Annotated in this window: 73 protein-coding genes and 1 pseudogene (1 of these 74 running past the window's edge); 53 read left to right on the forward strand and 21 right to left on the reverse strand. The window is 66.0% G+C overall.

Going from position 1 to position 83,804, the window contains the following annotated elements:
- A protein-coding gene (locus CLD20_RS13090) for a DUF2865 domain-containing protein (RefSeq protein ID WP_224407092.1) crosses the window boundary here: on the reverse strand, window positions 1-310 show its beginning. It extends 959 nt beyond the left edge of the window; only the first 310 of its 1,269 coding nucleotides appear in the window; the start codon lies at window positions 308-310; the stop codon falls past the left edge of the window.
- 201 nt (window positions 311-511) lie between these two features.
- Here CLD20_RS13090 and CLD20_RS13095 point away from each other — a divergent pair, with 201 nt between their 5' ends.
- The 8 genes from CLD20_RS13095 (at window position 512) to CLD20_RS13130 (ending at window position 7,294) form a co-directional block, all read left to right on the forward strand.
- A complete protein-coding gene (locus tag CLD20_RS13095; protein ID WP_224407093.1) occupies window positions 512-1,687 on the forward strand; it encodes a homogentisate 1,2-dioxygenase in 1,176 nt (391 codons plus the stop codon).
- A complete protein-coding gene (locus CLD20_RS13100) occupies window positions 1,684-2,565 on the forward strand; it encodes an MBL fold metallo-hydrolase (RefSeq protein ID WP_224407094.1) in 882 nt (293 codons plus the stop codon). Before CLD20_RS13095 ends, CLD20_RS13100 begins: the two co-directional genes overlap by 4 nt.
- Window positions 2,562-3,590 carry a fumarylacetoacetate hydrolase family protein gene (locus tag CLD20_RS13105; protein WP_224407095.1) on the forward strand — a complete coding sequence of 343 codons (1,029 nt, stop codon included), beginning with the start codon at window positions 2,562-2,564 and terminating at the stop codon, window positions 3,588-3,590. The genes CLD20_RS13100 and CLD20_RS13105 overlap by 4 nt, the downstream gene beginning before the upstream one ends.
- A complete protein-coding gene (locus tag CLD20_RS13110) occupies window positions 3,587-3,937 on the forward strand; it encodes a hypothetical protein (protein WP_224407096.1) in 351 nt (116 codons plus the stop codon). Before CLD20_RS13105 ends, CLD20_RS13110 begins: the two co-directional genes overlap by 4 nt.
- A 10-nt stretch (window positions 3,938-3,947) precedes the next feature.
- The gene (locus CLD20_RS13115) at window positions 3,948-4,895 is read left to right on the forward strand and encodes an MBL fold metallo-hydrolase (RefSeq protein WP_224407097.1); all 948 of its coding nucleotides are present in this window, start codon (window positions 3,948-3,950) and stop codon (window positions 4,893-4,895) included.
- Between the two features lie 2 nt (window positions 4,896-4,897).
- Window positions 4,898-6,511: an FAD-dependent oxidoreductase gene (locus CLD20_RS13120; protein ID WP_224407098.1), complete on the forward strand. Its 1,614-nt coding sequence runs from the start codon at window positions 4,898-4,900 to the stop codon at window positions 6,509-6,511.
- On the forward strand, window positions 6,508-6,717 hold the full coding sequence (locus CLD20_RS13125; protein ID WP_224407099.1) for a DUF2783 domain-containing protein: 210 nt from the start codon (window positions 6,508-6,510) through the stop codon (window positions 6,715-6,717). Before CLD20_RS13120 ends, CLD20_RS13125 begins: the two co-directional genes overlap by 4 nt.
- 64 nt (window positions 6,718-6,781) lie before the next feature.
- Window positions 6,782-7,294: a CreA family protein gene (locus CLD20_RS13130; protein WP_224407100.1), complete on the forward strand. Its 513-nt coding sequence runs from the start codon at window positions 6,782-6,784 to the stop codon at window positions 7,292-7,294.
- Window positions 7,295-7,302: 8 nt separating this feature from the next.
- On the opposite strand, the gene CLD20_RS13135 is transcribed toward CLD20_RS13130, so the two are convergent.
- Together CLD20_RS13135 and CLD20_RS13140 are read right to left on the reverse strand one after the other, a co-directional pair.
- A complete protein-coding gene (locus CLD20_RS13135) occupies window positions 7,303-7,440 on the reverse strand; it encodes a hypothetical protein (RefSeq protein ID WP_224407101.1) in 138 nt (45 codons plus the stop codon).
- Window positions 7,441-7,524: 84 nt separating this feature from the next.
- Complete coding sequence (locus CLD20_RS13140) at window positions 7,525-8,181, reverse strand: ceramidase domain-containing protein (RefSeq protein WP_224407102.1); 657 nt, start codon at window positions 8,179-8,181, stop codon at window positions 7,525-7,527.
- 252 nt (window positions 8,182-8,433) lie between these two features.
- On the opposite strand from CLD20_RS13140, the gene cysS reads away from it, so the two are divergent.
- From cysS to cimA, 4 genes are read left to right on the forward strand one after another with little or no spacing between them, the layout of a single operon-like run.
- A complete protein-coding gene (cysS, locus tag CLD20_RS13145) occupies window positions 8,434-9,885 on the forward strand; it encodes a cysteine--tRNA ligase (RefSeq protein ID WP_224407103.1) in 1,452 nt (483 codons plus the stop codon).
- Complete coding sequence (gene pip / locus CLD20_RS13150; RefSeq protein ID WP_224407104.1) at window positions 9,882-10,841, forward strand: prolyl aminopeptidase; 960 nt, start codon at window positions 9,882-9,884, stop codon at window positions 10,839-10,841. The genes cysS and pip overlap by 4 nt, the downstream gene beginning before the upstream one ends.
- 33 nt (window positions 10,842-10,874) lie before the next feature.
- Window positions 10,875-11,360, forward strand: coding sequence for a GFA family protein (locus CLD20_RS13155; RefSeq protein ID WP_224407105.1), 486 nt, complete (start codon window positions 10,875-10,877; stop codon window positions 11,358-11,360).
- Complete coding sequence (cimA, locus tag CLD20_RS13160) at window positions 11,357-12,967, forward strand: citramalate synthase (protein WP_224407106.1); 1,611 nt, start codon at window positions 11,357-11,359, stop codon at window positions 12,965-12,967. The genes CLD20_RS13155 and cimA overlap by 4 nt, the downstream gene beginning before the upstream one ends.
- Here cimA and CLD20_RS13165 read toward each other — a convergent pair.
- From CLD20_RS13165 to CLD20_RS13175, 3 genes are all read right to left on the reverse strand, one after another.
- On the reverse strand, window positions 12,921-14,591 hold the full coding sequence (locus CLD20_RS13165) for an EAL domain-containing protein (RefSeq protein ID WP_224407107.1): 1,671 nt from the start codon (window positions 14,589-14,591) through the stop codon (window positions 12,921-12,923). The two genes, cimA and CLD20_RS13165, sit on opposite strands and share 47 nt — an antisense overlap.
- 225 nt (window positions 14,592-14,816) lie before the next feature.
- A complete protein-coding gene (locus CLD20_RS13170; protein WP_224407108.1) occupies window positions 14,817-15,359 on the reverse strand; it encodes a DUF2087 domain-containing protein in 543 nt (180 codons plus the stop codon).
- A 201-nt stretch (window positions 15,360-15,560) separates the two neighbouring features.
- Window positions 15,561-16,172, reverse strand: a complete 612-nt coding sequence (locus CLD20_RS13175) for a TIGR00730 family Rossman fold protein (RefSeq protein WP_224407109.1) — start codon at window positions 16,170-16,172, stop codon at window positions 15,561-15,563.
- Between the two features lie 166 nt (window positions 16,173-16,338).
- Between CLD20_RS13175 and CLD20_RS13180 the strand changes: the two genes are divergently transcribed.
- From CLD20_RS13180 to pssA, 4 genes are all read left to right on the forward strand, one after another.
- Window positions 16,339-17,667 carry a LysM peptidoglycan-binding domain-containing protein gene (locus CLD20_RS13180; RefSeq protein ID WP_224407110.1) on the forward strand — a complete coding sequence of 443 codons (1,329 nt, stop codon included), beginning with the start codon at window positions 16,339-16,341 and terminating at the stop codon, window positions 17,665-17,667.
- Between the two features lie 121 nt (window positions 17,668-17,788).
- A complete protein-coding gene (locus tag CLD20_RS13185) occupies window positions 17,789-19,702 on the forward strand; it encodes an ABC transporter ATP-binding protein/permease (protein WP_224407111.1) in 1,914 nt (637 codons plus the stop codon).
- Between the two features lie 141 nt (window positions 19,703-19,843).
- Window positions 19,844-20,557 (forward strand): phosphatidylserine decarboxylase, encoded by a 714-nt coding sequence (locus CLD20_RS13190; protein ID WP_224407112.1) that lies wholly within the window; start codon window positions 19,844-19,846, stop codon window positions 20,555-20,557.
- 83 nt (window positions 20,558-20,640) lie between these two features.
- Window positions 20,641-21,387 carry a CDP-diacylglycerol--serine O-phosphatidyltransferase gene (gene pssA, locus CLD20_RS13195; RefSeq protein WP_370636883.1) on the forward strand — a complete coding sequence of 249 codons (747 nt, stop codon included), beginning with the start codon at window positions 20,641-20,643 and terminating at the stop codon, window positions 21,385-21,387.
- 6 nt (window positions 21,388-21,393) lie between these two features.
- Here pssA and CLD20_RS13200 read toward each other — a convergent pair whose 3' ends face one another.
- From CLD20_RS13200 to CLD20_RS13210, 3 genes are read right to left on the reverse strand one after another with little or no spacing between them, the layout of a single operon-like run.
- On the reverse strand, window positions 21,394-24,939 hold the full coding sequence (locus CLD20_RS13200) for an efflux RND transporter permease subunit (protein WP_224407114.1): 3,546 nt from the start codon (window positions 24,937-24,939) through the stop codon (window positions 21,394-21,396).
- A complete protein-coding gene (locus CLD20_RS13205) occupies window positions 24,936-26,054 on the reverse strand; it encodes an efflux RND transporter periplasmic adaptor subunit (RefSeq protein ID WP_224407115.1) in 1,119 nt (372 codons plus the stop codon). The genes CLD20_RS13200 and CLD20_RS13205 overlap by 4 nt, the downstream gene beginning before the upstream one ends.
- A gap of 3 nt (window positions 26,055-26,057) precedes the next feature.
- A complete protein-coding gene (locus tag CLD20_RS13210; RefSeq protein WP_224407116.1) occupies window positions 26,058-26,612 on the reverse strand; it encodes a PadR family transcriptional regulator in 555 nt (184 codons plus the stop codon).
- A gap of 505 nt (window positions 26,613-27,117) precedes the next feature.
- On the opposite strand from CLD20_RS13210, the gene CLD20_RS13215 reads away from it, so the two are divergent.
- From CLD20_RS13215 to CLD20_RS13235, 5 genes are all read left to right on the forward strand, one after another.
- On the forward strand, window positions 27,118-28,152 hold the full coding sequence (locus CLD20_RS13215; RefSeq protein ID WP_224407117.1) for a TRAP transporter substrate-binding protein: 1,035 nt from the start codon (window positions 27,118-27,120) through the stop codon (window positions 28,150-28,152).
- Between the two features lie 358 nt (window positions 28,153-28,510).
- Entirely contained in the window at window positions 28,511-28,900 is a 390-nt protein-coding gene (locus CLD20_RS13220; protein ID WP_224407118.1) for a response regulator, read from the forward strand.
- A 239-nt stretch (window positions 28,901-29,139) separates the two neighbouring features.
- Window positions 29,140-29,454 (forward strand): polyhydroxyalkanoic acid system family protein, encoded by a 315-nt coding sequence (locus tag CLD20_RS13225; RefSeq protein ID WP_224407119.1) that lies wholly within the window; start codon window positions 29,140-29,142, stop codon window positions 29,452-29,454.
- A gap of 14 nt (window positions 29,455-29,468) precedes the next feature.
- Complete coding sequence (locus tag CLD20_RS13230) at window positions 29,469-30,473, forward strand: 2-hydroxyacid dehydrogenase (protein WP_224407120.1); 1,005 nt, start codon at window positions 29,469-29,471, stop codon at window positions 30,471-30,473.
- Between the two features lie 111 nt (window positions 30,474-30,584).
- Complete coding sequence (locus tag CLD20_RS13235) at window positions 30,585-31,256, forward strand: SDR family oxidoreductase (protein ID WP_224407121.1); 672 nt, start codon at window positions 30,585-30,587, stop codon at window positions 31,254-31,256.
- A gap of 43 nt (window positions 31,257-31,299) precedes the next feature.
- Here the strand turns inward: CLD20_RS13235 and CLD20_RS13240 are convergent, their stop codons facing one another.
- Both CLD20_RS13240 and CLD20_RS13245 read right to left on the reverse strand, forming a co-directional pair.
- Window positions 31,300-32,445 carry an MFS transporter gene (locus tag CLD20_RS13240; RefSeq protein WP_224407122.1) on the reverse strand — a complete coding sequence of 382 codons (1,146 nt, stop codon included), beginning with the start codon at window positions 32,443-32,445 and terminating at the stop codon, window positions 31,300-31,302.
- 91 nt (window positions 32,446-32,536) lie between these two features.
- On the reverse strand, window positions 32,537-32,830 hold the full coding sequence (locus tag CLD20_RS13245; RefSeq protein ID WP_224407123.1) for a helix-turn-helix transcriptional regulator: 294 nt from the start codon (window positions 32,828-32,830) through the stop codon (window positions 32,537-32,539).
- A gap of 196 nt (window positions 32,831-33,026) precedes the next feature.
- Here CLD20_RS13245 and CLD20_RS13250 point away from each other — a divergent pair, with 196 nt between their 5' ends.
- The 4 genes and pseudogenes from CLD20_RS13250 to CLD20_RS13265 form a co-directional block, all read left to right on the forward strand.
- Window positions 33,027-34,319, forward strand: a complete 1,293-nt coding sequence (locus tag CLD20_RS13250; RefSeq protein ID WP_224407124.1) for an NAD(P)/FAD-dependent oxidoreductase — start codon at window positions 33,027-33,029, stop codon at window positions 34,317-34,319.
- Between the two features lie 32 nt (window positions 34,320-34,351).
- The gene (locus CLD20_RS13255) at window positions 34,352-34,555 is read left to right on the forward strand and encodes a DUF2892 domain-containing protein (protein ID WP_224407125.1); all 204 of its coding nucleotides are present in this window, start codon (window positions 34,352-34,354) and stop codon (window positions 34,553-34,555) included.
- Between the two features lie 71 nt (window positions 34,556-34,626).
- Window positions 34,627-35,658 (forward strand): efflux RND transporter periplasmic adaptor subunit, encoded by a 1,032-nt coding sequence (locus CLD20_RS13260; protein WP_224407126.1) that lies wholly within the window; start codon window positions 34,627-34,629, stop codon window positions 35,656-35,658.
- Window positions 35,655-38,828 (forward strand): annotated as a pseudogene (locus tag CLD20_RS13265) (efflux RND transporter permease subunit); the annotation flags it as partial. The gene CLD20_RS13260 and the pseudogene CLD20_RS13265, both read left to right, overlap by 4 nt.
- Before the next feature lie 120 nt (window positions 38,829-38,948).
- Here the strand turns inward: CLD20_RS13265 and CLD20_RS13270 are convergent.
- Complete coding sequence (locus tag CLD20_RS13270) at window positions 38,949-39,128, reverse strand: hypothetical protein (RefSeq protein WP_224407128.1); 180 nt, start codon at window positions 39,126-39,128, stop codon at window positions 38,949-38,951.
- A gap of 407 nt (window positions 39,129-39,535) precedes the next feature.
- Between CLD20_RS13270 and CLD20_RS13275 the strand changes: the two genes are divergently transcribed.
- A complete protein-coding gene (locus CLD20_RS13275; RefSeq protein WP_224407129.1) occupies window positions 39,536-40,717 on the forward strand; it encodes an O-antigen ligase in 1,182 nt (393 codons plus the stop codon).
- Here CLD20_RS13275 and CLD20_RS13280 read toward each other — a convergent pair.
- The 5 genes from CLD20_RS13280 to CLD20_RS13300 form a co-directional block, all read right to left on the reverse strand.
- On the reverse strand, window positions 40,668-41,693 hold the full coding sequence (locus CLD20_RS13280) for a glycosyl transferase (RefSeq protein ID WP_224407130.1): 1,026 nt from the start codon (window positions 41,691-41,693) through the stop codon (window positions 40,668-40,670). The two genes, CLD20_RS13275 and CLD20_RS13280, sit on opposite strands and share 50 nt — an antisense overlap.
- Window positions 41,694-41,712: 19 nt before the next feature.
- Complete coding sequence (locus tag CLD20_RS13285) at window positions 41,713-43,521, reverse strand: nucleoside-diphosphate sugar epimerase/dehydratase (protein WP_224407131.1); 1,809 nt, start codon at window positions 43,519-43,521, stop codon at window positions 41,713-41,715.
- A gap of 194 nt (window positions 43,522-43,715) precedes the next feature.
- On the reverse strand, window positions 43,716-45,404 hold the full coding sequence (locus tag CLD20_RS13290) for an O-antigen ligase (protein WP_224407132.1): 1,689 nt from the start codon (window positions 45,402-45,404) through the stop codon (window positions 43,716-43,718).
- A gap of 421 nt (window positions 45,405-45,825) precedes the next feature.
- Complete coding sequence (locus CLD20_RS13295) at window positions 45,826-47,688, reverse strand: hypothetical protein (protein ID WP_224407133.1); 1,863 nt, start codon at window positions 47,686-47,688, stop codon at window positions 45,826-45,828.
- Between the two features lie 36 nt (window positions 47,689-47,724).
- Complete coding sequence (locus CLD20_RS13300) at window positions 47,725-48,672, reverse strand: UDP-glucuronic acid decarboxylase family protein (RefSeq protein WP_224407134.1); 948 nt, start codon at window positions 48,670-48,672, stop codon at window positions 47,725-47,727.
- Window positions 48,673-48,843: 171 nt separating this feature from the next.
- Here CLD20_RS13300 and CLD20_RS13305 point away from each other — a divergent pair, with 171 nt between their 5' ends.
- The 3 genes from CLD20_RS13305 to CLD20_RS13315 are packed head-to-tail and all read left to right on the forward strand — an operon-like array spanning window position 48,844 to window position 51,714.
- Window positions 48,844-49,653 (forward strand): bifunctional 2-polyprenyl-6-hydroxyphenol methylase/3-demethylubiquinol 3-O-methyltransferase UbiG, encoded by an 810-nt coding sequence (locus tag CLD20_RS13305; protein ID WP_224407135.1) that lies wholly within the window; start codon window positions 48,844-48,846, stop codon window positions 49,651-49,653.
- Window positions 49,650-50,657: a UDP-glucose 4-epimerase GalE gene (gene galE / locus CLD20_RS13310; protein ID WP_224407136.1), complete on the forward strand. Its 1,008-nt coding sequence runs from the start codon at window positions 49,650-49,652 to the stop codon at window positions 50,655-50,657. The genes CLD20_RS13305 and galE overlap by 4 nt, the downstream gene beginning before the upstream one ends.
- A gap of 13 nt (window positions 50,658-50,670) precedes the next feature.
- Window positions 50,671-51,714, forward strand: coding sequence for a glycosyltransferase family 2 protein (locus CLD20_RS13315; RefSeq protein WP_224407137.1), 1,044 nt, complete (start codon window positions 50,671-50,673; stop codon window positions 51,712-51,714).
- On the opposite strand, the gene CLD20_RS13320 is transcribed toward CLD20_RS13315, so the two are convergent.
- Together CLD20_RS13320 and CLD20_RS13325 are read right to left on the reverse strand one after the other, a co-directional pair.
- A complete protein-coding gene (locus CLD20_RS13320) occupies window positions 51,693-52,295 on the reverse strand; it encodes a methyltransferase domain-containing protein (RefSeq protein WP_224407138.1) in 603 nt (200 codons plus the stop codon). The two genes, CLD20_RS13315 and CLD20_RS13320, sit on opposite strands and share 22 nt — an antisense overlap.
- Window positions 52,292-52,717, reverse strand: a complete 426-nt coding sequence (locus CLD20_RS13325; RefSeq protein ID WP_224407139.1) for a GtrA family protein — start codon at window positions 52,715-52,717, stop codon at window positions 52,292-52,294. The genes CLD20_RS13320 and CLD20_RS13325 overlap by 4 nt, the downstream gene beginning before the upstream one ends.
- 315 nt (window positions 52,718-53,032) lie before the next feature.
- On the opposite strand from CLD20_RS13325, the gene CLD20_RS13330 reads away from it, so the two are divergent.
- From CLD20_RS13330 to CLD20_RS13445, 24 genes are all read left to right on the forward strand, one after another.
- Window positions 53,033-54,313 carry a nucleotide sugar dehydrogenase gene (locus CLD20_RS13330; protein WP_224407140.1) on the forward strand — a complete coding sequence of 427 codons (1,281 nt, stop codon included), beginning with the start codon at window positions 53,033-53,035 and terminating at the stop codon, window positions 54,311-54,313.
- A 39-nt stretch (window positions 54,314-54,352) separates the two neighbouring features.
- Window positions 54,353-55,627: a glycosyltransferase gene (locus tag CLD20_RS13335; RefSeq protein WP_224407141.1), complete on the forward strand. Its 1,275-nt coding sequence runs from the start codon at window positions 54,353-54,355 to the stop codon at window positions 55,625-55,627.
- Window positions 55,628-55,665: 38 nt separating this feature from the next.
- Complete coding sequence (locus tag CLD20_RS13340; protein WP_224407142.1) at window positions 55,666-56,925, forward strand: class I SAM-dependent methyltransferase; 1,260 nt, start codon at window positions 55,666-55,668, stop codon at window positions 56,923-56,925.
- Window positions 56,926-56,942: 17 nt separating this feature from the next.
- Window positions 56,943-57,974 carry a Gfo/Idh/MocA family protein gene (locus tag CLD20_RS13345; protein WP_370636886.1) on the forward strand — a complete coding sequence of 344 codons (1,032 nt, stop codon included), beginning with the start codon at window positions 56,943-56,945 and terminating at the stop codon, window positions 57,972-57,974.
- Between the two features lie 30 nt (window positions 57,975-58,004).
- Window positions 58,005-58,793, forward strand: a complete 789-nt coding sequence (locus CLD20_RS13350; RefSeq protein ID WP_224407144.1) for a class I SAM-dependent methyltransferase — start codon at window positions 58,005-58,007, stop codon at window positions 58,791-58,793.
- Window positions 58,790-60,238, forward strand: coding sequence for an oligosaccharide flippase family protein (locus tag CLD20_RS13355; protein WP_224407145.1), 1,449 nt, complete (start codon window positions 58,790-58,792; stop codon window positions 60,236-60,238). The genes CLD20_RS13350 and CLD20_RS13355 overlap by 4 nt, the downstream gene beginning before the upstream one ends.
- A gap of 116 nt (window positions 60,239-60,354) precedes the next feature.
- A complete protein-coding gene (locus CLD20_RS13360) occupies window positions 60,355-61,152 on the forward strand; it encodes a hypothetical protein (protein WP_224407146.1) in 798 nt (265 codons plus the stop codon).
- A complete protein-coding gene (locus tag CLD20_RS13365; protein WP_224407147.1) occupies window positions 61,153-62,145 on the forward strand; it encodes an N-acetylneuraminate synthase family protein in 993 nt (330 codons plus the stop codon).
- Window positions 62,146-62,211: 66 nt separating this feature from the next.
- Window positions 62,212-63,363 carry a UDP-N-acetylglucosamine 2-epimerase gene (neuC, locus tag CLD20_RS13370; protein ID WP_224407148.1) on the forward strand — a complete coding sequence of 384 codons (1,152 nt, stop codon included), beginning with the start codon at window positions 62,212-62,214 and terminating at the stop codon, window positions 63,361-63,363.
- A 2-nt stretch (window positions 63,364-63,365) separates the two neighbouring features.
- Complete coding sequence (locus tag CLD20_RS13375; protein ID WP_224407149.1) at window positions 63,366-64,094, forward strand: cytidylyltransferase domain-containing protein; 729 nt, start codon at window positions 63,366-63,368, stop codon at window positions 64,092-64,094.
- Between the two features lie 114 nt (window positions 64,095-64,208).
- Window positions 64,209-65,837 (forward strand): hypothetical protein, encoded by a 1,629-nt coding sequence (locus tag CLD20_RS13380; protein ID WP_224407150.1) that lies wholly within the window; start codon window positions 64,209-64,211, stop codon window positions 65,835-65,837.
- Between the two features lie 167 nt (window positions 65,838-66,004).
- A complete protein-coding gene (locus tag CLD20_RS13385) occupies window positions 66,005-66,760 on the forward strand; it encodes a bifunctional 2-polyprenyl-6-hydroxyphenol methylase/3-demethylubiquinol 3-O-methyltransferase UbiG (protein ID WP_224407151.1) in 756 nt (251 codons plus the stop codon).
- Window positions 66,757-68,040 carry a glycosyltransferase gene (locus CLD20_RS13390; RefSeq protein WP_224407152.1) on the forward strand — a complete coding sequence of 428 codons (1,284 nt, stop codon included), beginning with the start codon at window positions 66,757-66,759 and terminating at the stop codon, window positions 68,038-68,040. Before CLD20_RS13385 ends, CLD20_RS13390 begins: the two co-directional genes overlap by 4 nt.
- A 27-nt stretch (window positions 68,041-68,067) precedes the next feature.
- Window positions 68,068-69,057, forward strand: coding sequence for a hypothetical protein (locus CLD20_RS13395; protein ID WP_224407153.1), 990 nt, complete (start codon window positions 68,068-68,070; stop codon window positions 69,055-69,057).
- Window positions 69,050-70,117, forward strand: coding sequence for a GDP-mannose 4,6-dehydratase (gene gmd / locus CLD20_RS13400; RefSeq protein WP_370636888.1), 1,068 nt, complete (start codon window positions 69,050-69,052; stop codon window positions 70,115-70,117). Before CLD20_RS13395 ends, gmd begins: the two co-directional genes overlap by 8 nt.
- Window positions 70,104-71,090, forward strand: coding sequence for a GDP-L-fucose synthase (locus tag CLD20_RS13405; protein ID WP_224407155.1), 987 nt, complete (start codon window positions 70,104-70,106; stop codon window positions 71,088-71,090). The genes gmd and CLD20_RS13405 overlap by 14 nt, the downstream gene beginning before the upstream one ends.
- On the forward strand, window positions 71,087-71,824 hold the full coding sequence (locus CLD20_RS13410; protein WP_224407156.1) for a glycosyltransferase family 2 protein: 738 nt from the start codon (window positions 71,087-71,089) through the stop codon (window positions 71,822-71,824). The genes CLD20_RS13405 and CLD20_RS13410 overlap by 4 nt, the downstream gene beginning before the upstream one ends.
- A 42-nt stretch (window positions 71,825-71,866) precedes the next feature.
- Window positions 71,867-72,475, forward strand: a complete 609-nt coding sequence (locus CLD20_RS13415) for a methyltransferase domain-containing protein (protein WP_224407157.1) — start codon at window positions 71,867-71,869, stop codon at window positions 72,473-72,475.
- A gap of 73 nt (window positions 72,476-72,548) precedes the next feature.
- A complete protein-coding gene (locus tag CLD20_RS13420; protein WP_224407158.1) occupies window positions 72,549-73,661 on the forward strand; it encodes a glycosyltransferase in 1,113 nt (370 codons plus the stop codon).
- Window positions 73,661-75,523 carry an asparagine synthase (glutamine-hydrolyzing) gene (asnB, locus tag CLD20_RS13425; protein ID WP_224407159.1) on the forward strand — a complete coding sequence of 621 codons (1,863 nt, stop codon included), beginning with the start codon at window positions 73,661-73,663 and terminating at the stop codon, window positions 75,521-75,523. The genes CLD20_RS13420 and asnB (CLD20_RS13425) overlap by 1 nt, the downstream gene beginning before the upstream one ends.
- Window positions 75,524-75,531: 8 nt before the next feature.
- Entirely contained in the window at window positions 75,532-76,434 is a 903-nt protein-coding gene (locus CLD20_RS13430) for a class I SAM-dependent methyltransferase (RefSeq protein WP_224407160.1), read from the forward strand.
- Complete coding sequence (locus CLD20_RS13435; protein WP_224407161.1) at window positions 76,427-77,614, forward strand: glycosyltransferase family 4 protein; 1,188 nt, start codon at window positions 76,427-76,429, stop codon at window positions 77,612-77,614. Before CLD20_RS13430 ends, CLD20_RS13435 begins: the two co-directional genes overlap by 8 nt.
- Window positions 77,615-77,663: 49 nt before the next feature.
- A complete protein-coding gene (gene asnB, locus CLD20_RS13440) occupies window positions 77,664-79,601 on the forward strand; it encodes an asparagine synthase (glutamine-hydrolyzing) (protein ID WP_224407162.1) in 1,938 nt (645 codons plus the stop codon).
- A complete protein-coding gene (locus tag CLD20_RS13445) occupies window positions 79,591-80,760 on the forward strand; it encodes a glycosyltransferase family 4 protein (RefSeq protein ID WP_224407163.1) in 1,170 nt (389 codons plus the stop codon). Before asnB (CLD20_RS13440) ends, CLD20_RS13445 begins: the two co-directional genes overlap by 11 nt.
- Here the strand turns inward: CLD20_RS13445 and CLD20_RS13450 are convergent.
- Together CLD20_RS13450 and CLD20_RS13455 are read right to left on the reverse strand one after the other, a co-directional pair.
- Window positions 80,757-82,256, reverse strand: coding sequence for a phosphomannomutase/phosphoglucomutase (locus CLD20_RS13450; protein ID WP_224407164.1), 1,500 nt, complete (start codon window positions 82,254-82,256; stop codon window positions 80,757-80,759). The two genes, CLD20_RS13445 and CLD20_RS13450, sit on opposite strands and share 4 nt — an antisense overlap.
- Before the next feature lie 21 nt (window positions 82,257-82,277).
- Window positions 82,278-83,687 (reverse strand): mannose-1-phosphate guanylyltransferase/mannose-6-phosphate isomerase, encoded by a 1,410-nt coding sequence (locus CLD20_RS13455; RefSeq protein WP_224407165.1) that lies wholly within the window; start codon window positions 83,685-83,687, stop codon window positions 82,278-82,280.
- Window positions 83,688-83,804: the final 117 nt, after the last annotated feature.

The raw sequence follows: 83,804 nt of genomic DNA on the forward strand, positions 1-83,804 counted from the left end.
CGCGCATCTCGTTGATCTTGGCCATCATCGGCCCACAGGAGGCGGAAGGCTGGTTGCGGAAGAAAAGAAAGCCGCCGCCGAAACAGCCGGCCTGCTCGGCCCTGCGCTCGGAGCGATCGAGGACACGCGCCTGTTCCCGGGCGGCGCGCTCGTAGCGCAAGGCCCGCGGATCGGGCCGGCTCGCCTGGCTCTCCAGTCGCGTCAGCTCCACTTCCAGCGTCTGGCAGGAAAGCGCAAAGGCGGGCGCGGCGGCTGCGATGCCGCCCGCCATGGCGATAGCCGCTGCGATAAGCCGGCCTTTCACCTGCATGTGCTCTCCGTTCCCTGGGGCTGCCAGAATAGCCTTGAATGGTTGACCAAACTTTCCCGTCCGGCCTGAACGAGGCCTGAACAACGGCCGAACGTCTGACGGCAAAGCGCGTTCCACTTCATTGGCCTGGCGGAATTCCTTGTTGCCGCCCATTCCGCACCCTATCCTCCTGAAAAATTACAAAAGACAGGGAGGATGCTCATGGCGAACGCCAACTACATCTCCTTTCCCCGCGTGGAGGGAAACGCCTCGCGGCAGGCCCATGCCGATCTGCCGGAGGGCACGTTCGAGCGCGAGCTGGGCAAGGAAGGCTTCTTCGGCCCGGCGACGATGATGTACCACACGCACCCGCCGACGGGCTGGACGAGCTGGGAAGGGCCTCTTCGACCGCGGGCCTTCGATCTCACCAAACTCGCCGATTTCGGCGACACGGTGTGGGGCGCGCCGGTCGTCCTTCACAACGCTTCGGTGAAGATGCGTCTCTGGCAGCTTTCGGGCGAAATGGACCATCTGGTGCGCAACGGCGACGGCGACGAGCTCCTCTTCGTCCATCGCGGCGCGGGCCATCTCTACTGCGACTACGGCCATATGGAGATCGGCAAGGGCGACTATATCGTGCTGCCGCGCTCCACCATGTGGCGGCTTTCGGCGAGCGAGCCGCTTTCCCTGCTCCTCTTCGAATGCACCAACGGCACGATCCGGGCCCCGGAGCGGGGAATGGTCGGCCGGCATGCTCTCTACGACGAGGCCATTCTCGACACGCCGAAGATCGACGAGGCCTTCCGCGATCAGCAGGGCGAGAGCGAGACGGCGGTCCATATCCGCCGCCGGGGCGAGATCTCGACCGTCACCTATCCCTTCAATCCGCTCGACGCGGTCGGTTGGCACGGCGATCTCTGCCCGGTGCGCCTCAACGTCAGGGACATTCGCCCGCTCGCCTCGCACCGCTACCACCTGCCGCCCTCCGCCCACACGACCTGGGTCGGCAACCGCTTCGTCATCTGCACCTTCACGCCGCGGCCCTTCGAGACCGATCCGGCGGCCCTGAAGGTGCCGTTCTTCCACAACAACGACGATTTCGACGAGGTGATCTTCTACCACGACGGCGACTTCTTCTCCCGCGACAACATCCATCCGGGCATGGTCACCTGGCATCCCTGCGGCTTCACCCACGGCCCGCATCCCAAGGCCTTGAGCCGCATGTACGAGCAGACCAAGACGATGACGGAGGAATACGCCGTCATGCTGGACACCCGCGACGCGCTGGAGATGGGCGAGGGCGCCGAGGCGACCGAGTTCAAACCCTATGCGGAGAGCTGGAAGACCTCGGAGAAGGTGAGCGCGCCGCGCGTCCGGTTGCCCGAAGCGGCCGAGTGAGGGCCCGGCTCGTTCTCCTCGGCACCAAGGGAGGCCCCGCCGTGCGCCCCGCCTCGCCGCTGCCGACCGCCTCGGCGCTCGTCGCAGGTGACGAACTCACCGTTGTCGACTGCGGAGCGGGCGTCACCGTTTCGCTCGCGAATGCCGGCCTTCCGCTGACGATGCTGGAACGCGTCTTCGTCACGCATCTGCATTCCGACCATGTGCTGGAACTCGGCCCCCTCCTGCACACCGCCTGGACCTCGGGCCTGTCGCACCCGCTCAAGGTCTTCGGGCCGCCGGGCATGCGCGAATATCTGGAGCATTTTTTGGCCGCCATGCGCTTCGACATCGAGACCCGCATCGCCGATGAGGGCCGCCCGCCGCTCGGCGAACTCCTGCGCCTCACCGAATACGGCGAGGGCGAGGTGATGGCCGACGCCGGGCTTCGCGTGACGGCGCTGCGCAATATCCATCCGCCTGTCGAGGAGAGCTATGCGCTGCGCTTTGACTTCGGCGGGGGTCCGAGCGTCGTCTTTTCCGGCGACACGGCCCGCCATCCCCCGCTGGCCGCATTTGCGCGCGGCGCTGATATCCTCGTCCACGAGGCGATGCTGCCGGCCGGCATGGAGAAGATCGTCGAGAAGGTCGGCGGCGGCGACAGGCTGAGAGCGCATCTGAAGGCGAGCCATTCGACCGCAGGCGAGGCGGGCTGGATCGCCCGCGAGGCGGGGGTCGGCCGGCTCGTCCTCCATCATCTCATTCCGGCGGACGACCCGGATTTTTCCGAGGCGGACTGGCTCGCGGCGACCGCCGAGAGCTGGGAGGGACCGGTGACGGTCGGGCGCGACGGCCTTGTCGTGCCGATCGATAAAAAGCGCGAGGGGGCTGGCGCATGAGGCTCGCGACCCTCAACGACGGAAGCCGCGACGGCATGCTCGCGGTCGTCTCCGAGGACAGGAAGCGCTACACGTCCGCCGGTGGTGTCGCCGGCACGCTGCAGGCCGCCCTCGACGACTGGAAGAATGTCGGACCGCGCCTGCGCGAGCTTTCGGTGCGCCTCGATATCGGCCAGGTCGACGGCAGGCCGTTCGATCCGATGCAGTGCCTTGCGCCGCTGCCGCGCGCCTATCAGTTCGCCGACGCCTCCGCCTACGTCAACCACATGGAACTGGTCCGGCGCGGGCGCGGCGCCGAGATGCCGGCGAGCTACTGGACCGATCCGCTGATCTACCAGGGCAGCTCCGATTCCTTCCTGGCGCCGCATGCGCCGATCCGCATGCCGGCCGAGGCGCTCGATCTCGACAGCGGTTTCGGCCTCGATTTCGAAGCGGAGGTCGCCGTCATCACCGACGACGTGCCGATGGGTGTGTCGGCGGATGAGGCGCTCTCGCATATCAAGTTTCTCGCCCTCCTCAACGACATCACGCTGCGCCATCTCGTGCCCGGCGAGGTCGCCAAGGGCTTCGGCTTCTTCCAGTCGAAGCCTCCCTCGTCCTTCGCGCCGCTCGTCGTCACGCCGGACGCACTCGGCCCGGCCTGGCACGACGGCAAGCTCAACGGCCGCCTTCTCGTCAGCGTCAACACGCGGCTTTTCGGCGATCTCGATTCAGGCCTCGACATGACCTTCGACTTTGGCCAGCTGATCGCCCATGCCGCCCGCACGCGCCCGCTTTCGGCCGGCACCATCATCGGCTCCGGCACCGTCTCCAACCGCGACAAGGACGGCGGCTCGGCCCGCCCGATCTCCTGGGGCGGCAAGGGCTACGCCTGCATCGCCGAGATGCGCATGATGGAGACGGTGAGCCACGGCCATCCCGACACCCGCTTCCTGACGGAGGGCGATGTGGTGCGCATCGAACTGAAGGACGCGCAGGAGCGCTCCGTCTTCGGCCTCATCGAGCAGCGGGTGCAACGCGCATGACCAGACCGGCGCGCAAACCCCTCTTCGAAACGCCGACCGCGTTGTGGCGCGGCTTTCTCGTCCTTAATCTCTTCCTCGTGCCGGCGGCAGCGATCCTCGCCTCGCTCGCCGGGACGGTGGGTGGCCCTGGCCTCTCATTCATCCTCGGCTTCATCGTCGCGCTGTTCGGCATCATCGCCAATTTCGCCATCTGGCTGTCGGCGCGCCGGTTGAAGATCCCCCAGCACTGGGTGGTGCCTTCCTGGATCGTGCTCTGTCTCGCCACCACCGTCGTCGCCGGCGCCGCCTCGCCGGTGGCGCTCGTCCTCGGCCTCGTCTTCGACGGCTTTGTCCCGGGTCAAGCATAGGGAGCTTTTGATGTCCGCCAGCTTCGCCTCCACCGGAGATCTTGCCGACAAGGCCGTCTCCTTCGACGAGATCGGACCCGGCTGCTACGCCTTCACCGCCGAGGGCGACCCCAACAGCGGCGTGATCGTCGGCGACGATGCGGTGATGGTGATCGACGCGCAGGCGACGCCGCGGCTGGCCGACAAGGTGATCGAGCACATCCGGCAGGCGACCGACAAGCCGATCCGCTATGTCGTGCTCACGCACTATCATGCCGTGCGCGTTCTGGGCGCTTCCGCCTTCGCCGGCGCGGAGATCGTCACCTCCGACGTCACGCGCGACCTCATCGTGGAGCGGGGGCAACAGGATTGGGATTCGGAGTTCGGCCGCTTTCCGCGCCTTTTTCAGGGCCATGAATCGATCCCCGGTCTCACCTGGCCGAGCCTCACTTTCGTGACGACCCTGTCGGTCTGGCTCGGCAAGCGCGAGGTGCGCCTGATGCGGCTCGGCCGGGCCCATACGGAGGGCGACATCGTCGCCTGGGTGCCGGACGCCCAGGTGATGTTTTCCGGCGATATCGTCGAATACCGCTCCGCCTGCTATTGCGGCGACGCGCATCTGAAGGACTGGCCCGAAACGCTCTCCAGGGTCGGGGATTTCGACGCCAAGGCCCTCGTGCCGGGCCGCGGCGCGGCGCTCACCGGCCCGACTGTGCGCGAGGGCGTGCGGCTCACCCACGAGTTTCTGACGGCCCTTTACGGCTCGGTGCGCAAGGCGGCAGAGAGCGGCGCCTCGCTGAAGCAGGCCTACGAGGCCGCCCGCGCAGCCATGGACGGGCCTTTCGGCGACTACGCCATCTACAAGCACTGCATGCCTTTCAATGTCGCGCGCGCCTATGACGAGGCGAGAGGCATGGAGCGCCCGCAGATCTGGACCGCCGAGCGCGACCGCGAAATGTGGGCTGCTCTGGAGGGGTAGGGATGCCGCGCTACGCCTATCGCCCCTTCCCATACCGAAAGGCGCCCGAGCTTTCCGGCTCGGGCCGGGGCGAGGCGGCGGTCGCCATCGTCGGAGCCGGCCCCGTCGGCCTGACGCTAGCAATCGATCTCGCGCTCCATGGCGTGCCCTCGGTGGTTCTCGATGACAACGACGTGGTCTCGATCGGCTCGCGCGCCATCTGCTGGGCGAAGCGCTCTCTGGAGATCTTCGACCGCCTCGGCATCGGCGAAAAGCTCGTCGAGAAGGGCGTCACCTGGAAGATCGGTCGCCTCCACCACCGCGACCGCGAGGTCTATTCCTTCGATCTCCTTCCGGAGCCCGGCCACAAGATGCCGGCCTTCATCAACCTCCAGCAATACTACGTCGAGGAATACCTCGTCGCACGGGCCGGCGAGTTCCCGGACCTCATCGATCTGCGCTGGAAGAACCGCGTCAGCGATGTGAAGCCGGGGCGAGGGGGCGTGGAGCTTTCCGTTGCGACGCCCGATGGTCCCTATCGGCTCCACGCCGACTGGGTCGTCGCCTGCGACGGCTCAAGGAGCACCGTGCGCGCCGCCCTCGGCCTCGATTTCGCCGGCCGCGTCTTCGAGGAACGCTTCCTCATCTGCGACGTGGAGATGGAAGCGGAGTTTCCCTCCGAGCGCTGGTTCTGGTTCGAGCCGCCCTTCCATGCCGGCCAGTCGGCGCTTCTCCACAAGCAGCCGGACAACATCTACCGTATCGACCTGCAGCTCGGCTGGGATACCGATCCGGAGGCGGAAAAGGCGCCCGAGCGCGTCATTCCGCGCATCCAGGCGATGGTCGGCGAGCGCCCTTTCGAGATCGACTGGGTCTCCGTCTACACCTTCCAGTGCCGGCGCATGGAGCGCTTCGTGCACGGCCGCGTCCTCTTCGCCGGCGACAGCGCTCATGTCGTCTCGCCCTTCGGCGCGCGCGGCGGCAACGGCGGCATTCAGGACGCCGACAACCTCGCCTGGAAGCTCGCCCTCGTCCTGGCGGGCGAGGCGCCGGAGAGCCTGATTGAGACCTACGACGACGAGCGCATTCCAGCGGCCGACGAGAACATCCTGAATTCCAGCCGCTCCACCGCGTTCATGACCCCGAAATCGCCGATGGAAGCGACGTTCCGCAAGGCGGTTCTCGAACTTGCCGGGACGGAGCCCTTCGCCCGCCGGCTGATCAATTCCGGCCGGCTCTCCACCGCCCACCATTATCGCGCGACCGGCCTTTCCGGCGAGGATGCGCTCCTGCCGGGAGAGGCACCGCTGGCGGCTCCGGGCGCGCCGCCGGTCGATGCGCCGCTCGGTGCCGGTTCCGGCTTCCTGAGCGAGAGACTCGGCGGCGGCTTTCGCGCCCTGTGGCTCGGCGATCCGCGCCATGCCTCCAACCGATTCGAATGCGAATGCGCCGAGGCCGGTCTGAAGGCCCTTGCCGCCACCTCGCCGGAAGCGCGCCGGCGCTACGGGGCGGAAAAGGGGCCGGCGGTCTATCTCTTCCGTCCGGACCAGCATGTCGCCGCCCGATGGCCGGAGGCGGCCTTTTCGGCGGCAAGGGCCCGGGCCGCGCTGACACGGGCATCGGGGAGGGCAGGGTGAGCGGCGAGCGCGGGCCGGGCCTTGCCGACCCGGACGGCTTCTACGCCGCCCTGATGGCGGCCCATGAGGGGCTGTCGGAAGCGGAGAGCGCCGCGCTCAACGCCCGCATCGTCCTCCTTCTCGCAGACGCGGCCGGAGACGAGGCCGCGATTGCCGCGATCGCGCGGGCACGCGCAACCGCGCCGCAGGAGAAGGCTGGCCGGTAGCCTCGCAATCGCCCGGGCGCGCGCCTATCTGAGCGGCAACGAACATCCCTCAGGAGAGTTTTCGATGCGCAAACCCGCAGCCCTGCTGCTCGCCCTGGCGATCGCAGCCGTTTCCTTCGGCACCGCCAACGCACAGGAACCGGACCTCATCTTTCGCAAGTCGACGGTCTTCAAGCTGCTGACGCCCGATCACAAGCTTGCCACCTACGGTATCGACGATCCGGAGGTGGAGGGCGTTGCCTGCCACTACACGGTGCCGGAAAAGGGTGGCATCGGCGGCATGTTCAACATGGTCGAGGAGGTCTCCGACATCTCGCTCGCCTGCCGCCAGATCGGCCCCGTCGTGTTCAAGAAGAAGTTCGAGCAGGGCGACGAGGTCTTCCGCCAGCGTCGCTCGCTGATCTTCAAGAAGATGCGCATCGTCCGCGGCTGCGACGCCAAGCGCAACGTGCTCGTCTATCTCGTCTATTCCGACAAGATCATCGAGGGCTCGCCGAAGAACTCCACTTCCACCGTGCCGATCATGCCCTGGGGCGACCAGCCCGCACCGCGCTGCGGCGACTGGCTGGACGATTAAGGCCCGCCTCAGCGCTGCAGGGCGTTGATGAGGACGAGGCCGACGCCGCCGTTGAGCGTCTCGGCCCGGGGAGGCATGTCCCGGATCGTCATGACCGAGGCCGAGATCAGGGCGACGTGAGCAAGGGCGAAGAACAGGCGTAGCATGAGGTCTCTCCGGTGTTGTCCCGGAGATAGACCGAGGGGCTTGAACCTGTGCTGAGAGCCCGGTTCAGCTGGCGTTCACCTGCCTTAACAGGGTTGTCCCTTTTCCCGGCAGCGGATCGCCGCGAGGATCAGGATCGTGAGCGTGACGGCGTTGAGGACGTGCCAGACATAGTGCGTGCCGATGGGCAGGCTGGCGCAGACCGGGTTGTCGGCCATGCGCGAAGCGAGCGAGAGCGCGAAGACGGCCGTCGCAAGAATGAGGTAGCGCGCCGCCGCATGCGACACGAAGGCGAGCAGGGTGCCGACGCCCGCCATCGCCACCAGCGCCGGTGCGTAGCCGGCCGATCCACCCAGGAGCGGGCGCAGGATGACCTCGCCGCCCCAGGAGGCCGCGCCGAAGAGAAAGAGCGTCATCACCACGACGGGCCAGTCGAGCCCGAAGAAGCGCCGCATGGCGATGCCGAAATAGGCGTAGATGAGGGCGGTGATCGGCAGGACATCCGCCAGCATCGACCATCGGCTGGCGAGGGTGTGAAAGAGGAAGGAACCGACGCCGATCACAGCGACGTTGCAGATCAGATAAAGGGAGGCGCCATCGCGCCCGCCGTCACGCCGCCATATGACGAAGGTGTAGAGCGCGGCGAGAAGGAAGGCGGCGTTGGAGGCCGCGTTGAGCGGCTCCGCCCAGAAGCCTGGGTCGGTGCGTTCGCAATAGAGATCGATCTGCTGGGTCCAGTTCACGGCTCTAGCGTAAATCGGTTCCAGAGGAAGTGCAGGGGACCCCTAGCCGCATCACGTTACGGAAGAGTGCATCTGGCGCACTTGACCGCACCGGCAAGCTCCGCGATAAGCGGCGCATGAACGGCGACAGCGCGGGCCTCCGCGCCATCTGCATCTGCGGGATTATCATCGGCTAGCGACAGCGCTGGTCAGGCCGTTCTCGTCTGAAATTTCCGAACGCGACGAACGCCCGGCCAGCCGGACGGGAGTTTCATGGCGCATACTGCCAAAGCAACGAAGCCTTTGCGGCTCTACAACACGCTGACGCGGGAGAAGGCGGATTTCGAGCCGCTCGATCCGGCGAATGTGCGCCTGTATGTGTGCGGGCCGACGGTCTACGACTTCGCCCATATCGGCAATGCGCGCCCGCTCCTCGTCTTCGACGTGCTGTTCCGCCTCCTGCGCCATCGCTATGGCGCCGAGCACGTCACCTATGTCCGCAACATCACCGACGTCGACGACAAGATCATCGCCCGGGCGGCCACGGAGTTTCCCGATCTTCCGCTGAACGAGGCGATCGGCCGGGTGACAGAGGTCACCGAGCGCCAGTACCACGAGGACGCGGCCGCCCTCGGCGCCCTGCCGCCGACGCACGAGCCGCGGGCGACGGAAAACATCGCCGAGATGAAGGCGATGATCGATGCGCTGGTGGAGAAGGGGCATGCCTACATTGCCGAGGACCACGTCCTCTTCGATGTCGGCTCCATGCCCGACTACGGGGCGCTCTCGCACCGCAGGCTGTCCGACATGCAGGCCGGCGCCCGCGTCGAGGTGGAAGCCTACAAGAAGAACCCGATGGACTTCGTCCTCTGGAAGCCCTCCGGCGAGGGCGAGCCGGCATGGCCTTCGCCCGCCGGCATTTCGCGGCCCGGCCGCCCCGGCTGGCATATCGAATGCTCGGCCATGGCCGAGCGCTATCTCGGAAGAACCTTCGACATCCATGGCGGCGGCCTCGACCTCGTCTTCCCGCACCACGAGAACGAGATCGCCCAGTCGCGCTGCGCCCATGGCTCGCAGGCGATGGCCCGCTACTGGATGCACAACGGCTACCTCCAGGTGGAAGGCGAGAAGATGTCGAAGTCGCTCGGCAACTTCGTCACCATCCGCGATCTCCTTGGCGACTGGCCGGGCGAGGCGATCCGCCTGTCGATGCTGATGACGCATTACCGCGCGCCGCTCGATTTCACCCAGGAGAAGCTCTCCGCGGCGCGGCGCACGCTCGATCGCTGGTACGGCCATCTCGGTGACGTGCAGGCCTATGCCGGCAGCCACAACCCCTTCGTCGACGGCGAGGGATCGCTCGGCGCCGCGCTCTGCGACGACCTCAACACGCCGGAGGCGATCTCGCTTCTGCATCGCCTCGGCGACGAGGTTGCGGACGACCACGAGGGCGAGGACAAGGCGCGCTTCAAGGCGGCGCTCAACCTCCTTGGCCTCGGCCGGATGACGGAGAGCGAGTGGCGCGCCTGGCGCCCGCGCGAGATGGCTTTGGGCGAGAGCGAGATCGCGGGCAAGGTCGCCGCCCGCGCCGCCGCCAGGGAAGCCAGGGACTGGAAGAGGGCGGACGAGATCCGCGACGAACTCGCCGCCGCCGGTATCCAATTGAAGGACCAGCGCGATACGGAGAGCGGAGAGATCGTGACGAGCTGGGAGGTGCGCCGATGAGCGCGCTCAAGCAGCTCTATCCGCCGATCTCGCCCTACGATTCCGGCATGCTGGACGTCGGCGACGGCCATTCCGTCTATTGGGAGATCTCCGGCAACCTTGAGGGCAAGCCCGCCGTCTTCCTGCATGGTGGGCCGGGCGGCGGCTGCGGCCCCGTGCACCGCCGTCTCTTCGATCCCGAGCGCTACCGGGTTCTCCTCTTCGACCAGCGCGGCTGCGGCCGCTCGCGTCCGCATGCGGAGCTGGAGGCGAACACGACCTGGCATCTGGTCGACGACATCGAGCGCCTGCGCGAGGTGATGGGTGTCGAGGAATGGCTCGTCTTCGGCGGCTCCTGGGGCTCGACCCTGGCGCTCGCCTATGCCGAGACGCATCCCGGCCGCGTCAGCGAGCTGGTGCTGAGGGGCATCTTCACGCTGCGCAAAAGCGAGATCGACTGGTACTATCAGGAGGGCGCCTCGCGGATCTTTCCCGATCGCTGGGAGAAGTTCCTGGCGCCGATTCCGCCGGAAGAGCGCGGCGACCTCGTCGCCGCCTATCGCAAGCGCCTCACCCACGAGGACCGCGACATCCGCCTCGAGGCGGCGCGCGCCTGGAGCGTCTGGGAGGGCGCGACCATCACGCTCCTGCCGGACGAGGGCGGGATCGCGCGCCATGACGTAGCGGAATACGCGCTCGCCTTCGCGCGCATCGAGAACCACTATTTCACTCATGGCGGCTGGATCGAGGAAGGCCAGCTGATCCGCGACGCCGGCCGGCTGAAGGACATCCCCGCGGTCATCGTCCAGGGCCGCTACGACATGGCCTGCCCGGTGCGCACCGCCTGGGAGCTCTCCCGCGCCTGGCCGCAGGCCGATCTCAGGATCGTCGAGGGCGCCGGCCATGCCTTCTCCGAGCCGGGCATCCTTCACCATTTGATCGATGCGAACGATCGTTTCGCCGGAAAGGAACGATAATGGGCATGTCACTTTTCAGCAGGAGGCGCGCCGATGAGCGCTGAGACGATGACCGGCGGCTGCCAGTGCGGCGCCGTGCGCTTTGCGGTTGCCGCGCCGCTCGGCACGGCTTCCATCTGCCATTGCCGCATGTGCCAGAAGGCCGTCGGCGGCTTCTATGCGCCTTACGTCTCGACGCGGCCGGGCACGCTCTCCTTCACCCGCGGCGCCCCCGCGCATTTCCAGAGCTCCAGCCATGCAAGGCGCGGCTTCTGTGAGAAATGCGGCACGCCGCTCACCTTCGAGGCGCCGGACGGGATCGGCGTTGCGATCGGCGCCTTCGACGAGCCGGCGGCGATCATGCCGACGCTCCAGTACGGGCTGGAGAGCAAGATCGCCTATGTCGACATTCTCGGCCATCTGCCCGGCACGGAGACGGGGGCCGATCCGGACGCCCCGTTCGAGGCGGACATCGTCAGCTATCAGCATCCCGACCACGACACCGAAACCTGGCCGCCCGAAAGGGCCGAACGATCATGACACGCGAACGTCTCTATCTCTTCGACACGACCCTCCGCGACGGCCAGCAGACCCCCGGCATCGATTTCGCTCTGGAGGAAAAGGTGGCCGTGGCGAAGATGCTCGATCGCCTCGGCATCGACTATGTGGAGGGCGGCTATCCGGGTGCGAATCCGTCCGATACGGAGTTCTTCTCCCGTCGCCGGACGGAGCGCGCCAAGTTCACTGCCTTCGGCATGACCAAGCGCGCCGGCCGCTCGCTCGATAACGATCCGGGCGTGCAGTCCCTCCTGCGCGCCGAGGCGGACGCGGTCTGCTACGTCGCCAAGAGCTGGGACTACCATGTGCGCGTCGCGCTCGGCTCCACCAACGAGGAGAACCTTGAGGGCATCCGCGAGAGCATTGCCGCCGCGGTCGAAGCCGGGCGAGAGGCAATGCTCGACTGCGAGCACTTCTTCGACGGCTACAAGGCCAACCGCAATTACGCGCTCGCCTGCGCCGTGGCGGCGCTGGAGGCGGGCGCGCGATGGATCGTCCTGTGCGACACCAATGGCGGCACGCTTCCGCAGGAAATCGCCGAGATCGTCGCCGAGGTGGCGCGCCACGTCCCCGGCGAGAAGCTCGGCATCCACGCCCACAACGATACCGGCAACGCCATCGCCAACTCGCTCGCGGCCGTGGAGGCCGGAGCGCGCCAGATCCAGGGCACGATCAACGGCCTCGGCGAGCGCTGCGGCAACGCGGACCTGACAAGCCTCATCCCGACGCTGATGCTGAAGCCGCGCTATGCGGAGCGCTTTGAGATCGGTGTCAGCCAGGAATCGCTCTCAGAGCTGACGCAGACGGCGCATGCCTTCGACGAAATGCTGAACCGCGCGCCTGATCGCCAGCAGCCCTATGTCGGCGCCTCGGCCTTCGCGACCAAGGCCGGCATTCACGCTTCCGCCATCCTCAAGGATCCCGAGACCTACGAGCACGTGAAGCCGGAACTCGTCGGCAACCGTCGCCGCGTCATGGTCTCCGACCAGGCCGGCAAGTCGAACCTCGTCGCCGAGCTGAAGCGCTTCGGCATCGCCGTCGAAAAGGACGATCTGCGCCTCGACGGCCTCCTTGCCGACATCAAGGAGCGCGAGGCGCAGGGCTATGCCTATGAGGCGGCCGACGCCTCGCTGGAGCTTCTCGCCCGTCGCCGGCTCGGCAGCGTGCCTGCCTTCTTCACCGTGGAGGGCTTCAGGGTGAACGTGGAGCGCCGCCACAATGCGGTCGGCAAGCTCGTCACCGTCTCGGAAGCCGTGGTGAAGGTCGTGGTCGGCGGCGAGCGTCGCATGTCGGTCGCCGAGGGCAACGGCCCCGTCAACGCGCTCGACAGGGCGCTCCGGAAGGATCTCGGCGAGCTTTCGGCGGCGATCGAGGATCTGGAACTGGTGGACTACAAGGTCCGTATCCTCGACGGCGGCACGGAAGCCATCACCCGCGTCCTCATCGAGAGCCGGGACGGCGAGGGCAGCCGCTGGTTCACCGTCGGGGTTTCCTCGAACATCATCGACGCCTCTTTCGAGGCGCTGCTCGACGCCGTCTCCTTCAAGCTCTTGAAGGCTGCGCCAGCGCTGAAGGTCGCTGCGGAATAGGAGCGGGCATCCGTGCAGCCGCCTTTGTGCGGTCGGCCGCCGATGTCGGGGAATGCGCGGCAGTCGGCTCTCCCGCGATGAACGCCTTCAGCCCGGCGATGTCGAGCGGCGGGGAAATGAAATATCCCTGCGCGAATTCGACATGCGGCTCGATCGCCCGGATCTGGTCGAGGCGCTCGGCGCTTTCGATGCCCTCGATGACAACGGAGCGGCCGGAAGACTGAACCATCTCCACGGCATGATCCAGCATGCGTGCCATGACGCTTCCTTCCGGTGCCATCGCGAAGGAGCGATCGAGTTTCGCCCCGTCGACCTCCAGGGCCGCGAGGTTGTGGATGCTGGAATAGCCCGTTCCGAAGTCGTCGATATAGGTCTTGATGCCCGCTTGCCGGAGCCGCTCGATCTCGCGCTCTGCCTTTCGCAGGTCGATTGATTCATTCTCGACCAGTTCCACGACGACCTCGAAACGATCGGGCTCGGCGAGGAAGTCGCGGAAGACCTCGATCAGGCAACGGGCGTCGAGATCGCGCGGAAATATGTTGAACGTGACCATGAAGGGCCGTTTCGTCACCTGCGCGGACAACTCCTCATGGGCCTTCTTCACAATCATGCGGGTGAATGCGAGGGTCTTGTCGTGCTTCTCGACGATCGGAATGAAGCGATCCGGGAAGACGACACTGTCATCGACGTCCCGCCAGCGGGCCAGCACCTCGCATCCGATCGTCGAGCCGGATCTCAGATCGATGATCGGCTGGAAGGCGCAGATAAGCGATGCCGCATCGAGATGGCGGCGGAAGCGGGCTTCGAACGACAAGTGCCGCACGATGTAAAGGCGCACACACCGCGCGGAAGCCGTCGCCATAAGGGCCGCCAGCGCGAGCGCGGCCCCGAACGCCCACCAGTTGGCGGCGACCAGGTCGGGAAGCCAGGCTTCGATAGCCACGCAAACCCCCGGTACGCACTGGATCTCCCGCAGGTAGGGGATCGAGGCAAGAGCTGAGCCGCCTCCATTCTCGGTTCTGGCGAAAAGGCCGCCTGTTCCCTCCTGGTGCAGGCGTTCCTCGGAGCTGCCGGAATAGACGATCTCAAAATCAAGCCAGTTCGGCAGCGGCTGCGGGCTGTGCCGCGGGAGGGCGATGGCGAAGGGCTCGCTGAGGATGATGGTTGCGGAAATACCACCCAGCCCGGCCAGTTCCCGGTCGAGCCAGACCGGCCGGACCGCGTCTCCTTCTCCGAGGACGTAATCCGGTGGTCCAAGTTCAATCGGCTTCTCGAACCTCGCGGTGCTGGCGGAGCATTTCAGAACACCCAAGGGGGCGTAGTAGAACTGATTGAGACCATCGGGAAGGAAAGCGACGCGCTGGAGTTGCTGGCGGAAGAGCGTGCTGCACGGCGGCGCCGTTACCTCGTGTTTCAGCTTCTCGAAGGCCGCTTCGACATGGGCATGAGTCTGCTCGTATGGAGCGAGAACGCGCCATGCTTCCGCGCGCATCGCCTCGCGCAGTTCTCCGATGCCGGTCACCGCGCCGATTATCACCAGCAGAGTAAATATCGTGCAACCGAAGAGAAGTCCGCCGATGCGCTGTTGCCGAGGGGAGATAAGAAAGCCGACGAGTTTCGGCATTGGTTCACCGGACGGGTTTTCAGCGAGTTGAACACGAACGCGTCAACAGTACATTAAGCGTTGTCGTACAATTTTTCCGCGAAGTGAGAGGGAAGTGCTTTCAGGAATGAGAATCAAGAGTTGCAATATAAGTATATTGCCAATCGGGGATTGTATTGGGTTGCAGGGCTTGCCATCCCTCTCGCGCGGGGCGGGAGAGGGATGGCACTTCCAGGCGGCACTGGCTCAGGCGGCTTTCGGTACTCGCCGCGCCACGGCAAGCGCCTCAGCGGGCATTTCCCTTTCCACGCGCCGGTAGACGCTGCCGTCGGGCGTGCGTTGCATCAGGCCGAGATCGCAGAGCTCCCGGCGCAGCAGCGCGTGGTCGTGGAAAGTGTGCCACTCGCGCAGCTTTCCGCCGATCTCGGCCTCCGAATAGGTCTGGCCGGCCGGCACCCGCGCCCACAGGATCCAAAGCGCCAGCACCTGCTCGGATCGCTTCTTCGGCCAGCGTTCCAGCCGTCCCTCGCCGTCGAAGCAGCGCAGGAGCCGTTCCATGCGCCGCTTCTCGGCCGGCTCCATCGCCGGCGCCGGTCCGGGCTCGGCTGGCGTGGTCTGAAGGGCGCTTGTCCGGAACTCCTGAAAGTTGCCGTGGCCGATGGCGCGGGCGAGGATGTTGAGGAATTCGAGATGGCTCGGAATCTCCGCACGCTCGGCGAGCTCTCGGCGCAGGACGCGCGAAAGATTGGAGATATCGTCAGCGTGAAACGCGATCGGTGTTCTGGACATGACCTATCCTTCGGTCGTGCCTTCTCCCTTGCGGGATGATCGGTGATCGCCCTTCCGATGCGGCACGAGGATGGTGTCCGTCATCGCTTCTTCGAAAAGCAGGTTTAGCGTGCCCTTATGGGCGGCGATGCCTGGGTGAACTGCTGACCGGCAGCGCTTCTGAGCCCCTTTACCGTAGAAGTCAACTGCCGGCCGGTGCCGTTACATCCGCCGGATGGTCTCTTCTTTCGCCGCCTCGCGGGCGCCGTTCTCCGGCTCGGCGGCTAGCGCCTCGCGCAGGACCGGCACGATCTCTTCCACGCTCTGCGTCACCAGATAGGCGACCTCGGCGTTCTTGCGGATGAACGCCTCGCCGCGCATATGCTCGACGAGATCGAGGAAGGGCTGCCAGAAGCCGGCGATATTGGCGACGAGGACGGGCTTGGCGTGCTGGCCGAGCTGCGCCCAGGTCATCATTTCCACCATCTCCTCCAGCGTGCCGATGCCGCCGGGAAGCGCCACGAAAGCGTCGGAGCGGTCGAACATGGTGCGCTTGCGCTCGTGCATGTCGGCCGTGACGATCAGTTCCGTGACGTCCTCGAAGAGCTTTTCGCGTTCCTCCAGAAAGCCGGGGATGATGCCGGTGACGGCGCCCCCATGATCGAGCACGGAGCGGGCGAGGCGGCCCATCAGGCCGACCGAACCGCCGCCGTAGACGAGTCGGATGCCCTCGGTGGCGAAGAGGCGGCCGAGGGTTTCCGCGGCCTCCAGATAGAGGGGGCGCTCACCGGGCGCGGAGCCGCAGTATACGCAGACGTTTTTCAGTTCTCTCATTGGAAGTCGCTTTGCACCGGAGTGATCGAGCGTCAAGCAGCCCGACATGCGAGATTTGTGCCGCCTTGTTGCGGACCTCGCACCGTATTAAGACAAAAAGGCGGGCGGGATCCGCTTTGGGGGCGATTCGCGAACTTCTCCGCCTCGCGAAGCAGGGGACGCAGCCATGCCTTCACCTTATCTGCTTCTGGCCATCCTGATCGCCGCCATGACGGCGATCGGCGGCGCCGCTCTGCTCGCGCAAGCGCCATGGGACGAGAAGGCGCCGAAAGAAGCGACGGCCCAGCAGCAGGCGGCCGTGCCCGCCGAGAAATCGGATTCGGAAGCAGGCAAGGAGCCGGGGGGCGAGACCGAGGTCGCACGCACCGGGCCGGCCGATGAGGCGGCCGAAGGCTCCACCGACAATCCCGCCGGGCTCCTGTCGGAAAAGGGCAGGGACGCGGTCGGCTCGCTCGGCACCGGCACGGCCGACCTGCCGGACGAGCGGAGCCTCGGCTTCGACGTCGTGCGCGTGGAGCCGAGCGGCGAGGCGCTCTTCGCCGGCCGGGCGCAGCCCAACGCCGCCATCGAGATCGTTTCCAACGGCACCGTCATCGCCACCGCCGTCGCCGACCGATCCGGCGCCTTCGTCGTCATGCCCGACAAGCCGCTGGCGCCGGGCGGCCACGACCTCAGCCTGCGCCTTGCAGACGATACCGGCACGCAGGCCGAGGAACGTGTCGCCGTCGTCGTGCCCGAGCGCGAGGGCGAGGACGTGCTTGTCGTCGCCGAAAAGCCGGGCGCGCCGAGCGAGATCCTCGCAAAGCCCGGCGACCGGCAGACGGCCGCCGGCATGACGGGTGAGGGCACTGCCGCGCAGGGGACCGAGACCGCCTCCGCCGATGCTGCCGCGCCGAGCGCCGGCCAGCCCGGATCCTCGGCTTCTCCGGCCGCTGGTTCCGGGGCGCAGCCCGCCCCTTCCGGCGAGACGCAGGAACTTGCCGTCGAGGCCGTCGAGGAAGAGACCGGCAGGATGTATGTGGCCGGCGCCGGCGAGCCCGGCTCCACCGTGCGCGTCTATGTCGACGAAAAGCCGCTGGGAGAGGCGAAGGTGAACGAGGGCGGTCGCTGGCTGCTGGAGGCGCCCGGCACCACGGAAGAGGGCGAGGTCGCCGTGCGCGCCGACCAGCTCGACGAAAGCGGCACCGGCGTTGCGGCGCGCTCCGAAGTCGCCTTCTCGCGTGAGGCGAACGAGGCGGCTCTCGTGCCGGTGGCCGGAGACGGCTCGGTGACGGCGAGCGGCGACATCGCCGGCCCGCGTTCCATCATCATCCGCCGCGGCGACAACCTGTGGACGCTGTCGCGGCGCAACTACGGGCACGGCATCCGTTACACGACGATCTACGGCGCCAATCTGAACCAGATCCGCGATCCCGATCTCATCTATCCGGGCCAGGTCTTCACGCTTCCGGCGCGCGACAAGAACTGGCCGCAGGAGCCGGAAGGCGAGGGTTGAGGGCGGGAGGCTGCGTCCGCACACCCTTGGCCGGCCCTCCCATCGGTCCTATATGCGCGACCACGCCTGTTTGAGCGCGCCTTTGCCCTGAGGGGCCGGCCGCGCGGAAACCCGAGCCCTCATGTCCGACTCCCCGACGCCCGCCGCCCAGGCCTCCGTCTCGGCCGCCCGCGGCCGCACCTTCGCGACGCTTCGCCATCTGTGGCCCTATATGTGGCCGGCCGACCGGCCGGACCTGAAGCGGCGCGTCCTGTGGGCGGTGCTGGCGCTGCTGGCGGCGAAGATCGTCACCGTCCTCGTTCCCTATTCCTACAAATGGGCGACTGACGCGCTTTCGGGCGAGGGCGGCGGGCCGGCCTATCTGCCGGCCATGCTGGCCGCCCCGGTGATGCTCGTCGTTGCCTACAATCTCGGACGCATCATTTCCGTCGCCTTCAACCAGCTGCGCGACGCGCTGTTTGCCCGTGTCGGCCAGCATGCGGTTCGCCAGCTCGCCTGGAAGACCTTTCGCCATCTGCACCAGCTGTCGCTACGCTTTCACCTGGCGCGCCGCACGGGCGGCCTGTCGCGCGTCATCGAGCGCGGCACGACCGGCATCGAGACGATCGTGCGCTTCACCATCCTCAATTCCGTGCCGACGGTGATCGAGTTCGCGCTGACGGCCGCGGTGATCTGGTACAATTTCTCCTTCATCTACGTCGTCGTCATCGCGGCGACGCTCGTCGCCTACATCTGGTTCACCGTGAAGGCGAGCGAGTGGCGCATTCTCATCCGTCGCGAGATGAACGATTCCGACACCGACGCCCATTCCAAGGCGATCGATTCGCTCCTCAACTTCGAGACGGTGAAATATTTCGGCAACGAAGCGATGGAGACCGATCGCTTCGACAGCTCCATGGCGCGCTACGAGGCGGCGGCGACGAAGACCTGGACCTCGCTCGCCTGGCTGAATTTCGGCCAGACGGCGATCTTCTCGGTCGGCATGGCCGCTTCCATGATCATGTCGGCGCGGGCCGTCTCGGCCGGCACGCAGACGATCGGCGATTTCGTCATGATCAACGCGCTGCTGATGCAGCTCGCCGTGCCGCTCAACTTCATCGGCTTCGTCTACCGCGAGATCAAGCAGGGCCTCGTCGACATCGAGGCGATGTTCGCGCTTCTCGACGTCGATCCGGAGATTCGCGACAAGCCCGGCGCGCCGGCGCTTCAGGTCGGCGAAGGCCGGATCGTCTTCGACCATGTGAGCTTTGCCTATGATCCGGACCGGCCGATCCTCGACGACGTCTCCTTCGAAGTGCCGGCCGGCAGCACGCTCGCCATCGTCGGCCCCTCCGGCGCCGGCAAGTCGACCATCTCGCGGCTTCTCTTCCGCTTCTACGACGTCACCGGCGGGCGCATCCTGATCGACGGGCAGGATCTGCGCGAGGTGCAGCAGGAGACCGTCCGCAAGGTGATCGGCATGGTTCCGCAGGATACCGTGCTGTTCAACGACACGATCGGCTACAACATCCGCTACGGCCGCTGGGATGCGAGCCGCGAAGACGCGCGCGAGGCCGCGCAGATGGCGCAGATCGCGGACTTCATCGAGAGCCTGCCGCAGGGCTACGACACGGAGGTCGGCGAGCGCGGCCTGAAGCTTTCCGGCGGCGAGAAGCAGCGCGTGGCGATCGCCCGCACCATCCTGAAGGCGCCGCCGATCCTCATCCTCGACGAGGCGACCTCCGCGCTCGACACGGCGACCGAGCAGGAGATCCAGACGGCGCTCGACCGGGTGGCGCGCAACCGCACCGCGCTCCTCATCGCCCACCGCCTGTCCACCGTTGTCAACGCCGAGCAGATCCTCGTCCTGGAGCGGGGCAGGGTGGCCGAACGCGGCACCCACGCCGAGCTTCTGGAGCGTGGCGGCCTCTATTCGGAGATGTGGCGCCGCCAGCGCGAGGCCGACGAGGCGGCCGAAAGGCTGCGCCGGAGCCAGATCGAGGAAGAGGATACCTATCTGCCGAGCCCGGACGAAGACCCGGAGGCGATCGATTAACCGCCGGTCGGGACTGGCGCGTCCCGCCGGCCTTCCTTAACGTCCTCTTAATCACCGCTTCACCGCACCGCATGGAATCGCGGTCTCTGGCCCTCTAGCCTGTGGCGGCAAATTCAACGCTCGAATGGCGGAAGAGCTTTCATGGATATCTGGCGATCAATCAGGAACGCGATCCCGTCGGTCAATTCGGCCGGCTATCCGTTCATCGGCGGCGCGCTTGCAATCGCGATTGTGGGCGGCCTGCTCTGGGGGGTGATCTTTTGGGTCTTCCTCGGTCTGACAATCTGGATGGTGATTTTCTTCAGGGATCCCGAGCGCATCCCACCCGATGGCGACGATCTGGTGCTCGCTCCGGCCGACGGCCTGGTTCAGCCGATCGTGGAAGCCGTGCCTCCGGCGGAGCTGGAGCTCGGAACGCTGCCCTTGAAGCGCATCTCCATCTTCCTTACGATTTTCGACTGTCACGTGAACCGGTCGCCGGTGGCAGGCCGCATCGCACGCATCGCCTACAAGCCGGGCAAGTTCGTCAATGCCGATCTCGACAAGGCCAGCGAAGACAATGAGCGCAACGGGCTCCTCCTCGATACCGGGAAGCATCAGGTCGGCGTCGTGCAGATCGCGGGCCTCATCGCCCGTCGCATCGTTTGCACGGCGAAAGAGGGCGAGCAGCTCAGGGCAGGTGAGCGATTCGGAATGATCCGCTTCGGTTCCCGGCTGGACGTCTATCTGCCGGTCGGCACGGAGGTCCTGATCAAGCCGGGCCAGAGGGCGATCGCCGGCGAGACGGCGTTGGCTCGCATGAGCGCGGTGGGGGCGGTGAGGACACCGGTAGCTCCGCTCGCTCCGACCGAATGAAGGTTTTCCAGTCTGTCGACCCCGGCCGGCGGCGACGCCGGCGGGGCCGGCGCCTGAGGGCGCGGCCTGTCCCGTTCCGCGTCATGCTTCCCAATCTGGTGACGCTCCTGGCGCTCTGCGCCGGGCTCACGGCGATCCGGATGGGCGTTGAAGGAAGGTTCGAGCTGGCCGTGGGGGCGATCGTCTTCGCGGCCATTCTCGACGGCATAGACGGGCGCGTCGCCCGGCTCCTGAAATCCCAGTCCGATTTCGGCTCGCAGCTCGATTCGCTCGCCGACTTCGTCAATTTCGGCGTCGCGCCGGGCATGGTTCTCTATTTCTGGCGGCTCGAGGAACTCGGTTCCTTCGGCTGGATCGTGGCGCTCGTCTTCGCCATCTGCGGGGCGCTGAGGCTCGCCCGCTTCAACGCGGCGCTCTCCGGCGAGCCTCCGCCCGCCTGGCAGGGGGATTTCTTCGTCGGCGTGCCGGCCCCCGCCGGGGCGCTCACCGTGCTCCTGCCCCTGTCGCTGTGGCAGATCGGCCTACCGGTACCGCCCGAGGCGGCCATTCTCGTCGCCTTCTTTACCGTGGCGATCGGGCTCTTGATGGTGAGCCGCCTGCCGACCTATTCCGGCAAGCGCATCGGGGCCGCGATCCCCCGCGAGGCGGTGCTGCCGGTGCTGGTCATCTGCGTCGGGCTGATCGCCCTCATTGTCAGCTACACATTCTGGGTCCTGAGCGTCGGTGCGCTCGCCTATCTCGCCCATCTTCCCTGGGCGCTGCGCAAGCACGAGATGCGCCGCGAGGCGCATGCCAGGGAGCGCGCTGAAGAAGGCGAGACGGAGAAGTAGGGCCTTTTATTCGGCCGCGTCCGGCAGCGGCATCGGCCCTTGCGGGCCACGGCGCTCTCGCTCTCGCCCGCCGCTCTCTCTTTCGCCGCGCTCTTTCACCGAATCCGCATTGGGCGCTGCCGGCAGCGGCAGCTCCGGTTCCTCTTCCGTCTCGGGGCTCTCTTGCGCTGGCCGGCGGCGTGAAAACAGCGCCTTGAGGTTTTCCGGCAGCGACAGGAGCACGGGCACCAGCACGAGCGTCAGCAGCGTGGAAAATGCCAGGCCCGAGATCACCGCGGTCGAGAGCTGCACCCACCAGATGGCATTGATCGAGCCGATGGTGACGACGCGGTTGAAGAAGTCGAAATTGACCTGCGTCGCCATCGGGACGAGGCCGGCGATGGTGGTGATGGTGGTGAGCAGGATCGGCCTCAGCCGCTGGGCGGCGGTTTTCAGTACGGCCTCCTGCGCGTCCAGCCCGTCGTCGCGCATGCGGTTGTAGGTGTCGATCAGGACGATGGCGTTGTTGACGACGATGCCGGCGAGCGCGACGACGCCCGTTCCCGTCATGATGATGGAGAACTTCTGGCCGGTGACGATCATGCCGATCAGCGCGCCGGCGGCGGCGAGCACGATGGTGAGCAGCGTCACGCCGGTCTGCCAGAAGGAGTTGAACTGCGTGATCAGGATCAGCGCCATGATGAACAGCGAGGCCCCGAAAGCCTTGCCGAGAAAGGCCTCCGCCTCGGCCTGATCCTCGTCGGCGCCGCGGAAGCGGAAATGCGTGTCCTGCGGCCACTCCCGGCTATCGAGCCAAGCCTGCACCTCGCCGACCTTCTCGTCGACTGTCGTGCCCCCGCTCTTGTCGACGCCGGCCTTCACGCTCATCGCGTAAAGTCCATCCTTGCGGGTGATCGAGGAGACCTTCGGCTTTGCCTCGCGCGTCACGAAGTTGGCGATTGGCACCTGGCCGTTCGCGGTGCGCAGCCGCAATTCGTCGAGCCGGGCGAGCGAGCGCTGATCGGCCGGCAGGCGGGCGCGGATATCGACCTCGTCGTCGGAATCGTCGGGACGGTAGGTGCCGATGAGCACGCCGTTGGTGACGAGCTGGATCATCGAGCCGACCGAGGCGATGGCGGCGTTGAAGCGGCCGGCCTCCTCGCGGTTGATCGTCAGCTCCCATTCGATGCCGGGCAGGGGGGTGGAATCCTCGATGTCGAGGAGCCCCGGCATGGCGTCGAAGCCCTTGCGGACCTGGCGCGTGGTCGCCAGCAGCTGGTCGTAGTTCGGGGAGGTGAGCTCCAGATTGATGTCCTTGCCCGTCGGCGGCCCGCCCTCGATCAGACGCGGCTCCACCCGGATGCCGGGAATGTCGGCCGTGCGCCGGCGCAGTTCCGCCTCGATCTCGCGCCAGGGCCGCCGCTCCGAAAAGTCGAGAAGCTCCAGGTTGATCTCGCCGATGAGATCCGCCGGCTTGTCCTGCGTGCCGCCGAGAACCTGGCCGGTTGCCCCGCCGCCGTTGGGATAGGCGTTGGTGACGACGTTTTCCACGCCCGGTATCTCCAGCACCTGTCCTTCCACCTGCTCCACCAGGGCGAGCGCCTCCCGGGCCGAAAGGTTGCCGCGGGCGGAAATGAGGACGGTGGTGATGTCCGGCTCCTCGTCGACGAAGAACTGAACGCCGCTGTTGCGCTCCGAAAAGCCGAGGAAGATGGAGACGATGAGCACGCCGAGGACGGCGATGACGGCGATATTGCCGACGAGCGAGCTCGTCAGGCCGGAAAGGAAACGGATATAGGCGCCGGTGAAGCCCGGCACCTTCTGGATGTCGAAATCGGACTCATGGGCGAGATGCATCGCCGTCGACGGATGGCTGTGCTCGCGCCTGTAGCTGACGAGGCGCCGGGCGAGCCAGAGCGAGACGGTGAAGACGAGCCCGGCGAGGACGAGGCCCGCGCCGAAGGCGGCCGCCGTCGCCATCCATCCCGGCATCGCCATCATCAAGCCGGCGAGCGGTGGGGAGAGCGACATCGTCGTCGAGACCAGCACGAAGACGGCGGCCGCAGCAGCGATGAGCATGGCGGCATGCTCGGAGGCCCAGGCCGCGATGACGGCCGTGAGCCCTCCCAGCACCGGCAGGAAGATCATCGCCGTCAGGAAGGAGCCGGCCAGTACCACGATGACGGTGATCGGCAGGTAGCCCATGAACTCGCCGGTCACGCCGGGCCACAGGAGCATCGGCAGGAAGGCGGCGAGCGTCGTCGCGGTGGAAGATGCGATCGGCCAGAACATCAGCCGCGCGGCCCGGATATAGGCCTCGTGCTTTTCCATCCCCTCTTCGATCTTCCGGTCAGCGTACTCCACGATGATGATGGCGCCGTCGACCACCATGCCGACCGTGAGAACCAGCCCGAACATGACCATCATGTTCACCGTCATGCCGGCGAGGCCCATGATCAGGAAGCCGAGCATGAAGGAGGTCGGGATGGCGAGACCGACGAGCAGCGCCGAGCGCAGGCCAAGCGTCGCCAGCACCACCACCATGACGAGAAGGATCGCCGTCAGGATCGAGGATTGCAGCGAGCCGAGCACGTCGCGGATGAAGCTCGACTGGTCGAGCAGATAATGGATCTCGACGTTCTTCGGCCAGTCGCGCGTCGCCGCGGCCACCGTGGCGCGCACCGCCTCGTTGCTGTCGATGACGTTGGTGCCGAGGCGCTTGACCACGTCGAGCGCGATCGCCGGCTGGCCGTTGACGCGCGTGTAGTTGGTCGGGTCCTTGAAGGTGCGCTTGATCTCGGCGACGTCGCCGAGCGTGACGACGCCCTCGTCGTTCTGCTTGATCGGCAGGGAATAGACGTCGCTGGCGGTCTCCAGCAGGCCGGGGACCTTGACGTTGAAGCGCCCGCTGCCGTTGTCGAGGAAGCCGGCGGGAATGAGCTGGTTGTTGGAATTCAGCGCATTGAACAGCTCGTCCTGCGTGATGTTGTAGGATTCGAGCCTGGACATGTCGATGACGACTTCCAGCACTTCCTCGCGGTTGCCGCGCAGGTTCGCCTCCAGCACCGTCGGCACGGCCTCGATTTCGTCCTGCAGGTCCTTGGCGAGCTTGTAGAGGGTGCGCTCCGGCACGTCCCCGGCGATCGCCACCGTGATCGTCGGCACGAGGGAGAAGTTGGTCTCCACGATCACCGGCTCGTCCGCGTCGTCCGGCATTTCGGCCTGCGCTTGGTCGACCTTGTCGCGGATGTCGTTGAGCGCCTCGTCCTTGTTGAAGTCGATGTTGAATTCGACGATCACACCGGCATGGCCTTCGGAGGCGATGGCGGTGATCTCCTTCAGCCCGTCGAGACCGCGAAGGTTCTTCTCCAGAGGCCGCACAAGCAGGCGCTCGGCATCCTCCGGCGCCACACCCTGCTGGGTGACGGAGACGTAGAAGATCGGGATGTCGATGTCGGGATTGGCCTCTTTCGGCACCGACTGATAGGAGATGACGCCCGCCACCAGCGCGACGATCATCACCGTCAGCACGGACCTCGGATGGCGCAGAATGGCTTCCAGAGCGTGGATCACGGGCGGATCTCGGCAGTCTGGCGGGGACGCATCGGTGCGCCCTGCGCCGCCATGGCGTCGACCTTTCCACCCTCGGTGACGAATTCCTGGCCGACGGTGATGATGTCGACCTCGTCGGCAAGGCCGCTCACCCACAGTCCGTTCGGCGCGTCGCCGACGATCTCGACCGGGCGGAAATGCACGATTCCGTCCTCGACGGTGCGCACGCCGACCTCGCCCTCGTCGCTTAGCGTGAGATACGAGGAGGAAACGAGCTGCGCCTTCTTTCCCCCGAGCGGGATCTGCGCCACGGCGGTCAGACCGTCACGGATCGTGCCCTGCGGGTTCGGCACCGAGATCTCCACGCGGAAGGTGCGCGTCTGCGCATCCGCCGAGGTGGCGATGTAGGTGACGGTGCCTTCCGCGCTTTCGCCGGTGATCAGCGTCACGTTTGCCTTCTGGCCCTTGTGGACGGCGGCGATCTCCTGCTCGGACACCTGGCCGATCATCTTCATCGGATCGGCGTCGATGATGGTCGCGCAGGTACCGCCGAGCGCCACCACGTCGCCGACATTGGCGATCGGGTCCTGCAGGGTGCCGCCGATCGGCGCCCGCACCTCCGTGCGCTTCAGTTCGAGCTCCGCTTCGGCCACGGAGGCCTCGGCGGCGTTGACCGCCGCCTGCATGGCCGGGATCTGGTTCTTCGCCGCATAACCCTTGCTGGCCAGCGCCTCCTGCGCCGCGATGTCGACCTTCGCCTGCGCCAGCTTCGCCTTCGCCTGGGCGAGCTGCGCCTCGCGGGCGCCTCGCTCGATGACGCACAGAAGCGCGTCGGGTTCGACCTCCTGGCCCTTGTGCACGGGCCGCTTTTCCACGATGCCCCCCGTCTGGGCCTTCACCTCGACGAGGTTTTCCGCCTCGGTGCGGCCGCGGATCGCCAGGCTGGCGACGCGCATCACCGCCTCATGCGGCTCCACCTGCACTTTCGGAGGCGCCTCGTCGGCGCGCTCGGCCTCGGCGATCGGCTGGGGCGCCGTCTCCGGCTCGCCGCCGATGATGATCCTGCCGGTCAGCATGTAGTAGGAGACGCCGGCGGCCAGCGCCGTGGCGAGGATGTAGGAAAAGCGGATGCGCATCGTCTACTCCGCAGCCGCGGGCAGCGGGCTGTCGTTCGCCGTTCCGGCGATCGCCTCCAGCCGTTCGCGGTTGTCGTTGAGGTATTCGATCGATTGGCGGAAGCAGCACAGGCCGTAATCGATGGCCCAGTGGGCGCCGGGCGTCTGCTCCTCGGCGGCGAGCTGCGTCAGCTTCTCGATCTCCTGGGTAAGCTGGTTCACGCGGATGTCGATGGCGCGGCTCACGACGTGCCTGGGCAGCATCGGGGCATACATGGTGACGAGGAGGAAGGCGGATCTGAAGATGTCCGGCTCCGGCTCTTCGAGGAGGTTCGCGGCAAAGCGGGCCCGGCCCGCCTCGGTGATGGAATAGATTTTTCGGGCCGGCTTGCCGGGTTGGCTCTCCTCGCGGCAGGTGACGAATCCATCGCGTTCGAGCCGCGCCAGCGCGGGGTAGATCGAGCCGAAGCTCGCATCGACGAAATAGCTGTATTTGCCGTCCGTCGACATCTTCTTGATTTCGTACCCCGTCGCTTCCTCCTGGAAGAGGATGGCAAGGCATAAGGTCGTGACGTTCATGACGTACCCCGAGCGCGCCGGATCTGGCGGGCGAGTATATTCACAGGCGATATATGGCGGACCGCTATATATCAAGCCGATCGCCATCTTCAAGACGGCGCGGGGAAAATTGTCGGCCGGGGGCCGGGTAGGGATGCGTGGAGGAAACAGAAAAAAGCCGCCGGAGGGGACCACCGGCGGCAAGGAACTGAGCAGAAGACGCAAGAAGGGGCGCCGGGCGCATGACCGACGCCGCCTTGATTTCGTCGTGCCCTGATTGCCAACGCAACGAGCAACGCGCAATACGCGACTGGCGATGCGCTGAAGGGGACGAAAACGCCTCTGCGGCGTTTTTACTCAGTTTGTCCAGAGTGCGGCGATAGCACGGCGCTGGCTGGGCAGCGCCTGCGGGGGCGCCTGCCGGCCGGAATTGGGTTGCGGTCGCTCCGAAGATGGGCTCCCCTGCCGTTCCCGCGAGCGCGGCCCGGCGACCAAGGCCCGGGAAGAAGATATGGGAGGAAGAAACATGCTGCGAGCACTGGTGCTCGGCGCGGCCCTCGCCGCCTGTATGTCCGCTGCCGCTTCGGCGCAGGACGTGACCCTGAAGATCCACCAGTTCCTGCCGGCGCAGGCGGAGGTCCCGGCGAACTTCATCAAGCCCTGGGCCGACAAGGTGACGAAGGAATCGGGCGGGCGGATCAAGTTCGAACTCTATCCGTCCATGCAGCTCGGCGGCAAGCCGCCGGCGCTGATCGACCAGGCGCGCGACGGCGTCGTGGACATCGTCTGGACGCTTCCGGGCTACACGCCCGGCCGTTTCCCGAAGACCGAGGCCTTCGAGCTTCCTTTCCTGCCCGCGAATGGCGAGGCGACCTCCAAGGCCTTCGCCGAGTTTTACGACAAGCACCTCCAGGACGAGTACAAGGACTTCAAGATCATCGCCGTGCATGTGCACAGCCCCGGCCTCCTCCACGTCAAGGGAGACGGCGTGCGCAAGCTGGAGGACATGCAGGGCAAGAAGATGCGCGGGCCGACGCGGATCGTGAACAAGCTGCTGGAGGCGCTGGGTGCCGTGCCGGTCGGCATGCCGGTCCCGGCGGTGCCGGAGGCCCTGTCGAAGGGCGTCATCGACGGCACGGTCATCCCCTGGGAGGTGACGACGCCGCTGAAGGTCGCCGAGCTCGTCGACACGCACACCACCTTCTCCGGCGATCGCGGCCTCTACACCTCCGCCTTTGTCTTCGCCATGAACAAGGCGAAGTACGATTCGCTGCCCGATAACCTGAAGAAGGTGATCGACGACAATTCCGGCATCGAGACCTCCGCCTGGGCGGGCCGCGTCATGGATGAGGGCGACATTCCGGGCGAGAAGGCTGCCGAGGCGCAGGGCAACGAGATCATCGTTCTGGACGAGGCCGAGACCGCCCGCTGGAAGGAGAAGGCCGCGGGGGTCGAGAAGGCCTGGATCGCCGAGATGAAGGAAAAGGGCGTCGACGGCGCAGCCCTTGCCGAGGATGCCAAGGCGCTCGTCGCCAAATATGCCGGCGACAGCAAGAACTAGCACGGCGGTCGGGCCGGGAGCTCTCCCCCGGCCTTTCACGCGGTGAACCCTGCTTGGCGGGCGGCCCAGTCTGGCCGCTCGTTCGAACAAGCCCTCTTCTCGGGCGGCCGCTCGCGGGTCGTGATATCGCCTATAAGTTGTATGGAGACCTTGGTCGCGCCAGGTAACTGGATCACATCGGCGTGATTAGAACTGCAACGTTAAGCTTTACGTAACTTTTACCGCTCCGGCATCTGGTGCGAATCAGCTGTCAATGGCACGTTTCTTCCGCTAAAGTTGCAGATCAAGGCTCGGCCCGGAAAACGCCAGAAAGGCGGCGGTGGCCTGCGGGACAAAGGGGGGCCCAGGGATGCTGGGCATGGAGGCAAACGGTCAAAGGCTGCGCATTCTCGTCCTCGACGACGAGGCAATGATCGCAGGCGAAATCAAGCTCCTTCTGGAGGATGCCGGCCACGAGGTGGTCGGACCTGTCGGCTCGCTCGAGGCGGCGATGCAGCTTGCTGATACGGCAGCGATCGACCTCGCCATCCTCGATGCGCATATCCGCCACCTTTCCAGCGGCCCTGTCGCGCGCCGACTTTCGGAGCGGGCGATCCCGTTCTGCGTGTGCACCGGCGACGAGATGGATGAACTGCGCAGCGACTTCGGCGATGCCGAGCACCTTGCCAAGCCCTTCGGCGAGACGGATCTCCTTTCCATGGTGGCGAGCCTGACGGCGGCCCGTGGCGGCGCCTTTGCCTCCCGCTAGAATCCTCTGATTGATCGCTACGCGGCGCGGCTCCCTCGGGGGCCGTTTTCGCTTGTACCCGGCCAAGAGCATTCGGTCGGGCCCGCAGAGGGCGAGTGCGACACCTGCTCGCCTCTCTGCGATCCTGGCGCCATCACCGAGATCTTCTTTCCTGTCCTGGAGGACTTCCTCCCGCTGCCTTCGCTTGCAGGCCGAGCCGAAAGGCACCAAATGCGGCTTTCACGCCGGGGAGAGAGAAGATGTCCACGCCTGTCACCGTTCATATCCCGCACAAGCTCGGGCGGGAGGAGGCCAAGCGCCGCCTGCAGGGCGGCTTCGGGCGCATGCGCGAGGAGATCGCCGGCGGCCGCGTCGTGCACTTCAACGAGAATTGGCAGGATGACCGGCTGAATTTCGACGCCTCGGTGATGGGGCAGTCGATCGCCGGCCGCCTCGACGTCTTCGACGACGTCGTGCGCGTGGAGGTGGATCTGCCCTGGTTTCTGGGCGCCATCGCCGAGAAGCTGCAGGGCAGGCTGCAAAAGGCCGGCACGCTGCTTCTGGAGAAGAAGTAGGCGGGCCGCCCGGCATGAAAGTCGCCGTCTTCAGCACCAAGGGTTACGATCGAAACTTCCTTCAGCGCGCGGCAGAGGGTTCGGGACACGAACTCCTTTTCTTCGAGCCGCACCTGTCGCCGGAGACGGCGCCGCTGGCGAGAGGGGCGGAGGCCGTCTGCATCTTCGTCAACGACATCGCCGACGCCGAGACGCTCGCCGAATTGAAGCGGCAGGGCGTGCTCTTCGTGGCGCTGCGCTGCGCAGGTTTCAACAATGTCGATCTCGCCGCCGCGCATGATCTCGCCATCAAGGTGGCGCGCGTGCCGGCCTATTCGCCCCATGCCGTCGCCGAATACACCGCCGGGCTGATCCTGGCACTCAACCGAAAACTCTACCGGGCCTACAATCGGGTTCGCGAGGGCAACTTTGCGCTGGAGGGGCTGTTGGGCTTCGACCTCAACGGCAAGACGGCGGGGGTTGTCGGCACCGGCGCCATCGGCCGGGTCGTCGTGAGGATCCTCGCGGGCTTCGGCATGAATATCCTCGCCCACGACCTGAAGCCCGATCCGGACTGCAAGGCGCTGGGCGCTCGCTACGTGCCGCTCGATGAGCTCTTCGCACAGAGCGACATCGTCACCCTGCATTGTCCGCTGACGCCGGACACGCGTCATCTCGTCGACGATGCGCGCATCGCCGCGATGAAACCCGGCGCCATGCTGGTCAATACCGGCCGCGGCGCGCTGGTCGATGCCAAGGCGCTCGTCCGCGGGCTCAAAAGTGGCCAGATCGGCTCGCTCGGCCTCGACGTCTATGAGGAGGAAGCCGATCTCTTCTTCGAGGATCTGTCGAACCAGATGCTGCGCGACGACGTCTTCGCCCGCCTCCTGACCTTCCCCAACGTGCTGATCACCGGCCACCAGGCCTTCTTCACCGCGGAGGCGCTCTCCGCGATCGCCGAGACGACCATCGCCAATCTGACGGGATTTCAGACCTCTGGCCGGCCGGAACACGAGGTGTCGATCGAGCGCATTGCCTGAGGGGTAAGCCGGGCCGGACTTTTGGGAGGCGGGCCTCTCGCCCATGGCCTCTTTTCAGCAGCGCCTTAGGTTCCGGGCATTCCCACCCGAAAACAGTTCCGGAGCCTTCCCATGAAGACCTTTCTCATCACCGGCGCCTCGACCGGTATCGGCGCGGCGACGGCGCGCGCGGCGGTCGAGGCCGGCTACAACGTGGCGCTCGCGGCACGCTCGCCCGACAAGCTCGAGGCGCTCCTGAAGGAGCTCGGCAAGGAGAGGGCGATTGCCATCTCCTGCGACGTATCGAGTTTCGAGGACCAGCAGAAGATGGTGGCAAAGACGCTAGAGGCCTTCGGGCGGATCGACGTCGCCTTCGCCAATGCCGGTGTCGGCGCCAAGGGCAAGGGCACGGCCGGCGGCGACCCGGAAAACTGGCGCGAGATGGTGCTCACCAACGTGCTCGGCGTCGTCTATACGGCGCGCGCCGTCCTCGACGAGATCAAGAAGAACCGCGGCCACATCCTCATCACCGGCTCGCGCGCGGGGCGCATCACCATGTCCGGCTCCGTCTACGGGGCAACGAAATGGGCCGTGACCGGCTACGGCCAGAACCTGTTGGAAGAACTCTCCGGCACGGGCGCGCGCGTCACGCTGATCGAGCCCGGCATGGTCGATACGCCCTTCTTCGATGAGGCCAAGCCCGACGCGCTGAAGGCCGAGGACGTGGCGAACGCCGTCATGTACGCCGTCTCCCAGCCCGAGCATGTCAATGTTGGCGAGCTTCTCGTCACGCCGGTTCGCTAGAGAACGGGTCGGACCGGGCGCAGGCACCGGGCCGGGGCAGGCCTCAGCCGCCCCGGGTGACCCGGCGGGCTGAAGCCGCCACCACCAGCGCCATCGCCGCGAGGATGAGGAAGGCGGCGGGCAGGCCGAGGACCTTGCCGAGGAAGCCGACGAAGGCCGGGCCTAGGAGCACGCCCGCATAGCCGAACGAGCTTACCGCCGCGATGGCGAGGCCGGGAGGCATGGCCTTCTGCCTTCCGGCCCGGCTGAAGAGGAGCGGCACGATGTTGGAGGCGCCGAGGCCGACGAGGAGGAAGCCGGCGAGCGAGACGGGCGGGGAGGCCGAGACGATGACGCCGAGACCGGCGGTGGCCAGCAGCGCCCCGCCGATGAGCATGGCGCGGTCGCCCAGCCGGAAGGCGACGGCGTCGCCCGTGAAGCGGCCGATGGTCATCGCCGCGGCGAAGAGGGCATAGCCGAAACCGGCGCGGGAGGCGGCGACGCCGTCGATCTCGTTGAGATAGACCGCGCCCCAGTCGAGCATGGCCCCTTCCACCAGGAACATGATGAAGGCGAGCGTGCCGATGAGGAGGACCGGGCCTTCCGGGCGCACGAAGGCCGGCCCCTCGGGTGCCGTGCGCGTGCGCAGGAAGCGCGGCGCCGCGATCCATATGGAGAGGATCACGACCGCCGAAGCGAGGATCGCGGAGGCAAAGGGATCGAGGCCGCCGGAGAGGGCCCCCGACATGCCGGCCGAACCCGCGAGCCCGCCGACGCTGTAGAGGCCGTGGAAGTTCGACATCAGCGGCCGGCCCGCCGCCTCCTGCACTTTCAGCGCATGCACGTTGGCGCCGATGTTGATCGCCCCGATCGAGGCGCCGAAGAGAAAGAGCAGCACCGCGATCGGCGCCGTGGAAGGCGAGAGCGCCAGAAGCGGCAGGGCGGCGGCGATGCCGAAGGCGCCCGCCGCGACTGTCTTGCGGCTGCCGATCCGTCCGGCGAGAGCGCCGGCGATCGGCATGGCGACGATCGAGCCGACGCCGAGGCAGAGGAGGAGAAGGCCAAGCTCCGCCTCGTCGGCCGAAAGCCGCGCCTTCACATAGGGAACGAGCGGCGCCCAGGCGGCCGTGCCGAAGCCGGAGATGAAGAAGGAAAGGCGCGTGGCGAGGCGGCTGCCCGGCGTGTCGCCCTTCTCTGGCGATGGCGTCATCTGGACATGGTTGGAACGGCGGGCGTGCCTTGCGGGAGGTCCTAGCGGTGGCCCGCTTGCCGGTCAATCGGGCCCTGGCGGGCCTGAAGAACTACCCGCAGGCGGGCGCGCAATAGGCGTTGTGCAGCGTCTCGATGACGAGCAGAACCTCCGGCCGCGTGATCTTGTAGAAGACGGTGGTGCCCTCGCGGCGTGAATTGACCAGCCCGTCCGCGCGCAGGCGCATCAGGTGCTGCGACATCGGCACCTGATCAATGCCGCCAAGCTCGCGCCTCAGCTCGCTCACCGATTTCTCCGATCTGCCGAGGGCACAAAGAACCAGCAGCCGCTGCGGATGCGAGAGGCTGCGCATCAGGTCGGCCGCGGCTTCCGAGGCCGGTATCATCTCTTCTACATTCATGATCTTGAAATTAGAATGTTTGAATGTTAAATGCAAGATCGATGTCGGTAAGCCGGCGAGACAATCGCCGCATTCAGGGCATCGACCGGTCGAACGAGGCGCTTCGATGCGCTGGGCGAAACAGCCGGCAGCCGGTTTGCGAACACGAAGGACAACACGATTGACCTGGGAGGAGGGTGCGATGGTGAAGGTGGTTTCGATCGGTGCCGGGCTTGGAGGCATCGTCATGGCATATGAGATGAAGGACAAGCTGGGCCGCGACGACGAACTGACCGTCGTCCATCTCGGCACGTCCTATTCCTTCGTGCCGTCAAATCCCTGGGTCGCCGTCGGCTGGCGCAAGCCCGCTGATATCGAGGTGGAACTGGAGCCTGTCTTTGCCAGGAAGGGCATCAAGTTCCGTTCCGAAGGTGCCAAGCGCGTCCACCCGCAGGAGAACCGGGTCGAGCTCAACGACGGCACCTTTCTCGACTACGACTATCTGATCATCGCGACCGGCCCCGATCTCGCCTTCGAGGAAGTGCCGGGCCTCGGGCCGGAAGCCAACACCCAGTCGATCTGCATGATCGACCATGCGGTGCAGGCAAAGGACGCCTTCGACCGTCTGGTCGCCGCGCCCGGCCCCGTCATCGTCGGCGCCGCGCCGGGAGCCTCCTGCTTCGGGCCCGCTTACGAGTTCGCCTTCATCCTCGACACGGCTCTGCGCAAGGCGAAGAAGCGCGACCAGGTTCCGATGACCTTCGTCACGCCCGAGCCCTATATCGGCCATCTCGGCCTCGACGGCGTCGGCGACACCAAGGGTCTCCTCGAGAGCGCCATGCGCGAGCACCACATCAAGTGGATCACCAACGCCCGCGTCACCCGCATCGAGGCGGACACCATGTTCCTCGACGAGGTGAACGAGGACGGCACGGTGAAGATGCAGCACGAGCTGCCCTACGCCTTCTCCATGCTGTTGCCGGCGTTTCGCGGCGTGCCCGCCGTCCACGGCATCGAAGGGCTGACGAATCCGCGCGGCTTCATCAACATCGACAAGCACCAGCAGAATCCGGCCTATCCGAATGTTTTCGGCGTCGGGGTCTGCGTCGCCATCCCGCCCGTCGGCAAGACGCCGATCCCTGTCGGGGTGCCGAAGACGGGCTTCATGATCGAATCCATGGTGACCGCGACGGCCGAGAACGTCGCCGCGCTCATCAAGGGCGAGGCGCCGCGCGCCGTCGCCACCTGGAATGCGGTCTGCCTCGCCGATTTCGGCGACGAGGGCATCGCCTTCATCGCGCAGCCGCAAATCCCGCCGCGCAACGTCAACTGGTCGTCCTCCGGGCGCTGGGTGCATGCCGCCAAGATCGGTTTCGAGCGCTACTTCCTGCGCAAGATCCGGCAGGGCCAGAGTGCGACCTTCTACGAGAACCTCGTTCTCGACATGCTCGGCATCAAGAAACTTAAAGAGATCCACATGGAGGCCGCCGAGTAGTTCGGCGCTGTGGAAAACAAAGGAGAGTGAATATGACTGTCGACCGTGCCGTGCTGGCCTTTGCCGGCTTCGTGATCCTGGTGTCGCTCTATCTCGGCTACGCCTTCTCGCCCTACTGGTATCTGTTGACGGCCTTTGTCGGCCTCAACCTCTTGCAGGCTTCCGTCACCGGCTTCTGCCCCGCCGCCCTCCTCTTCAAGAAGATGGGCGTGAAGCCGGGCGTCGCCTTCTCGTAAAGCCAGGCCGCCGGCCCCTTTCCCCCGAGATCTGCCCGGGGGCCGGCGGCGTCCATTTCCATGAGCGTATGATGTTTCTTTCCTCAAGGCGCGGTGTCGGCTGCGCCGTCCTTTTCCTTGGCCTTGCCCTTGCCGCACCGCCGATCGCGGGCGCGAACGCGGCCGAATTCACCGTCGAGCCGCAGATCGTGCAGGAGACGAAGGCCGTCTTCGGCCAGGTCGAAAGCCGCGACGCCGTTTCCGCGCGCGCCCGCATCGGTGGCACCATCCAGGAGATTTCCGTCGACGAGGGCAGCCAGGTGGAGGAAGGCGAGAAGATCGCCGTCATCGTCGACGACAAGCTCGCCATCGAGCGCGATGCCGCCGAGGCGAAGGTGAAGGCGCTCGATTCCCAGCTTGCCAATGCCCGCACGGAGCTCGAACGCGCTCAGCAGCTGCGCACGCGCGGCACGGGAACCCAGGCCCGCCTGGACCAGGCCCAGACTGAGGTCGAGGTGCTGACCAACCAGCTCGTCGCGGCCGAGGCCGATCGCTCGGTGATCGACCAGCGCTCGCGCGAGGGCGATGTGCTCGCCCCCGCTTCTGGGCGCGTCCTCGACGTGCCGGTGACACGCGGCTCCGTCATCCTCGCCGGCGAGGAGATCGCGAAGATCGCCGGTGGCGGCTACTTTCTCCGGCTTTCCCTGCCGGAGCGCCACGCCGCCGAGATCGTCGAGGGCGACACGGTGAAGGTCGGACGGCGCCTTCTGGCGGCCGGCAAGGCGAAGGAGGGCGACAACCTCGCCACCGGCCGCCTCGTCAAGGTCTATCCGGAGATCACCGCCGGCAAGGTGGAGGCCGATGTCGAACTTTCCGACCTTGGCGATTATTTCGTCGGCGAGCGCACGCTCGTCTGGATCCCGGTCGGCCGGCGCGAGGTTCTCGCCGTGCCGCCCGCCGCAATCATCACCCGCCACGGCATCGATTATGTGCGTATTGAGACCGGGGACGGTCCGATCGAGGTCGCCGTCATCCTCGGCGAGAGATTCGAGGGCGAGGCGGGCGAGACGCGCGTCGAGGTCCTCAGCGGTCTGCGCGCCGGAGACAGGGTGCTCGTGCCATGAAGCTCGGCATTGCCGGCGGCCTGACGAAGAGCTTCATTTCCTCTCCGCTGACGCCGCTTCTCCTTCTGGCTTCCTTTGCGCTCGGCCTTGTCGCCCTCGTCACGCTGCCGCGCGAAGAGGAGCCGCAGATCTCCGTGCCGATGGTCGACATCCATGTGCGTGCCGACGGGCTGAAGGCGGAAGATGCCGTCAAGCTCGTCACCGAGCCGCTGGAGACCATCGTCAAGAGCATCGACGGGGTCGAGCACGTCTATTCGCAGACGCAGGACGACGGCACGATGGTCACGGCCCGCTTTGAGGTGGGCACATCGTCGGACGCGGCCATCCTGCGCGTGCATGAAAAGATCCGCGCCAACATGGACCGGATCCCGGTCGGCATTCCCGAGCCGCTCATCGTCGGGCGCGGCATCGACGACGTCGCCATCGTCGTCGTCACCCTTTCGCCGGAGCCCGAGGCGGCCGGCCGCTGGTCCGAGAACGGGCTCACCCGCCTTGCGCGCGAATTGCAGGTGGAGATTTCCAAGCTTCCCGACATCGGCCTCACCTACATCGTCGGTCAGCAGCCCGAGGAGATCCGCGTGGCGCCGGATCCGGAGCGTCTCTCGCTCTACGGCGTCACGCTGCAGCAGCTCTCGGCCAAGCTCGAGGGCGCCAACCGCTCCTTCGAGGCCGGCATGGTCCGCGCCGATGGCGGCAGCCGCGTCCTCGTCGGCGGCCAGACGCTGCAGACGCTGCCGGAGATCGGCAACCTCCTGCTGACGGCGCGCGACGGCCGCCCCGTTTATGTGCGCGACGTCGCCGATATCTCGCTCGCCACCGATCCGAACGAGACGCGGGTCGCCAGCATCGCCAAGACCGAAGACGGGCTCAAATCCGTGCCTGCCGTCTCGCTCGCCATCGCCAAGCGGCCGGGCACCAACGCCGTTGTCATCGCCGACGAGATCGTCCAGCGGCTGGAGCAGGTGCGCGGCCAGATCTTCCCCGAAGACGTGGCGATGAAGATCACCCGCAATTACGGCGAGACGGCCAACGAGAAGGCCAACGAGCTTCTTTTCCATCTCGGCCTTGCGACCATCTCCATCGTCATCCTCGTCGCCATCGCCATCGGCTGGCGCGAGGCGATGGTGGTCGCCGTCGTCATCCCGACGACGATCCTGCTGACCCTCTTCGCCTCGCGGCTGATGGGCTACACGCTCAACCGCGTCAGCCTCTTCGCGCTGATCTTTTCCATCGGCATTCTCGTCGACGACGCCATCGTCGTCATCGAGAACATCGCCCGCCATTGGGCGATGAAGGACGGCCGCTCGCGCAAACAGGCTGCCATCGAGGCGGTCGCGGAGGTCGGCAATCCGACCATCGTGGCAACGCTCACCGTCGTCGCGGCGCTGCTGCCGATGCTGTTCGTCTCCGGCATGATGGGCCCTTACATGAGCCCGATCCCGGCGAACGCTTCCGGCGCGATGGTGTTTTCCTTCTTCGTCGCGGTGATGCTGACGCCCTGGCTGATGGTAAAGCTCGGCCGCAAGGATACCGGCGCCGCGGCCGGCGGCGGCCATCACGAGATCGGCGCGCTCGGCCGCTTCTACGTATTCGTGGCGAAACCCATTCTCGCCTCGCGCTCGCGCGCCTGGGTCTTCCTGATCCTCGTCGGCATCGCCACGCTCGGCTCGCTGTCGCTCTTTTATACCAAGCACGTGACGGTGAAGCTCCTGCCGTTCGACAACAAGACTGAGCTGCAGGTCGTCGTCGATCTTCCTGAGGGCTCCTCGGTGGAAGCGACGAACCGGGCGCTCGACCGGGTGGTGGAGCGCCTTGCGGATATTCCAGAGATCGTCTCCTTCCAGACCTATGCGGGCACGGCCGCGCCGTTCAACTTCAACGGCCTGGTGCGCCACTACTATCTGCGCTCGAGCCCAGAGCAGGGCGACGTGGAGGTGAGCCTCACGCCGAAAGGCGAGCGCGACCGCGCCAGCCACGATGTCGCGCTTGTCATGCGCGATGCGCTTGCCGGCATCGACGTGCCGGAGGGCACGGCCTTGAAGGTGGTGGAGCCGCCTCCCGGCCCGCCGGTTCTGGCAACGCTCCTTGCCGAGATCTACGGCCCGGACGGCGAGACGCGCCGCGCCGTCGCCGAGAAGGTGCGGCAGATTTTCGAGGATGTGCCCTTCATCGTCGATGTCGACGACAGCTACGGCACGCCGGCCGAGCGCACCCGCATCGCGCTCAACGAGGACAATCTGGAGTACTACCGGGTCGAGCAGTTCGACGTCTACGACACGATCGGCGCCCTCTATTCGGGCAATACCGTCGGATATTCGCACCGCGGCGGCGGGCGCCGTCCGATCCCGATCGTCATGTCCCTGCCGAAGGGCGAGAAGGTGATCGACGAGCGCGCCCTTTCGACGCCCGTTCCCGCCAACGCTCTGCCGGGGGCGCGCGACGTCGTCGAGCTCGGCGACGTGGTCACGGTCACGAACGAACGGGCCTCCTATCCGATCTTCCGCCACAACGGCCGCGCCGCCGAGATGATCCAGGCCGAGCTCGCCGGCGAATACGAGGCGCCCGTCTACGGCATGCTCGCTGTCGCCCAGAAGATCGACGAGACCGATTGGGGCGACCTGCCGAAGCCGGAAATCAGGCTGCACGGCCAGCCCGATGACGAGAGCCAGCCGACGCTTCTGTGGGACGGTGAATGGGAAGTGACCTGGGTGACCTTCCGGGACATGGGCGCGGCCTTTGGCGTCGCCATTCTCGGCATTTACATCCTGGTCGTGGCGCAGTTCGGCTCGTTCAAACTGCCGCTCGTCATCCTGACACCGATCCCGCTCACCTTCATCGGCATCATGTTCGGCCACTGGCTGTTCCACGCACCCTTCACGGCCACGTCGATGATCGGATTCATCGCGCTTGCCGGCATCATCGTGCGCAACTCGATCCTGCTGGCCGATTTCATCCGCCACGCTCAGACGGCGGATCCGCAAAGGCCGCTGGTCGAGGTTCTCCTGGAAGCCGGCGCCATCCGCTTCAAGCCGATCCTTCTGACGGCGCTCGCAGCCATGATCGGCGCGGCGGTGATCCTCGCCGATCCGATCTTCCAGGGCCTCGCGATCTCGTTGCTCTTCGGCCTCGCCTCGTCGACGGCGCTGACGGTGCTCGTCATCCCGGCGATCTACGTGGCGCTGAAGGGAACGGGCGGGCGGACGCGGGCAGAAACCTCCGCTTAGACGAAAAAAGGCAGGGGAGGGCGGCGCCCTCCTTTGCGCTATGTCCGGCTCGGGGCGATTTTCCGGCTATTCCGTCTTGCCGGAGGGCTCGGGCGGCTTTGCCGGCGGCCCTTCCTCGTTCTGCAGACGTGCTATCTGGAATGCGAGCGCCAGCCGCTCCCCGTCATCGGCTGAGTGGAAGCGTTCCCTCAGCTCTTTCTCGATGGCGGAGGCGCTCGCCTGCCGCTCCTGTCCTTCGTTGCCCATGCTCGCCTCCCCGACATTCGTGGAGGGTCCGCAAGGTGGCTGCGACGTCACGCGATTTCGCCCCCGGGACCGTGCAAGCATCCTGCAGCAGGTGTCGGCGCAACCGAAGCCGATGTTGAACGAAGGGTTAAGACGCGGGCCGTCTTGGTGGGAAGCGCGAAGCTCACCCCTGTGCCGGGACCCATCGCACGGAACGCGATTCTTTCCCGTCCGCGACGCGCCGGTGAGTTGCAGTTCCGCGGCGTCTTGGCTAGTCGGAGCCTTTGGCGATCACGCCATGTCTTCGCAGCGGCGGATTTTCCCCCTGCACCGAAAGGGGAAATGGCTTGGGGTCAGGGATTCGCGCCGCTGAGATGCGGCTCTTCGGCTGGCCGCTGGCTTCGCTTCTTTCATCTCTCGGTCTTGCGTTGGCGACGATCGTTCTGCCGGTCGCGGCGATCTTCTCGACGCGCTCCTCGGTGCTCCTCCTCTCTCTTGCGAGCGCGAGCCTGCTTCTGGGGCGCATGATGCGGCCCGGTGGAACGGCCGAGGTGGTGCAGGAGGCGGGCTCTCTGCTGCGCGCCCCGCTCACCCTCACGCTGATCGCCTTCGTGATCGCTGCCTTCGCCAGTGCGGGCTGGGCCGCCTATCCCTCGACCACGCTGCAATACGCCGTCCGTCTCCTGGGCAACGTTGTCCTCGGTATCGCTTTCGCGCTCGCCATCAGCGGCGAGAGCCGCGAGCGCGTCCTCCGCTTCCTTCTCGTTGGCCTCGCACTCGCCCTGCCGCTGCTCCTCAACGAGCTCCGCGGCTACCCCCTTCGGCCGCTGCTCGGGGCACGTCCGGGCGCAGATGCGATCAATCGCACGGTGCTGAACACGGGAATGTTCGCCACGACCTCTGTCGTGCTCGCTTTCGTCGGTCGGAAATACCGGCTGCCTGCCAGCGTCTTCTGTGCCGTGGCGGCATTGCTCGCCTTCGTCTCGCCGTCGCAATCTTCCGCCCTCTACTGGGTTGCGGCGGGTCTGGCACTGCCTGTTGCGATCCTCTTCCCGCGCGTCGCCGCGAGGGCGCTCGCTGCCGCCAGTGTTGCGCTCGTGATGCTCTTTCCCTTCTTTGTCATTCACTTGGGAAACGTGCTCAAGGCCATTCTGTCCAACAGTGGCAGCGGTTTCGTGCGCGAGAGCAACGCGCTGGCGCGACTGGAGATCTGGTCGCAAGCCGCTCCCGCGATCCTGGACCGGTTTTTCCTCGGCTGGGGATTTGCCGCGGAACGACCGTCGAACCTGCCAATCCCGGAGACTGGCCTGACCGGTCCGATCGGCCAGGGCCATCCGCACGACCTCGCCATCCAGGTCTGGCTCGATCTCGGCCTTCTCGGCTTCGTGCTCGTCGCGGCCGTCTTTCTGGCGACGGCCCGACTGTTTTTGAAGTCTGATCCGGAGCGGCTGCCGGGTGCGGTCGCGCTCGCGGCGGGCGTCTTCGCCGTCTGGATGGTCAGCCACGGCGCCTACCAGGAATGGTGGCTGGCGCTGATCTCCATCGTCTTCTGTCTTCTCCTCAGGACGTCCGACGGCGTTCGCAAAGGCCTGGCAGGAACCGGTCGATAGCGCCCGTGCGCAGGCTCGCCCAAGCGCCGAGCGCGGTGCCATAGGCAAGCAGGAGAGCGAGGATAGGGGCAGGGCGTGCCAGGAAGGCCAGCCCGATATCAAGCGCCATCAGCGCCGCCAGCACCATTACGACCTCGTCGTGCCGCCAGCCGCGCCGCACCGCCTTCTGGTAGGCGTGCTGGCTGTGGGCGAGCCAGACCTTCTCGCCGCGCGCCGCGCGCAGGGCAAGCGTCAGACCCGTATCGGTGAGGTAGTAGGCGGGCAGGACGAGCGCCGGCGCGAGATCTCCGCCGAGCGCCAGGGCCAGCAGAAGCGCCGCCAGCATGAAGCCGAGGAAGACGGCGCCGACATCGCCGAGGAAGATCGAGGCCGGGTGCCAGTTGAAGGCGAGGAAGCCGAGCGAGCCGCCGATGACGATGAGGGCGAGGGCCGGCATCGCCTGCGGCAGCGACAGGAGGATGACGCCGAGAGAAAGCCCGATCGCCGTCATGCCCGTGATCCCGTCGATCCCGTCCATGAAGTTCATGGCATTGATGAAGGAAAGCAGGAACAGGAAGGCAAGACCCCGCTCGACCGCGAGCGGCAGGAGGCCGGCCGAAAAGCTTGCGTCGGGCGGGATCGCGGCGACGGCGAGCGCCACGAGAAGGCATTGCATGACAAGGCGCGGCGCCGCCCGAAGGCTGGTGAAGTCGTCCACCGCCGCGACGAGGGCGAGCGCGAGCCCGGCGAGAAAGAAGGCGGGTGCGGCTCCCTGCGGCAGGCCGGAGGGCAGGCCGGCGAGGAGGCAGGCTGCGAAGGGCAGCACGATGCCGGGCACAAGGGCGAGCCCGGCTCCGCGCGGCACCGGCAGGGCATGGTTGGTGCGCTCGCCCGGGTGATCCATCACGCCCCGGCGCGCGAGCCACGGGCGCAGCAGCCGGATGCCGACAAGAGTTACGAGAAAGGCGGAGGCCGCCATGGCGAGGAGCATGCCCATCTTGAATGGTCAGTCGTCCTCAGTGGGGCGCGCGCTCGTGCAGCGCCCGGATATTGGTATGCCCGGCCGGCGGCGCGGAGGGGCCGTGGCGGAGCATGTTGGCGCATTCGTCTGCTTCACCCCGGCGGGCGACGGCTTCGAGATGAGTGAGAAACTCGCGCAGCGCTGCCCCGTCGGCGAGCGGGGCGCTGGCGGCGAGAATGCCGGCAGCTGGCGTTTCCAGCACTTCCTCATTGGTGCCGACGAGATCCTCATGCAGCTTTTCGCCCGGCCTGAGCCCGGTGAAGGCAATCTTGACGTCGATGTCGGGCCGCTTGCCGGAAAGGCGGATGATGTTGCGGGCAAGGTCGGCGATCTTCACGGGCTGGCCCATGTCGAGCAGAAATATCTGTCCGCCGGTGTGGCTCCCGAAACCGTAGGCGGAGGCCTGCAGCACGAGCTGCGCCGCCTCGCTCGGTGTCATGAAGTAGCGCGTCACCTCCGCGTGGGTGACGGTAAGGGGACCGCCCGCGCGCAGCTGCTCCTCGAAGAGCGGCACGACCGAGCCGCGCGAGCCGAGGACGTTGCCGAAGCGCACGATCATAAGGCGCGTCGTCGACTGCTCCCGGTCGAGAAGCTGGCAGTAGCGCTCGGCCAGGGCTTTGGTGAGGCCGAGGATGTTATGCGGGTTCGCAGCCTTGTCCGTCGAGATCATGATGACGGCGCTGGCGCCCGTTTCGCAGGCAGCGTCGGCGACGTTGCGGGTGCCGAACACATTGGAAAGCACCGCCTCGACCGGGTTGTTTTCCAGGATCGGCACATGTTTCAGCGCCGCCGCGTGGAAGACGAGCTCCGGCCGATGCAGCTCGAACGCCTTCAGCAGCGCGTCGCGGTCGCGGATGTCGCAGAGAACCGGGTAGATCTGCACGTGCGGCGCAGCCGTCTGCCGCAGCCGCCTGTCGATCTCGTAGAGATTGTGCTCGCTGTTTTCCAAAAGGATGATCCGCGAGGCGCCGAAGCGGGAGATTTGATCGACCAGCTCGGAGCCGATTGAGCCCCCCGCGCCCGTGACCAGGATCGAGCGCCCCGCAATCAGCCGGCTGATGCCGGCCTCGTCGAGGCGGATCGGCGGGCGCCCGAGAAGATGCTCCAGCCGCACCGCTTCCGGCTGCGAGGCGGCCCCCGAGGCCTCCAGCTCCTGCAGGTCCGGCAGCCGGTTGACGATGAGACCGGCCTGAGACGCGGCCTCCACCAGCGCTTGCAGCACTTCCGGGCTCATTCTCGCCCGCGTCGCCACGATCCGGCTCGGAGGGGTCGGGCCCTTCCTCAGCTGCTTCATGTATTCCGGCAGGTCTTCAACCAGCGCCGCGACCGGCACGCCATGCAGCTGGCGTCCGAGATGCTTCGGGTTCGACTCGATGATCGCCGAAATGAGAAAGCGTCTCTCGCGATCGCGCCGGATCGTGCGGATGAAGACGTCGGCCTCGTCCGAAAAGCCGTAGAGGAGGACGGGCTCGGCAACGTTGTGCTGGGTCGGCTTGATCGGGCGCGCATCCCGGTAGAGCCGGTAGGCCATGCGCGAAGAGCCCAATGTGACGATCGCCACGAACCATGTGATGATCAGAACGGATCTTGGAAGAAACCCGATCCTTTGAATGATGAAGATGACGATCAGGAACAACAGGATCGAGACGGAAACCGCCTTCACCACGCCGTACATGTCCCGAATGGACACGTAGCGCCATGAGCCGAGATGCAGGCGGAAATACGGAAAGACCGCTAAACAAACGGCCGCAAAGAGAGAGGAAAGCAACAGAAGTTGAGGCGCGTCGGCTTCAAGATCAGACACGCCCATGCGAAGCTCGTACGCGAACACAAACGACAGCGTTGCCAGTCCGACATCGTGCGAGTAGATAATAAAGCTGCGCGCGGTGCCTGAGATCCGGCTCAACATCGTGGTGCTTCTCGTTTGTTCACAGAGGCGATAAGTCGCTCACGGTTAGCGAAAACGCTGACCGGCTATGGCGTCGTTCCCGTCCAAAGTCAATTTGGAAGGCGGCTTTTTGGTGGCTCATCCCCGCCCGGATCCCTGCCGTGGCATGGCCCCCGTACCTCCGGTTTCGAGCCGCTTCCGACCTCTTTTGCCTGCCGCTCTTGCGGCCTGACGGGGGCAGGGGCGCCGCTTGCGCCGAAGCGCTCGTCACGGCGCAGGAGACTGCTGACGCATATCAGCAAGCCGAGGAGCGCCCAGAAGAGTTCGAGGCGCATGAAGTCCTGGGCGAGCGCGGCGACGGCAATCGAAACGACGCTGACGCATGTCGCGGCCGAGAAGACGAAGATCGGCGTCCGCCGGAACCTGACAAAAATGTCCCGGGCGCTTCGCAGGATGACAAATCCGATCAAGCCGAGGCAAAGCAGGCCGGGAACGCCCATCTCGGCAAAGACCGTGAGTGCCGTGTTATGCGCGCGCCATCCCATCGGCGTGAGGAACGGCATCGTCCCGAGCCCGTAGCCGATGGGAAAGCTCTCGATACCCAAGAGAAAGGCATGCAGCCAAAGGCGCCTGCGGGCATCGTCGATCGGCAGCGAGGAGATGATGTCGCTCATCTCCTTGACGAGGGGCAAGGTGTGCTCTGCGACGAGCGGATCGTCCTTCTTGCGAAACTGCAGGTCCTGATAGGGGTTGCGATAGACCCCTTTTGAGCCTTCGTCGCCCAGCAGACGGCGAAAATAGGCGTCTCCGTCGTTGCGCTCGGTGAAGGTCGGCATCTCGAGCGGGCGGTTGAGCGGGCACGGCAGATCCCGCCACAACATCGATGGTGCCGCCGCCACGATCGCCAGGCAGAGGGTCCCCAGGACGATCGCGCTGCGCGATCTCAGGAGGAGGGCGACGCCGAGGCTGGCGCTTGCCGCCAGCCCCGCAATGGCGATGCCGGAGCGCGATCCGCTCGCTATGACCGCGGCGGAAATGCCGACCAGGAGCAGAACGCTCAGATACGACTTCGTGCGCGGCTGGACCAACGAGAAGAGCACGAAGGGAATGAAGCTCGCCCCGGCGACGGCGAAGACGTTCGGGTCCGCAGACATCCCGGAAAGCCGCATCCCCGGTCCGGAGAGGGTCGTCAGCTCGTAGGAAGGCGGAAAGCAGCCCAGCGTGGTCACAGACCCCGCAGCTGCGCCGGCGAGATAGACCAGTATTCCGGCGAGGATCGCACGGCCGATCATCACCACCTGGCCTGGTTTCTCCACGAGAGCGATCGGGACGAAAAGGAAGGCGGTCATCGACAGAATGCCGATGTACTCGGCGACCGGCAGCTTCCAGGAAATATCCGTCTTGCTGAGAATGCCGGCGATCACCGCGACCAGCCCGCTCACAGCGAGCAGTCCGGCAAGCGCGAGGACCTCGATCGGCTGGCCCCTGAACAACCGGCCACGCAGGAGCAGGCCGGCGAAGCTGCCCATGATGAGATAGGAGGAAGGGGCGGACGTAATCCCGTGGGGAATGGCGATGTTCAAGCCGACCGAGCACAGGGCGACGGCAAGAAGATATCCTTCCCACGGCCTGGCGATGGCGAGCGCCAGGAGGCCGAGCAGCAGGACATGCGCGATCCAGCCTGCGGTCGGCTCTCCCAAGAGCGCATTTGCCGACATGATGGAGAGGAAGGCGAGCCCGGCCACCGCCGTTGCCGCGAGGGACAGGCGGACCGGCGACAGGGTCAGGTCCTGTGCCATCAGTCGACCTGCCTGGGCGTGGGAACGGGGCCGTCGGCGCTCTGCGGCGAGCGCTGCCTTCCGATGCCCCGAAATGGCGCGCATGTCGGAAATTCGGATGCGGTCGACGCGGTGCGCCAATGCCTTCGACCGGCCCCGCTATCGCTCATCGCCTCTCTGGAACCCTCGCCGATGGTGAAGGACGCCTCGCGAAGGCTGGCGGTCGGCAGCGGCCTGCGTGAAGCGGCGTGGCCGTATGGCGTAAACGTATGTTGCATGCTTCCCGCGTAAGCCGCGCGCCAGCCTTTTTTGAGAATTCAACAAGCTCGCAACTTGCGAGTGCGCCTCAGGACAGCGGGTGCATACCAGAAAGCGATTCTGGCCCAACCTTATGGCTGCCTCGTCGTCCCGGCAAGGGATACCGCCGGCACTCGAACGGTTCTCACTGGCTCCGTTGCAAGCTTGCCGCAGATTGTGGCGTGCCGGTGCCGACCGCAGTGTCGGAAGATATCCGCCCGATCAGGACGCCGATCGGAGGGCCGTAGGACGTGACGGTCTGGACGTAGGCCGGATAGGCGCCTTGCTCGGCGATGAGCAGGATGTTCTGCGCATCGAGCCCCTCCTCGCGCATGATGTCCAACGGGGGCTTCCACAGATACCCGCCGAGCCGACCGATATAGCGGATGCGGCCGGATTGGAGGCTTTCGGGCGCGGAAGGCGGAACGCCGCGCAGCGAGTTGTGGTAGGCATAGAGGACCTGGGCGCGCTCGGGATAATAGGCGTTCGCGACGAGAACGATGTTCTGCGGCGAAGCCGCCAGATGCGCGTCGATTGCCGCATTGGTGCCAGCGAGCGCCGTCTCGATTCGCTCCACGATTATGTTCTTGGCGCTGAAGCCCTGGACGAGGCTGGCGATTCCGAGCGGTAGCGCCACGGCGGTCAGCGCCAGCGCGGTCCTGCGGCCTGGCGCCAGGGCGAGCGCCGCGGCAGCCATGACGACAGGCGCCGTCACCCCGAGCCAGATGTATCTCCCGTCGATCCCGAAGTGTGTCGGTTCATAGGGGACCGGAAAGCCGAAGGGCCATCCGCTCACGGCATGCATCGTGAGGACGATCAGGACCGCAAGTAGACCGGGCCCCCGCAGACCGGACGCCCAGGATCGTCTCGGCATCGCAAGGCTGAGGACGAAGCCCGCCAGCCCCCCGAAGTATCCCAGGGCGATGAAGAGGAAGCCATGCGTGCCGTCCGCAAGGCTTGTCCAGGCGATTTGCGGAAACAAGGACGGCAGACCCGGCCGGGAATAGTCGGAGCTCGCGACGAGCGCCGCGCGGCCGAAAGCGAAGACGAGCACGTTACCGCTGATCAGCCAGCCGAGAAGAATGGCGCCCCAGGGCTCGGTGATCTCCGGTGAGAGCCGCTGATAGAGGAACCAGAACACCAGCACGGCGACGATGGCCGATCCGCAGAACGCGATTGTCGCGAGGACATCGTGGGCATCCGCAAAATCGAAGAAGTACGGCCGGCCGGGAGCGAGCGTTATCGCAATGCCGATGATGACGCTGGTCAGCAGGATACCGCCCGCGAGAGGGAAAGCGCCATCCCAAAGGCTGGAAGGCCGGCGGACCGCAAAGCCGGCCCACGGCCTTCGCGCGAGCGGCAGGAAAGCGGAGGGCCGGGCCAGCACGAAGGCGAGAGCCCCGGCGATGATGAGCGTCGCCACCCCGAAATTGTTCGCCAGCGCAAAGCCGACACCCATCAGGGACATGCCTTCGAACCAGCGGAGGGCGCCGCCTGCCGGGACGGCCAGCCGGAGAGCGAGGGCGAACATGCCGGGCACCAGAAGGGCGATGAGCGACACGTAGGGGTTGGAGTGGTTCCACCCCGTCTGCACCATCGGGATCGCGGCTGCGATCAGACCGAAAGCGAGCGCTGCCCAGCTCGGCGCCTTCCTGTCGGCGAGCAGGAAGGCGAGCAGGAGCCCCGCCCAGATGAAGCTGGCGAGGTTGAAGACCGCCCAGGAATTGTAGAATGGGGCGAGGTCGGTCACCGGGCTCGGCATGAACCAGGCAATCGCCGCCGAAAGCTGCCCGAAAGTCCATGCCGGCCAGGCAAAATAGGTGAAGGGGATGTCGTTGAGCCATCCGAGGCCGAGGCTAAACAGCCCGGAATAGTCGCCGAGATGGTCGTCGGGTCCGCGCTTGAGGACGAGAAGGTCGCCGAGCGCGCTCGCCGCGAATGGGAGGCAGAAAAAGCCAGTCGCGGCAGGAATGTAGCCCGCGCCAAGTCGATCCGACCTGCTTGCCATGGATCCTTTTCCGCCCGGCCGGCGCCGCACCGCCGCCTAGCCGAGGATGCGCTTCTTGAAATACGCGATGGTGCGGCCGAGTCCCTCTTCGAGACCGGTCTTGGGCTTCCACCCGAGTTGCTGCTCCGCCTGCGAGATATCGGGCCGTCGCTGGCGCGGATCGTCCTGCGGCAGCGGGCCTGTCACGAGTTCGGAGCGCGACCCGGTTAGCCTGATGATGGTCTCTGCAAGCTCCCGGATGGTGATCTCGGTGGGGTTGCCGATATTGATCGGACCGCAGACCCCTTTCGGCGCGTCGATGAAGGACAGCAGCGCCTCGACCAGATCGTCGATATAGCAGAACGAGCGGGTATGTTCGCCACTACCGTATATGGTGATGGGCTGGTTATTGAGCGCCTGCACGATGAAGTTCGAAACGACGCGGCCGTCGAATACGCCCATGCGAGGGCCGTAAGTATTGAATATGCGCGCGACTTTGATGTCGACATTGTGCTGGCGCTTGTAGTCGAAGAACAGCGTCTCCGCGCAGCGCTTTCCCTCGTCGTAGCAGGAGCGCGGCCCGATCGGATTGACGTTGCCCCAATATTCCTCCGACTGCGGGTGCACGGCCGGATCGCCGTAGATTTCGCTGGTGGATGACTGCAGGATCGGCACCTTCAGGCGCTTGGCCAGACCGAGCGTGTTGATGGCCCCGATGACCGAGGTCTTGGTCGTCTGCACCGGGTCGCGCTGGTAATGGATCGGCGAGGCGGGGCATGCCAGATTGAAGATCTGGTCGATCTCCACGTAGAGCGGAAAGCAGATGTCGTGCCGCATGAACTCAAAGCGCGGCTCGTTGACAAGATGGTCCAGGTTTTGCTTGTCGCCCGTGTAGAGATTGTCGACGCACAGGACTTCGTGCCCCCGCTCGAGCAGTGCGTCGACGAGATGCGAGCCGATAAATCCGGCGCCGCCGGTTACAAGGATGCGTTTGCGAGTTAGCACGACCGAGGACCCAGCGTTCAGAAGGGCGCAATCTCTAGCGGCTCGTAACCGCGGAAGGAAGGGTCGGGAGAGCGAATTGTGGCCGCTCCAGATTGCTTGACAATGGCCCCCGCGATGGTAACGCCAAGAGGTTCCTTTTTGTCCGCACGTTCACATTAGCGGCGCATGCTCATGTCAGAAGCGTCCCCCGACGTCATGAATTCTCCCAATGAAAGCAGCGCCGAGGACTTCCCGGAGGATTGGTACGCCTACGCCGGCGAATCGCATTTCTGGATGAGGTGGCGGTTCGAGGTCCTGCTGCAGCAATTGCGGTCACTGCGCGTCGATCCGGCGAAGAGTTTGCGCGCCTTCGACATCGGCTGTGGGCACGGCGTCGTGCAGACCCAGCTCGCCGGCGCGACCGGTTGGACCACCGACGGATGCGAGCTGAACCGCCCGTCGCTGGACCTCAACAGGAACCCGCGCGGAACCTCTTTCCGCTACAACATTCACGATCGCCGGCCGAGCCTGGAGGGGGCCTACGACGCCGTCATCCTGTTCGACGTCATCGAGCACATCGAGGAGCCGGTCGAGTTTCTCCGGTCGGCTATCTGGCATCTCAAGCCAGGCGGCATGGTCCTCGTGAACGTCCCCGCGCTTCAGTCGCTCTTCAGCAGGTACGACACGGAGGCCGGACATTTCCGACGCTACGACAAGCACATGCTGCGCTCGCAGCTCGAGGCTGCCGGCCTCGAGCCGGCCGATCTGCGCTACTGGGGCCTTTCGCTCGTGCCGGTCCTGTGGGTGCGCAAGCAGGTGATCTCGCGTGCCGGCTCGGCGGAGGAGGTGATGCGTCTCGGGTTCCGTCCGCCCTCCGCTTCGGTCAACGCCGCCTTCGAGGTGCTGGGAAAGGCCGAGCGGGCACTTTTTCGCACGCCGCCCGTCGGCACATCCCTGATGGCGGCGGCCTTCAAGCCGACGGAAGGTGCAACCGCGCGATGAGCCGCATCCTGGTTACCGGCGGCGCCGGTTACGTCGGCAGCCATGTCTGCAAGGCGCTTCATGCCCACGGGCACGAGCCTGTGGCGATCGACAACCTGAGCGAAGGACATGACTGGGCGGTAAAATGGGGCCCGTTGGTGCGCGGCGACATTGCCGATGGCGAATTCGTTCGCCGCACCATCCGCGAGCATGACATCGAGGGGGTGATCCACATGGCCTCGCTCGCCTATGTGGGCGAGTCGGTGAAGGATCCGGGCAAGTACTGGTTCAACAATGTCGGAAACGCCGCCCGGCTGTTCGACGCTCTGGCAGCCGAGGGCGTGCGCGACGTCGTGTTCTCCAGTTCCTGCGCCATCTACGGGGTGCCGGAGCGGCTCCCCATCACCGAGGATCTGCCGCCGCGTCCGATCAACCCTTATGGGCACACCAAGCTGGTGATCGAGGCGATGCTGGCCGACTTTGCGGCCGCGCACGGGCTGCGCTCGGTGAGCCTTCGCTACTTCAACGCGGCCGGCGCCGATCCGGATGGAGAGATCGGCGAGGACCACGACCCCGAGCCGCACCTCATCCCGAACATCCTTGCCGCTGCCGCGGGGTATCGCCCGGCGATCGACATTCTCGGCGACGATTACAACACGCCCGACGGAACCTGCGTGCGCGACTTCGTACATGTGACGGATCTTGCCGCCGCCCATGTCGCGGCCCTTGCCTATCTGCGCGAAGGCGGAGCCTCGCGCTCCTTCAACCTCGGAACGGGAGAGGGAAGAAGCGTGCGTCAGGTCATCGATGCGGTCGAGCGCGTCACCGGCAGGCCGGTTCCGCAAAGGGTCGGGCCCCGACGGCCGGGCGACCCGCCGGCTCTGGTGGCGGATCCCGGAATGGCGCGCGAAGTGCTCGGCTTCGCCACGCCCCATAGCGATCTCGATACGCTCGTTGCGACCGCCTGGCGCTGGTATCAGGCGCACTTTGCGGCGCGTGCGGATTCCCGCCGGGCCGCGCAATAGGAGTTCTTCGCCGATGCCGCATCCCCGCAGCCTCGACAGCGACGACTTCCTGCTGAGCGTCGTCGTTCCCTGCTACAACGAGCAGGAGGTCCTTCCCCTTACCCATGCCCGCTTGCTTGAGGCCTTCGGCGCGGCGCCCTTCCGCTTTCAGATTGTCTATGTCAACGACGGCAGCCGCGATGCGACCGGCGCGATGCTGGAGGAATATGCCGCCGCCGATACGCGGGTGAAGGCCGTCATCCTCTCGCGCAATTTCGGCCACCAGGCGGCGGTCTCGGCAGGTCTTGCGCATGCCGACGGCGATGCGATCGGCATCATCGACGCCGACCTGCAGGACCCGCCGGAGGTCATCCTCGCCATGCTGGACAAGTGGCGCGCCGGCTATGACGTCATCTATGGCGTGCGCCGCAAGCGCAAGGAGAGCCTGTTCAAGCGCACGGCCTATACGCTCTTCTACCGGATTTTCCGCTCCGTGGCGGAAGTGGACATGCCGCTCGATGCCGGCGATTTCTGCCTGATGGACCGCCATGTCCTCGACGTCCTGAACGATCTGCCGGAATCGGAGCGCTATCTGCGCGGGCTGCGGGCATGGGTCGGCTTCAGCCAGACCGCGCTGGAATACGAGCGCGCCGTGCGGGCGGCCGGCGTGACCAAATATCCCTTCCGCAAGCTGGTGAAGCTGGCGGCCGATGGTATCTTCAGCTTCTCCACGGCGCCGCTCACGCTGGTTTTCTACGCCGGGCTGATCACGGCCGCGATCGCGGTGGCGGGCCTCATCTTCACCTTCGTGCAGCGTGTCTTCGACATCACCGTATTCGGCGTGGCGCCGACGGATATCCCGGGCTTCACCGCGCTCGCCCTCATGATCCTCTTTCTCGGCGCCGTGCAGATGCTCTCGGTCGGCATCCTCGGCGAGTATATCGGGCGCATCTTCGTGGAGGTGAAGCGCCGCCCGACGTACATCGTGCGCACCATCGAGCGGACGGCGGAAGGCGGGACGGCGGGGCCGAAGGTGGTCGAGGCCGGGCGCGAGCCTCAGGCCGAGAGCCGCAAATAGACTACGTCGTGCATCGGCCCCCGGCGCAGGTCGCTGTGGGTGATCTCTCCGGCGCCGGCGGCGATGCCCGTCAGATGGGCGAGCTTTCGGGGATATTCGCCGCGATCCATGCGAAACCAGATCGTCTTGAAGAGTTGCGCCGCGCTGTCGGGCAGCACCGCATCGATGACGTTCACGAAGCCGCCCGGCTTCGTCACCCGGACCGCTTCCTTCAACATCGCCGCGAGCTGTTCGTCGGTGAGGTGGTGGGTCGTGGCGATGGAGACGACGTTGTCGAAGCTGTCGTCCTCGAAGGTGAGGTTCGCCCCGTCCATAACGAGGAAGGTGCCCTCCAGCTTCTCCGAGCACATCCGGATGTAGTCCGGATTGATGTCGATACCGACATAATCGGCGGAAAAGAGGGGCCGGTAGTTGCCGGTTCCGCAGCCGAGGTCGAGCACGCGACCTCCGTCGGCAAGTCGGACATTCTCATGGAAGAGCGCCCGGATCCGGTCCGTGGTCGGCCGGTTGACCTGCTGGATGAGATTGTAGCCCGCCGGGGATTCAAGGAGCGCGTAAAGAGGGGAGAGGACCTGCTTCATGGAAAAAAGAGCTCTCTTTGGCGCTTGGGGTCGGGCAGGCGGGAGAATATCCAGGACCGCTGGATGACAAAGGTGAGGAGAGCGATGAAGACCAGCGCTCCACCCTGCACCCAGAGGTAACTGATGCCCAAGAGCGCGGGCACAAACGCCATGACGGCTGCGTTCAGGCACAGGAAGCCGGCGTTCAGCGCCAGGTAGCGCGGCGCGGCCGAGCGATGGTTCTCGCTCGACCGGTAGGTCCAGCTGTGATGCATGAGGTAGTTGAAGAGAAGCGATCCGAGATAGCTGACGACGGCCGCGATCCAGGGTGCCGCGCCGAGCCCTTCCACCATCCCGAGCAGGAGGGAGAGATAGATGCCGAGAGTGAGGGAGCCGACCAGGATGTATCGGGCAAGCTGCGCCTGCCACTTTGCTGGCTGCATGACCCCTCCTCGAAGCTGATGCGGCCGTTCTATCTGATCCTGCGACGGAGGCAAGCCAGCGGTTGCGGCGAGCGCACCCAGCTCTCAGGGCCTGCGGGGGACCCGCACACGCGAGCCGGAACAACGCCGCGCCCGGGGCGCGAGCGAGCCGGCAGGGACGTGCGGAAGCCGCGGGGCACCTTGCGATCGAGGGCCGAAGGTGATCGTGCGAGTTGACCGCGGCAGGCGAGTGAATATAGGCCTCCCGAGCGCCGGACCGCTTCTTCTCCCCGGCGAAGCTGGCCTCACCTGCATGCGCGGCGACAGGAAACCAAGGTGACTGATAGAATTTGTCTCTCCGTGATCGGCCTCGGCTATGTCGGCCTGCCGGTCGCCGTCGCCTTCGCCCGCAAGGGCTATGAGGTCGTGGCGTTCGACATCGACAGGGGCCGCGTCAGGGACCTTGCCGCCGGAAGGGACCGCAATGGCGAGGTGACGGGCGTGGATCTCGCACTCCCGACGCTCGCGATCACCGACGATGCCGATTCCCTTCAAAGGGCCGCCATCCACATCATCACGGTGCCGACGCCGATCACCCCTTCGCGCCAGCCGGATTTCGGCCCGCTGCGCTCCGCATCGCGGATGGTCGGGCAGCATCTGAAACAGGGCGATGTCGTCGTCTACGAATCGACCGTTTATCCGGGCGCGACCGAAGAGGTCTGCGTGCCGATCCTCGAAGAGGAGAGCGGGCTTGTGTTCGGCTCCGGCTTTTCCGTCGGCTATTCGCCCGAGCGCATCAATCCCGGCGATCAGTCCCACCGCTTCGAGACGATCGCCAAGGTCGTCTCCGCCTCCGACGCGCAGACGCTCGACCTTCTCTCCGATCTCTACGGCTCGGTCCTGACGGCGAAGGTGCACCGCGCCCCCTCGATCCAGGTCGCGGAGGCGGCGAAGGTGATCGAGAACACCCAGCGCGATCTCAACATCGCGCTGATGAACGAACTGGCGCTGATCTTCGACCGGCTCGGCCTGCGCACCGCCGACGTTCTGGCGGCCGCGCGCACCAAGTGGAATTTCATCGACTTCACGCCGGGCCTCGTGGGCGGCCACTGCATCGGCGTCGACCCCTATTATCTGACGGCCAAGGCGGAGGAGGTCGGGCACCACCCAGAAGTCATCCTTGCCGGCCGCCGCACCAACGATGGTATGGGGGCCTTCATTGCCCGCAAGGCCGTCAAATTGATGATTGGCCAGGGCTTCCGGGTCCGCGACACCAGGATCGGCATCTTCGGCCTGACCTTCAAGGAGAACGTCTCGGACCTGCGCAACAGCCGCGTGCCGGACATCGTGGCGGAACTGCGCGAATACGGCATCGAGCCCCTTGTGCATGATCCTGTGGCAGATGCCGACATTGCCCGCCACGAATACGGCATCTCGCTTTGCGACATGGAGGCGATGACCGGCCTCGACGCTCTGGTCTTCGCCGTGCCGCATGCCGTCTATCTGGAAGATGACGGCGCCAGACTCTTCCGCCTGATGAATGACGGCGGCGTCGTGCTGGACGTGAAATCCCGTCTGAAGACCTGTCCCGACAATCTCCTCTACTGGAGTCTGTGACGCGGTCGGGGTCCGCACGAGAGATCGGAAGAAGCCGTCATGACAGAAGCAAGCGCCGCCGGAACCGCCGCTCTCCGATCGGAGGACGAGGTATCTTTCAAAGCCCTGACGGGCCGGCGGATCGTCGTCATTTGCCAGGGATTGCCCCATCCCTCGCGCGGGGCGAGCCGCGTTCTTTTCTACTACTATGTCGAAGGGCTGCTGGAAGCCGGTGTGAAGGTCACTCTCCTCGTTCTGGACGAGGGCGCTTCCCCGCCGGAAGAGCGGGACGTCGAAAGCCTGCGTGAGATGCTTGCCGCACGCGGCGAGATCGAGATCCGGCGGGTTCCGGGCTTTCCCCTCCTTCGCCACGGCCTTTTCGGCCTTTCGCCGGAAGAGGGCGTCGCACGCAAGGTCGAGGAAGCGGTCGGCGAGGCGGGAGGCGATCTCGCCCTGATTTTCGACTGGCAGGCAGCGGCGGTGGCACAGGATCTGGAAATCCCGCGCGTCGTATGGCTCGGCGACCTGCAGTTCGAGACCCTCTACTACCATACGAAATTCGCGATGGAGGAGGGGAGCCGCCGCTACGATCGGCGCCTGCTGCTTCCTTTGCGTATGGCGCAACTCAAGCGGTTCTACGCGAGGATCCTCGCCGGCGCCTCGATCATCGTTTCATCGAAATCCTCCGAGGAGCGGATGGCGGCCCTCGGACTGAGATCGGCCTATCTTCCCTATCCCTGGCCCCCTCTGCCGCAGCCCGATCCGAGGCCGGAAAAGGCGGCAACGCCGAGTTTCCTCTTTAGCGGCACCCTCCAGGCGCTGGGCAGTCGCGCAGCCTTCCACGCTCTTTTCCGCGACGTCTATCCGAGACTGAAGGAAGCGTTCGGCGCCGGCGGATTCGCGGTTCTTATTACCGGGCTCGGGGAGCTTCCGGGCTGGGTGGCGGCCGAAGTCGAGAAGCGGCCGGAGATTCGCCATCTCGGCTATGTCGACGATCTTGCTGCCGTCATGGCGACGGCGACGGCCTTCATGGCACCGATCGATGTGCCGGTCGGAAATCGCAGCCGCATCCTCACCTGCATGGCGGCCGGCCTTCCCGTCGTCGCCCATCCGTACACGGCACTCGGCAATCCGCTTCTGCGCGACGGCGAGACATGCCTGCTCGCATCGACGCCTGACGATTTCGTTTCGCGCCTCGTCGCACTCAGCCGGGATTCCGATCTGGCGGAGGCGCTGTCCCGGCGCGCCGAACAGGCCTACGCAGCCCATCATTTCCCGGGGGTGGCGAGCGCGCTGCTCGTTCAGTACTTGTCAGGCACCCTATCCAAAGGATAGCGAGTGCTGGCCTTTCGCAGCAGCATTTCGGAGCAGATATGACCGCCTTGCACGATATTTCCGTGGGCCCCATCGAGGCGTGCCAGATTTGCGGGTCCCGCAATATTGAGCCCGTCGTCGATCTTGGCCACCAGGCTCCCTGTGATTCGCTGCTGACGCCGTCTCAGCTTCGGGAGGCGGAATCGACCTATCCCCTGCGGCTGGTGCGCTGCATCGATTGCAGCCTGGCCCAGATCGACTACGCGGTCGCTCCGGAAGTTCTTTTCCACAGGGAGTATCCCTATCGCAGCGGCATCACCGAGACGCTGCGCAACAATCTGCGTTCGACGGCCTTCTCCATCATCGACCGCTTCGGCCTCTCCGAAGGCAGTCTCGCCATCGACCTTGGCTCCAACGACGGGACGCTTCTCTCCGGTTTCAAGGACCGGGGGATGCGCGTGCTCGGCGTCGAGCCCACGGACATCGCCGAGATTGCGAGAGAGGCGGGGATCGACACCCGCCAGGCCTTCTTCTGCGAAGAGGTCGGGCGGGAGATCGCAGCAGAACGCGGCAAGGCCGCGGTCGTCACCGCGGCGAACATGTTCGCGCATGTTGCCCAGCTCGGCAGCCTCATCCGCGGCGTCGAGCATATGCTCCAGCCCGGCGGCCTCTTCGTGACGGAATCGCACTACCTGCTCGATCTCCTCAAGACGGTGCAATACGATTCCATCTATCACGAGCACCTGAAGTACTACTCGCTGAAAACGATCCTGAAGCTCTTCGAGTACTACGATTTCACCGTGGTCGACGTGGAGCGCATCGAGAATTACGGCGGCTCCATTCGTGTCTACGCCATGCTCGGCCGGGGTCACGAAGCCAAACCCAGCGTGGCGGCGATGCTGGCGGAGGAGCAGCTTGCAAGACTTGAGGATGCGTCGACCTACGAAGCGTTTGCAGGTCGCGTGAGAAAATCGCGGGTCGACCTGCAGATGCTCATTCTGGAAGCGATGGCGAACGGTCATCCGGTTCCGGGAATCGGATGCCCCGGCAGGGCGAGTACGCTCATCAGTTACTGCGGGCTCGACGCGCAGGCCGTGCCCTACATCGCAGAGCAGTCGACCTCGCTGAAGCTCGGCCTTCATCTGCCCGGCAAGCACATACCCATCGTCGACGAGGCCCGGCTGCTGGAAGAGCAGCCGCCTAAGGCGCTGATGCTGAGCTGGCACTACTGGCGCCCGATCGTGCGCAACATGCGCAGGAAGGGCCTGAAATCGCAGATCATCGTGCCCTTGCCGGATGTGACGGTCGCTGAGGAATGACGGCTGAGCGCCTTCGAGTGGCGGTGATCGGAACCGGCTATGGCGCGGCGGTGCATGTTCCTGCGATCATGGCGAGGCCCGATCTGGCTCTGGCGAGCGTGACGGACAACGGCTCGGGCAGGGCGGCACAGATCGCCTCTTGCGGAGCCGCGGCCTTCAACGACTGGCGCGCAGCGCTCGACCATCTTGAGGGCGGGGCGGCGGTGATTGCGGTGCCGCCTGCGGCCCAGAAAGAAATTGCCGTTGCTGCGGCGAAGCGGGGGATCGCCCTCCTTTGCGAGAAGCCGGTCGGGCGCGACCTGGCCGAATGCACGGCGGTCAGGGCGGCAGCCGAGGCCAGCCGAAGCGTGGCTGCGACCGGCTTTCAGTTCCGCTTCGAACCCGGCATCCTGCGCCTCAGGAAGTCGATAGAGACGGGGGGCCTCGGAAAGCTGCGCGAGATCGAGGTGCAGTGGCACACGGCCGGCCGCGCCGATCCTGCCCGCCCGATGAGCTGGAATTACCGGAGCGAATCCGGCGGCGGCATACTCCTGTCGCACATGACGCACATCCTCGATCTCCTCTCCTGGCTCGGGGCCGGAAGAGTGGAGAGGATCGACGGCCGGCTCGCAACGCGGGTTGCCGAGCGTCCGGGGACTGGCGGGGCGATGGAGAGCGCCAGCGCAGAAGATTTCGCTGCGGCCTGGATGCGAACGGATCGCGGCGTCGGCGTCTACGCCTCGATCGGCAACAGCCAGAGAGGCGGTCGCGGCCTGCGCATAACGGTCCTTGGCGAGCTCGGCACGGCGGTCTTCGAACACACGGCGCCCTTTGCTCCTTCCGACCAGACGCTGGAGATACACGCCGACGGCAAGAAAGACCTCTGGCGGGGAGAGGGCGAGGCGGATGACACCCGCCTTGCCGCGGGAGCCCTTCTCCTCGACCGCTTCGTTGCAGCGGTCCGTGGAGAGGTGGTTACGGACCTTCCCACGGTGGAAGATGCGTGCCATGTCCACGCCGCGCTGGAACGCCTCCGCCGCGCCATCTCCGAACCGGGCTTGCCCGATTGACCGACAGCTAGGCTATCCCGTGAGGGCCATATGACCATCCGCGACTCCGCAAAAGCGTTTCTGCACAGCCTGCCGCCTTCCCTGCAGGGCCCGGCACGCTGGGCCGGCGACTGGCTGCGCTATCCGCCAGGGTCCTCCGAGCGGCGCAAGATCGACTGGGTGAGGCGCGTCTACACGCCCTACGGGCGGCAGCAGCGCGTCTCCATCATGCTCGACATTGCGCGTTTCGCCACGATCAATCGTCCGATCGAAGGCTACTACTTCGAGTTCGGCTCCCACGAGGCGAACACCATGCGGATGGCGTGGGACGCGTTCCATCATCTCTATGGCTGGCACTTCGTGGCCTTCGATTCCTTCGAGGGGCTGCCGGATATCTCGGCGATCGACCGGCAGGCGATCTGGGGCAAGGGCCGGCTGAAGACGGCCGAAGAATCGTTCCTGACGATCTGCCACCGACACGGCATCGCGCGCGACCGGCTGACCACGGTGAAGGGCTTTTACGACGACACCCTGACCCCGGAGCTGAAGCGGAGCTTCCAGCCGAAAAAGGCGGCCGTCGTCTACGTCGACTGCGACCTTTACAAGTCGACGGTGCCTGTCCTCGACTTCATCAAGGATTTCCTGCAGCCCGGGACCATCATCGTCTTCGACGACTGGAACTGCTTCTACGGCGACCCCGAGCGTGGCGAGCGGCGCGCCTGGGCCGAGTTCCTGTCGGCAAATCCCGAGCTTCGGTTCGAGCCCTTCGTCTCGACCGGCATGCAGATGTCTTTCATCCATCTCGGGCCATCGATTGAGGAGGAAGGCGCTGGCGCGTGATCCTTCTGGCGGCGCTTCGTGATCGCTTTGCCGGCCGCGTCCTCTCGCTAGCCGGGGCGAGCTTTCTTCAGGCCCTGCTTTCCATTGCCCTCTTTCCGCTTGCGACGCGGATTCTGGGCGCCGCCGATTTCGGCGTCTATGCGCTGATGATGTCGGTGGTGACGCTTGCCACCGCTCTGGCGGACGGCGGCGCCGGACTGGCCCTCCCGGCCCATTACGGCCCGCTGGAGAGGGAGCAGCGCGGGCGACTGCTCGCCACCTTCTTTTCCGTCTCGGGCGTTCTGTCGGTGGGCCTGGCGATCGTGCTGATGCTCGCCTGGCCGTGGCGCGGCCTCCTCTCGCCCGATCTCGGCGACAATCTTTCCTTCATGATCGCTCTTCTCTGCGCCCTGCTCATCCCTCTGAGGGCGGCCGGGGTCGTGGCGACCACGACATTCTCCGTCTCCGGGCGGGGAGCGGCGATTGCCGGACAGATATGCGCCCAGGCGCTCGCCACCTTCTGTGGCACGCTCGCCGGTCTCTTCGTCCTGCGGCTCGGCGTGGTTTCGCTCTTCTTCGGGGCGGTTTGCGGAGCCTTCGCCAATGTCGCGACCGCCGCCCTGCTGCTCGGGCAGGAACCCTGGCGGCGCCCGGCGAGGCGCTGGCTCGCCGTCGCCCTCGCCAATGCGCCCACGGCCGCCTTTGCAGGTCTCGTCGACGGCGTGCGCGCGGTGGCAGAGAACGCGCTCATCGGCCGTTCGGCGTCGCTGAGAGCCATCGGCTACTACGCGCATGCGAAACTCTACTATTCGCTCGCCCTGATGGGCACCAACGCCGTTGCGCACAATATGTGGGCGCCCTCGCTCGGCGAGGCCCGGCAGCCGGAACCGGCCTTCCCGCAGACCGGGCAGATCTGGTCGCTCGTCCATATGGTTGTCGCCCTGGCCGGCATCGGCACCGTCGTGTTCGGCGACCTGGTGATCTCGGTCCTCACCAACGACACGCTGACGCCCGCCGCCCGTTTCCTGCCGTGGCTGTTCATCATCCTGCTGGTGCATCTGTCCGGACGGTCCGCGCTGGCGCTTCTCTTCGCGGAAGGGCTCGGCGCGGAAATCACGCGAAGGCGCGCGGCCATCGCCCTTGCCGCCCTTGCGGCCCTGCCGCTGATCGTCGCCGATTTCGCCGGCATCGGCCTCGATCTCGGCATTCCCGGCGTGCTTCTGGTGCTCTTTGCCGAAGCGCTGATCTACCGGCTTTACCTGCGCTACCGCTCCAGCGCCTTCGGCACCCTGCCGTTTCAGGACGGCTGGGCGCTTGCCGGCGTCATCGCGATCGCCGGGTTCGCCGGCTGGCGGGAGATGCTGGAGCCGCCGTTGTGGGCGCTTGTTCTTGCCTTTCTGGGCTTTGTCGCCGTGTCTCTACCCCTGATTGTTTTTCGCGCCCTCGGATTGAAGAAAAGATGGTGACAACGGTCCGTTCAAAGGCGGTGTTGAATCGTTTTGGCGTATGCTATGGCGCTTGACCCTTGCGGGCCGTGCCTGCGGCACGAAACCGCGCCAAGGATTGAAGAGGAAGCCCGGCGATGAACCGCGGTAGTTTGCATGAGGCGGCCGAAGGCGCTGCAAGCCTCATTCTGGATGGCCATCTCGATGGCTGGGTGGAGGGAGCGATCTTTCCCCGCGAGATGGCCTTCTTTCTGGCCTCGTGCGAGGTGGAAGGGGTCGAGTGCGTCATCGAATCGGGCCGGCAGGACGGCTATTCGACGGCAATCCTCGCCGACTGGGCCTCCCGGACGGGCCGGCGCGTCGTCTCCATCGACCTGGAGACCGATCGCGCGCGGGCCGAATCCTGTCGTGCGCGCCTGTCGCGGTGGAGCGAGGCGGATCTGGTGCGGGGCAGCGCCTACACGGAGTTCGGCCGCAAGGCCGCCGAGCATCGCGCCGAGCGGACGGCTTTTATCGTCGACGGACCAAAGGGTTGGCCTGCAATTTCGATGATCTGCGGCGCGCTGCACGACAATGTCGCGCTGCTCTCGCTGCACAATCTCGCTGAAGGCTTCGACACGCGCGCCTTCTTCGAGGACATCGGCGGCCCCGAGATCTTCTACGAATGGGCGTTGCCCGACCCGCCTCCGGCCTGGCAGGAACTGGAAGCGCGCGAGAAGGCGCAGCTTTCCGCGCAGGGGGCCGCGCGCTCGCTCGAACTCTCTTCGCTCGGGGTCTTGCGCCTCGACGATGCCCGGCGGGCGCGCTTGCGCTCGCTGCGCGGATCTCAGTTCGGGCTGCACCAGCCGGAGATCGTCCGCGGCTTCTACAAGGCGGGCGCCTATGGCCCTGCGACGAAGCTCTACGGCCTGTCCTATCGGCTCCTGGGGCGCTGAATGGTGACGGTGATAGCCGAGATAGGCTCCGTCCACGACGGATCTTTCGGCAACGCGCAGAAGTTGATCGCCGTCGCCGCCGAATGCGGGGCCGACGCCGTCAAGTTTCAGACTCACATCGCCGAGGCCGAGACGCTGCGCGATGCGCCGGCGCCGGCCTATTTCTCCGACGAGCCCCGCTTCGACTATTTCCGCCGTACGGCTTTCACGCTCGACCAATGGCGCCGGCTCGCCGCCGATTGCGAGGGCAGGGGTGTGACCTTTCTCTCCTCGCCGTTTTCGCTGGAAGCGGTCGATCTTCTCGAGCAGGTGGGCGTCGGCGCCTACAAGGTGCCTTCGGGCGAGGTGACGAACCTGCCGCTCCTGGAGAGGATCGCCGCCACGGGCAAGCCCGTCTATCTTTCCTCCGGAATGAGCGACTGGCGCGAACTCGACGAGGCGGTTGAGGCCTTGAAGGGCGGCGGACAGGTCACCGTTCTGCAATGCAGCTCCGCCTATCCCTGCCCGCCGGAGCGCGTGGGCCTCAATGTCATCGGAGAAATGGCTGAGAGGTGGGGTCTGCCGGTCGGCTTTTCCGACCACACCGACGGGCCGGCGGCCGCGATCGCGGCCGTCGCCCTCGGGGCGAGCGTCGTCGAAAAGCACATCACCTTTTCGCGCCTGATGTACGGCTCGGACGCGGCGAATGCGACCGAGCCGCCGCAGTTCCGCGAGTTCGTCCAGGCCTTGCGGGCGGTTCAGAAGATGCGCGCGAACCCGGTGGACAAGGACGATCTCACTCCTTATCGCGACATGAAGAAGATATTCGAGAAGTCCGTCGTTGCGGCGCGCGATCTTCCCGAAGGGCACGTCCTGGGAGAAGGGGACCTCGCCTACAAGAAGCCTGGAGACGGCCTGCCGGCGCGGCGCTGGCGCGACGTTCTCGGGCGGCGTCTCGTTCGTGACGTGAAGGCCGATCAGAAACTGTCCGAAGGTGATCTGGCGTCCGCGTAGAGCGGAGCGCCGAACCTCACTCCTCCTGCCTGTCACGGGAGGGGAACAACGAGAGTTTGAGAGACGATGAAAAGAATCTGCGTGGTCATTGGTTCACGCGCCAATTACTCCAGCATCAAGTCTGCCCTGAAGGCGATCAAGGCCCACCCCGAACTCGAGCTTCAGGTGATCGCCTCCGCCTCGGCCATCCTGGATCGCTACGGCAAAGTGGTCGATCTGATCGAAAGCGACGGCTTTCCCGTGGTCGCCCGCATCCACATGCTGATCGAGGGCGAGACGCCGACCACGATGGCAAAATCGACCGGCCTCGGTCTCATCGAAATCGCCACGGAATTCGACCGGCTTCAGCCGGACGCCGTCCTCACCATCGGCGATCGTTTCGAGACGATGGCAACGACGCTCGCCGCCGCCTACATGAATATTCCGATCGCGCATACGATGGGCGGAGAGGTCTCAGGCACCATCGACGAGAGCATCCGCCACGCCGTAACCAAATTCGCCCACCTGCATTTCCCGGCGAGCCCGGATGCGCGAGATCGCATCCTGAAGCTCGGCGAGCAGCCGGATAGCGTGCATCTCGTCGGCTGTCCCCGTATCGATCTCGTGGCGGAGATTCTCCGCGAGAGCGACGGTTTTGAGGAAGCGGAGATCTTCGCTGAGGGTGTCGGTCCGAGCTTCAGTCTCGACGAGCCTTTCCTTCTTGTCTCGCAGCATCCGGTGACCACAGAGTTCGGTAGCGGCGAGGCGCAGATCAACGCCACCCTGGAGGCCGTTCTCGGTTCCGGGCTTCCGGCAATCGTTCTGTGGCCGAACGCCGATGCCGGCTCGGAAGATATTGCCCGCGGCATGCGCAAGTGGCGCGAGCGCGGCAAGGCAGCCAGCATGCACTTCTTCAAGAACCTGCCGATCGACGTCTATGTCCGGCTGATGAAGAGGACGGCCTGCCTGATCGGCAATTCCTCGAGCGGCGTGCGCGAAGGTGCCTTCATCGGAACGCCTGTCGTCAACGTTGGCTCGCGGCAGGCCGGGCGCGAGCGCGGGAAGAACCTGATCGATGCGCCGAGCGATGCGGAGGCAATCTCAGCCGCTCTGGAAACGCAGATCGCCCACGGCCACTATCCCATGGATCCGATCTACGGCGATGGCAAAGCGGGGGAGCGCATCGCGGATATCCTCGCCACCGCTGAAATCGAGCTTCAAAAACGTATCGCGTACTGAAAATGGGACTTGTCGGCCTGATACCGGCCCGCGGCGGCTCCAAAGGTATCCCGCGCAAGAACCTTGCGCTCTGCGGCGGCAAGTCCCTGCTGGCCTGGGCTGCTGAATCGGCGCTCGGTTCGGGGGTCCTGGAGAGGGTGGTGCTGTCGACCGATGATGAGGAAATCGCCGAGGCAGGACGCACGCTTGGTCTCGAAGCACCCTTTCTCCGCCCGGCGGCCATCGCCGATGACCAGGCGCCGATGCTTGGGGTCATGCGCCACGCTCTCGATTGGCTGCGGGCCGACGGCACGGATGTGGAGGGGATCGTTCTCCTGCAGCCGACGTCGCCCTTCAGGACGGCAAGCCATGTACGCGAGGCGGTCGGCCGCTTTCGCGATACCAGGGCTGCGACCCTCGTCACGATGATGCGTGTGCCGCATCGCTTCGCCCCGCAATCGCTGATGTGCGAGACGGAGGAGGGGCTGAAGCCTCTTGTCGGTGAACTCGGTCCGCTTCGCCGGCAGGACAAGCAGCTGCTTTGGGCGCGCAACGGGCCAGCGGTGCTCATCGTCCGGCCGGAGGTGCTGGAGGCGGGCATGCTCTATGGCATGCCGACCGTCGGCTTCGAGATGGACGAGATCGCTTCAATCGATATCGACACGAAGGAAGACCTGCTGCTGGCCGACTTCCTGCTGAGAAATGACTGGGCGGGGAGCTTGGAGCGCCACCTGTCCGGTCGGGCAGAGTGAGGCCAGACGGTGGATCTGCGGCCCTACCTGAAAAGGACGTTCCGGCGCCTGGGCTTCGCGCCGCATCTTGTTGACCTCTACGGTTACGTGAGCGATCGCGAGCAGTCTCGCCGCATGCGTGCCGAACTGGAGAGGTTGCGGGTGGGCGCGACGGCGTTTCGGCGCATCGAACCCGGCCAGAAGCCGAGCAAGCTCCTGATTCTTTCTATGAGCAATGCCGTCTATAATGTTGCGTTGGAGGCAGTTCTCGCTTTGCCCTTCCGGATGCGCGGCTGGCAGGTGGATGTCCTTTCGTCCAACGTCTACACGGTCGCGCAGCGCGGTTTCGCCGCTTTCGGCGAGCATCGGCTTCTCCACTACGAACGACTTCTCGGAGATCCGGCTGCGCCGCGGGCAGCCCAGGAAGAGATCGCACGGCGTCGCTCCGGTCCGGCGGATTTTCGCAGCGTGCTGCATTGGCGCTACCGCGGGGCGTGGGTGGGCCCGCAGCTTCTCTCCAGTGTCTCCCGTTCCTCCTTCGACGGCGCCCCAGATCCGCGCGATCCGGCGGTCTTCGAGCAGATCCTGCAGCGGCTCGGCCAGTCGGTGCAGTTCGTGCACGCCGCCGAGCGGTACCTCGCCGAACATCGCCCCGACGTGATCCTGGTGAACGAGCCGAACTATCATGTGCTCGGGCCTTTCGTGGACGTGGCGATCGCGCGGGGCATCCCAATCATCCACTATACCCAGCCCTCTCGCGAGGACGCGCTCGTCTTCAAGAAGCTGACGCCGGAAACCCGGCGCATCCACCCGAGCTCGATCGCGCCAGATCTGCTCGACAGGCTTGTGGAGCAGCCCTGGACGCCGGGGCACGACAAGCGGCTGAGCGAGGAACTGGAGAGCCGCTATAGTGGCCGATGGCGCCTGCAGGCGCGCAACCAGGCGCAGAACGCCGAGCAATCGCCCGAAGCTGTTCGCAGCCTCCTCGATCTCGATCCGGAAAAGCCGACAGCAGCCGTTTTCTCCCACGTGCTGTGGGACGCCAATCTCTTCTATGGCGAGGACATCTTCGACAATTACGGGCACTGGTTCATCGAGACGGTGAAGGCGGCCGTCGCCAATCCGAAGGTGAACTGGCTTATCAAGCTCCATCCGGCCAATGCCTGGAAGCGCGAGATGTCCGGGGTCACGGGAGAATTCGCGGAAGAGCGGCTAATCCGCGCCGAGATTGGCGCCTTGCCGCCGCATGTGAAGCTGCTGCTGCCCGATACCCAGGTCGGCACGCTGTCGCTGTTCAAGACGATCGATTGCGGCATCACCGTGCGCGGGACGATCGGCATCGAGCTGCCCTGCTTCGGCAAGCCCGTCGTCACCGCCGGAACCGGCCGCTATTCCGGTCTCGGATTCACCCGCGATCACGACAGCGCCGCGGAATACCTGGCAACTCTGGCGAACTTGCACGAACTGCCGCCGCTCTCCGCCGAAGCGGAGCGCAGGGCGAAAGTCTATGCCTACACCCTCTTTGCGCGCCGGCCTTGGGTCTACGGCTCCTTCCGCTCCAGGATGGAAGGGCCGATCACCGATCCCCTGCATATGCGCATCGATCTCGTGGCAAAGACGCCGGAGGAAGTGCACAGCTTCGGCGATCTCGATCGCTTCGCGGACTGGGCGGCCAGCGACTGCGGCGTCGACTATCTGGCCGACGACCCGCTCGCGGCGAGGTCGTGCGCACGCGAAGAGGTGAAGTACGTGCCCAACGGCTGAGACGTCCTGACCGGGGCGGGGGAGAAAAACTTGCGTCAGTTTGGGCCTTGCCCGCTGTTGCGGATTTCTTGATGCTGCTTGATAGGTGCGGCACGTTAAGCTTCAAATTGCGAGCCCTTAAAACGATGAGCCGGCAGGAAGCTGGACCAGACTGGGGATTGCCGCCGATGAACGCGAAGCCGGATCTAGCAGGGCAGGCGACGAGTCTGATTACCGAGCCGGGAACCCGGGACCTCATCTGGAACGACGATACGGTCGGGCGGTTCTGGGCATATTATTCCCAGTTTCCCGAACTTTATTTCTCCTATCGCAAGGGGGCCGATGTCGCCCGGTTCCTGAAAAAGCACTTGCCGGAAGCCGGCGAGGTGCTCGATTACGGCTGCGGCCCCGGTCATTTCGTTCCCCACCTTCTCGACCACGGATACAGGGTCACCGGTGCCGATTTCGATGTGACGACCATCGGCAACGGCGTCACTCTCGCGCAAAGGGAGGGGTTCTCCGGGTTCTTCTCGGTGGAGGAGCTCCTGCAAGAAGGCCGTCGCTTCGATGCCGTCGTGATGCTGGAGGTGGTGGAGCATCTCGACGACTACTGGCTTGCCACCATGCTCCGCAATGCGGCCGAGTTGATGCGGCCTGGCGCAGTTCTTGTCGTGACGACGCCGAACGAGGAACGGCTGGAGGACAACATGGTCTTCTGCCCGGTCTCCAATCTGCGCTTCCATCGCTGGCAGCACATGCGCTCCTGGAGTGCGTCATCCCTGTCGAGTGCTCTGAGCGGGGCAGGGTTTCGCGGCGTATCCACGCTGACGAGAAATTTCCGCGAGCCGCGCGAGAAATCGGTTCCGGTCTGGCGCCACCACATGAGCAGGGCCGCTTCGCGTCTGCGCAAGCCGCAATCCCTCGTCGCTATCGCCAGAAAGTGACCTTTACGCCCAGCATCCTGCACCTGGCGCAATCGGACAGCGAAGGTGGGGCGAACAAGGCCGCCTTTCGCCTTCACCGGGCGCTGCAGCGGCAGGCGATCACGTCCACCTTCCATGCCGGGCGCGTGCTGCGGGCCGATGCGCAGGCGCCGGCGGCGCGTGCGGCCTGGCTCGGCCTTGAGGGGAGCCGGATCGCGGCATTCCTGAATGCGGCGCCGCTCCGTCTCTACGCGCAGCGCACGCGCGAGCCTTTCTCTCCGTCCATCCTTTCCTACGGACGGATCGATCCCGCTCTCCTTTCGCGGGCCGATGTCGTCTGCCTGCATTGGGTCGCCGGCGCCTTTCTGCGCCCGGCGCAGTTGCGTTCGATCGGACGTCCGATCGTCTGGCGGCTCTCCGATCTGTGGCCCTTCACGGGCGGCTGTCACTATCCGGGCGCCTGCCGGGGATTCGAGCAGGCTTGCGGCGCCTGCCCGAGCCTTGGAAGCCGGCACGACAAGGATCTTTCCCGGATCGGCTTTCGCCAGCGCGAGCGTGCCTATCCGGATCTCGACCTGACGGTCGTCGCGCCGAGCCGCTGGATAGGCGAGGAAGCACGCCGCTCCAGCCTTTTCGCCGGATGCCGCATCGAGCACATCCCGACGGGCATCGATCTCTCGGTCTTCCGTCGCTGCGACAAGGCAAAAGCGCGGGCGCATTTTGGCTTGCCGCAGGATGCCAGGATCATCCTGTTCGGGGCGCTCGGCGCGCTGAGCGATGCGCGAAAGGGCTTTCCGGCTTTCGGCGAGACGATGGAGAGGCTCCGCACGTTCGAGCCCGAGGCGAATGTGGCCGTGGCGCTCTTCGGGGGCGGGGCCGCTGAGGCACCCGAAAGCATAGGAGGCTTTCCCGTCCACAATGTCGGCCGGCTCGACAGCGAGGAGGAGCTGGCAAGGCTCTATTCGGCCGCGGATCTGCTGGTGGCGCCCTTCCTGGAAGACAACCTGCCCAATGTCGTCCTGGAGGCGCTCGGCTGCGGCCTTCCGGTGGCCGCCTTTGCCGCCGGCGGCATCCCCGACGCGGTGGTGCCGGGAGAAAGCGGCGCCCTTGCGCCGACGGGCGACACGCAGGCTCTTGCGGGCGAGATCGCCGGCCTTCTCGCCCGGCCTGGCAGCCTCGCGGACCTCGGCGAGGGCGCCAGACGCATGGCCGAGGAGCGCTTCGATCTGGAGGTTTGCGCGAAAAACTACGCCGCACTCTTCCGGGAACTGGCCGGGGACAGGCGCGCGCCTTCCGCTTGACATGCCGGACGGCAAATCCGAGAAGCGTTGCCCGAACTGGCGGCGCTCTCCAAGCGGCTGAGAACGGTGGCGTGCCAATATCTGGCGCCGATCGCGGGACCATATGTGATGCTCGAATCGGAAGTAAGCGACGGGACAACGCTGCCCGTTGCGACACTCGGTCCTCTGGCGAGGCCGCAGCATGTCGGGCGCGCGCGCAGGACGATCGTCGGGGCGGAGACGCTTCTCGGGCCCGGCGCCGGCGCCATCGAGAAGGCTGGCATCCTGCTTCAGAAAATCGCCAACACGCTGCGTTTCGAGGAATTCTGGCGCGACAAGGTACGTGACGACCCGCGCGTCATCGTCACGCCGACCTTCGACAAGACGATCGGCAAGGTGCCGATCTGGAATGCCGCCATCAACCATCTGCGCCGCAGCGGCGTCGATGCGGGTACCGTCCTGGAATTCGGCACCAACAACGGCGGCTGGCTGAAATACTTCGTGGACCGGCTGCCTTCCTCCATGTCCTTCGTCGGGTTCGACTGCTTCGAGGGTCTTCCGGAAGCCTGGGACGATCTGCCGGCGGGATCGATCAAGGGCTACGGCGCGCCGGTCGAATTGTGGGCGGATGATCCCGCGGCGCGCCGCAGGATCGCGGAAGACGCCGAGCAGGGCATCGCCTTCCCGCCGCCGCCGCAGAAGAATGTGCGCATCGAAAGCGGGCTCTTTGCCGAATCCCTGTCACGCTACCTCCAGGATGGCTGGCCGGCCGATCTCCGCCTCGTTCATTTCGATGCCGATCTCTACATTTCCACGCGGCCGGTGCTCGACACCCTTTGCGGCCCGCTGAACTACCGCTACCTCATTCTTTTCGACGAGTTCTATTCGGTGAACCACGAGTTTCGGGCATGGCGGGAGTTCTGCTCGCTCTACGCGCTCAAGGACTGGCGCGTTCTGGCGACGAGCGCCGATGGCTCGCAGGTGCTGATTGAGGTGAATACAGCCGCGCCTTGGCCGGGAGTGAATGCAAGTGAGTGAGAAGATCGCGCTGGTTACCGGCGCTACGGGGCAGGACGGCGCCTACCTTTGCGAGCTCCTGCTCGCCAAGGGCTATGTCGTGCACGGCATCAAGCGACGCTCGTCCTCCTTCAACACGGGCCGGGTCGACCATCTCTACCAGGACCCGCACGAGAGCGGCGTGCGCTTTCATCTGCACTATGGCGATCTCACCGATTCCCTGAACCTCGTCAGGCTCATCCAGGAGACCCAGCCGACGGAGATCTACAATCTCGGGGCGCAGAGCCATGTGCAGGTGAGCTTCGAGACCGCCGAATACACGGCGAACGCGGACGGGATCGGCACGCTCCGCCTTCTGGAGGCGATTCGCCTCCTGGGTATGCAGGACCGGCTGCGCTTCTATCAGGCCTCCACCTCCGAGCTTTACGGCAAGGTGCAGGAGACGCCGCAGCGCGAGACGACCCCCTTCTATCCGCGCAGCCCCTACGCGGCGGCGAAGCTCTATGCCTACTGGATCACGGTCAACTACCGCGAAGCCTATGGCCTACACGCCTCCAACGGCATTCTTTTCAACCACGAGAGCCCACTGCGCGGAGAAACCTTCGTCACGCGCAAGATCACGCGCGCGGTCGCCGCGATTGCCCACGGCCTGCAGGACCGGCTTTTCCTCGGCAATCTCGACGCCAAGCGTGACTGGGGCCACGCCCGCGACTATGTCGAGGCCATGTGGCTGATGCTGCAGCAGGACGAGCCCGACGACTATGTCATCGCGAGCGGCGAGATGCATTCCGTGCGCGAGCTGACCGAACTCGCCTTTTCGCGCATCGGCAGACGGATCGAGTGGCGCGGATCCGGGCGTGAAGAAGAGGGCGTCGATGTCGAAAGCGGCCAGGTGCTCGTGTCCATAGATCCCCGCTATTTCCGGCCGACCGAGGTCGACCTCCTCCTCGGAGACCCGACCAAGGCACGCGATGTGCTGGGCTGGCGGCACCGGACGAGCTTCGAGGAGCTGGTCGCCGAGATGGTCGATGCGGACATGAAGACGATGCGGGCGGAGGCGGTTCATCGTGAGCCGCAGTGAGCTTGCCTTTCCACTCGCCGGGCGACGGGTTTTCGTCGCCGGCCATCGTGGGATGGTGGGCTCCGCCATCGTCCGGCGGCTCGGCAGCGAGGATTGCACCGTCATCGGTGCCGAGCACGGCACGCTCGACCTTCGCCGCCAGGCCGATGTGGAGGCCTTCATGGCGCGCGAGCGGCCGGACGCCGTCATCCTCGCCGCGGCCAGGGTAGGGGGCATTGCCGCCAATTCCGCCTTTCCGGCGAATTTCCTCTACGACAATCTCGCCCTGCAGCTGAACGTCATCGAGGCGGCGCGCCAGGCGGGCGTCGCCAAGCTTCTGATGCTCGGTTCGTCCTGCATCTATCCTGTTCTCGCCCCGCAGCCGATCCCCGAGGATGCGATCCTGACGGGTCCTCTGGAGCCGACCAATCGCTGGTACGCGATCGCCAAGATCGCAGGCTTGATGCAGTGCCAGGCGTACCGCGAGCAGGAAGGCTGCGACTTCATCAGCGCCATGCCGACCAACCTCTATGGCCCGGGCGACAATTTCGATGCCGAGGGCTCGCACGTCATTCCGGGCCTGATGCGCCGTTTTCACGACGCGTCGAGAAGTGGCGCGGAGGAGGTGACCATCTGGGGCACCGGCAAGCCGCGCCGCGAGTTCCTGCATGTGGACGACTGTGCCGACGCACTCGTGTTCCTGCTCAAGCACTATTCGGGCATGGCGCATGTGAATGTCGGTTTCGGCTCCGACCTGACGATTGCCGAGCTGGCCGCGCTGGTGGCCGAGACGGTCGGTTTTGAAGGGCGCATCATCTGCGACACCAGCCGGCCGGATGGGGCGCCGCAGAAGCTCCTCGACGTGTCGACGCTGAATGGGCTCGGCTGGCGGGCACGGATCGGTCTGCGCGAAGGGCTCGCCGAGACCTATGCGTGGTTTCTGGGCCAGCTGGAGAACGGAGGCGTGCGCGGCTATGCGGCGAACGGCGCTTGAGCGGGCCGAAGCTTTCCGTCGTCACCGTCTGCTACAACGCGGAAAAGACTTTGCGGCGAACCATCGACAGCGTCCTCGCCCAGAGCTTCGGCGATTTCGAATATCTCGTCGTTGACGGCGGCTCGAGCGACGGAACGCTCGCCATCCTGGAAAGCTATGGCTCCCGGCTCTCCTTCTTCAGCGAGCCGGACAAGGGCATCTACGACGCCATGAACAAGGGGGTGGTCCGCGCAAGGGGCGAATGGATCCATCTCCTCAACGCCGACGACTGGTATGTGGCGCCGGACGTGCTGGAGCGTGCGGTCCCGCACCTCGATCCGCAGAGGACGAACTATTTCGACCTCATCCGCGTCTATGCAGACGGCTCCACCGTTTTGCAGAGCCGCACGGTGAAGCCCTGGATGCTCTACATCTCGGCCTTCCTGCCGCATCCCGGCCTGATCGTTTCAAGGCAGCAATATCGTAGCCTCGGCGCGTTCGACGACACTCTGAAGATTGCCGCCGACCACGATTTCATTCTCCGCATGGTCAAGCGCTACCCGGTCAAGCATGTGCCGATCCCGCTAACCTGCATGGACCAGGGCGGTTTCTCGGCGACCGACCTTGCAGGCTCGCTCGACGAATTTGCCCTCGTCACCAAACGTCACGGTCTGCCTTCAGCTGCCGCGGAGGGCCTGCGCCTGTCGCGTCGGCTCTGGTGGAAGGCCCGCACGGGCGCCCGACAGCGCGGTTGAGCCAGCCGGCCTCGAACGACGGAAATCTCGAAAGGAAGCCCGATGCACGATCCGAACAGCCTTGCCATCCGCAAAGGGGTGAGCGAGCGCGTGGCGGCGGGACCGAAGGGCACGAAGGCCTCTGTCGTGGATCTCGGCTGCGGCGGCGGTCTCTTGCTGGAGCGCCTCGCCGAGATGGGCTTCACCGATCTCGCCGGCGTTGGCTGGAACATCTCCGTGCCGGAGGGTGCCCTTGCGGTCGAGGAGGTCGATCTGGCCGAGAAGGGCTGGTCGGCTCGCCTTGCCGGACGCACCTTCGACACCATCGTGGCGACGGAGGTGCTGGAGCACCTCGTCAACCCGCATCAGTTTCTGGTCGAGGCAAGGCGCCTTTCAACGCCCCAGACCCGGCTGATCCTCACCTTCCCGAACGTGCACAATCTGCGCAGCATCGTGGGATACGCCGTTTCCGGCCGCTTCAGCGGGTTTTTCGGCCCGAACTGGAACGACAACCACCCGCTGTACGACCAGCACATCTTCATCCCGAACATGCACCTCGTCGCCTATTTCCTGAAGGTCGCCGGCTTTGCGCTCGACCGGGTGGACTATCTGCACGGCTCGTCGAAACTGTTCTCGCAGACGGCGATGATCGAAGCGAAGGCGGTCGCTTGAAGCGCCGCCCGGTCCCGATGTCCCAGGGGAGGGCGGTCTGACAGGCGGCAAGGCCATCGAGGTCCTTCACGTGATGCGCACCTATGGCGCGCATGGCGGCGAGAACCAGCTTGCGAGCTATTTTGCGAGCGGACCGGATGGCGATGTCAGCGAATCCTTCGCCTTCGTCTATCGCGACGGCACCTGCCGTGCGCTCTTTGCCGCGCGCGGGGTCGAGCTTCGCATGTTCGACCTCTGGCCGAGCGAGAGGAAGACCGGCGGCGCCTGGCAGGAAGTGCTCGCCCTCCTGCCGATTTTGCCGCTCCTGCAATGGCGCCTTGCCCGCCTCGCGCATCGGCTCCGCGCCGAGGTCTGCGTCGTCCACGGCATCCAGGCCGCACTGGTCGCCTGGCCGCTCGCCGTGCTGCGCGGTCGTTCGATCCGCTTCCTGTACGTGCACCGGATCGCCAAGGCGTCGGGCAGGAGCGGCCTTGCCCGGCTGCTCTATCGCCCCTTTGCCCTGCTTGCCGGTAATTCGCGCGCAGTTGCCCGCTCCCTGGAGGGGCTGGCGCCGCCCGAAAGGGTGGTGGCGTTGGAGAACGGCGTCGACATGGCGCGGCTGGAAGAACGTGCGACGGCGGCGGCAGATGTCCCCCCACCAAAGGGGCGCGTTCTGATTGCGGTCGGCCGGCTCCTGCCGCACAAGCGCCAGGCGCTCCTGATCGAGGCGCTGGCGCGGCTTTCGCCGGCGCATCCCGATCTCGTTCTATGGGTTGTCGGCGACGGCACGGAGCGCGCTGCCCTCGAAGATCTTGCAAAGAGTCTCGGGGTTGACGGACGTGTCACGTTTTTCGGACACCGCAACGACGTGCCGGTGCTCTTGAAGAACGCCGATGTCTTCGTCAACGCCTCGGCCTGGGAGGGGATGAGCAACGCGGTCCTGGAGGCGATGGCGATGGGCCTTCCCTCTGTCGTTGCCGAAGCGCCGGGCGTGAGCGAGTGCCACGAAAACGGCGTCACCGGCTTTGTCACCCCCGGCGATTGTGAAACGATCGCCAAGGCCGTCGGGCGGCTGATCGAGGATGCGGGCCTGCGCGAGGAGATGGCCGCGAATGCGCGCCGGCGCGTGGAGAGCCAATACTCGATCGAGGTGGCGCGGGGGCGCTATCTCGATGTCTATCGCAGGCTGGCGCGGGAGGCGGCGTGATGTGCGGGATCTTCGGAGCTTTCGGCCCAGGCATCGGCACGGTCGGCGCGGCCGCTGAGCAGGCGGCCCTCGCCGCGCTCGCCCATCGCGGCCCGGATGCGAAGGCGACATGGCGCGGAGAAAGGGTCCTCCTCGGGCATCGCCGTCTGTCGATCCTCGATCTCGATCCGCGCGCGCACCAGCCGATGCAGCGCGGACCGCTGACGATCGTCTTCAACGGCGAGATCTATAATTTCCGCGCGCTGGCGGACAAACTGCGCAGCGCCGGCGAGACCTTTTCCACGACCTCCGATACCGAAGTCCTGCTCGCCGGCCTGCTGAGCGAGGGCATCGCCTTCCTCGATAAGGTGGAAGGCATGTTCGCCTTCGGCCTCGTGGACGCGCGCGACGGCTCGCTGCTTCTTGCCCGCGACCGATTCGGCGAAAAGCCGCTTTTCGTCCACGAGACGCCCTCGCTGGTCAGCTTCGCATCCGAGATTTCGGGCCTTGAGGCGCTAGCGCCCGCCCCGCTGGAGGAGGATCCCCTCGCCATCGGCCTCTATATGCGGCTCTCCTACGTGCCCGCCCCCTATGCGCCGCTCCGTGGCGTGACCCAGATCGAGCCCGGCGCGTGGAGGCGCTACGGCAGCGACCTGAAGCGCGAGGAGGGCCGCTACTACACCATCCCGTCCGCACCCGCGCGGCGCGCCTCGATCTCATACGAGAGTGCCGTCGCCGAGGTGCGCCGGCAGGTGATCGCCGCGACGGACCTGCGCCTGAAGACGGCCGACGTCCCCGTCGCCACGCTTCTTTCAGGCGGGCTCGATTCCTCCATCGTGACCTCCGTTGCCTCCAGCGTGTCGGAGAAGCCGGTCACCGCCTATTCACTCTCCTTCCCGGACGATCCGGCTTTCGATGAAGGTGTCTATGCCTCGGCGCTGGCGAGCCGGCTGCCTCATATCGAGCACCGGCTGATCCCGGCGCGCGTTGACGATCTCCTCGCCTTCACCGGGCAAATGTTCGAACGGCTGAGCGAGCCGCTCGCCGATTCCTCGCTCGTGCCGACCGCCTTCCTGATGTCGCATATCGAGGAGAAGGTCGTGCTCGGCGGCGACGGCGCCGACGAGGTCTTCGCCGGCTACGGCATCTATGCCTCCATGCGCGCGAGCGCCCGCCTGCCGCACCTCCTGAAGCGGCTCCTCAGGACCGTTCCCGCGCATTCCAACCCGGCCGCGATTCGCGAGCCCCGCCTGCGCGCGGCGGCGCTCTTCCATGCCAGCCTCTCGGAGGATCCGCTGGCGGAGTACCTGCACTGGCGCAGCTATGCCCGGCGGGCCGATCTTGCCGCGCTCGGTCTCGATGTCGACCTCAACGGGGCGATCGCGGCCAGCGTCGGCAAGACGAGGAGCGGCTCCCTGCGCGACATCCAGGAGGTCGACATCGCCTTCAACCTGCCGAACGACATGCTGCGCAAGGTCGACATCGCCGGCATGATGTTCGGCATCGAGGCGCGCCTTCCCTATCTCGACAGCGATCTGGTGGAATTTGCCCTTTCCTTGCCGGACGATTTCCGCATGAAAGGGAGCGTTCGCAAGCGGATCCTCCGCGATGCGTTCTCGGCGGAGCTGCCGGCCGAAATTCTCCACAGGCGAAAGATGGGTTTCCTGATGCCGATACGGCAATGGTTCCGGGAGGGGATGCTGCGCGAGCGTCTGGCCGATATGGCGGGCTCGCAGACGCGTTTCGATCCTGGCGTTCTCTCAAGGCTTCTCGACGAGCATCGCGCCGGCGTGGCCGACCATTCGGTGCTGCTTTGGGCGGTGCTGGTCTATCTGCAATGGCGCGAGGGCCGCGGCGCGCGCGCCCGCGCCTGCGCCGCGTGAGCGCTGCGATGGCGACCGGCGCACGCATTCCCTGGTGGAGCAAGATCGCGATCAAGCTCGCCCTTTCGCGCGCTCCCGTCCCCTATGGCTTCTGGAAGCGCATCGGCGTCTTCCGCCACGGCGATATGGCCGACCCGGCGCGCGCCATCGGCGCATTCCGGGCGCATTACGACAAGGCGAACGCCGTCCGCCCGATGCGGCCGGGCTTCACCGTGCTGGAGCTCGGACCGGGCGATTCGCTGCTCTCGGCCGGTGTTGCGAAGGCGTTCGGCGCCTCGCGCACCTACCTGGTCGATGCCGGTCGCTTCGCTGATGAGAGCCCCGCTCTCTTCTACGATCTGGAGCGGGCGCTGAGCCGGGACGGTCTCGGATCGCTGTCCCTGCCCGCCGATGCCGGCATGGAGGAGATCCTCGCCGCGCTCGGCGCCCGTTATCTCACGCAAGGCGTCCGCTCGCTCGCCACGATCCCCGACGCCAGCGTCGATCTCATCTGGAGCTCCGTGGTGCTGGAGCATGTCTTCGCCGACGAGTTCGACGCCATGGCGGCCGAGTTTGCGCGCATCCTCGCCCCGGACGGCGTCATGTCCCATGCCGTCGACCTGCGCGACCATCTCGGGGGAGGGCTCAACAACCTGCGCTTTTCTCCCGAACGCTGGGAGAGCCCGGGCTGGCGCGGCGCCGGCTTCTACACCAACCGGATGAGCCAGGCCGAGATCGTCGAGGCCTTCACCCGTGCGGGCTTTTCGACGGTCGAACTCGAGAGCGCCCTCTGGCCGCAGATGCCGATCGAGCGCGCCGCCCTTCACGAGACGTTTCGCGGGCGAAGCGACGAGGAGCTGCGCATCTGCGAGTTCGACCTCGTCATGGTGCACGGCACGCCCGGTGGACGCGGCCGAGGCAACGATGGCTGACAGGCCGCTCCGGCTCCTCCTCTGGTACTGGGGACGGCGCGGCGGCGGGCCGCGCTACACGATGGAGCTCGCGCGAGAGCTGAAGCGGCGCGGCGACATCGATCTCTATCTTTCCCTTTCGCGCCAGTCGGAGCTGTTCGCCGAAGCGGATGCGCTCGGCCTGCCGTCCTTCCACGTCGACACCTACCGCGACATGACGGGCTTTGCCCTCGGCTCGCTCCGCCTGCCGTTTCTCCGGCACAAGCTGGTCCGCTTCCTGCGCGAGAACCGGATCGACGTCGTCTACAATACGATGGACTTCCTCTGGGGCTCGGCGCTGGCGCCCGCGATCGGCCGCGCCGGATCGAAATACCTTCTCGCCGTTCATGACGCCGCCCGCCATCCGGGCGAGGAGGGGAAGATGCGCGACATCCTCCTGCGCCGCGATATCGGCGCCGCCGACGGCATCGTGACGATGACGCAATCCGTGCGCGAACGCCTCCTGTCGCTCTACGATTTCCCGCCCGAGCGGACCTGGAGCGTTCCCCTCGGCATCCATCTCGACGCGGCGGCCGCGAGCCCGCGGGCCCTGCCCGCCGACCGGCCCGTGCGTGTGTTGTTCTTCGGCCGCATCCTTCCCTACAAGGGGCTCGACATCCTGCTTGCCGCCATGGCCCGGCTGGAGGCGGAGGGCCGGCCCGTCACGCTGGAAATCTGGGGCGCCGGCAATATCGGCGAATATCGCGACGCGCTCGCCGGACTCAAATCGGTGCGCATAGAGAACCGCTGGATCGAGGAGAACGAGTTCGGCGGCATCTTCGAGCGCGCCGACATTTGTGCGCTCTCCTATCGCGAGGCGAGCCAGTCCGGCGTCATCGCGGCCTCCGTCGCGGCCGGCGTGCCGGTGGTGACGACGCCCATCGGCGGGCTCGTCGAACAGATCGACGGCGGGGCGGCCGGCGTCGTCGCTTCGGGCTTTTCCGGGGAGGACTTCGCGGCGGCCCTGAAGGTGCTGCTGGACGACCCGCAGGCCTATGAGAGGGCCTCCGCGCACGGTTTGCGGCTGGCCTCCACGCGCTTTTCGTGGGAACACATCACCGACGAACTGGCCGCTATCGCCAGGAAGCTCCATTCGGACGGCCGCAAGGTCGGTGGCAGCGGCGCCGCCACGCAAAAAGACCGATCCTCCGCACAGACATGACGACGCTGTTTCAGACCTTCCTTTCCGGGACGTTTTGGGGATTTTCGCCATGTGCGGCATAGCGGGATTCTTCGACCTGGCGGCGAAGACGCGCGGCGAGGATCTTTCCTCGCAGCTTCTCGCGATGACCGATGCGATCGCGCATCGCGGACCGGACGGGTCGGGCGCGTTTGTCGATCCAGAGGCCGGCATCGGCCTCGGCCATCGTCGCCTTGCCATCATCGACGTATCGGAAGCCGGCCACCAGCCGATGCATTCGGCGGACGGCCGTTTCGTCATCACGTTCAACGGCGAGGTCTATAATTTCGCGGAGATCCGGCGCGACCTGCAGGCGGCGGGACACGCATTCCGCGGCGGCTCGGACACCGAGGTCATGCTGGCGGCGATCCGCGAATGGGGGATTTGCCCGGCGCTCGAGCGCTTCGTCGGCATGTTCGCCTTCGCCCTCTGGGACCGGCATGCGCGCATGCTCTCGCTGGTGCGCGACCGGATGGGCGTCAAGCCGCTCTACTGGACGCGTTGCGGCGATACCGTTCTGTTCGGCTCCGAGCTGAAGGCGCTGATGCGCCATCCGGCCTGGCGCGGCGAGCTCGACCGCCGGTCGGTGGCCGGTTTCCTGCGCTATTCCTACATTCCCGCGCCATCGACCGTCTTCCGCGACGTCGAGCAGGTCGAGCCGGGCATGGTCGTCCATGTCGCCAACGATGGCGCGGTCCGGCGCGAGCGCTACTGGGACCTGCGAAAGGTCGCGGCGGAGGCGGCGGCCAACCCCCTTGAGACGGGCGATGGCGAAGCCGTGGACAGGCTGGAGGCGATCCTTCGCGCCTCCGTCTCGGCGCGCATGGTCTCCGACGTTCCGCTGGGGGCCTTCCTTTCCGGCGGCATCGATTCATCGGTCGTCGTCGCTCTCATGCAGGCGATGTCCGATCGCCCGGTGCGCACCTTCTCCATCGGCTTCGAGGAAAAGGAGTTCGACGAGGCCCCCGCGGCCAAGGCCGTCGCGCGCCACCTCGGCACCGACCACACCGAACTCTACCTATCCGGCCGGGACGCGCTCGATGCCGTCACGCAGATTCCCGACTGGTTCGACGAGCCGTTTGCGGACCCCTCGCAACTGCCGACCTATCTGGTCGCCCGGATGGCCCGCCAGCACGTGACGGTGGCCCTCAGCGGCGATGGCGGGGACGAACTCTTCGGCGGCTATCCGCGCTATTTCATGACGGAAGCGATCTGGCGGCGGCTCGGCCAGGGACCGAAACCCCTGCGCCGGCTTGCCGGGGGCCTCGTCACCGCCGTGCCCGAGCCGTGGCTCGACAGGATCGCGGGCCTCCTGCCGCGCTCGCGAAGGCCGCTTTCACCCGGCCGCAAGCTTCACCGGGCGGCGGCGCTCTTCGCGGTTTCTTCGGCCGACGAGCTGCATCGGCGGATATCCGAGGTCTGGCCGTCGGCCGATCGCCTCGTGGGCTGCGAGGACGGGCGGACTTTCTCAACCGACCCCTCGCTGGCGGGCGACGTCGATTCCTTCCTCACGCGCATGCGTTACTACGACATGCGCACCTATCTGCCCGACGACATCATGGTGAAGGTCGATCGCACCTCGATGGCCGTCTCGCTGGAGGCGCGCGAGCCGCTGCTCGACCATCGCCTGGTCGCCTTCGCCCTCAGCCTGCCGCGCCGCTTCGTGATGCGGGACGGACAGACGAAGTGGCTCTTGCGGCAGGTGCTCGAACGCCACGTGCCGCGCGCCCTGTTCGATCGGCCGAAGATGGGCTTTTCGGTTCCGACGGCGGCCTGGATCCGCGGTCCGCTGCGCGGCTGGGCGGAAGAGCTGCTCGCGCCCTCACGCATCCGCGACGAGGGCATGTTCGACCCCGACGAGGTCGCAAGGCTCTGGGGGGAGCATCAGGCCGGCCGGGCCAACCGCGAGACCATTCTGTGGAACCTCATGATGTTCCAGGCGTGGCGCGAGCGCTACGATGTGCGCTGAGCGTGCGCCGGTCATCCTCTTCCTGGTGACGGAAGACTGGTACTTCGTATCGCATCGCCTGCCGATCGCGCGCGCCGCGCGCGATGCGGGGATGAGCGTGCATGTTGCGACCCGGATATCGGCGCATGGCGAGGCTCTGGAGAGGGAGGGCTTCACCGTCCATCCGCTGCGATGGCGTCGCCGCGGAGACGGCCCCGCCGGTGCTGTGAGGGCGATCCTCGAAATCCGCAGCCTCCTGGGCCGTATCAGGCCCGACATCCTGCATGCCGTTTCGTTGAAGCCGGTGATCTTCGGCGGCCTCGCCTCGCGCATCGGCCATCGCGCCGCACGCGTCTTCGCAATCACCGGCCTCGGTTTCGGCTTTACGGACCGGTCCTGGAAGTCGGAGCTTGTCCGTCTGGCGATGCGCGCCGTCTTCCTCGTCGCGATCGACCGCAAGGATGCCGTCGTTCTCCTTCAGAACGAGGACGACCGCCGCGTCCTGGTGGAGAAGAGGTTCCTGAAGCGGGCGAAGACCGCCATCATCCGCGGCTCCGGCGTGGACGGGGCTAAATTCGCCCCGCTGCCGCTGCCCGCCGACGAGACCGTGACGATCGGCTTCGTCGCGCGCATGATCGCCATCAAGGGGGTCGAGGATCTGGTCCGTGCCTCCGAAATCCTCGTCTCGCGCGGCGTGCCTCACAGGCTCCTGCTCGCAGGGGGGCCGGACCCGGATAACAGGTCCTCCATTTCTCCGCAGCGTCTCGCCGAGTGGGCGAAGCGGCCGCAGATCAAATGGCTTGGCAATTGCGCCGATGTCCGCACCGTCTGGAGGCGGGCCGATATTGCCGCGCTGCCGTCGCTGGGCGGCGAGGGCCTGCCGAAATCGCTGCTGGAAGCCGCCGCCTGCAGGCGGCCGATCGTGGCGACCGACGTGGCCGGCAATCGCGACATCGCCGTGGAGGGCGCCAGCGGCTGTCTGGTCCCGCCGGCGGACCCGGCGGCGCTGGCGGATGCGCTGGAGCGCTTGATATCGGATCGTCCGCTGCGCGAGCGGTTGGGGGAGGGTGCACGCCTCCTCATCGAGGAGCATTTCGAGCAGGGGCGGATCGTGGAGCAGACGATGGCGCTCTACGGAAGCCTCTTGCCGGGGGCCTCGCCGCGAGGCCCGTCCGCCTAGAGCGACTGGTTGTAGGCGCCGACTTCCGGGTTCTCGCGCAGGATCGCATCGAGCGCGGAGAACATGGCGCGCATGCGTTCCTCCGAAACCGGGCTTTCGACGACGACCACCAGTTCCGGCTTGTTGGACGAGGCGCGCACCAGCCCCCAGGTGCCGTCGGCGAGCGTCACGCGCGCACCGTTGACGGTCACGATCCCTTTAATCTCTCCCCCCGCCAGCTTCTCGCCGGCCTCGTGCAGGGCCGCGAGCCGCGCCGTCACCCGCTCGACGACGCCGTATTTCGTCTCGTCGGAGCATTTCGGCGACATGGTCGGAGAGCCCCAGGTCCGCGGCAGGGCCGCATAGAGGTCGCCGATCGACTTGTCCAGGTTGCGGTCGAGCATCTCCAGAATGGTGATGGCGGTCAGGAGTCCGTCGTCGTAGCCGCGCCCCACCGGTGCGTTGAAGAAGAAGTGGCCGGACTTCTCGAAACCGGCGAGTGCGCCGCGCTCCTTCACCCGCGCCTTGATGTAGGAATGGCCGGTTTTCCAGTAGTCGGTCTGAGCCCCGAGGCGCTGCAGCTCCGGATCGGCGGAGAAGAGGCCGGTCGACTTCACGTCGACGACGAACTGCGCGCCTGGATGGATGGAGGCGAGGTCGCGGGCGAGCATGACCCCGATCTTGTCGGCGAAGATCTCCCTGCCGGCCTCGTCGACGACGCCGCAGCGGTCGCCGTCGCCGTCGAAGGCAAGACCGAGATCGGCGCCCGTCTCCGTGACCTTGGCTGCCAGCGCGTGCAGCATCGCAAGGTCTTCCGGGTTGGGATTGTGATTCGGGAAGGTGTGGTCGAGCTCGCAGTCGAGGGGTACGACCTCGCAGCCGATCCTCTCCAGCAGGCCCGGCGCGAAGGCGCCGGCCGTGCCGTTGCCGCAGGCAGCGACCACCTTCAGTTTGCGGGAGAGCCTGGGCCGCTCGGCGAGTTCGGCGAGATAGGCCTCGGCAAAGCCCGAGACGAACTCGTAGCTGCCGCCGGGCCGCGTGACGGCGGAGCCGGAAAGGACGATCTCCTTCAGCCGGCTCATTTCGTCGGGGCCGAAGGTGAGCGGCCGGTTGGCGCCCATCTTCACGCCGGTCCAGCCATTGTCGTTATGCGAGGCCGTGACCATCGCCACGCAGGGACAATCAAGCGCGAACTGCCCGAAATAGGCCATCGGCGACAGCGCCAGGCCGACATCCTTGACGCGCAGGCCGGCGGCCATCATGCCGGCGATGAGCGCCAGCTTGATGGAGGCGGAATAGCCCCGGAAGTCATGGCCGGTGACGATATCCGGCCTGACCCCGAGCTCGTGGACGAGCGTGCCGAGCCCCATCCCGAGCGCCTGCACGCCCATGAGGTTGATCTCCTCGCCGAAGAGCCAGCGCGCGTCGTATTCGCGAAAGCCCGTCGGCTTGACGAGCGGCACGGTCTCGTAGGCGTAGGAATTGGGTGCGATCTGGGCGAGCGGCTTCGGCAGCATGCGGAACCTGGGGCTGGGAAATCAGGTGCGGTTATAGACGTCCTCGAGCCGGACGATATCGTCCTCGCCGAGATAGGAGCCCGATTGCACCTCGATGAGTTCGAGCGGGATCTTGCCGGGGTTCTCCAGCCGGTGGAGGGCACCGAGCGGGATGAAGGTCGACTCGTTCTCGCGCACCAGCTTTTCCTCATTTCCCACCGTCACCAGGGCGGCGCCGCGCACGACGACCCAATGCTCGGCGCGATGGAAATGCTTCTGGAGCGAGAGCTTGCCGCCAGGCTTGACGACGATGCGCTTCACCTGAAAGCGGTCGCCGTGATCGATCCCCTGGTAGGAGCCCCAGGGGCGAAAGACCTGGGTATGGTCATCCACCTCGTTGCGCCCGCGGCTCTTGAGCTCGGCCACGAGCGAGCGCACCGCCTCGCCCTTGGAGCGATCGAAGACGAGCGTCGCGTCGCGCGTCTGCACCACGGCGAGGTTCGAGACGCCGACGAGGCACACGAGGTCCTCCGCCGAGACGTAGTTGTTCTGTGCGTCGAGGAAGACGGCATCGCCACGGGCCGCATTGCCCTCTTCGTCCTTTTCCGTCAGCTCCCACACCGCGTGCCAGGACCCGACATCCGACCAGGCCATGGAGACGGGCACGACGCAGGCCGCCTTCGTCTTCTCCATGACGGCGAAGTCGATCGACATCGCCTTTGTCTTGTTGAAGCTCGGCGCATCGAGAACGATGAAGCCGAGGTCGCGCGTGGACCCGGCGACCGACTGTGCGGCGGCTTCGACGGTTTCCTGATCCAGCTTGGCGTATTCGGCAAGCAGCGTGTCCGCGCGAAAGAGAAAGTTGCCGGAGTTCCAGAGATAGCCGGCGGCGACGTATTCCTCGGCGCGCGCCGCGTCCGGCTTCTCCACGAAGGCGGAAAGCTCAAGCACGCCCGGCACGGCGCTCTCCTCGCCGGGCCGGATGTAGCCGTACCCGGTGGCCGGGTAGTCCGGCCGGACACCGAAGGTGACGATCCGGCCGGTTTGTGCGCTTGCGGCCGCCTTTCGCGCTGCGGCGCGGAAGGCTTCCACGTCACCCACCACATGGTCGGCGGCCAGCACCATCACGAGTGCTTCAGGATCGTCCTCGGCGATGAAATGTGCGCCGGCGGCGATCGCCGGGCCGGAATCGCGGCGCGAGGGTTCGAGCAGGATCGAGGCCTCCGCGCCAATGACCGAGAGCTGGTCGGCCACCATGTGGCGATAGTCGTGGCCCGTGACGACGACGGGCTGGGCGAAGAGCTCCGGATCGCTGACGCGGGCGATGGTGTCCTGGAAGGTGGACTGGGTGCCGAAGAGGTTGATGAACTGCTTGGGAGCGGAAACCCGGGAAGCCGGCCAGAGGCGCGTCCCGGCGCCGCCGCACATGATAAGGGGGGTAATCCGCGCCATCCTGGCGACACTCCAGAACAATTCGCCCGGAGCGATGGCAGCTTTCCGTCGCCTGTTCAACCCGTCTTGTGCTCGGCAGGACCGTCTTCCAGCCGCGGGGAACCGGCATTTCGGGAG

The sequence above is a fragment of the Afifella sp. IM 167 genome, assembly GCF_020144925.1.
Taxonomy (GTDB): domain Bacteria; phylum Pseudomonadota; class Alphaproteobacteria; order Rhizobiales; family Afifellaceae; genus Afifella.

Excerpts from the sequence above, each read along its gene's own strand:
- CLD20_RS13095 (WP_224407093.1), top strand. The coding sequence starts at position 512 with ATGGCGAACGCCAACTACATCTCCTTTCCCCGCGTGGAGGGAAACGCC.
- CLD20_RS13105 (WP_224407095.1), top strand. The coding sequence starts at position 2,562 with ATGAGGCTCGCGACCCTCAACGACGGAAGCCGCGACGGCATGCTCGCG.
- CLD20_RS13110 (WP_224407096.1), top strand. The coding sequence starts at position 3,587 with ATGACCAGACCGGCGCGCAAACCCCTCTTCGAAACGCCGACCGCGTTG.
- CLD20_RS13115 (WP_224407097.1), top strand. The coding sequence starts at position 3,948 with ATGTCCGCCAGCTTCGCCTCCACCGGAGATCTTGCCGACAAGGCCGTC.
- CLD20_RS13120 (WP_224407098.1), top strand. The coding sequence starts at position 4,898 with ATGCCGCGCTACGCCTATCGCCCCTTCCCATACCGAAAGGCGCCCGAG.
- CLD20_RS13130 (WP_224407100.1), top strand. The coding sequence starts at position 6,782 with ATGCGCAAACCCGCAGCCCTGCTGCTCGCCCTGGCGATCGCAGCCGTT.
- CLD20_RS13135 (WP_224407101.1), bottom strand. The coding sequence starts at position 7,440 with ATGCTACGCCTGTTCTTCGCCCTTGCTCACGTCGCCCTGATCTCGGCC.
- cysS (WP_224407103.1), top strand. The coding sequence starts at position 8,434 with ATGGCGCATACTGCCAAAGCAACGAAGCCTTTGCGGCTCTACAACACG.
- pip (WP_224407104.1), top strand. The coding sequence starts at position 9,882 with ATGAGCGCGCTCAAGCAGCTCTATCCGCCGATCTCGCCCTACGATTCC.
- CLD20_RS13155 (WP_224407105.1), top strand. The coding sequence starts at position 10,875 with ATGAGCGCTGAGACGATGACCGGCGGCTGCCAGTGCGGCGCCGTGCGC.
- cimA (WP_224407106.1), top strand. The coding sequence starts at position 11,357 with ATGACACGCGAACGTCTCTATCTCTTCGACACGACCCTCCGCGACGGC.
- CLD20_RS13165 (WP_224407107.1), bottom strand. The coding sequence starts at position 14,591 with ATGCCGAAACTCGTCGGCTTTCTTATCTCCCCTCGGCAACAGCGCATC.
- CLD20_RS13170 (WP_224407108.1), bottom strand. The coding sequence starts at position 15,359 with ATGTCCAGAACACCGATCGCGTTTCACGCTGACGATATCTCCAATCTT.
- CLD20_RS13175 (WP_224407109.1), bottom strand. The coding sequence starts at position 16,172 with ATGAGAGAACTGAAAAACGTCTGCGTATACTGCGGCTCCGCGCCCGGT.
- CLD20_RS13180 (WP_224407110.1), top strand. The coding sequence starts at position 16,339 with ATGCCTTCACCTTATCTGCTTCTGGCCATCCTGATCGCCGCCATGACG.
- CLD20_RS13185 (WP_224407111.1), top strand. The coding sequence starts at position 17,789 with ATGTCCGACTCCCCGACGCCCGCCGCCCAGGCCTCCGTCTCGGCCGCC.
- CLD20_RS13190 (WP_224407112.1), top strand. The coding sequence starts at position 19,844 with ATGGATATCTGGCGATCAATCAGGAACGCGATCCCGTCGGTCAATTCG.
- pssA (WP_370636883.1), top strand. The coding sequence starts at position 20,641 with ATGCTTCCCAATCTGGTGACGCTCCTGGCGCTCTGCGCCGGGCTCACG.
- CLD20_RS13205 (WP_224407115.1), bottom strand. The coding sequence starts at position 26,054 with ATGCGCATCCGCTTTTCCTACATCCTCGCCACGGCGCTGGCCGCCGGC.
- CLD20_RS13210 (WP_224407116.1), bottom strand. The coding sequence starts at position 26,612 with ATGAACGTCACGACCTTATGCCTTGCCATCCTCTTCCAGGAGGAAGCG.
- CLD20_RS13215 (WP_224407117.1), top strand. The coding sequence starts at position 27,118 with ATGCTGCGAGCACTGGTGCTCGGCGCGGCCCTCGCCGCCTGTATGTCC.
- CLD20_RS13220 (WP_224407118.1), top strand. The coding sequence starts at position 28,511 with ATGGAGGCAAACGGTCAAAGGCTGCGCATTCTCGTCCTCGACGACGAG.
- CLD20_RS13225 (WP_224407119.1), top strand. The coding sequence starts at position 29,140 with ATGTCCACGCCTGTCACCGTTCATATCCCGCACAAGCTCGGGCGGGAG.
- CLD20_RS13230 (WP_224407120.1), top strand. The coding sequence starts at position 29,469 with ATGAAAGTCGCCGTCTTCAGCACCAAGGGTTACGATCGAAACTTCCTT.
- CLD20_RS13235 (WP_224407121.1), top strand. The coding sequence starts at position 30,585 with ATGAAGACCTTTCTCATCACCGGCGCCTCGACCGGTATCGGCGCGGCG.
- CLD20_RS13240 (WP_224407122.1), bottom strand. The coding sequence starts at position 32,445 with ATGACGCCATCGCCAGAGAAGGGCGACACGCCGGGCAGCCGCCTCGCC.
- CLD20_RS13245 (WP_224407123.1), bottom strand. The coding sequence starts at position 32,830 with ATGATACCGGCCTCGGAAGCCGCGGCCGACCTGATGCGCAGCCTCTCG.
- CLD20_RS13250 (WP_224407124.1), top strand. The coding sequence starts at position 33,027 with ATGGTGAAGGTGGTTTCGATCGGTGCCGGGCTTGGAGGCATCGTCATG.
- CLD20_RS13255 (WP_224407125.1), top strand. The coding sequence starts at position 34,352 with ATGACTGTCGACCGTGCCGTGCTGGCCTTTGCCGGCTTCGTGATCCTG.
- CLD20_RS13260 (WP_224407126.1), top strand. The coding sequence starts at position 34,627 with ATGTTTCTTTCCTCAAGGCGCGGTGTCGGCTGCGCCGTCCTTTTCCTT.
- CLD20_RS13270 (WP_224407128.1), bottom strand. The coding sequence starts at position 39,128 with ATGGGCAACGAAGGACAGGAGCGGCAGGCGAGCGCCTCCGCCATCGAG.
- CLD20_RS13280 (WP_224407130.1), bottom strand. The coding sequence starts at position 41,693 with ATGGGCATGCTCCTCGCCATGGCGGCCTCCGCCTTTCTCGTAACTCTT.
- CLD20_RS13290 (WP_224407132.1), bottom strand. The coding sequence starts at position 45,404 with ATGGCACAGGACCTGACCCTGTCGCCGGTCCGCCTGTCCCTCGCGGCA.
- CLD20_RS13295 (WP_224407133.1), bottom strand. The coding sequence starts at position 47,688 with ATGGCAAGCAGGTCGGATCGACTTGGCGCGGGCTACATTCCTGCCGCG.
- CLD20_RS13305 (WP_224407135.1), top strand. The coding sequence starts at position 48,844 with ATGTCAGAAGCGTCCCCCGACGTCATGAATTCTCCCAATGAAAGCAGC.
- galE (WP_224407136.1), top strand. The coding sequence starts at position 49,650 with ATGAGCCGCATCCTGGTTACCGGCGGCGCCGGTTACGTCGGCAGCCAT.
- CLD20_RS13315 (WP_224407137.1), top strand. The coding sequence starts at position 50,671 with ATGCCGCATCCCCGCAGCCTCGACAGCGACGACTTCCTGCTGAGCGTC.
- CLD20_RS13320 (WP_224407138.1), bottom strand. The coding sequence starts at position 52,295 with ATGAAGCAGGTCCTCTCCCCTCTTTACGCGCTCCTTGAATCCCCGGCG.
- CLD20_RS13325 (WP_224407139.1), bottom strand. The coding sequence starts at position 52,717 with ATGCAGCCAGCAAAGTGGCAGGCGCAGCTTGCCCGATACATCCTGGTC.
- CLD20_RS13335 (WP_224407141.1), top strand. The coding sequence starts at position 54,353 with ATGACAGAAGCAAGCGCCGCCGGAACCGCCGCTCTCCGATCGGAGGAC.
- CLD20_RS13340 (WP_224407142.1), top strand. The coding sequence starts at position 55,666 with ATGACCGCCTTGCACGATATTTCCGTGGGCCCCATCGAGGCGTGCCAG.
- CLD20_RS13350 (WP_224407144.1), top strand. The coding sequence starts at position 58,005 with ATGACCATCCGCGACTCCGCAAAAGCGTTTCTGCACAGCCTGCCGCCT.
- CLD20_RS13360 (WP_224407146.1), top strand. The coding sequence starts at position 60,355 with ATGAACCGCGGTAGTTTGCATGAGGCGGCCGAAGGCGCTGCAAGCCTC.
- CLD20_RS13365 (WP_224407147.1), top strand. The coding sequence starts at position 61,153 with ATGGTGACGGTGATAGCCGAGATAGGCTCCGTCCACGACGGATCTTTC.
- neuC (WP_224407148.1), top strand. The coding sequence starts at position 62,212 with ATGAAAAGAATCTGCGTGGTCATTGGTTCACGCGCCAATTACTCCAGC.
- CLD20_RS13375 (WP_224407149.1), top strand. The coding sequence starts at position 63,366 with ATGGGACTTGTCGGCCTGATACCGGCCCGCGGCGGCTCCAAAGGTATC.
- CLD20_RS13380 (WP_224407150.1), top strand. The coding sequence starts at position 64,209 with ATGCGTGCCGAACTGGAGAGGTTGCGGGTGGGCGCGACGGCGTTTCGG.
- CLD20_RS13385 (WP_224407151.1), top strand. The coding sequence starts at position 66,005 with ATGAACGCGAAGCCGGATCTAGCAGGGCAGGCGACGAGTCTGATTACC.
- CLD20_RS13415 (WP_224407157.1), top strand. The coding sequence starts at position 71,867 with ATGCACGATCCGAACAGCCTTGCCATCCGCAAAGGGGTGAGCGAGCGC.
- CLD20_RS13420 (WP_224407158.1), top strand. The coding sequence starts at position 72,549 with ATGCGCACCTATGGCGCGCATGGCGGCGAGAACCAGCTTGCGAGCTAT.
- asnB (WP_224407159.1), top strand. The coding sequence starts at position 73,661 with ATGTGCGGGATCTTCGGAGCTTTCGGCCCAGGCATCGGCACGGTCGGC.
- CLD20_RS13430 (WP_224407160.1), top strand. The coding sequence starts at position 75,532 with ATGGCGACCGGCGCACGCATTCCCTGGTGGAGCAAGATCGCGATCAAG.
- CLD20_RS13435 (WP_224407161.1), top strand. The coding sequence starts at position 76,427 with ATGGCTGACAGGCCGCTCCGGCTCCTCCTCTGGTACTGGGGACGGCGC.
- asnB (WP_224407162.1), top strand. The coding sequence starts at position 77,664 with ATGTGCGGCATAGCGGGATTCTTCGACCTGGCGGCGAAGACGCGCGGC.
- CLD20_RS13445 (WP_224407163.1), top strand. The coding sequence starts at position 79,591 with ATGTGCGCTGAGCGTGCGCCGGTCATCCTCTTCCTGGTGACGGAAGAC.
- CLD20_RS13450 (WP_224407164.1), bottom strand. The coding sequence starts at position 82,256 with ATGCTGCCGAAGCCGCTCGCCCAGATCGCACCCAATTCCTACGCCTAC.
- CLD20_RS13455 (WP_224407165.1), bottom strand. The coding sequence starts at position 83,687 with ATGGCGCGGATTACCCCCCTTATCATGTGCGGCGGCGCCGGGACGCGC.